Here is a 114,622-nt window from a genome sequence, read left to right as displayed (position 1 = left end):
CGAGGGAGCGTCGCAACGCTGGTACGCGCTGTGCGGCCGGGAGCGCGATCCGCGCTGATTGGGCTGCGCTGAATGGGTGGCGCTGATCGCGCCGATGCGGATCGGCGTGTGGCCGGAGGGAGAGGACCGGGATGGGATCGGGCAGTTTCGGGGCGCGGCTGGCGGCGTTCGTGGCGGTGGCGGTGTTCGTCGCCGGCCTGTCCGCCGTCGTGCTGTGGACGCGCGAACAGGCGCGCCGCCTGGACGAGGCCGTGACCTCCCAGGTCGGCTTCGTGCTGAGCGAGGCGAAGACCTCGCTCGAAACCCAGCTGAACCTCGGCCTGGCGCTCGGCGACCTGCCGCAGGTCGATGTGCTGCTCGCCCGTGCCCGTGCCGCCCTACCCGGCATCCAGTCCGTCGCGGTCCTCGACGAGGCCGGCACCATCCTCTTCTCCACCAACGCCGTGGAGGTGGGGGAGGCGCTGCCGCCCCGCGCGGCATCGGCGTCCGACGGTCCCGAAGGTGACGTCAGCGGCTTCTGGTCGGAGGAGCGCGGGGCCGAGCGGGTCTATGGCGTCGGTCTTGCCACCAGCTTCGACACCGCGGCCGGCAGCGTCCTGGTGCGCATGCCGTCCGGCGCGATGGCCGAGCCGATGCGCCATTATGCCCTGACCCTTTCCATCGGCGCGGTGCTGATCGTGCTGCCGCTGGCCCTGGTCGGCTGGCTGGCCGGGCTGGGGATCGCCGCCGGGCCGCGCCGCTCGCTGGCCGAACTCGCCGCCGCCCTGGAAGGGCTGGGGGAGGGCGCGACCGCTGTTGCCGCCCCATCCGCCGCCCGGATCGACACCCGATCCACCGCCCAGGCCCTCGGCCTGCCCGCACCCGCCTTCACCGATGCGGTGCGGCGGCGCCTGACCATCCTCGACGAGGCGGAGCGCGAAGTCGCCCGTCTGGACGAACTCGCATGACATCGCGCAGCCACCGCTCCTTCATGCTCGGAATTCCCGCCGTCATCCTGCTGGCGGCAGCGCTGGCGATGGCCGGGGTCGGGCTTCTCGGCACCTGGCTGGCGCAGGAGCAGCTGGGCGAGGCGCGGGCCGCCAAGGCCGCCGCCGTGGCGGAGGCGGTGCAGCACGATCTGGAGCGCGCCATCGGCTACGGCATCCCGCTTCCGCGGATCGAGGGAGTCGGCGCCTTCCTGCAGGGCATCGCCGACCGCAACCCGGATATCGGTTTCCTGGCGCTGACCGGCGCCGACGGCATGCTTCTCCAGTCGGCGTCCAGCGGCGGCTCCCTTCCCGACCGCAAGGAGATGGAGACGCTGGCCGGCTCGCTGCGCAGCCTGCCGACGCCGGAGACCCGCGCCGCGACCCTCCAGCCGATCGAACGCGATGGCTTCCTGATCCTGCGCCTGCCGGTGCGCATCGGCCGCCTGTCGTCGGAAGGCGGCGGCGGCGGGGTGGGGCAGCCGCCCGCCGGCCATGTGCTGGTGGGGGTGCAGCCCGGACAGGTGCGCGGCCAGATCGCCGGGGAGCTGGCGACCGTGACGCTCGGCGGTCTGGCGGTCCTGCTGCTGCTGGCCGAGCTGGCCGGCGTGCTGGCCCGTGCCAGCTTCCGCGCGCCGCTGCGCCGGCTGGCCCGCGCGATGGAGGAGGCAGCGGCCGGCCGTTTCGCCACGCTGCTGGGCCGCCGTCCGCGCGATCAGGTCGGCCGTCTGCTCTTCTCCTTCAACGCCCTTGTCTTCGGCCTGCACGAGCGCCGCCAGCGCTTCGCCGCCCATGCGGAGGAGGTGCGCGCCGCCGTCTTCGACCCGGAGGTCGCCGAGGCCGTCGACCGCACCCGCCGCTCCGCGCTGGAGGCACTCGGCTCCGGTCTTGAGGCCGCTCCCCGGCGCGAGGTGGATTCGCGCGCCGACGACATCCATTCCTTTGCCCTGCTGGCTGCCACCTCCGCGGCGATGCTGGCACCGGGCGCCGGGAACCTGTCCGGCGGCATGCTCGCCGCCCTGCCGGCGGTCGCGCTTGCCGGTCTGGCCGCCGGTTACGTGATTCCCGCCCGGCTGCGCCGGATCGCCGCTCTGCTGACCGCGCTGCTTCTGCTGGCGGCGGCGGTCTCGGCGATCGCCGCGCCGTCTGGGTCCGCTCTGGCGTCCGGTTTCCTCGGCGCGCTGTCGGGAGGCTTCGCCGGCGGGCTGGCGCTGTCCTACGCGCGGCGTCAGGCCGGGGACGGTGGTCTTCCGTCGATCCTGCGGGCGCTGGCCGTCGGTGCCTTGGCCGCGCTGCTTTGGGCGGTGGCGGTCGATTGGGATGGCGGGTTGCTCGCCGCGTCGGCCATGCTTCCCGCCGGGCTGGCCCTGCTGCTGGCGCGGCCCATCGTCGTTCCGCGGAGCTGAGAGACCCCCATGCTGCTCCAGACCCGCATCATCCTGTTCGTGCTCGCCACCGTCACCATCGTGGCCGGCCTGCTTCTCGGATTCGCCGCGCTGCGCGAGGACGCCGCCGACCACCGCGCGCGCGAACTGGAATTGGCCCGGCTCGAAACCTCCTGGCAGCTCGCCGTCTCAGGCGCCGTCGGCCGCATCGACCAGGGCCTCGGCCGGTTGGCCGGCGACGCCGAGATCGCCCGCGCGGTGGAGGTGGAGGAGCGCGGTGCGCTCGACCGCCGGGTCGCCGCGCTGGGGATTCTCGCCGCCCCCGCCACCGGCGGCATCACCGACGTCAACCTGCTGTCGAAATCGGGCGACCTGCTCTACAGCAGCGATCCGGCCTTCGATCCGGCGCCTCTGCTCAATCGCGGCGCGCTCGATGCCATCCTGTCCGGGCAGAAGCTGGCGCGCGGCGTCCGTCTGGTCGATGGCGAGCGTCTGGTGGTGGTGGCCGGCGTGCCGATCTATGCCGGGACCGGGGCCGGCGGCGGCGCGGGCAGTGGCGCCGGTGTCACCGGTGCGGCGGTGGCAGGCTTGGATTTTGTCGCGGCGCTCGACGTGCTGCGGCGGACCACCGGCGGGCGCGTCTTCGCCGTCAGTCGTAGCGGTGCCGCACTGGATGGCGAGACCGATCCGCTCTGGCCGGCGGTCAAGCCGCTGGTCCGCCCGGCGGAGCGCAGCATCGCCCATGTCGCCGACGGCGGGCGCCGCTACGCGCTGGCCAGCCTGCCGGTCGCCGATCTCGCCGGCGGGCGCGTCGCCACCGTGCTGATCGCCACCGACGTCACCCAGGCGGTGGAGGAGCAGGCACTGTGGTCGGTCGCCTATGTCGCGGCGGTCGGACTGGTGCTGCTGGGCGCGCTGGGATTGCTCTACGGCTTCCTGCGGCGGAACTTTTCCACGCTCGACGGGGCGGTGAAGGCGCTTCAGGACCTCTCCCACGGCCGCGTCATGGGCTATGTCGAGCTGCCGGCCGGCAATGACGAGATCGGCCGGATCGCCGGCGCGGTGGAGGTCTTCCGCGGCGTGATGCGTGAGATCGAGCGCAGTGCCGGCCAGCGCGAACGCCGCCTGCGCCGCCAGCAGCGCTTCATCCGCCGCCAGATGGAGGCGCTGGCGGTCACGCTGGAGGAGGATGCCCGCCAGACCCTGCTGGAGGAGCTTCGCCAGATCGAGGCGGAGACCCACGACACCCAATCCGCGCAATCCAAGGGGGTGGGCGACGAGCTTGGTCTGCTGGCGCTGGGCTTCTCCCGTCTGGCGACGCGGGTCAGCACCCAGCAGGTGCAGCTGACCCAGATGGTGCGCGACCTGCGCGAGGCCTTGGAGGACAAGCGCCGCCTCATCAGCCTGCAGCAGGAGCTGGAGATCGCCCGTACCATGCAGCTGACCATCCTGCCCCAGGTCTTCCCCGATCTGGCCGAGCTGGACATCGCGGCGCGCATGATCCCGGCCAAGGAGGTCGGCGGCGATTTCTATGATTTCTTCCCGATCTCCGAGCACAAGGTGGCGCTGGTCATCGCCGACGTGTCGGGCAAGGGCATCCCGGCCGCCTTCTTCATGCTGATCACCCGCACGATGCTGCGCGCCATCGCCGAATCGGGCGTCGGCCCGGCGGAGACGATGCGCCGGGTCAACAACCTGCTGGCGGCGGAGAACGAACAGATGATGTTCGTCACCGTCTTCTATGGCGAGCTGGACCTGCGCACCGGCGTGCTGGCCTATTCCAACGGCGGCCACAACCCGCCGCTGCGCATGACCGCGTCCGGGACGGTGAAGGAGCTGGAGCGCACCCCCGGCATCGCGCTGGCCGCCATGCCCGACATGCCCTTCGGCGAGAAGAGCCTCATGCTCGACACCGGCGACATGGTCTTTCTGTTCACCGACGGCGTCACCGAGGCGTTCAACGGCGAGAATGTGATGTATGGCGACCCCCGTCTTTCCGCCGCTGTCGCCGGCCAGTCCAGCGCGTCCGCCCGCGACGGGCTGGACGGGGTGCTGACCGACGTGGCCCGGTTCACCGCCGGCGCGCCGCAGTCAGACGACATCACCTGTCTCGTCCTGCGCTGGCGCGGGGCGGCGGACGCTCCGGTGTCCGCCCTGGCGGCGCTGTCCGATCCGGTCGCCTGACGGCGGCGGCCGGGAGGAATCATCCGCTGCACCGCGAATGCATCGTCGGGCGACTGCCGACATGGTATAAGCACCAACGTGGTAATACGAGGCGAGGGCAGGGTATGAACATCACCGAACAGTCGGTCAACGGCGTCACCGTTCTGCGGGCGGAGGGTCGGATCGACAGCGGCAATGCCGGCGAATTCGAATCGGCTCTGCTGTCGGCCATCGGTGCCGAAGGCACGCGGCTTGTTGTCGATATGGCCCAGCTTTCCTACATCAGTTCAGCCGGGCTTCGCTGCCTGCTGGTCGCCGCCAAGGCGGCCCGGACGAAGCGCGGTTCGATCGCCCTTTCGGCCATGGCGCCGCACATCCGCGAGGTGTTCGACGTCAGCGGCTTCTCGTCCCTGTTCGAGATCCATGCCGACGCGGCTGCGGCGGTCACGGCACTCGGCGGGTGAGGGGATAAGGGGGCGGGCTTCCGCCGGCCGTTGCCGGCTTTTCGATAAGGCGGTTCCCAAAAGGAACCGGGTGCATGATGGGAAGTGCCATTCGGCCCAACATCCTGGTCGTGGAGGATTCTCCGGCCGTCCGTTTGTCCGTCGCCGGCTATCTGGAAGGGCGCGGTTTCGAGGTGACGGAGGCGGAGAACGGACGCGCGGCCATCCGCGCGCTTGACCGCCGCAGCTTCGACCTGATCGTCACCGACGTGCTGATGCCCGAGGTCGACGGCATCGAACTGATCAAGGCCGCGCGCAACGCCCAGCCCGAGGTGAAGATCCTCGCCATGTCCGGCGGGGCGCCCAACATGCCGGCGGGCTATCTCTTGAAGATGACGCGCATGTTCAATGCGGATGAGATCATCTACAAGCCTTTCCTCAATGAAGAGTTGGGGGCCGCGGTTGCCCGTCTGCTCGACCAACCGCTGCCAAATTAAGCAGATCGAGGCGTCTGCCCAATAATGGGGCGCAAAAGAAAACGGCTTCGGTGCATGAAGCGCCGAAGCCGCAAGTGATGCGTGGAACCAACCGCTCTCCGCCACGCAAGCACCGTGCCAGAACCCTCGGGATCGCCGGGGGCCGGCTGCCGAAAATCCGGAACGCCGTTCGATTGCTCCTGTTGTTCGGGGAAGGACGGGCGCGCCCACGCCATTCGTGGGGCGAAGCCCGCAATCCGAGAATCCGGAAATGAGGGAGCCGACCACGATGGCGCAGTATGAGAATCGGTGGCGGGGCGAAGGCCGCGACTGGCGCGACGACGACCGGGAGCCGAACCGGCATCGCGACTGGGGCGAGGGGCCGCAGCGCAGCGGCGTCTATGGCCAGGACGACGACCACCGTCACGAAAGCATGTATCGCCCGCAGGCCCACCGCCACCAGGACGACCAGGGCCGCAGCTACCGCGATGCCGGTTACGGCGGGCGCGTTGGCAACGAATCTGGCAGCTACGGCCGCGAATCCTATTCCGACAGCGACGACCGCCGAGGCGACAATTCCCGCGAGATGGAGCGGGTCTATGACCGCAGCTTCGGCGGCGGCCGTGACATGAGCCGCGGCGGCTACGGCGCCGGCTATGGCGGGCGCTCCGGCAGCAGCGGTTATGGCGGCTATGCCGGGGCCGGCAATGCCGGGACCGAGGGCAACTATACCAGCCGCGACATCGGCAGCGCAGATTACCGCGACCGCGATTACGGTGTGCGCCCCTATGGCGAGACCGACCGGGGCGTGCGTGGCCGCGGCTCGCTCGGCCATGGCGGCCGGGAGTATGGCGAGCGCGACGATCGCAACCGCGATTACGGTTCGCGCGGCCATGGTTTCCAGGGTGGCTATGGCGGCGGCTACGGGGCTGACGACCGCAACCGCTCCTGGGGCGAGGACCGCGGCACCATGTTCCGTGGCGGGGAAAGCCGCCGCGATTATGGCGGCGGCTATGCCGACGACCGGTACGAGCGCCGGGGCGACGACCGTGGCCGGAACCGCGATCGCGGCTTCTGGGAACAGGCCGGCGACGAGATCGCCTCCTGGTTCGGCGACGACGATGCCGAGCGGCGCCGCCACGAGGACGAACGCCGTGCCGCCCAGCATAGAGGCCGGGGCCCGCGCGGCTACAGCCGCTCCGACGATCGGGTGCGCGAGGATGTCAGCGACCGCCTGACCGACGATGCCTATGTCGACGCCTCCGACATCGAGGTGACGGTCAGCGGCGGCGAGGTGACGCTGACCGGCATGGTCCCCGACCGCCACACCAAGCGCCGCGCCGAGGATGTCGCCGAATCGGTGTCCGGCGTCACCCATGTGCAGAACAACCTGCGCGTCCGCAGCCAGACCGGAAGCCAGGGCGGCACCGGCTGGGGCAGCTCCACCGGCGCCGGTGCCTCCGCCATGGCGAGTGCTGGCAGCGGCACCACCTCCGGGTCGATGTCCGGAACCACCGGCGGGCATCAGGGCTCCGACACCGCCACGGGCACCACCACCGGCACCGCCGGCGGGCTGGGCGCCGGCACCAGCGGCGGCCCGGCCGGCGCCTCGGCGGGCACCGGGTCGATGGCCGGCTCCACCACCGGCGTGACCGGCTCCACCGGCACCGGCCGCTCCCCCACCACGCGGAGCTGACCGGCAGGCATCGCATGCTGCCGTAAGGGCGCGAAGACCGGCCTCCCAGGCATCTCCGCCTGGGCGGGTCGGGCTTCGCGCCCGTTTCATTTGGGGGACGGCGCCTGCCGCGGTGACGCCGTCAGTCCCTTGCCGGGCAAGGGTTTTCCACAGATGACGTGGAATTCATTTTTCTTGGAGACTGGTTCCTTGACACTCTAAGGATCTCGACTATCGTCAGTTTTTGAAACCCGTGAGTTCCATTCATGCCTCTTGATGCGGAAGAGATACCTGACTGGCGCGCTCGCCGGCGCGAGGTGATCCTCAACGCCGCGGCGGAGCTGTTTGCCGGCCGCGATTACGCCTCCGTCCAGGTTGAGGAGGTGGCGAAGCGGGCTGGCGTGGGCAAGGCCACGCTCTACCGCTACTTCCCCTCCAAGGAAGAGTTGTATCTGGAATCGCTCGAACGGGCGCTGGGTGGGCTGGAGCACAAGCTGAACGCCGAACTGGCGCCGCAGCAGGTTCCCGCCTCCGTCCGCCTGTCGGCGATGGTCTCCGCCCTGGTCGATACGCTGAGCGAGCAGCTGCAGACGTTGAAGCTTCTGGGCGGCGATCAGTCCGATCTGGCCGACCGCACCCGCCGCATCCTGCGCCGCCGCAGCCAGCGCAGCGCGACGGCCCTGCAGCAGGTCCTGGCGGATGGCATGCAGTCGGGCGAATTCCGCAAGATCGACCTGGAAATCGTTCCGTTGCTGATCATCGGCATGGTCCGTGGCGGGATCATGCAGGTGGGCGACCGCCCGCGCGAGGCGCTGGAGCGCTCCGTCATCGATCTTCTGATGTCCGGCATAACCAACCTGCCCCCCTTCATATAAGCGTTTGCCGGCCACAGGCTCCGGCGTTTGGAGTCCCATCCGATGAGACGGTTTTTCCTGGTCCTGCTGATCGCCGCACTGATCGGCGGCGGCGGGTACTACTGGTATGCCTTCCACAATGCCGGGGCAGGTGGGCATAGCGCGGCGGGCAATGGGCCGAAGGCGCAGGCGCAGGCATCCGCCCGCACCGTGCCGGTGGTGACCCAGACGGTGGCGGTGCAGGCCGTGCCGGAGCAGATCGTCACCATCGGCAGCGTCCAGCCCATCGCCGCCATCGCGATCAAGGCCCGCGTCGACAGCGTGGTGGATACGGTTGCCTTCACCGAGGGACAGGAGGTGAAGGCCGGCGACACGCTGTTCACGCTCGACAGCCGCTCTCTCGACGCCCAGCTGCGTCAGGCCCAGGCCAATCTGGAGCGCGACCGCGCCAATCTGGACAAGGCCAGGGGTGACGTGAAGCGCTATGGCGAACTGGTGCGCACCAGCGCCATCTCCCGCACCACCTACGACGCCGCCGTCGCCACCGCCGACGCGCTGGAAGGGACGGTGAAGGCCGACCTCGCGGCGATCGAGGCGGCGAAGGTGTCGCTCAGCTTCACCCGCATCACCGCGCCGATGGACGGCCGCACCGGCACGATCACCGCCAAGGTCGGCGCCATGGTGCGCGCCGCCGACGCCAACCCGCTGGTCACCCTGACCCAGCTTCGCCCGATCAATGTCTCCTTCAACGTCCCGGAAAAACATCTGCCGGCGATCCGCGCCGCGATGGCTGGCGGTTCGCTTCCGGTCACCGCCACCATCGCCGGCAGCCGCGGTGAGAAGGCGGAGGGTAAGCTGTCCTTCGTCGACAGCCAGGTCGACCAGCAGACCGGCACAATCCTGGTGAAGGGCGAGTTCCCGAACGCCGACACCCGGCTTTGGCCGGGCCAGTTCGTCGACACCGTCCTGACCCTGCGGGTCGAGCAGAACGCCCTGACCATCCCCGATCTGGCGGTGCAGACCGGCCAGAAGGGCCGCTTCGTCTATGTCGTCAAGGCCGACGAGACGGTGGAGGTCCGCCCGGTCACCATCGAGCGCAGCCACGGCGGCCTCAGCGTCGTCGCCTCCGGCCTGCAGGCGGGGGAACGGGTGGTGGTCGACGGCCAGTCGCGCCTGTTCCCCGGCGCGAAGATCAGCGAACGCGCCGGCAAGCCGGCCGCTCCCCCGCCCGGCGAGACGGCCGAGGGAGGGCGGCGGCAGGGCTCCGCCGCCCAGGGTTCCGCCGCCAAGGGTTCCGCTGTCGAGGAGACCGCCGGCACCCGGACGCAGACCGCCGGGGGTGCGACGTGAACCTCTCCGAACTCTGCATCCGCCGTCCGGTGATGACCATCCTCCTGACGGCGGCGCTGGTGCTGGGCGGTTTGGCGGCCTACCGCCAACTGCCCACCGCGGCGTTGCCTCGGGTGGATTTCCCGGTGGTCAGCGTCACCGCCACCCTGCCGGGCGCCTCGCCGGAAACCATGGCGGCGTCGGTCGCCAGCCCGCTGGAGCGCGAGTTCTCCACCATCGCCGGCATCGACACCATCACGTCGAACAGCACGCTCGGCAACACCAGCATCACCATTCAGTTCGTGCTGGAGCGCGACATCGACGCGGCGGCGGCCGACGTGCAAGCGGCGATCGCCCGCACCCAGCGCCGTCTGCCGGCGGAGATGACGACCCCGCCCAGCTACCGCAAGGTCAATCCGGCCGACCAGCCGATCCTGTTCCTGTCGCTGAACTCGCCGACCCTGCCGCTGTCGCAGCTGAACGACATTGCCGAAACGCTGATCCAGCCCAAGGTCGCCACCCTGCCGGGCGTCGCCCAGGTACAGATCTACGGCTCGCAGAAATATGCGGTGCGGGTGCAGGTCAACCCTAACGCCCTGGCCCTGCGCGGCATCGGCATCGACGAGCTGCAGAAGGCGCTGGCCGCTGCCAACGCCAACACCCCGGTCGGGACCCTGACCGGCCAGCAGCAACAGCTGGTGATCGCCGCCAACCCGCAGCTTCCCGATGCCGCCGCCTTTCGCCAGCTGATCGTCGCCTACCGCAACAACGCCCCCGTCCGGCTGGGCGACGTGGCGCAGGTGCTGGACAGCGTGGAGAACGACCGCACCGCCAGTTGGCTGAACGGCACCCGCAGCATCATGCTGGCGGTCCAGCGCCAGCCCGACGCCAACACCGTCGACGTGGTGGACCGTGTGCGCGAACTGGTGCCGGTGTTCCAGGCCCAGCTTCCGGCGTCGACCGCCATCCAAGTGGTCAACGACCGTTCGCAATCGATCCGGCAAGCGGTGGAGGACGTGCAGTTCACGCTCGCCCTCACCATCGTGCTGGTCGTTCTGGTGATCTTCCTGTTCCTGCGCCGGCTGTCGGCGACGCTGATCCCGGCGCTGGCCGTGCCGATCTCGCTGATCGCGACCGCGGGCGGCATGCACCTGCTGGGTTTTTCCGTCGACAACATCTCGCTGATGGCGCTGACGCTTGCTGTCGGACTCGTGGTGGACGACGCCATCGTCATGATGGAGAACATCGTCCGCTATGTCGAAGAGGGGATGAAGCCGTTCGAGGCCGCCATCAAGGGCTCGCGCGAGATCGGCTTCACCATCCTGTCGATCACCCTGTCGCTGGTCGCCGTCTTCATCCCGATCCTGCTGATGGGCGGCGTGGTCGGGCGGCTGTTTCACGAATTCGCCCTGGTCGTCACCATGTCGATCGGCGCATCGGCCTTCGTGTCGCTGACGCTGACGCCGATGATGTGCTCGCGCTTCCTCACCCATGCCCATGACCAGAAGGAGAACTGGTTCGGCCGCACGCTGGAGGCCGGCTTTTCCGCCCTGCTGAATGGCTATGGCCGCACGCTGCGCTGGACCCTGCGGCACCGCCCGCTGATGGGTCTGGTGATGATCGGCACCGTCGTCGGCACCGCGCTGCTCTATCAGGCGATCCCCAAGGGCTTCTTCCCGACCGAGGACATCGGCCAGATCCAGGTGACGACGGAGGCGCGGGCCGACATCGCCTTCCCGTCGATGGCGGAACGGCAGCAGCAGGTCGCCGCGATCATGAAGGCGAACCCCGCGGTGGTGGACGTGATCTCCTCCATCGGCGTCGGCGGCAGCACCGGCAACCAGGGGCGCATGTTCATCACCCTGAAGCCGCGCGACGAGCGTCCCTCGGCGACCGAGGTGATCCAGCAACTCCGTCGGCAGGTCAACGGCATCCCCGGCATGGCCGTCTACATGCAGCCGGTGCAGAACCTGCGCATCGGCGGCCGTTCGTCCAAGAGCCTGTACCAGTACACCATCCAGGGCCTGGACCTGGAAGAGCTGTACCAGTGGTCCGGCCGGCTGGAGCAGGCGCTGCGCGGCATCCCGATCCTGCAGGACGTGACCAGCGACCTTCAGCTCAACAACCCGCAGGCTTATGTCCACATCGACCGCGAGAAGGCGGCGACGCTGGGCATCGGCGTCGATCAGGTGCGCTCGACCCTCTACAGCGCCTTCGGCCAGCGGCAGGTCTCGACCATCTACACCCCCAGCAACGATTATCAGGTGCTGATCGAGCTGGAGCCGAAATACCAGGGCGACGACAGTTCGCTGTCGCGCATCTATGTCCGTTCCGCCACCAGCGGCAAGCTGGTGCCGCTCGACGCCTTCGCGCGGGTGGAGCGCACCGCCGGCCCGCTGGCGGTGGCGCACCAGGGGCAGCTTCCCGCCGTCACCCTGTCCTTCAACCTCGCCCCCGGCGCCTCGCTTGGGCAGGCGGTCGACCTGATCCGCGGGGCGGAGCGCGAGATGGGGCTGCCCGCCACCATCACCACCGGCTTCGCCGGCACCGCGCAGGTGTTCCAGGACGCCCAGTCGGGGCAGGCCCTGCTGCTGGCGGCGGCGGTGCTGGTGATCTACATCGTGCTGGGCGTGCTGTATGAAAGCTTCATCCACCCGCTGACCATCCTGTCGGGCCTGCCCTCGGCGGCCATCGGGGCGCTGGCGACGCTGATTCTGTTCGACACCGAACTCAGCGTCATCGCCATCATCGGCATCCTGATGCTGATCGGAATCGTGAAGAAGAACGCGATCATGATGATCGACTTCGCGGTGGAGGCCCGGCGCAACGGCATGGCGGCCCGCGACGCCATCGAGCAGGCCTGCCTGCTGCGCTTCCGCCCGATCATGATGACCACCATGGCGGCGATCATGGGCACCCTGCCCATCGCCATCGCCCACGGTGCCGCCGCCGAACTGCGCCAGCCCCTGGGCCTCGCCGTGGTCGGCGGGCTGTGCGTGTCGCAGGTGCTGACGCTCTACATCACGCCGTCACTCTACCTCTACATGGAAGATTTCGGCCACTTCGTCGGCAACCTGTTCCGCAGCCGCAAGGCGGACGTGCCCCACGGCCCGATGCCGGCCAGCGGCGACGATTGAGGGGCAACAGGGGGGACGCTTAAACCGCGATCTGCGTGACCATCGGCGTGTTCACCCCGGCATCGGCGCGGCGGTAAGCGTCGATGGCCTCCGACCAGGGTTCGATGGTCAGGCCGCTGCCCATGGCTTCCTGATGGATGCTTTGCGCGACATAGCCGGCATTGGGAAGTGCGTTCAGCGGCACCGGCCCGCCATTGACCGGCCCGGCGTTCTCATCCGCACCGCCGATGGCAAATCCGCCGGTCGAACCGGCCGACGATTTCGCCCGTGTCGCCGTCGAGTCGGCATCGGCGCGCCCGCTGCTCTGCAGGGCGTCGCCGGTCGCCTCGGTGCCGTCCTTGCCGCGTTTGCGTTCCTCCTCACCAGGGATGCGGCGGATCGGCTGGACAGCCGCGGCGTCGCTCGCCAGCATCTGACGCAGCTTCGCGAGTCCCGCGTTGGGCGACGCGCCGGTCGGTGCGGGAAGGGCGGCCAGTCCGGACAAGGGGCGGTTACCTCAGAACTGCCAATGGGAGACGGGGTAGCGATGCAGTGCTCAAGCAGTATCGCTCATCCGGCGATCTTGCACAAACCACCGACGATTCGAAACAGGGTAGTGCGGCAAAGGTTCCGAAATACTTAAAATGCCCCACAAATGTCCCCGGATTGCGACTCCATGGCGCAGAGGAGAACTCGGCAGGAGGGAATGGGGCTGTTACAGTAGCCCGTTCGATAGCGGACCAGCAAAACGATGGATGGCGCGCAGACCTTGCCAGCCCAAATTCCCGACCTACCGACGACCCGTCTCCTTCCTGGTGATGGACCTGGGCCGGAGCCCGTGGCCGGCGAGGATCTCGCCGTGCTGGCTTTGGAGCAGATGGACCAGGGCGTGATGCTGGTCGATGCCGACCTGACGGTGCGCGTCATCAACGGCCGGATGTACGAGATGTTCGAGGTGCCGCGCGGCTACCTGCCCGGCGCCGACTATGCCCGTATCGTCCATTACCTCGCCCAACGCGGCGAATACGGTCCCGGCGACCCCGAGGCCATCGCCGCCCGCCATCTGGATCGTGCGCTCCGCGCCGACCCGCCCCTATACGAGCACCGCCGCCCCAACGGCCGGGTGCTGGAGGTGCGGACCCGCCCGACCTCCGGCGGCGGCTTCGTCCGCACCTACTCCGACGTGACCGAGCGGCGGCGGGCGGAGGACGATCTGGCGACCCAGCGCCACCTGCTGCGCCTGACGCTGGAGAATATGGGGCAGGGCATCGTCCTGCTCGACCGCGACCTGCATTACATCGCCTGGAACAGCAACGCGCTGGACATATTGGGCGTCACCGAGGAGGTGATACGCGCCAACCCGGCGTTGCCCGACCTGGTGCGGCACCAGATCGCCAGCGGCATGGTCGGCCTGCCGTCCGGCGCCCCCGACTTCGGCGACGACCTGGACGCCAAGACCGTATATCTGATGGACCGCATCGGCCGGCCGGAACGGGAGTTCGTCTATGCCCGACCCCAGGGCGACGGCCGCTTCATCGAGGTGCGGGTGGTGCCGCTGCCGGACGGCGGGCAGGTGCGGACTTTCACCGACATCACCGACCGCCTGATCGCCGACGAGGCGCTACGCCAGAGCCGCGAGATCCTGACCGGGGTGATCGACGCCATCCCGGCCCTGATCGACGTGAAGGACCGCGACGGCACGGTGCGCCTGACCAACCGCTACTACCGCGAGACCTATGGCCCCGCCGCCGCCCCGCCGCCCGGCCCATCCACCGACCGCGCCATCGCTCTCGACCGGCTGGTGGTGGACAGTGGCCAGGGCGTTCCCTTCCACGAGGACCGCGCCCCCGACGGCGACGGCGCGATGCGCGACTGGCTGACCACCAAGATGCCGCTGACCGACGATGACGGCGAGGTCACCCACATCGTCACCGTGGCGCTGGACATCACCGCGAGAAAGCGGGCGGAGGCCGAGCTGCGCGACGCCCAGGCCAGCCTGATCCAGGCGGAAAAGCTGTCTTCGCTGGCCCAGCTGGTCGCCGGCGTGGCGCATGAGGTGAACACCCCCATCGGCGTCACCCTGACCGCCATCTCCCATCTGGCGGAGGAGGTCGGCCGCATCCGCACATTGTTCGAGGAGAACCGCATCCGCCGCAGCGATTTCCAGGAATTCCTGGACGTCGCATGGGAATCGACGCGGATGATCCTGTCGAACGTGGAGCGCGCCACCGGCCTGATCCAGAGCTTCAAGCAGGTCGCCTCCGATCAGGCCAGCGGCGAGCGCCGCGCCTTCGACCTTGCCGCCTATGTCGACGAGGTCCTGCTGAGCCTGCGCCCGCGCCTGCGCCGCACGCGGGTGACAGTGGAAGTGGACATCCCCACCGGCCTGATCGTCGACGGCTATCCCGGTTCCTTCGCGCAGGTGCTGTCGAACCTGATCATCAACGCCCTGGTCCACGCCTTTGACGAGGGCGAACCCGGCCGCATCCTGCTGTCCGCCCGCGAGCAGCCGGCCGGCTGGATCGAGATGCATTACGCCGACGATGGCAAGGGCATCCCCACCGACATCCGCTCCCGCATCTTCGACCCGTTCTTCACCACCAAGCGCAGCCTGGGCGCCAGCGGGTTGGGCCTCAGCATCTGTGCCAACATCATGACCGGCACCATGCGCGGCAGCATCGCGCTGGAGGACGGCGAGGGGAAAGGCACGCGCTTCGTGCTGCGGTTTCCGGTGGGAAATTAATGGGTTCTCTTCGCTAAGAGTCCTTTGCATGTCCTATTGAGAGAGATGTGGCGGAGCGTGACGATACACGCGGCCGTATCGACTTCCGGTTTTTCTATGAATGAGCCTTGCCTTCCCCGCAAAGCGATCATCAAGGGAAAGCTCAATTTTTAGAAGAAGCCTTGATAAAGCTCGGTTGAAAATTGTAGTTTCATAGAGCCATCGTTCAAGGGGAGAGCGGTTGGATATGTTTTCAGCCTAGGATTACCGAAACTCGCATTTTGTTTGTTTCCGGAGGGATCAATGTTCACCGCTGAACCGATTGTTTCGAGCGATCAGGATCTCATGGGGCGTCGTCGCTATGTGAACGAAATTTATAAAAGAACAGTCGATCTATGGAATCGTGAGAAACGTACGGTTCGGATTGGAATTACAGGAACACAAGGATGTGGCAAGACTTCATTAATAAATATGTTCAAAGAAAAGGTGATAAAAAGCGCCCCTGAGACGATAGTTATCGACTGCTATTTTGGAATGGATGACAATAGTGCGTCTATTGTGACATCTATTCTTTCATCTATTTCTGGGGGTTTGTCAAGTTATCTTGATAGCAAGCCTGATATCATGGAAAGGATCTATGATCTTCTTGTAGAATTCAAAGGTTCTATATCGTCGGCCGGAAATGCAATTGCAGCGCCAATCGGAGGCGTGATCGTTAATGCGGTAGAGTATAGTGGAAAGTTCATAAAAGATAATAAAAGTAAGAGCGTGAACGAAATAGCTCGTCAGATAAATAATAATCTGGATGATTTGAACAGGCCTGTTATCGTAATTTTTGACGATTTTGATAGACTTTCATACGATAAAATAAAATCTGCTACTGATGCTCTTATTTACATACTTGGGAAAATTAATATTTCGTGTATTATTTCGTACGACGGAATTGCTGTCGAAAGCACAATTCAAAACCACTATACGGACAAGGCCAGAGCCAGAGACTACTATGTATCCTTGATCAATAAGCTTGTCAGTGAGCGAATTGACATCAAAGTCGGTGATCGTTCGGAAATTCAGGAACTCTTTATCAGGGGAATGGAGGGTCTTGCAGACCCGCTCAACCTGCCGGACGAGTGGGGGGCTTCAGAGCGCTTCAGGGCTGTTCTCGGATTGCTCGTTCCTCCCTTCATCGAGACGGCGAGGGACATCATCAGCATACTGAAAGAATATTGGTATCTGCGTTCCCAGATCATGGATGCGGTCGATTGGGTCGATCTTCTCGCCTATTCGGTTGTCACAATGAGAATGTCCTGGTGCTGTGACGTGATTGAAAAAACCATAGACAAACTGGTTGTGGACCCTCGGGCCTGCTCCATACTCAAACTGCAGAGCGATCGGGAAACTGGAGACGCCATTTCCCATATCTTTGGTCAATCTGTTGCCAAGGAAAACGAAAAACAGCTGTTGCGGTTTTTATTTCCACGGATTCAGTTGATAGATCAGCGCATAGATACCGTTGAAAGGCGGCAGGAATTGGAGAATCAAATATCCTCCACGTCAATTTCTTACAGAACTTCTCTTGCACTCGCCTTGGGAAAGGGCAAGCCGCTTGGCGGGTTTGATGACGAATATTTTGAAGAATTCGAATACTTCAATTGGGATAGAAAGAAAGACGAAATATCAAAGGCGTTGAAGTATCATAAAATCGACGATTTTCTTTTCATGATTGGTGGATATATTAGGCGGAAGGATGAGACGAAGAAACTTGAGATAATTTCCAGCATACTCAGATATTGCATTAATGAGGAGATGAAGCCTGTATCGTTTCACGGGCACAGGGGTTGGTTTGTGGACGCTATCACGAGATGGTTTAATGAGGTATCTGTTAACAGAGTGATACCAATAACTTCTGTAGAGAGAATAATAGAAGAGCAAACAAAGAAAGGAAACCTAAATTTTGTTTCTCATTTGATAGAGCGTGATAGAAGAATTTACGATCAGCCAGTTGAAAAGCGGGAGGTGTTGCCAACCCTTCCTCCTGGGATTGCCTCAAGGTACTCCAGGCAAATTTCGTCGATTGCTCGTGAGGGATTAATCGGTCGTGACATTTTTAACCGGCTCTATACAGGATCACCTCTGATGCTTATGGTTAGGGACAATGTCTTTGATGACGAATGCCAGAGATCTGTCAATGAATATATAAATACAGATGGTGGGAGAGATGCTTTCGTTCTTCTGATGTGCGGCGGAAATTTTGATGTGGATGGGTATTATATAAATATGATGATGTCAAACGATGATCTGGATTATTTTGGATTCTTCAGAAATCGTGTGGAAAGTATATGCAGAGATTTTAGCAATAGCAAAAGACATGACTCTGTTTCTTTTGCATATCGAAGGATATATGAGAGAATGAATGAGTATATAGTTAGAAGGTCGTCCGGGATACTTGGTCCTGTGGCGACGCTGTCAGGAATCTAAACGGCTTTTCGTTCCACAAGAACTTTGATGGCTGGCGTGCGTTGCTCCTGTCTCTGTGATTCGGAGACAGGGTAACGACGCATCGCTGCATTTTCCAAACCCTTGCGAATTCGCAATGCCACCCGCACACCACTCCATTAGCCTGCGCTCATATTTCCCATCAAAGCCGCCCGCGCGGCACCGGAATGGAGCACATGCCATGGCCACCCACACCGACCTGAACGCCCCGATCTATGAGCACTTCAACCTGGGCATCTTCGTACTCGGGCTGCTCGCGGCGGCGTTGATGCTGCTGATCCTGCCGATCGGCTTCATCTTCCACCCGAGCATCATCCTCTACGCGGCCCTTCTCGGCACGGCGCTGTTCTTCGTTGCGATCTGGAAGATGACTGCCGGGTCGAAGCGGCCCTGAAAATAGGAAGGCGCTCTCTCCAGCATCACCGGGGAGGGCGCCTTCGCCTCACGTTACTTCACTGAACCACCCGAACCACCTCACTCCGCCGCGATCGGCTGCGGGGCGGCGACCGGGGTGCGGAACGTCTCCAGCAGCTTGGCTTCCTTCGCCTTCGCTGCCGCAACATTGCGGGCCTTCACCGGGCCATAGCCGCGCATCTCCATCGGCAGCGAGGCGATCTCCACCGCCAGAGCCAGCTTCTCGCGGGTCAGGCCGTTCAGCAACTCGCCCACCACCGCCTCGTAATCGGCGATCAGCTGGCGTTCCTGCCGGCGCTCGGCGGTGCGGCCGAACGGGTCCAGCCGGGTGCCGCGCAGGCGCTTGCCCTTGGCCAACAGGCGCAGGGCGTGCAGCATCCATGGGCCGAAGGTCTTCTTCTTCGGTTCGCCGCCGTCCACCTCGGTCTCGCCCATCACCGGCGGGGCCATGTGGAAGGTCAGCTTCCAGTCGCCTTCGAACATGCGCTGGACATTCTCGACGAAGCCGCTGTCGGTGTAGAGGCGCGCCACCTCATACTCGTCCTTGTAGGCCATCAGCTTGAAGTGCGCGCGGGCGACCGCCTCGGTCAGCGCGGTGGAGCCGGGGACCTTCTGCTGCTCCGTCCGGCGGGTCCAGTCGATCAGCGCGTGATAGCGGGCGGCATAGGCGGCGTCCTGGTAGTCCACCAGGAAGCGGTGGCGGCGCTCGATCACCTCCTCCAGGCTGCCGGACTGGCGGCGCTGGTCGAGCAGCAGCGACGGCGTGGTCTGCACCGCGTCCTGCGGCTTCGCGGCGGCTTCCACCGCGGCCAGATCGACGGCGGCGCGGCGGCCCCACTGGAAGGCATCGAGGTTCAGCTTCACCGACACGCCGTTCAGCTCGATCGCCTTGACAATCGACTCCTCGGTCAGCGGGATCAGCCCCTTCTGCCACGCATAGCCCATCAGGAACGGGTTGGCGTAGATGCTGTCGCCCAGCAGCGCGGTGGCCAGCTTCGTCGCGTCGAAGGCATCGACATTGGCGTCGCCGCCGCAGGCCTTGCGGATGTCGCTGACCAGATCGCGCACCGGGATCACCATGTCCGGCTTCTTGATGAAGTCGGCGGTGATGCTGTCATGGGTGTTGATGACGGCGCGGGTGCGGCCGGCGGTCATCTTGGACAGGCCGTCGCCCGCTGCCGCGACGATCAGGTCGCAGCCCAGCACCGCGTCGGCGCCGCCGGCGGCGATGCGGACGGAGTGGATGTCCTCCGGCGTGTTGGCGATGCGGATGTGGCTGGTCACCGCGCCGCCCTTCTGGGCGAGGCCGGTCATGTCGAGCACGCCGACGCCCTTGCCCTCGATGTGGGCGGCCATGCCCAGCAGCGCGCCGATGGTGACGACGCCGGTGCCGCCGACGCCGGTGACATACAGGCTCCAGGTCTTGTCGAAGGCCGGGATGGCGGGGGCAGGCAGGGGGGTGGCGTCGGCCGACTTCGCCTGCGCGGGTTTCGGCTTGCGCAGCTGCCCGCCTTCCACCGTCACGAAGCTGGGGCAGAAACCCTTGGTGCAGGAATAGTCCTTGTTGCAGCTGGACTGGTCGATCTGGCGCTTGCGGCCGAACTCGGTCTCCTGCGGGATCACCGACACGCAGGACGACTTCGCGGAGCAATCGCCGCAGCCTTCGCAGACCAGTTCGTTGATGACCACGCGCTTGGCCGGGTCGACCATCTTGCCGCGCTTGCGGCGGCGGCGCTTCTCGGTGGCGCAGGTCTGGTCATAGATCAGGACGCTGACGCCGGGGACCTCGCGCATTTCCTTCTGCACGCGGTCGAGGTCGTCGCGGTGCTCGACGTTGGCGTATTGCGGCAGGCCGCTGTTGATGCCGTACTTCTCCGGCTCGTCGGAGACGACGGTGATGCGCTGGACGCCCTCCGCCCGCAGGACGTTGGCGATGGACTGCACGGTCAGCGTGCCGTCGAAGGGCTGGCCGCCGGTCATGGCGACCGCGTCGTTGAACAGGATCTTGTAGGTGATGTTCACCTTGGCGGCGATGGCCTGACGGATCGCCAGGATGCCGGAGTGGAAATAGGTGCCGTCGCCCAGGTTGGCGAAGATGTGCTTTTCATCGGTGAAGGCGGCCTGACCGACCCACGGCACGCCTTCGCCGCCCATCTGGGTGAAGGTGTCGGTCGAGCGGTCCAGCCACGTCGCCATGTAATGGCAGCCGATGCCGCCCAGCGCCCGGCTTCCCTCCGGCACGACGGTGGAGGTGTTGTGCGGGCAGCCGGAGCAGAAGGTCGGCTTGCGCACCACGCGGGCGACATGGGCCTTCTGCTTCTCCTGCGCGTCGAGGAAGGCGATGCGGCGGACGAGGTTCTCGTTGTCGATGAAGCGCTGCAGGCGGCGGCCGATCACGACGGCGATCTGCGCCGGGGTCAGCTCGCCGGCGCTGGGAAGGATCCATTCGCCCTGTTCGTCGAACTTGCCGACCACCTTCGGGCGGACGTCGGGGTTCCAGTTGTACAGCTGTTCCTTCAGCTGGTTCTCGATGACCGCGCGCTTCTCCTCGACGACGACGATCTCTTCAAGACCCTCGGCGAAGTGGCGGACGCCATCGCGCTCCAGCGGCCAGGGCATGCCGACCTTGTAGACGGTGATGCCCCAGTCGGCCGCCATCTCCTCGGTGATGCCCAGCTCGTCGAAGGCCTGACGGACGTCGAGATAGCTCTTGCCGGTGGTGACGATGCCGAAGCGCGGACGCGGGCTCTCCATCACCACCTTGTCCAGCTTGTTGGCACGTGCGAACGCCAGGGCGGCGTACAGCTTGTGCTTCATCAGCCGGTGTTCCTGTTCCAGCGGCGGGTCGGGCCAGCGGATGTTCAGGCCGCCCGGCGGCATCGGGAAGTCGGCGGGGATGATCGGGGACACGCGGTGCGGGTCGATATAGACCGAAGCCGAGGTGTCAACCGTCTCCGCGATCGTCTTCATGGCGATCCAGCAGCCGGAAAAGCGGCTCATCTGCCAGCCGATCAGGCCGTAATCCAGGATCTCCTGCACCCCCGACGGGTTCAGCACCGGGATCATGGCGTGCATGTAGGCGTGTTCGGACTGGTGCGGGAAGGTGGAGGATTTGCAGTTGTGGTCGTCGCCGGTCAGCACCAGCACGCCACCGTGCTTCGACGTGCCGGCCGCGTTTGCATGCTTGAACACGTCGCCGGAGCGATCGACGCCGGGGCCCTTGCCGTACCACATGGCGAAGACGCCGTCATACTTGGCGCCCTTGAACATGCCGACCTGCTGGCTGCCCCAGACGGCGGTGGCGCCAAGCTCCTCGTTCACGCCGGGCTGGAACTGGATGTGGTTCTTTTCCAGGAACTTGCGGGCGTTCCACAGATTCTGGTCGAAGCCGCCCAGCGGCGAGCCGCGATAGCCGGAAATGAAGCAGCCGGTGTTCAGCCCGGCGGCGAGATCGCGCTGGCGCTGCATCATCGGCAGGCGCACTAGCGCCTGGGTGCCGGTGAGATAAACGCGCCCCTCTTCGAGCGCGTACTTGTCTTCCAGTGAGACAGTTGCGAGCGCCATTCTTCATTTCCTCCCATCGGTCGGCAACCTGGCAAACTCCTGGACGGAGTGCTGGGGCGCCGATTTGTTCGCTGGGCAAAAAGGTAATGAAGGCTGTCTTATATCGCAACGCCTGTGGCCGGCCGGATCGCAAAAAGCAAGGATCGGCCGGCAACCGGCGGTCTTCCGTAACGGAGCGTATGGAATGCCCTGCCTTGCGGAAATTCCCGCTCCGTTTCCTTCTCGCCCAGAGCCCGTCCAAGCGATATGGGGATGGACTCAGCGGCCGGTGAGGGGGGATTTGCCCGGAGGGGTCGGGCTGCCGCCTTCGGGCCAGGTGCCGAAGTCGCCGTGGCCGCGGGCGGCGAGGGTGCGAACGCTGGCGCGCAACGTGCGGATCAGGCAAAGCGCCACCGCCATCGACTGGGTGCTGCCGTCCGATCCCACCAGCCAGCGCAATGCCGCGGCATGGGCCTGCAGGGCGTCGGTATAGCCCTCGACGTCCGGCTCCACCCAGGTGACGCAGGTGGACAGCGACGCGACGATGGAGGACGCGGCGGAATCGCCGGCAGTGGCGATCTGCAGATCGGACAGGGAGTGGCGCAGCCGGCTGCCGATCGGGTCGGGCCGGTCGATGGCCGCCTCCAGCTTGTCGAGCGCCAACAGCAGCCGTACCCGCTTCGGATCGTCGCTTCGCATGGTGGCGGCGCTGCGATCCGGCGGTACCGCAGATGCGGGGACGGCTGAGGGCGGGAAGGTTGAGGGCGGGGTGGGAGGGGGCAGCTGTGCCGCACCGCTTGCCGCCGGGCGCGGCGCCGCGGGCCGGGGGGAGGGCAGTCCGGCGGCGGAAGCACCACCTTGATCGGCCGGACGCGCACTGTCGCGGCTCGGCTCCGCATTGCCGGTCCGGGCGGCGCCGTCACGGCGGTTCAGCACCGCGTCGATGCGCCGGGCCAGCGTGGCGGCCGGCACCGGCTTGGCCAGCACGGAATCGGCGCCGGCATCCCAGGCGCTGCGCACGGTGGCGAGGTCGGCGTTGGCGGTCAGCACGATGATCGGCATGTTGGGCCGCAGGCTGCCCGGCGACTGACGGATCCATTGGATCAGCTGCGCGCCGCCCACCGGCTCCATCACCCAGTCGGTCACCATCAGGTCGAACACCTCGCGCCGCAGGGCGTCCTTGGCCTCCTGCCCGTTGGCGACCGCGGTGATCTGGCCGACGCCCCAAAGCCCCAGCATGTCCTTCAACGCCCGCTGCAGCAGCGGATTGTCGTCGACAATCAGGATCTTGATGGGGGAGGCGGGGCGCTTCGTCATGGAGTGGTTCCGATGATGCGGCTGTGTCTGTCCCCATATCCGCCTCGCTCCGCTCCTTTTCATGGAGGGGGACGGGTAAGCGACCAATGAGACGCCCGATGCGCCGTTGGGTGGACCGGGTTATCCCCTGAGCCGTTCGAAAGGGTAGCAGGCTGGCGGCTCCACCCCTTTCGATGCGCAGCCATGGATTCGGCGCATATCAGGAAATACTGATGGCGATGGACGCGCCGGCCCCGTGCTCCTATGATTCCCACCATTCTCCTATGGGAAAGGGCGGTGCGATGGATGGCGGATGCGGTGGCGGATCCTGCGGCGGCGGATCTTGCGGCGGAGGGTCATCTCGTCCGTCCGGCGGGCCGGACGACCTGAAGCACACGATGCGGATGGCGATGGTGGTGAACGGGCTGCTCGGCGCCCTGCTGCTCGCCGCCGCCAACGCGACGCAGGCGGTGTCGCTGTGGGCGGCGGCGCTGCTGGTGCTGAACCACGCCGCCGGCCATGCGGTGACCCTGGCCGGAATGGGGCGGCGACCCGACCTGCGCGCCCGGTTGTCGCTGCTGCAGGGGGTGGCGCTGGCCGTCGCCGCCGTGGCCTTGGTGGTGACGGCCGGGCGCAGCATTGCCGGCATGGCGATGCCCGACGTGCCGCTCGCCAGCCTTGCCCTGCTGCTGGCCATCGGCGTGACGGTGGCGAGCGCGACCCTGCTGTTCGCCAACCGGCGCGGCACGCTGACCCTGCGGGCGATCTGGCTGTGTTCGCGCAAGGATGTTCTGCCGCTCGCCGCCGGGCTGGTCGGTCTGGCGGCAAGCTGGCTTCTGCTGGACGGCGCGCCGGATGCGCTGGTCGGCGCCGGCGTGGCGGCGGTTCTGCTGGCCGGCGCCTGGGGGCTGCTGCGCGGCTGGATGGTGGGGGAGGGGAAGTCTGCGCCGATGCGTTAGACCGCCCCCCGACGACGCCGCCCTTACGACCGCTGCCGCAACCGCTCCAGCAGTCCCTTGGTGGCGAAGCCGTCCGGGATTTCCCCGATGGACGCCTGGAACCGCCGCACCGCGTTGCGCGTGTTGGCCCCGACGATGCCGTCCGCCGCGCCCGGCTCCATGCCGAGCGCCCCAAGCCGCTGCTGCAGGTCGATGCGCTCGTCACGGGTCAGCGCCTGTTCCTCGCGCGGCCAGCTGCCGCGGACGCCGGGCTTGCCGGTCATGCGGTCGGCCAGCAATGCAACGGCCAGCGAATAGCTGGTCGACGGGTTGTAGCGCATGATCGCGCGGAAATTGTCACGCACCAGGAACGCCGGCCCGCGATGCCCGGCCAGCACCAGGATCGCCGCGGACCCGTCGCCGTCCAGCTCGCTTCCGTCCAGCGGACGCACGCCCAGCCGGCGCCATTCCGAAAGCGGCTTGGTGATGCTCAGCTCCGCCTGATCGTAGGGGAAGCCGTCGGGCAGCCGCACCTCCTGACCCCAGGACTCGCCCGGCCGCCAGCCGTTGGCGAGCACGAACTTGGCGGTGGAGGCCAGCACGTCGGGCATGCTGCCCCAGATGTCGCGGTGACCGTCGCCGTCCTCGTCCACCGCGTTGCGCAGGAACACGGTCGGCATGAACTGGGTCTGGCCCATGGCCCCGGCCCAGGAGCCGCTCATCCGTTCCGGCGCGATGTCGCCGGACTCGAGGATGCGAAGGGCCGCCAGCAGTTCCGAGCGGAAATAGGCGGCACGGCGGCCTTCGAAGGCCAGCGTCGTCAGCGCGTCGATGACCGAGAAGTTGCCGGTGGACTTGCCGAAATCGGACTCCACCCCCCAGAAGGCGACCAGGATCTCCCCCGGCACGCCGGTGCGGCGGGTGATGCGGGAAAGCAACGCCGCATGCTCCTGCAGCTTCTGCCGGCCGTCCTGGACGCGCTTTTCATTCACGGCGCTGTCCAAATACTGCCACACTTGCCGGGTGAACTCGGGCTGTGCCGAGTCCAGTTCCACCACGCGGTCGGACAGCTTCACCCGCTGGAAGGCGCGGTCGAAGGTCTGCGGTCGGATGCCCTGGCTCAGCGCCTCGGCACGCAGGGCCGCCAGCCATTCGGCGAAGGAGACGGACTGCTGCGCCGCCGCCGGGGCCGGGATGGCGGCAGTCGGCATGCCGGTGGTGGCGGTGCCGGAGACGACCGGGGCGGTGGCGCCGGTGCTCTGGCAGCCGGCCATCAGCAGGGTGGCGAGAAGGAGGCGGGCGGGATGACGGAACGGGACTCGCATGCGCTCGACCGTGATCGGAGGGGGAACCGGGGCGTGACCCTAAGGCTCCCGGCCGCAAGGCTCAACCGACAAATGGACGCCTCCGGGGTGGAACCCCCGATTGCGGGGACGACACGCTTGCAGGGCCGGCGGACCGGTCCATATCAAAATCCAATGCATCGCTTTCGCAATTCCCGTCCGGCGGGGCTCCACCCTTCGGCGATGGTCCCGGGAAGACCGGTTCCCGACAGGGTTGACGGGACGGGAGCGAAATCCGGAACACCGCCTTCCTCAATCGCGTTGAACTGGAGGCGCTTCGATCCGGAAACCGCATCGATCGGGTGCCGCTTCGACGAAGAGGCCGCCTTCTGTCACGGAACGCCAAGGGTGCCGTCGCCATGAAAATCGTGATCTTCGGCTTGACCAACGGGTATCGCCATGATGGCGGGCACAGATCGCGCTGGCGTGCGCTGATCCAGGCGCTGGCGATCCGCGGCCATCGCGTCGTCGCGGTCGAACGCAGCGGCCCGGATGCGCCGACGCCCTGGACGATTCCCGGCGGCGACGTGCTGTCCTACGGCGCCTGGGACGATGTCGCGGTGGAGGCGGCGGCGCAGGCCGACGATGCCGGCGTTGCGCTGGTGGTGGCGCAAGGGCCGGACGCCCGCCATGCCGCCGACCTCGTCCGCCAGTCCAAGGCGCCGCGCCGTGTGCTCTACGATCCCGAAGCGGCGGTCAGCCTGACCGCGCTGGAGGCGGGGGAGAGCGTGGCCCATCTGCCGGCCGACGGGCTGGGCGGCTTCGACATGGTGCTCGCCTCCTGCGGCGGGCCGGCGCTGGACCGCTATCGCGCCAAGGCCGGTGCGGAGTCGGTGGTCCCGCTCTATCCCTGGATCGTTCCGGAGGTGGACAAGCCCGGTGATTTCAAGCGGGAGTATCTGGGCGACCTCTGCTGCATCGTCGGCGGGCCGGACGGCATCCGCGAAGGGCTGGACAATTTCTTCATCAACCCCGCCCAGCGGCTGACCCGCCGTCGCTTCGTGCTGGTCGGCGCCGATTTGCCGGACGGCGTGCCGCGCGCCTCCAACATCCTGACCTTCCCCGATCTCGACCCGGCGCAGCATGCCGACGTGCTCGCTTCGGCCAGCCTGGCGCTGACGCTGGCCCGTGACGACGAGCGCAGGATCGGCTGGTGCCCGTCCGACCGGCTGTTCCTGGCCGCCGCCTGCGGCTCCGCCATCGTCGCCGACCAGTGGGAGGGGCTGGACAGCTTCTTCGAGCCCGGCCGCGAGATCCTGGTGGCCGCCCAGACCGACGACGTCACCACGGCAATGATGCTGCCGCGCAACCACCTGACCGACCTCGGCCGCCGGGCGCGCAAGCGGGTGCTGGCCGAACACAGCGCCGAACGCCGCGTGCAGGAACTGCGCGGCATCCTCGACCTGAAGGGCGGCGGCGACGACTGACGGCGTCATGTTCAACGGGAGTGCACAAGAGCGGGGAGCGGGCTATGGTCCGCTCCCCGTTTCGTTTGCCCCAAATCAGGGAGCCTGTCACCGATGCCGACCGTCACCATCCGCCCTGCCGTCGAAGAGGACTGCTCCACCATCCTGCGCTTCGTCCGCGAACTGGCGGAGTTCGAGCGCGAGGCCGATGCGGTCAAGGCGACCGAGGAGGATTTCCGCCGCGACGGCTGGGGACCGCAGCCGGTGTTCGAGGCGCTGATCGCCGAACTGGACGGCACGCCGGCCGGCTTCGCGCTGACCTTCCGCAACTTCTCCACCTGGGAGGGGCGGCCCGGCCTGTATGTCGAGGACCTCTACGTCACCCCCGACGCGCGGCGCTACGGCGTCGGCCGCAAGTTGCTGGCCGCGGTGGCGCAACGCGCGGTGGAGCGCGGCTACCGTCGCGTCGATCTGAGTGTCCTGGATTGGAACCCGGCGCGGGGCTTCTACGACCGGATCGGGTTCAGCCAGATGAAGGAATGGCTTCCCTACCGCCTGACCGGCGAAGCGCTGGCCAATCTCGCGGCCGAGGGTTTGGCCGGGGAGAAGTAAGGCGGGGGATCAGACGGCGCGGTTCAACGCGGACGCGCCGATGATCTCGGCATAGTCGGCGCGTTCGTTGCGCAAGTTGGCCAGGAGATCGACCAAGCTGTCGCGAACGAAAGCGTCGTCCTGCTCGACGATGGTGTCTTGGGTCAATCGAATGAACTGATCGAGAAGCGCGATATGGGCCACAGAGGACGCGTTGATCTTCTTGGTGTTGACGGCGCCGATCATGTAAATCTCCCTTGGCCTGAGCGTTCCCGATGACTTCATAAAGCCATCGGTCCAGTTAAAGACTTCCTAACAGGACTATGTAGCAGGTGGTATCTTCGGGGGTACTTCCGATCTATGGTCGCGTCGCCTACGACCACTCGGAAGAGTTACCTCGAGCGTCTGGGGTGACGCTCGATACCCTGCAACAATGGGTCACTGCCGGATGTCCCGGCGGGTGGCATGCACTATGACAACACGCACCGCTATGTCTGGTTGCTCAGACCGCCCGAGGGAATTGGAGGGAGGGACTACCAAAGGGTGCAGTCCCGTCAACCCCGTTGGGGATCGGGCCCCCTGAAAATGCCGGCGGCCCGATGTGATCAGGCGGCGCGGCGGGCGGTCATGCGGTCGCGTGCGTCGGCGCGTTCCAGCGCGCGGGCGACCAGATCGTCGAAAATCCCGCCGATGGGCGCATCCAGCACGGCGGCCCGCCCGGCCAGCATCGGGCCTTCCATCAGGACGGATCCTTCCTCCCCCGTGCCGAGAACGCGCCAGCCGCGGCTCTTCATCTCCGAAACGCGCGTCCGGGCAATGAAGGCGCGGATATGGTCGTGTGCCAGATCGTCCATTCTGTTCCCCCTGTCGCTGTCGCCCAATGCTGTCGCCGAAATTTGTCGATGACCGCCCGACTTGCGGCGGCTCAACCGGTCACTCGGAAAAGGGTACGGAAGAACTGCGAACGCAACAAGAACAAATTCGGGGGTGAAGCGAGGATTCCTGCCGAGTCGCCCAAGCTCCCGCTTGGATCGCCCCGAAACGCCCCGTCAATCCGCCCCTTGCCGTCCGTGCCTTCACCGCAAAGATCAGGCGGGGCGGGAGCATTTGCAACCCGCCCCATCCGTGACCAAAAGCGGCGATCAGGAAAGGTCCGACCATGAGCGGTGTCCGCACCGAAACCGACAGCTTCGGCCCCATAGACGTTCCGGCCGACCGTTACTGGGGCGCGCAGACCCAGCGCTCGCTCCAGAATTTCCGCATTGGCGGGGAACGCATGCCGGCCCCGCTGGTGCGTGCGCTGGGCATCCAGAAGCGCGCCGCCGCCGCCGCCAACCTGAAGCTGGGCGTGCTCGATCCCAAACTGGGCGCCGCGATCATGGAGGCGGCGGACGAGGTGATCGACGGCCGGCTGGCCGACCATTTCCCGTTGGTGGTCTGGCAGACCGGCTCCGGCACCCAGTCCAACATGAACGCCAACGAGGTGATCGCCAACCGCGCCATCGAGAAGCTCGGCGGCACCATGGGGTCGAAGACGCCGGTCCACCCCAACGACCATGTCAACATGGGGCAGTCGTCCAACGACAGTTTCCCCACCGCCATGCACATCGCGGCGGCCGACGAGATCGTGCGCAGCCTGATCCCGGCGCTGGAGCATCTGCGCACGGCGCTGGACGCCAAGTCCGATGCCTTCCAGGACATCGTCAAGATCGGCCGCACCCATCTGCAGGATGCCACTCCGCTGACCCTGGGACAGGAGTTCTCCGGCTATGCCGCCCAGGTCTCCTACGGCATCGCGCGGGTGAAGGGCGCGCTGCCGCAGATCTACCGGCTGGCCCAGGGCGGCACGGCGGTCGGCACCGGCCTGAACGCCAAGCCCGGCTTCGCCGAGGCGTTCGCGGAGGAGGTGGCGGCCTTCACCGGCCTTCCCTTCGTCACCGCGGAGAATAAGTTCGAAGCGCTGGCGACCCATGATTCGCTGGTCGACGTGCACGGGCACCTGAACACGCTGGCGGTGTCGCTGATGAAGATCGCCAACGACATCCGCCTCTTGGGCTCCGGCCCGCGGTCGGGCATCGGCGAGTTGTCGCTGCCGGAGAACGAGCCCGGCTCCTCCATCATGCCCGGCAAGGTCAACCCGACCCAGTCGGAGGCGATGACGATGGTCTGCGCCCAGGTGATGGGCAACCACACCACCGTGACGATCGCCGGCGCCACCGGACATTTCGAACTGAATGTGTTCAAGCCGGTGATCGCCTTCAACGTTTTGCAGTCGATCCGTCTGCTGGCCGATGCGGCGAACAGCTTCACCGACAATTGCGTGGTGGGAATCGAGGCCAACCGCGACCGCATCGCCAAGCTGGTGTCGGACAGCCTGATGCTGGTGACGGCGCTCAATCCCCACATCGGCTATGACAATGCGGCGAAGATCGCCAAGAAAGCCCACAAGGAAGGGACAAGTCTAAAGGAGGCCGGACGCGAACTCGGACTCCTGACGGATGAGCAATTCGATCAATGGGTTCGACCCGAACGGATGGTTGGTCCCGGTTAAGCTTGGGGTTAGGGTGGGGTGGTTCCCGGCCGTTCCGGCCTTCCTCTGACCACCCCCATCCCCCACTTGCGGTGCGTGCGTGACGATGAAGAAGCGTTCGGTCCTGATCGCCGGCCACCCCACCAGCGTCTCCCTCGAGGAGGAGTTCTGGGACGCCCTGAAATCGGTCGCCCAGGCCCGCGGTCTGTCGGTGAACGCCCTGATCGAGGAGATCGACCAGACCCGCACCGGCAATCTCTCCAGCGCGATCCGCGTCCATGTCCTGAAGGCGGTGCAGGGGCGCGGAGCCGGGGAGGGGTAAGAGAGTGGTTCGCGGACAGCCGCAATGGACAGCCGTCCGCCACCGGCGTACACGCTTGCTGGCCGTCCGCCTCCCGACGAGATCCCGCCGCCATGCCCGCCGACGTCACCACGCTCGACATCATCGCCTTCGTCTGGTTCGTCGGCTCCTGGGTCGGCTTCACCATCACCCAGGACCATCTGCTGACCGGCCGAAACGTGCTGAACCAGCATCTGCGGATCGTGCGCCGTCACTGGATCGAACGGATGCTGGAGCGGGACAACCGCATCATCGATTCGCAGCTGTTCGGCCACACCATGCACAGCTGCACCTTCTTCGCCTCCACCAACATGCTGGTGCTGGCCGGCCTGATCGGGTCCTTCGGCGCGGCGGAACGGGCACAGCAGTTCGTCTCCGGCCTGTCCTTCGCCGTCCAGACCTCGCCCCAGCTGTTCGAGATCAAGATGCTGCTGATGGTGGTGATCTTCACCTTCGGCTTCTTCAAGTTCACCTGGGCACTGCGCCAGTACAATTACTGCTGCGCCCTGATCGGCTCGGCCCCGATGCCGCCGGTGCCGCCGGAAGACCGCAAGGTCATCGCCCAGTCCATTGGCGAGGCCTTGACCCTGGCGATCACCGCGCTGAACGGCGGTATCCGCGCCTATTACTTCGCCCTGGCCGCCCTGGTCTGGGTCATCGGCCCGATTCCCCTGATCGCGGCGTCCAGCGGCGTTGTTCTGGTTCTTACCCGCCGTCAGGCATTTTCCGCCACCGAGAAGGTCATCCGCGCGCAGACGCAATGGCTGGAGAGAAACGATTCAACCAAGATGAAATAACAATTAAAAAGCCGTCATTTCTCCCGCGTGTGCGACCAAATATCCTCTACCTGATGGCGAGTTGCAGCGTCTAAGGTCGACGCATCCAAGACGGAGCGCCGTACTTCCCGCGCGGCGCAGAGGATATGAGGGCGACGATGGACGCCGATACCGCACTGAGCATCATGGATACCCTGGACCAGGCCGAAGCGCTGCTGCGCCGCGTGCACCTGCGTGACGGATGTGCGGGCGCGAATGCGCTCGCCCATAACCGGCAACTGCTGGACGCCGCCCGCCACCGGTTGGAGCAGGTCCACAGCATCGACGGGATGGGTGACTTCGCTGGAGCGACGGCGCTCGCCTGATCCGGCCGGCCCGGCTCAGCCCTTCAGCAGCACCTTGCCGCCGCTGCGCACCTTCGACCAGTCCTTGGCGAAATAGGCGAAGTCCCGCGACGGCCGGCTGAACAGGAAGCCCTGGGCCAGCGACACCCCCAGCCCGGTCAGCAGGTCGGCGTGCACCGTCTCTTCCACCTGCTCGCCGATCAGGTCCAGCCCCAGCTGGCGGCAGACGTCGACCATCGACCGCAGCATGGCCATGTCGCGCGGGTTGCCGACGGCGCCGCGGACGAAACTGCCGTCGATCTTGGCGTAATCGGCCTGGATGCCGTACAGCGACTGGAAGCTGGTCGAACCGGCGCCGACATCGTCCAGGCAGATGCGGAATCCGCCCTCGCGCAGCTTCTGCAGCACCTCGTTCAGCTTGGCGATGTCGGTGACGACCACGGTTTCCGTCACCTCGATCAGCAGCTTCGCGGCCAGATCGCCATAGGGGGCGACGACCGACTGGAACTGCTTGAGGAAGATCGGGCTCATCAGCGTCTTGGCCGACAGGTTGATCGCCACGTCCGGCAGCTTTGGCTCCTTGCGGAATTCCTGCAGCGTGTCCAGCACCGTCCGGGTCAGCAGCAGGTCGAAATCGTAGATCAGCCCGACATCCTCGGCGAAGGTGATGAAGTCGGCCGGCGACTTCATCCCGTCGACACGGGTCAGCGCCTCCAGATGGTGGACGGCGCCGGTGCCGATGTCGACGATCGGCTGGTAGACGACGATGAAGTCGCGGTTGTCGATCGTCGCGCGCAGCTGGCCGATCCGTTCCACCGCGCCGGCCATCAGCCGGTTGGCGCCATCCTCCAGGCTGGAGATGGTGAACTCCCCGCCCTGCGCCGAGGCGAAGGCCTGCACCGTATAGACCAGCGCGCGGGCCGCATCCGCCGCGTCCAGCCGGTCGTCGGCCATGTCCAGCGTCCAGGACCGGATGCCGCCGGGCAGGGCGCCGCCCGCCGCCTCGATGATCTGGGCGATGTGGCCTTGCACCTCGTTCCCGTCGATGTCGGTGGCATGGACGATGCCGTACCGGTCGCCGGTCAGCTGCCCGGCGCTGTCGCCGTCGGCGGAGATGCCGCGCAGATAGGCGTCGATGCCCTCGCGCACCTCCGCCGCGGCGCCTTCCGGCATCGCCTCCACCATCGCCTGCAGACCTTCGACGAGCAGCAGGGTCAGTCCCTGGTCGAGCCCCTTCTCGCGGGCGGCGAGGATCCGCTCCTCCAGGATGCCGGCGAAGCCGGTCTGGTCCAGCAACTCGCCCTGCGCGGCGGCGGCTGCACCGGCGCCGTGGCGTTGCGGTGCGGTCAACAGCACGGTCAGGAACAGCGACCCCGGACAGGAATCGAGCCGGCACCCGCCCAGCAGGGCCGGGAACTGCTGCCCGTCGAAGGCCTGGAACAGCACGCGCGACGGCTTGATCCGCGCCTTCTCCCGGATGCGGTCGAACAGGACATGGACGTATTTGCGGTCGCCGGGCGCGACCACCTCCATCAGATTGGTGCCGACCAGACCGCCGACCTCGCCCTTGGTCAGACGGCAGCGTGCCCCTGCGGAAAACAGGATGTTGCCGTGCGCATCCGTTTCGATCAGCAGATCGGCGGCGGCGAACGCAAAGCCGACGAAGCGGTCGCGGTCGCGGCTCGACGCCTGACGGCGCGGCGCCGCCGAACCGGCAGCCGGCGTCACCACCGGGCCGATGGCCGGCGCCATCACCGGGGCGGAGCGTCCTGCACTGTCTTGCGCCAACGGCATCGTCATGAGGTTACAAATTGCATCAAAGTTTAGAGAGTTTCAGGATGAATGTGACCGAGAGTAACCAATATCGCCATAGGTTAGAAGAGAGTCTGTTGCCGACGACCTCCGGCTTAACAAAGCGCGGCAATTTGTGTCATCTATCCCGCAAATGCTAACAATCCTGCGGTGCCTTGCCTTCTGCCTGTCTTCTCGAAAATTATCGTTACCGAAAACTTGACGCCATCATTCCGCTGCCGCAACGATCGCCGTTCGGAGTGCCGGTCGGGAATCGACGGCTCTCGCGAGTGGGTTGTCGAGGGGCCGCCACAATTCCCGCGCCCTGAGCGCCGGCTCAGGTGACTTCCACGGTTGCCGGCTGCGCTGTGGGTTTGCGCCGGCCCAGAAGCACTGCGTTGACGCTGGTCTGTCCGGGCATCTCGACGAAGCGGTAGGTCAGGGCGGACACCCCGACCACCATCGCCAGATAGGCGAGGGCAAGCCCATCCATCACCCAGGTCGCACCGAAGAAGATCAGCCGCGACTCGCCGCCGTCGACCGCCGTCTCGACGAACATCGGCTGGCCCAGCAGCTTCTGCATCACCGCCGCAGTCTTCTGGTACAGGGCGATGACCAGCGCATGCACCATGTAGATGGAGTAGGAACGGGCGCCCAGCCACTGGAAGGGCCGCTTCGCCAGCAGCCGCGAGAACGATCCACCCTCGAAGGCGAACACCCAGACCACCAGACCGAACAGCAGAGGCGAGGCGAAGGATAGGGCGTTGCCGCGCGCCATCGCCACGAAAACGATCACCGCGGCCAGACAGGCCGCCTCGATCAGCCCCGCCATCGGCAGCCTTGCCAGCCCGGCGCTGCGGGCGGTCAGGAACAGGCGGTACACGATATGCCCGGCGAAGAAGCCGTACAGGCAGCGGAAATAGCCAAGGTCGAAACTGCTGTCGATGTATTGGTCCGACCATCCCATGACGACGAAGGCGCCGGCGGCCGACAGAGCCACGGCGGACGCCGTCACCAGCCAGGGGCGGCGGGCCAGCAGGCAGACCAGGGCAAAGGTGACATAGGCGAAAAGCTCCGCACTGATCGACCAGCTCGGCATGTTCCAGGTCAGTTCGCCCTCGACGCCCAGCGAATGGACCAGGAAGAGGTTGCTGAGGATGGACGACGGCGCGAAGCGGCCGGTGAACGCCCCGGCCTCGCCGTGGATCGCCAACGCCTTGACGATCTCCAGCGGAATGAAGGCGACCAGGGTGACCGCATGCAGGGGCCAGACACGGCCCAACCGCCGGACAAGAAAACTCCCGGCCTCCGGGGCCGAGTTCAGGCGCCCGAGATAGGCATGGGTGATGACGAAGCCGCTAAGGACAAAGAAGAAGTCGACAAACAAATAACTGCCGCGAATGAACGGATTAAAATAGAAATTCCCTAATGCGCTAAAATGAAACAAAGCCACGAATAAGGCGCATAAACCGCGCCAGCCGTCGAGCACTGGAAAGCGCATTGGGATTCTCCAAATCCGGGTGTCATCTCAGTCAGGTCATTTCGGCTGCCGATACTATGGTTGCGGCGAATTATTCCTTCGAATGGTAAGGAATATTGCGTTCAATAACCGCCGGGTGAAAGTAAATGCCGGCCATGCAGCCAAATAGTCGAAAATACGGCTTATTGCGAAGGATTGCGGTGGCTACCTCCGTCAGGTCGCCCGTGTGGAGTGTATAATTCCCAGGGTGTGCGGATGCGCCGGGTTGGCGGACGGTCATATCGCCGATCGCGCGGGACACCGCACGGATTCGCTTCCCTGCCACCTGCTGGTTGCCGCCGGGGCGGTACGCCTCCTGCGACCAGCGGTTGAACGTCCCCGTGATTGTGCCCGGCCGTTCGGCCCGGCATCCTTCATCCATCTCGTCGCGGCCGGAAAACCGGATGATGCCCATCCACCGGCGCAGCGCGTGCAGTGGCTGCAGATCGGCCGTGGCGAGAACGAACTTCGCCCTGTCATGAATCCTGGCATGAAAAAGGCCCCGCGACCGGTCCGGTCGGCGGGGCCTTCACGTCTTTGCGCGATCCGGACCGTCAGCGGCGCGCGAACAGCCGGTTGACGTGGCCCATCTTGCGGCCGGGCCGCGCCTCCGCCTTGCCGTACAGGTGCAGCCGGGCGCCGGGTTCGGCCAGCAGGTCAGGCCAGCGCAGCACGTCGTCGCCGATCAGGTTGGTCATCTCGGCATCCGCCACCCGCTCCACCGATCCCAGCGGCAGGCCGCAGACCGCGCGCACCAGCTGTTCGAACTGGCAGGTGGCGCAGGCGTCCATGGTCCAGTGTCCGGAATTGTGCGGGCGCGGCGCCATTTCGTTGACCAGCACCCTGCCGTCGGCGGTGACGAACATCTCCACCGCCAGCACGCCGACCAGATCCAAAGCCTCGGCGATGCGGCGCGCGATGCGGTCGGCCTCCGCCGCGGTCCGATCCGACACCTTGTCCGCCGAGGCCGGGGCAATGGTGACGTCGAGGATGCCGTCCTTGTGGCGGTTCTCCACCGCCGGGTAGGCGACCATCGCGCCGTCGGCGCCGCGGGCGACGATCACCGACACCTCGCAGGCGAAGGTGACGAAGCCCTCGACGATGCCCTCCACCCCCGGCTTGCCGCCGCCAATGCCGGCCCAGGCGGCGGCCGGATCGCTGCCGCTGTCGAGCCGCGCCTGCCCCTTGCCGTCATAACCGAGCCGCGTCGATTTCAGCACGCAGCGCGGACCAACCTCGGCCACCGCGCGGGCAACCTCCTCGGCGCTGTTGGCCGCGCGCCAGGGGGCGGTGGCGATGCCGAGCCCGTTGACGAAGCTCTTCTCGGCGATGCGGTCCTGCGCCACCGACAGCACGTTCGGGCCGGGGTTCAGATTGGTGAAGCGGCGCAGATGCTCGGCCGTGGCGACCGGCACATTCTCCCATTCCAGAGTCACCACGTCGACCGAGCGGGCGAAGCGCTCCAGCGCCTCCAGATCATCCCAGTCCGCCACCGTCGCGGCGGCGCTGACCTGCGCCGCCGGACTGTCGGCCGCGTCGGGGGCATAGACATGGGTCTTGTAGCCCAGCCGCGCGGCGGCAAGCGCCGTCATCCGGCCGAGCTGTCCGGCACCCAGCATGCCGATGGTGGAACCGGGGGCGAGGCGGGGCAGGGGGGTGCCGGTTGGCTTGCCGGTCATGGCGGTCGGGCTTTCTGTCTGTCTGGCAGGATCGCGTCAGGTGGGATCGTCGACGGGGGCCTCGGCCACTGCGGCGGTCTGGCGGGCGCGCCAGCCGTCCAGCGCCTCTGCCACCGCCGGGTCCATCAGCGCGATGACCGAGCCGGCCAGCAATGCCGCGTTGATGGCGCCGGCCTTGCCGATGGCCAGCGTGCCGACCGGGACGCCGCCCGGCATCTGCACGATCGACAGCAGGCTGTCCATGCCCTTCAGCGCGTGGCTTTCGACCGGGACGCCGAACACCGGCAGCGGCGTCATCGACGCGGCCATGCCCGGCAGATGGGCGGCGCCGCCGGCCCCGGCGATTACCACCTTCAGCCCGCGCGCCTTGGCGGTGGTGGCGTATTCCACCAGCCGGTGCGGGGTGCGGTGGGCGGAAACGATGCGGACCTCGTGCGGGACGCCCAGCGCCGCCAGCGTGTCGGCGGCATGCTTCATCGTCGTCCAATCGGACTGGCTGCCCATGATGATGCCGACCAGCGGCTGGGCGCCGGCAGCCGAAGGGGTGCTGTTCGGGGAGTGATCGGCGGTCACGGCCTGGCGCTTTCCTCAAGGTCCGGAAAGCGGCGCATTATAGGAAGAGTCGGGCGCCTGTCCAGAGGCGCCTCTGCGCCTCTTCCTCCGGCCAGGATGAATCCGAGCCTGCGGCTGCGACATTCCGGCCCTTCCGATGGAACATGGTTCCACCTATGGTGCCGTCATATATGGACTGGATAGACCCTGCTCATTCCCGGAACCGGACCCATCGCATGACCGACGCCGCTCCCATTGAAGACCCCAACGACGACCGGCGCAAAGAGCACCGCGACATCCGCACCGCGATGGCGGAGGAACGGATGGCCGCCGTCGGCATCGACGAGGCGTCGATCGAGACGCTGGTGCGGACCTTCTACGGCAAGATCATGAAGGACGAGGAGCTTGGTCCGATCTTCGGCCGCGCCATCACCGATTGGGAACCGCATCTGCGCAAGATGATGGATTTCTGGTCGTCCATCGCGCTGCTGACCCAGCGTTACGACGGCCGCCCGATGCCGGTCCACATCTCGCTTGGGCTGGAGCCGCCGCATTTCGAGCGCTGGCTCGGCCTGTTCCGCGAGACCGCCCACGAGGTCCTGCCGGCCGAGGGCGCCAATTTCCTGATCGGCAAGGCCGAGAACATCGCCCGCAGCTTCCAGATGGGCATCCAGTTCTTCACCGTGCCCAAGAAGGAGTGAGGGTGCTTTCCCGTCAGGCAAGCCGTCATTCCCGCGAAGGCGGGAATCCAGGCTTTTCAGGTGCCTGATCGGGAAGCCTGGATCCCCGCCTTCGCGGGGACGACGTCCACAGGCCCGTTTGGTTAAGCAATGATGTCCGGCAGCAGCCGGCTCTCCAGGACCATGATCTGGTCCTTCAGCATCAGCTTGCGCTTTTTCAGCCGCTGCATCTGCAACTGGTCATAGGGCGCGCGTTCGACCAGCCGGGCGATGACGTCGTCCAGGTCGCGGTGCTCGCTGCGCAAGCTCGCCAGCTTTTCCTTCAAAATCTCTTGCTCGTTCATCGCGCCCGTTAGGAATGGCCGTTGCCCCGGGTGGGTCGGGGGTGCTCTTGCGGGTGACCCGTTGGCTGGGCGGGCCGAACTATACCAGAAATCCGGCGGCACGGCACCGCCAAACCGCCGGTTCGGTCCTTTGGCCATCCGGGATATCGCCGCGGCGAGGGGATCGGCCCGATGCCTCCTTTGCGGATACCGGCAATGATTGCGGGAAACGCCTGTTCCGGTAACATGGTGGTCCATTTCAATGAACAGGCGAACGGGACGGGAAACCCTCAATGACTGCCCCAATTAAAGCCGGCAAGCGTATCGGCATCCTGACCAGCGGCGGCGATTGCGCCGGGCTGAACGCGGTCATCCGTGCGGTGGTCCACCGCGCCACCGGCTATGGCTGGCAGGTGCTGGGCATCAAGGAAGGCACCCAGGGCCTGCTCCAGCGTCCGGTGCAGTACCAGACGCTCGACCTCGGCTCCGTCGACGGGCACATGATGCGCCAGGGCGGCACCATCCTGGGCACGACCAACCGCGGCGACCCCTTCGCCTATCCGATGCCCGACGGCACGCTGAAGGACCGTTCCGACGAGATCATCGGCGGTTACCGCGAACTCGGCCTGGATGCGCTGATCGGCATCGGCGGCGACGGCAGCTTCGCCATTCTGCACAAGCTGGCGCAGAAGGGCGGCTTCCCGATGGTGGGCGTGCCCAAGACCATCGACAACGACCTGGGCAAGACCGAGGTGTCGGTCGGCTACGACACCGCCGTCGCCGTGGCGGTGGAGGCGCTGGACCGCCTGCAGCCCACCGCCGCCAGCCACCACCGCGTGATGGTTCTGGAGGTGATGGGCCGCGATGCCGGCCACATCGCGCTGGCGGCCGGCATCGCCGGCGGGGCCGACGTGATCCTGATCCCGGAAATCCCCTATTCCATCGAAAGCATCGCCACCAAGATCAAGGACGTCCGCGATTCGGGGCGCAATTTCGCCCTGGTCGTGGTGTCCGAAGCGGTGAAGACGCTGGAAGGCACCGGTGTGAAGAAGATCCTCCAGGGCGGCGAGAAGCGCTATGGCGGCATCGGCGACTATATCGGCGAGAAGATCGCCGACGCCACCGGGGCCGAGACCCGCGTCACCGTGCTCGGCCATGTCCAGCGCGGCAGCATGCCCAGCCCGCGCGACCGCCTGATCGCGTCGGCCTTCGGCGTCCATGCCGTCGACCTGATCGCGGAAGGCAAGTTCAACCGCATGGTCGCCTGGTCCAACCGCAGCGTCATCGACGTGCCGATCACCGAGGCGATCGAGCATTACTCCTGTGTCGAACTGGACGGCGCGCTGGTGAAGACCGCCCGCGGCCTGAACATCAGCTTCGGCGACTGACGGGCGCCTCATGAGCGGCGCCCCATGACAGGCTCGATGTCGGCGAACCCGTTCTGGGACTTCTCCCTGGCCGTCTACGGACGGCCGGGGGTGCCCGCCTGCTGTCTGGCCTTGCAAGACCGGCGCGGGGTGGACGTCAATGTCCTGCTGTTCGCCGCCTGGGCCGGGCTGGATTGCGGCATCCGCCTGTCCGCCGAGGACATTGCCCGCATCGACGGATCGGTGTCCGGCTGGCGCGATGAGATGGTGCGCCCGCTGCGTGCCCTGCGCCGCCGCGCCAAGACGGAGGACGACGCCCTCTACCGCCGCATGAAGGCCGCGGAACTGGAGGCTGAGCGCGTCCAGCAGGACCGCCTGTTCGCCGCCGGCGGGTTCCTGCCGCAGCCGGGCGGCAGCGTGGAACTGGCCGCCGCCAACATGGCGCTGCTGGTGCCGGGCGGCGACCAGGCGCTGGACGAACTGGTCGGGGTGCTGAGTTAGACCGCCTACCTGTTCAGAATCAGCTCGTCCGGATTGCGGGTGACGTTCGACACCAGCACCGGCTTGCCCGCATAGAAGGCGCTGCAGCGCTTGCCACTGACCAGACGGGTCAGCGCCGCTTCCCACTCGCGCCCCTTGGGGCCGATGATGCGCAGCTTCAGCTGGTCGACCAGCGGGACGACCTTGAAGGACTCGATCTCGATCGGCTCGGCGCTGGTGGTGGTGAAGACATCCTGCTTCAGCGTCAGGGTCTTGCCGTTGATCTCCAGCGTCACGTCCTGCGCCCACGGGCAGCCGTTCGACTTGGCGCCTTCGTTGGCCTGCGCGGCAGCGATCCCGAAGCCCAGCAACAGGGCGGCGGCGAGAGTGACCCGGTGGAGGCCGGATTGGCCCCGGCGGAAGCCGGATTGGCCTCGGCGGAAGCCGGATTGGCGAAGTGCCCGGATTGGGCGGGAGTTCATGATCCGCTCCTCAGGAGTGCGGCGCGGACAATAGCGATGCGTCAGCCTCATGACAATCCAGGGAAAATCCCGATTCTGTGACCGTTTGCGACGATTTCCGACCGTGCCCGGCTGGACCGGGGAGGGGGTGCCGGGGCATGATCTGGGCCCCGGCAACGCGCCCGCCAACCCGCAAGAGTTCCGATGGTTACTTTGTCGCAGGCCCTGCTGATCGCCCTCGACCACCATCAGGCGGGCAGGGTGGCGGAGGCGGAGGACCTCTATCGCCGAATCCTCAACGCCGATCCGGAACATGCCGATGCCATGGAACTGCTGGGCGTGCTCGCCGCCCAGACCGGCCGCTTCGGCTCGGCTGGCCGCATCCTGCGCTTTGCGGTGGCGTTGCGTCCCGACGGCGCCGGCGGCCTTTCCAACCTCGCCGGGGTGGAGCAGTCGGCCGCTGCATTGGACAATGCCGTGCGGCTCTATGGCCGGGCGTTGCGTCTCATGCCCGACCTTGCCGACGCCCACGCCAGCCGTGCCGGTGCCCTGCGCCGGCTGGGGCGAACGGAGGCGGCGCTGCTCGCCACCGCCAAGGCGCTGGCCCTGGTGCCCGGCCATGCCGACGCACTGGCGAACCGGGCCGCCGCCCTGCTGTCGTCCGGCGATCCCGCATCGGCCGAGCGCTGTGCCCGTCGCTCGCTCCGTCCGAACGCCCGCTCCGCCGTCGCGCACGCGACCCTGGCCGCAGCGCTCGCCGCGCAACGCCGCTGGGCGGAGGCGGAGACCGCCGCCCGCGATTCGCTGGCGCTCGACCGGAATGCCGGCGAGGCGTGGGAGGTGCAGGGTGCCGTCCTGGCCAAGCTTGGCCGCTTCCCGGAGTCGCTGGAGGCCTTCACGGTGGCCGAACGACTGCGGCCCGGTCCGTCGCTGTATGCGGCCCGCGGCACCGCCCTGATCGCCATGGCCCGCCCGGCGGAGGCGGCTGCCGACTTCGAGCGCGCCCTGGCCGACCGGCCGCAGGATGGCGGCCTGCACTGGAATTGCGGCTTCGCCCGCTTGATGGCCGGCGATTACGCGCGCGGCTGGCCGGAGTTCGACTGGCGCCGCCATGACGACCGTGCCGAGCCGCCCTGGCGCCGCCTCAATCAGCCGACATGGCGCGGCGAGCCGCTGAACGGCCGGACCATCCTGCTCTATGCCGAACAGGGGTTGGGCGACACGCTGCAGTTTCTGCGCTATGTCCCGTTGGTGGCGGCCCGCGGCGGCCGGGTGGTTCTGGAGGTGCAGCGCCCCCTGCTGCCCCTGCTGGAGCCGATGCCGGGTGTGGAGGGGGCGGCGCAGGTCATCGCCCGCGGCGACCCGTTGCCGCCCTTCGACCTCGAATGCCCGCTGATGAGCCTGCCGCGCGCCTTCGCCACCGTCGTGGACGGCGTGCCGGCCGATATCCCCTATCTGCGCCCCGATCCCCAGCGTGTCGCCCGCTGGCGAGGCCGGCTGGGGGCGCATGGCGCGATGCGCGTCGGGCTCGTCTGGGCCGGCAACCCGCGCTTTCCCGGCGACGAGGAGCGCTCACCCAGGCTGGCCGGTCTGCGCGGGCTGCTCGACGTGCCGGGATGCCGCTTCTACGGTTTGCAGATGGGGCCGGGGCGCGCCGACCTCGCCGATGCCGTCCTGCCGGACAGCTTCACCGACCTGGGGCCGGAGATCGGCGACTTCGCCGACACCGCGGCGATCATGGCCAACCTCGACCTCGTGGTGTCGTCCTGCACCGGGCCGGCCCATCTGGCAGGCGCGCTCGGCGCGCCGCTGTGGCTGGCGCTGCCCTTTTCGCCCGACTGGCGCTGGCTGACCGGCCGCGACGACAGCCCCTGGTATCCGACCGCCCGCCTGTTCCGGCAGCCGGCGCCCGGCGACTGGCCGTCGGTCGCCGGGCACATGGCTGCCGAACTGGCGGCGCTGGCTCAGCGTTTCAGGCCGTTGCCGTAGCGCGAGCAGTCGTAATCGTCGGTCCCGGCCTCTGCCCGGCCGCCGTTGGAGGTGTTGTAGCGCGGGTCGTCGCAGCGGCCGTTGCGGGCATAGGACGAATCGGAACCTCCCGACCCGAACAGCCCGCCGCCGCTGCCGCCGAACAGGCCGCCGCCACTGCCGCTGCTGCTGGTCTGGTTGCAGGCGGCGAGCGCCAGCGGCACGGCGGCGATGATAAGGACTCGAAGCGCGGTCTTCATGGCATTCCCTTCCCGGTTGGTGGTGGCGAAGAAAAAGCATTCCTTCGCCTTCAACAGGGCAGGGCGCCGATAAATTCCCGCGTCTGCGCTTCGCTCGATCTTTACTCGAACGGCTGGAACAGGCGCGTGGTGGGATTGATCGCCCACATTTCGCCCGTCTGGATGTCGAACCACCAGCCATGGATGTTCAGCGTGCCTGCTTCCACTCCTTCGCGCACGAAGGGGAAGGTCATCAGGTTGTCGACAGACGCGCGGACCGCCGCCCGCTCGATCACTGCCGGGGTGTCCTGCAGCTTTTCCGCATCGGCCCGTGCCTGTTCGGAGCCTTCCGGTCCGACATAGGGGTCGAGCGCCGAACCGGCGATGGATACCCAGGGGGAAATGAAATCGTCCTCCGACTTCTGGCCGGCGCGCAGCCGGATCAGGCCCTGGATGCCGCCGCACTGGGCATGGCCCAGCACGATGATCTCCGACACCTTCAGCGACTTGACCGCGTATTCGATGGCGGCCGAGGTGCCGTGATAGGCGCCGTCGGGCTGATAGGGCGGGACGAGGTTGGCGACGTTGCGCACGACGAACAGCTCGCCCGGTTCGGCGGTGGTCAGCAGGGCGGGATCGACCCGACTGTCGGAACAGCCGATCACCAGAACCTCCGGGTGCTGCCCTTCGGTCACCAGTTGCCGCATGCTGTCGGGCCGGCGTTCGTAGTAACGGGCGCGGAAGGACTTGATGCCGGCCAGAAGCTGGCGGATGGGCTCGCTCGGTTTGCTGCTGAAGGGCATGGTCGGCCTGTTCCCGTTGCTGCCGGCCGGCGGCGTTGCCGGCTCCGCGTCATGATTCATTGACAGCGGTATAACGGCATTGCGTCCGCGCACCAAGCCGCCAGTTGCGTGGTGCCGCAACAAGCCGTTCGCGGCGGCGGCCGGTCAGGCCTCCTCCGGCCGTTCGCCCCACCGCCGCAGGTTGCCGGCGTCCAGTCCGAACAGGTCCAGCACCCGCCCCACCGAATGGTCGACCAGATCGTCGATGCTCTGCGGCTTGGCATAAAAGGCGGGGACCGGCGGCGCGATCACCGCACCCATTTCCGCCAGCGCGGTCATGGTGCGCAGATGGCCCAGATGCAGCGGCGTCTCCCGCACCATCAGCACCAGCCGCCGCCGCTCCTTCAGCGCCACGTCGGCCGCCCGCGTCAGCAGGGTGGAGGTGACGCCGCTGGCGATCTCGCTCATCGTGCGGACGGAGCAGGGAGCGACCACCATGCCCAGCGTGCGGAAGCTGCCGCTGGACACCGCCGCGCCGATGTCGGCGGCGGCATAGCTGACATCGGCGAGCGCCCGCAGCTCCGCCACCTTCATGCTGGTTTCGTGGGCCAGCGTGACCTCGGCGGAGCGGCTGACGACCAGATGCGATTCGACGCCGACCCGCCGCAGCGTCTGCAGCATGCGAATGCCATAGATCACCCCCGACGCGCCGCTGATGCCGACGACGAGCCGGGGCGGAGGGGTGGTGGGGTCGGTCATGGCGGGATTCTATGCTCTCTTCAAGCCCTCTCCCGTCCCGGGAGAGGGAGGGGACCCGCGCCGCAGGCGTGGGGAGGGTGAGGGGTAGGGCAAGGAACCAGAAGCGCATGGCTTCGTACCTTACCCCTCACCCTTCCCATGCTGCGCATGGGCCCCTTCCCTCTCCCGGGACGGGAGAGGGAGTCCCCTCAGTGCGCGTCTTCCTGTTCGGAATAGCGGTCGTCGTCGCGGTTCTCGCCATAGAAGTCCTCGGCGGCTTCCTCCGGCGGGCGGGGCACGCCGCCGCGGCGGATGGCCAGCGCCAGCGCTTCTTCCAGTTCGCGCTGCGAGCAGAGGCCCAGCATCACCGGGCCGCGCGGCTTGATGTTGGCGACGTTCCAGTGGGTGCGGTCGCGCACCGCGGCGATGGTCGGCTTGGTGGTGCCGATCAGGCGGCAGATCTGGGCGTCCGACAGCTCCGGATGGTGCTTCAGCAACCAGGCGATGGCGTCGGGCTTGTCGCCGCGCTTGGTGATCGGGGTATAGCGCGGGCCCTTGGACCGGGAAGCGACCTGCGGCAGGTCGGCGACCAGAAGCTTCAGGCGCAGATCCTGGTTCTTCTCGCAGCGCTCGATTTCCTGCTTGGTCAGCTGGCCGTTGGCGATGGGGTCCAGCCCCACCATGCCGACCGCGACCTCGCCGTCGGCGATGGCCTGGACTTCCAGCGAATGCATGCCGCAGAAGGCGGCGATCTGCTCGAAGGACAAGGACGTGTTCTCGACCAGCCAGACGGCTGTCGCTTTCGGCATCAAGGGCAGTGCCATCATCCCTCCTGACAAACTCTTCACCGGTCGCACCCGCTGGCGGGTGGTGCGGCCGGTCGTTCGAACTGGTTATGCGGTGCGGGGGCGGCTTCGCGACCCCGGGGCGGCCGCCCCTTTCTCGTCACCACGATATAGGGCGAATACCGGTCCGCGTAAGCATGCTTGCGCAGGCGCACCGGGAAATCCCGGCCGCCCGCTCGCCTCTGCTAACCTGTCTTGCCCGTCGATGGCAAGCCCGACGGCGCGGATATGGCGAAGAAAAGCGCAAAATCAGGTGGCGTCCGGCCCGACCGTCAGCACGATCTTGCCGATATGCGCGCTGCTTTCCATCAGCCGGTGCGCTTCGTCCGCCTGTTCCAGCGGGAAGGTGCTGTGAATCTGCGGCCTGATGCCGCCTGATTCCAGCAGCGGCCAGACATGCTCGCGGAGCGCCGCGGCGATGCGGCCCTTCTCCGCCACCGGCCGGGCGCGCAGGGTCGATCCGGTCAGGGTCAGCCGCTTGGTCATCACCGGGGCCATGTTCAGCGACACCTTCGCCCCCTGCAGGAAGGCGATGGAGACGTGGCGGCCGTCCACCGCCATGATGTCGATGTCGCGGGCGATGTAGTCGCCGCCGACCATGTCGAGCACGACGTCGACGCCGCGCCCGCCGGTCGCCTCGCGGATCACCGCGACGAAATCCTCGGTCTTGTAATTGATGGCGCGGTCGGCCCCCAGTTCCTCGCAGGCGCGGCACTTGTCGTCGCTGCCGGCGGTGGTGAACACGGTGGCGCCGAAGGCCTTGGCCAGCTGGATCGCCGTGGTGCCGATGCCGCTCGACCCGCCATGGATCAGCAGGGTCTCGCCGCGCTTCAGCGCGCCGCGCTCGAACACGTTGGTCCAGACGGTGAAGAAGGTCTCCGGCACCGCCGCCGCCTCGACCATCGACAGCGGGGCGGGGACGGGCAGGGCCTGCACCGCCGGCACCACGCAATATTCGGCATAGCCGCCGCCGGCCACCAGCGCGCAGACCTTGTCGCCGCTGGCCCAGTTCTCCACCCCCTCGCCGATGGCGATCACCGTGCCGGACAACTCCAGCCCAGGCAGGTCGGACGCGCCCGGCGGCGGGTCGTAACGGCCCTGGCGTTGCAGCGTATCGGGGCGGTTCACCCCGGCGGCGGCGACCTCCACCAGGATCTCGCCGGGACCGGGCACCGGCACCGGGCGGCGGGCCGGGTGCAGCACCTCCGGCCCTCCGGGCTGGGTGATCTCGACGCATCGCATGCTGTCGGGCAGGCTCAAGCCCATGGCGGTCGTCCCTTCCATTATTGTCTGTCCGTTCCGGCGCCTGACGGCACCGGCACGTTGGCATTCTCCGGTGCGAAAGGTAGATTTGCCGGACCGGCCTGACAAGGCGAACCACGTGGCAGGGGAGGGACCCACAGCATGGCCATTGACGACCGTTTCGAGGATCTGGAACCGCGCAAGGCCAAGCCGGCGCCCAAGGACCTGACCGTGATGGGCGTGGCCGAGATCGAGGCCTACATCGCCACGCTGGAGGCGGAGATCGACCGCGCCCGCGCCGCCATTGCCGCCAAGCAGGCGCAGAAATCGGCGGCGGAAGCGTTCTTCAGGAAGGGCTGAGGCGCCAAAGGAAAAGGCCCTTCCCGCCGGGGGGGAGGGCCTTGAATTCCAAGTGTTTATCTTACCGCCCGATGCCGACCAGATCGCGGTAGCAGTGCCACGACGCGTGCCCGATCACCGGCAGGGCGATCGCCAGCCCGAGAAAGGCGGTGACCATCCCGGCGCTCATGAACAGGGCGATCAGGAAGGCCCAGGCGATCATCGGCTTGATGTTGGCGCGCACCACGGCGATGCTGGTCGCCATGGCGGTGAAGACGTCGGTCTCGCGGTCCAGCAGCATCGGCACCGACACCACGGCGATGGAGAACACCGCGGTGGCGATGATTCCGCCGAACACGGTCCCGGTCAGCAGGAACGGAATGGTCTCCGCCGAGAAGAAGATGCGGTCGACCAACTGGTCCAGCGCCGGCGGCTCGCCCGAGAAGAACAGGGCGAAGATCAGGAAGGCGACGCGGATCCAGGCCAGCATCGCCAGCATCAGCACCAGACCGACTCCGGCGATCTGCACCCCGTTGCGGCGATAGGCCGCCACCACCTTGCCGAAGGTCGGCCGTTCCCCCAGCTCCAGCAGGCGGCTGGTCTCGTACAGCCCGACCGCGAACAGCGGCCCGACGAGCATGAAGCCCGCCGCCATCGGCAGCAGGAGATATTCCATGTCCAGCATCGCCAGCCCGACCACCAGGACCAGGCTGGAGATCACCGCCAGCGCGCCATAGGCGAAGCTGATTACCGGTGCCGCCATCATGTCCTGCCAAGCCGACGACAGCCAAACCCATGGACGGTCAATCTCGACCGTCCGGATCGGCGGCAGCCAAGCGGGAGTATGGCCGGGGGTGTGCGTCTGTGGCGATTGAACCGATCCGCGAAACGACGTCATGTCGACCATGATGACGGCCCTCCCCATGAACCAAGGACAGCGCCCGCCGGCGCTCATGAAGGCACTCTCACACAGTCGCTCTGATAGTCGCAATAGGGAACTATCGGCATACCCAATAGTAACAAATCAGCTGAGGTTATTCCTACTCCCAAGCTTGGTCTTTTCCGTCCTTTCGGTCGATGACGTCAGTCCTCGCCGTCAAGCTTATGTCCGTCCAAAGTCTGAGTTCTCCGCTCGGCTTCCTTGCGGTCGCGTTCCTTCTCCGCTTTGGTGCGGCCGAATCGGGCCCGATTCGCCTCGGCTTCCTTGGTGCGCTCGGCCTTGTCGCGGGTCTTGCGGAAACGATTGAGGTTGACCACGTCGCCCATGGCACGGTCTCCGGTGGCTGATTTCAATGGTTCGGGCGCCGCGCGGCCGGTCGCGGCGCTCGGCGGGCGGGAATTTTCGCGGAAAAAATTCGGGCCGGCCCCGACTTGGCCGTGGGATTGCCCAAATTGCTTGTTTCTTCTGCGGGCGCTAGCTTACCGAAGGACGGCGCGCACCGGAAGCGAACGGTGCGGCGGGTGGGGGAACGAGTCTTTGTATCGACGTGGCAAAGGGGCGCGGCCGACGACAAGGCCGGTCGCAGGGAAGGCGGAAACCCGGTGAAGAAGATCCTGATCGCTGCACTGGCCGGACTGGCGGTTCTGGCCGGCCTGCTGTTGGCGGCGCCTAGCCTTATCGACTGGAACGCCTACAAGGGCGCCATCGCCGAGCGGGTGTCGCAGGCGACCGGCCGGCAGGTGGAGTTGCATGGCGACGTCGGCTTCACGCTGCTGCCGTCGCCGGCCCTGACGGTACGCGACGCCCGGCTCGCCAATGCCGCCGGCGCCGCCGAACCCGACATGGTTCGCCTGAAGAAGCTGGACGCCCGGGTGGCGCTCGGTCCCCTGCTGGGCGGGCGCATCCAGGTTGAGAGCATCGCGCTGGTCGAGCCCACCTTCGTGGTGGAGGTGCTGAAGGACGGCCGCATCAATTGGGACCTGTCCACCGCCGGCACCCGCGCCGGCGACGGTCTGGGCGCCGCCGAGGGGCTGGTCTCCGCCGTCAGCTTCGATCAGGTGATGATCGACAACGGCACCATCATCTACCGCGACGACCGCAACGGCCGGACCGAGACGGTCGAGAAGCTGAACGCCCGCATCGCCGCCGGCAGCCTGAACGGCCCCTTCCAGCTTCAGGGCGATTTCCATCTGCGCGGCCTGTCCCTGCATGGCGAGGCGACCGCCGGCCGCTTCACCGAAGGGGCGGCGGTGCCGGTGCGCGCCACCCTGTCGATGCCCCACACCGACGCGACCCTGCGCTTCGCCGGCATCCTGACCGGCGGCGGGGCCGGCGGCGGGTCCAAGGTGCAGGGCGACCTGCGCGCCGAGGGCAGCGACTTCGCCAAGCTGGTGGACGCCCCCGCTTCCGGCTGGGCTCCCGCCGCGCTGAGTCAGTCCTTCGGCCTGCGCGCGACGGTGGAGGCGGGGACCAGCCTTGCCACCTTCTCCGGCCTGGAAGCGCAGCTGGGCGACACGCGGGCCACCGGCAACGCCACTCTTCGCGCCGGCGATCCGGCCAAGCGCGAGATTCCGCGCACCGAACTGACCCTCGCCGTCAACCGGCTGGACCTGGATGCCTGGCTGGCCCAGGGCGGGCGCAACGGCACCGCGGCCGGCGGCGGCAGCGGCCGGGGCACCCCCGCTCCCGCCGCCGGCGCCACGGGCGCCACGGGCGCCACGGGCGACAAGGCGCCGCTTCCGTCCTTCGCGCTGCCGACCGGCGTGGAGGCGAAGTTGGACGTCGCCATCGACGCCATCGGATACAACCGCGGCGTGGTGCGCCAGGGCCGGATCGAGGCCAGCCTGTCCGCCGGAAGGCTCAATATAGACCGGGTCAGCGCGCTGCTGCCCGGCGGTTCCGACTTCGTCGCGGCCGGCGAGGTGACGACGCCGGGCGGGCAGCCGACGCTCGACCTGCGGATGGAGGCGAATGCCGACAACCTGCGCGCCCTGCTGGAGTGGGCGAAGCTGGACCCGCGCGGCGTCCCGGCCGATCGGCTGCGCCGCGCCTCGCTGTCGGCCCGGCTGCAGGGCCATGCCGACCGTTTCGAACTGTCGGGCCTGGATTTCCGCTTCGACAGCAGCCGGCTCAGCGGCGCCGTCGCCTACGTCGACCGCGGCCGGCCGGCCTTCGGCGCGCGGCTGGAGCTGGACCGCCTGAACCTGGACGGCTATCTGCCGGCCGATCCCGCCACCACGCAGCCCACACCCCAAACCCAGCCGGCTCCGCGCGCCACCGCATCCGACAGCGGCCAGACCCCGCAGCGGCTTCTCGGCCTTGCCGACGCCAACCTCGATCTGCGGGTCGGCCAGCTGACGGTCGGCGGCCTGCCGGTCCAGGGGATTCATCTCGACGCCACGGTCGCGTCCGGGGCGCTGACGGTGCGCGAGGCCAAGGTGGACGACCTCGCCGGCCTGCAGGCACGGATCGACGGGCAGGTCGCCAGCCTGATCCCGCTGCGCGGCGTCAACCTCGCCCTGGCGGCGCAGGCGCAGTCGCTCGGCGGCCTGCCCAGCGCCGTGTCCTGGCCACCCGGCCTGCCGGTGCCGGAACGCCTGGGCGCGGTCAGCGTCAAGGCACGGCTGGCCGGCGACGGCGAGCGGCTGGCGGTGGAGGCCTCGGCCGGCATGCTCGGCGGCACGCTCGACGCCGGCGGCGCCCTGCTCGGCCTCGACCGCAAGCCCGAAGCCGATCTGAAGCTGCGCGTCACCCATCCGGAGATGGGGCGCATCGCCGCCCTGTTCACCGACAGCGGCCTTGCCCGCGCCTATGGCCCGCTGGACCTCTATGGCGAGCTGTCGGGCAATGCGGCATCCCCCGTCCTGAAGAACCTCCAGGGGCTGGTCGCCGGCATCCCCGTGCGCGGCAAGCTGACCCTCGACCGCAAGTCGGAGCGGACCGTCTTCCAGGCCGACATCCAGACCGGCGACCTCGATCTCGACCGGCTGCGCAATGCGCCGCTGGTCGGCGACGGCGCCGGCCGCTCCACGACCGCCGCCGCCGATCCCGCCGACCTGCCGCCCGCCGACCCGTTTTCGGACCTCGGCTGGATGCGGTCGCTGGACGGGCGGCTCGGTCTGACCTCCACCTCCCTGACGGTGGCGGGGCAGCGCATCGTCCAGCCGGCGCTGCGTGCGACCCTGGACAACGGCATCGCGACCCTGGAGCAGCTGGACGGCGAATGGCAGGGCGGGCAGATCGGCCTCAGCGGCCGGCTCGCCGCCACGCCGGGGCAGGCGCCGAAGCTCGATGCCGACCTCACCGTCATCAAGGCCGACATGGGCGGCGCGCTGTCCGGCTTCGCCGGGCTTGGCCTCAGCGGCGGCACCGTCGATCTCGACGTGACCCTTTCGGGCAGCGGCCGTGGCGACGCGCTGCTGCGCAGCCTGACCGGCCGGGGCCGGGCGGTGGCGTCGGGCGGCGTGCTGCGCGGCGTCGACCTCGCAGCATTGCGCAGCCGTCTCGCCGGGGCGGAGCGCACGCAGGAGGTGCTGGGCGCCGTCGCCGGCGCGCTGCAGGGTGGCGAGACCAAGCTGGACCGGCTGGACGCCCGCTTCGCCATCGACAAGGGGGTGATCCGCACCGAGGACGCCCGCCTGACCACCGCGCCGGCCGACGGCACGCTGACCGGCACGGTCTCCCTTCCCGACGAACGGGTGGATCTGGGACTGGCGCTGGCGGTGAAGGCGGACGGCGATCTGCCGCCGCTGACGCTGCGCATGGCAGGTCCCTGGTCCGCGCCGAACCAGACGCTGGACCTGAAGGCCCTTCGTGACCACTTCAACGCAGCCGCGCCCGGCAAATAAGGCACGACCGAAACCACGTCCCACCTACACGGGCCCACCCACACGGCCGACCCACGGGCTACGGGCGTTCCAAGGGCGTTGAAGTCGCGGCGTGTGGCGTCCATAATGAACGAACGGTAACCGGAAGTCAGAGCGATGCAGGTGGACAACAGGATTTTGGACGACCTCGCCCGTGTGGCAGGTGGCGCGCTCGGCGCCTTCTCGTCCTTGCGCGAAGAGGCCGAAGGCCAACTGCGGGCCCAGCTCGAACGGGTTCTGTCACGGATGGACGTCGTCAGCCGCGAGGAGTACGAGGCTGTCCGCGCCATGGCCGCCAAGGCCCGCGAGGAGCAGGAGGCGATGGCCGAGCGGCTTGCCGCGCTGGAGGCCACCGTCGCATCGTTGAGCGCCGCGAAGGCACCGCAGCCGGTCTCGGCCCGTTCCGAGCCCACCGCCGCAGGCGAGGACAAGCCCGACACCACGGCCGTCCCGGCACCCTGATCGGCAGCGCCGCCGCACCTACCGGACCCTTCCTCCCGTCGACACGCGCGGTCATCCCGCGGCGCGTGTCGACGGGAGGGGCGGTCTGCGGCAGCGCCACGCCCGGCCTCGGCCCAGCCCGCCTTTTCATCATCTTCGGGGTATTGCCCCGGACCGCGCGCCAACGCCGGCGCGTCGCTGCGGTCCGGGTGAACGGTACCGCCCATAGCGCCTTCACAGGAGGACGCGCACATGTCGGCAGTCGCCGTAGAGACCACCACTTCCGCCCACAATCCGCTCGACGTGGTCGAGGAGATCGTTACCGCCAACGAATGGCCCTTCGACCGCGCCACCGAGGACGAGCTGGTCGTCGAGATCGGCGGGCGCTGGTGCGATTACCGGCTTTATTTCGTCTGGCAGCCGGACGTCAGCGCGATGCAGTTTTCCTGCCAGTTCGACATGAAGGTCCAGGCCGCCCGCCGCACCGCGGTCGCCGAACTGCTGGCCGAGGTCAACGGCCGGATGTGGCTCGGCCATTTCGACGTCTGCTCCGAGGAGCACACGCCGATGTTCCGCCAGACCATGCTGCTGCGGGGTTCGCGCGGCGCCGCGGTGGAGCAGCTCGAGGATCTGGTGGAGATCGCCCTGTCGGAGTGCGAGCGCTTCTATCCCGCGTTCCAGTTCGTGATCTGGGGTGGGAAATCGGCGCCGGAGGCGGTGTCCGCCGCCATTCTCGACACCATGGGCGAAGCGTAAAAGACAAGAAGCCTGAGCGAAGGGAGAGGTCACGGTCATGACGGCGGAATCGGGTGCGTCGCTGCTGCTGGTCGGTTGCGGGAAGATGGGCGGGGCGATGCTGGACGGTTGGCTCGCCGCCGGGACCGCGTCGCGCGTCGTGGTGGTCGACCGCGCCGGCCTGCCGCAGTCGGTGGCGGGCGATTCCCGCGTCACACTGGCATCCGGCGCCGACTCCCTGCCGGACGGCTTCGTTCCCGACGTGATCGTCCTGGCGGTCAAGCCGCAGGTGATGGAGGACGCGCTGCCGTCCTACCGCGCCCTGGTCCGCCCCGGCACCGTCTTCCTGTCGATCGCCGCCGGCAAGACCATCGCTTATTTCGAGCGGCTGCTGGGGGAGGGGGCGGTCGTCGTCCGCTCCATGCCCAACACGCCGGCCGCCATCGGTCGCGGCATGACCGTCGCCGTTCCGAACTCCCGTGTCAGTGCCGCCCAGCGCGATCTGTCCGACCGCCTGCTGCGCGCCGTCGGCGACGTCGCCTGGGTTGAGGACGAAGGGCTGCTAGACCCCGTCACCGCCGTGTCCGGTAGCGGACCGGCCTATGTCTTCTTCCTGGTCGAGGCGATGGCCAAGGCCGGCGAGGCCGCCGGTCTGCCCGCCGATCTGGCGATGCGGCTGGCCCGCGCCACCGTGTCGGGGGCCGGCGCCCTGCTCGACGCTTCGCCCCAGCAGGAGGCCGCCGACCTGCGCAAGGCGGTGACCAGCCCCAACGGCACCACGCAGGCGGCCCTTGAGGTGCTGATGGCCGATGACGGTTTGCAGCCGGTGATGAGCGCCGCCATCGCCGCCGCCACCCGGCGGTCGCGCGAGCTGGCCGGTTGAGGGGGCGCTGCCATGACCGCCCTCAGCCCTTCCGCCGCCCGCGTCCAGGCACTGCTGGACAGCATCGGCCTCGGCCATCGTGTGATCGAGCATGAAGGCAGCACCCGCACCTCGGAAGACGCCGCCAATTCCGTCGGCTGCGAGGTGGCGCAGATCGCCAAATCGCTGATCTTCCGCACCAAGGAGACCGGCCGTCCGGTCCTGGTCGTCGCCAGCGGCGCCAACCGGGTGGACGAGAAGGCGGTCGGCCGTCTGATCGGCGAGAAGATCGAGCGCGCCGACCCGGAGTTCGTGCGCGAGTCGACCGGCTTCGCCATCGGCGGCGTTCCGCCCATCGGCCATGCCGTCCCGCCTCTGGTGCTGATCGACGACGACCTGCTGCGGCTGGAAACCATCTGGGCCGCCGCCGGCACCCCCAACGCCGTCTTCCGCCTGACCCCCGCCGATCTGGTCAGCATGACCGGCGGCCGGGTGGAGACCGTGCGCAAGGCATAACTGAAGGGGGGGACGGGTGACGTTCGCCCGTCCGCACACCACCTTATCAGGCGATCCCTGTCGCCTGGAGGTGGTGCCATGTCCGACATGTCGTCCGACAAGCCTGAAGATAACAGCTTCCGCTCAGACCCCGCCCGGGATTTTGCGGACCCCGACGCCCTTGACCGTGCCGTGGCATCGGCGGCGATGGGGCTGGCGGCCGAGAAGGGCTGGCGCCACGTCAGCCTGCTGGAGGTCGCGCACACCGCCGGCATCCCGCTGTCGCGCTTCCATCACCGCTTTCGAGGGCGCGCCGACCTGCTGGCGGCGGTGTCGCGGGTTGCCGATGAAACCGTCCTTGCCGGCGATATCGCCGCCGATCCGACCGAATCGGCACGCGACCGGCTGTTCGACGTGATGATGCGCCGCTTCGACGCTCTGCGCCCCTTCCGCGACGGTCTGCGGTCGGTGGTGCGCGACCTGCCGGCCGATCCGGCGACCGCGCTGGCCTTTTCTTGCGCCTTCGGCCGATCCATGGCCTGGATGCTGCGTGCCGCGGGGATCGATCCGGACCAGCGCGGCGGCGCGGCGCTGGTCGCCGGCCTCGGAACCGTCCATGCGCGGGTGATGCGTGTGTTCCTGAACGACGACACCGCCGACCTGTCGCGCACCATGGCGGCGCTGGACAACGCGTTGCGCGGGGCGGAGCGCTGGGGCGCGACCTTCTGCCGCTGGACCAACCGGCGCGGTTCGCTGCACCGGACGTCGGGAACAGAGTCCATGTCGTCAGGCATTTAGCGACGTGCGGGAGTTCCGCGGCGGGGGCTTTCTCCCGCCAAGGTTATGCTGCGGCGCAAAAACCGCATTGACTAACTTTTCGGCACTCTGCATAGTCGGCATCTGTAATGTTGCGACGCAACATGTCCGTATTCAGATGCGGGCGGCAAACACCGATACTGGGATGAGAAACATGGCCAAGATCAGCGGTAACCCCTTCCTCGAATTCGATCCGTCCAAGCTGATGGGCGACCTGAAGGTGCCGGGCGTGGACGTCGAGTCCATCATCGCCAGCCAGCGCCGCAACATCGAGGCGGTGACCGCTGCCAACCAACTGGCCTTCGAAGGCTTCCAGGCCATCGTCCGTCGTCAGGCCGAGGTGCTGCGCACCGTCGCCGAGGACGTGAACCGCGCCGTCGGTGAACTGACCGCCGCCGGCACCCCGGAAGAGAAGGCCGCCAAGCAGGCCGATCTGGTCAAGACCGCCTTCGAGAAGTCGCTGGCCAACATCCGCGAGCTGAGCGAGATGATCGCCAAGTCGAACACCGAGGCCGCCGAGATCCTGACCAAGCGCGTGTCGGACAGCCTGGACGAGGTCAAGGCCGCCATCGCCAAGGCGAAGTCCTGATCCACTCCGGTCCGCCGGAAATCAGCGAAGAGGGGTCGCCGTCGGTGGCCCCTTTTTCGTTTGCGCCTGACGGTCCGGACGCGCCTTCCCGGTTCCGATGCCGGCGTCGCCGCGCTACGCTGGCGCCGACCGCCAGAACCTCATCGGACCCGTCATGACCATTTCTTACGACGACTTCGCCAAGGTCGACATCCGCGTCGGCACCGTCCGCGCCGTCGATGCCTTTCCCGAGGCGCGCAAGCCGGCATACAAGCTGACCATCGATTTCGGCGGCGAGATAGGCACCAAGCGCAGTTCCGCCCAGATCACCAGCCACTACGCCGCCGACGCGCTGGTCGGCCGTCAGGTGTTGGCGGTGGTGAATTTCCCGCCCAAGCGCATCGGCCCCTTCACCAGCGAGGTTCTGTGCCTGGGCCTGCCCGACGCCGAGGGCGCCGTGGTGCTGGTCGGGCCGGATCATGCGGTTCCCGACGGCGCGCGGCTGTTCTGATTTCGTCCGTTTTCCTGGGGCGGCATGAAAGATTCGATCATGCCGCACCTACGAAAAAATCACCCCGAGGTTGAATTCATGCGGCTCCCATAAGGCGACAAGTTGCCGCAGGGTTCGTATGTATTTTAAATGAATGCAGTCTAAACCGGGATGGCATAGTGCGGCGCGACTGCGACTTCGCACCTGCAACATGTCTCCTGTTGGATGGCACTCATGGACGCCCTTCGCGCCTTCGTCGGCCGGCTTTCGATCTCCACGAAAGTCACGGTGTTGAACCTCTTCGGCATGCTGGTCCTCAGCACGGCCATCCTGTTCGCGATCGGTCAGGTGATCGTGCGCGATCTCGAACGGCAGGCCATCGAGATGCAGCGGCTCAGCATGGACATCGCCTGGTCGTCGCTGCAGGAGCGCGGCGGCCAGTTCTCCGTTGCCGACGGCAAGCTGCTGCTGGACGGGGTCGTGATGAACGACAACAACCTCGTGGTCGACAAGATCAAACGCATCACCGGGGGGACCGCCACCCTGTTCCTGGGCGACCGCCGGATCGCCACCAACGTCGCCAAGCCCGACGGCACGCGCGCCGTCGGCACCACGCTGGCACAGGGTCCGGCCTATGAGTCGGTGCTGCGCCAGGGCGTTCCCTTCCGCGGCATGGTCGATATCCTGGGCGAGCCCTATTACGCCGCCTATGATCCGATCAAGGACGCTGCCGGCAAACCGGTCGGCATCCTCTATGTCGGCATCAAGAAGGCGGAGGTGTTCAAGACCTTCGACGACAGCATGCGCTTCGCCACCATGCTGGTGGTGATCTGCGCCCTGGTTCTGGCGGTGCCGGGCTATCTGGTGTCGCGTTGGCTGCTGCGTCCGCTGGGGCAGCTCAGCCAGGTGATGACCGCGCTGTCCTCCGGCGATCTGTCGGCCAGCGTCGCCGGCGTGAACCGCCTGGACGAGATCGGCGCGATGTCGCGCTCCGTCCTCGTCTTCCGCGACGGCATGGCCGAGGCGGAGCGTCTGCGCGCCGAGCAGGAGCATCAGCGCATCCAGGGCGAGGCGCAGAAGCGCAAGGCGCTGCAGTCGATGGCCGACACGGTGGAGCAGGAAAGCCGCAGCGCGGTCGAACGCGTCGCCGCCCGCACGCAGGAGATGGACCGCAACGCCGGCGCCATGGCGACATCGGCCGGGCTGGTCGGCTCAAACGCCCAGAACGTCGCCGCCGCTGCGGCCCAGGCGCTCAGCAACGCCCAGGCGGTGGCCTCCGCCGCCGAGCAGCTCTCGGCATCCATCGAGGAGATCGGCAATCAGGTCGGCCATGCCGCCGGGGTCACCCGCGCTGCCGTCGCCGCCAGCAATCGGACCGAGACCACCATCGAATCGCTGTCCTCGGCGGTCAGCCGCATCGGCGACGTGGCGGAACTGATCCAGGGCATCGCCGCCCAGACCAACCTGCTCGCCCTGAACGCCACCATCGAGGCGGCGCGGGCCGGCGAGGCGGGGAAGGGCTTCGCGGTCGTCGCCGGCGAGGTGAAGAACCTCGCCAACCAGACCTCGCGCTCGACCGAGGAAATCTCGCGCCTGATCACCGAAATCCAGTCGGTCACCGCCCGCAGCGTGGAGGAGGTGCGCGACATCAGCCGGACCATCGGCGAGATCGACGCCATTTCCGGCACCGTCGCCGCCGCGGTGGAACAGCAGGCGTCGGCGACCCAGGAGATCTCGCGCAATGTCGGTCAGACCGCCGGCGCGGCCACCGATGTCTCCATCCGCATCGACGAGGTGTCGCGCGAGGCCAAGGTGACGGAGGAGCGCGCCGACATGCTGCGCGCCGGGGCGTCGGAAGTGACCCACAGCATCGACGAGCTGATGCATGTGCTGGTGCGCGCCGTGCGCACGGCGACCGACGACGTGGATCGCCGCAGCGTGCCGCGCTATCGCGTCGAGGCACCCTGCATCGTGGAGGGGGCGGAGGGTCGGCTGACGGTGCGGCTGCTGGACATTTCGCGCCATGGCGCGGCGCTGGGCGAGGCCGACGCCGTCGGCACCCGCGGCACCCTGCTGTTCGACAGCCTGGGCGTGGCGCTGCCCTTCGACGCCTTCAATCGGGAGGAGGGGGTGGTGCGCATCCGTTTCCGGCTGGCTGAGATCGACCGCCAGGCCTTCGATACCCGCTTCGACCGCTTCGAAGAGGCGATGGCCGGGCGCCGCCTGGCTGGCTGATCCCGGTCTGCCGGGTCAGAACTGGCTGGGCGGCAATGGCGGACCGCGCGATGTACCGGCGGGCGGGCTAGGGCAGCCCCTTAGACCCCGGCCCGGCGGACGGCGGCGGCGTGGACGGGCGGCGGCGTCATGCCGGTCCGCGCCTGTTCCAGGGCACCCTGCTGCCGGGCGGCGAAGACGCCGGCCTCCGTCCGGTTGCGGAAATGCAGCTTGGACAGAACGCTGCGCACCATCGACTTGATGACCGCTTCCGACAGGTCCAACGCGTTGGCGATGGTGCGGTTGTTCATGCCCTCGCCCAGCAGGCGCAGCGTCTCGAATTCCGGATCGGACAGGCGCGGCAGAAGCGTCAGCCGGATCTCGTCGACGCCAAGGCGTGACAGGAACTGCTTGGGCATCAGGCAATGGCCTTCCAGCCCCAAATCCAGCAGCTCGTTGATGCGGTCGACGTTCAGATCCTCGAACACCCACGCGTCGGCGAAGGCCAGGATATGGGCGGCGTCCAGCAGCTCACGCGAAGACAGCACGACGACGATCCGCGAGCGGCGGGACAGCCGCAGATAGACCATCGGTTCGTTCTCGCGCAACGCGGTGAACTGCTGCAGCCCGATCAGGATCGCATCCGGCGTCAGCGCGCTCTGGGTCAGCTCCCCGATGTCGTGCAGAACCGTGACCCGGTGACGACCGCCACGGTCCAGTTGCTGCACCACGTTCTCGGTCAGCGCGTTGTTGTCGAGAATCAGGCAGACATGCATGGGAGTCACCGCGTTGCGGGTCTGGTGAGATGCTTTCTCATGGGCGTACTCATGGTGTGTGTGCATGGGTCAGCTCTGTCTGGAGGAGGCATCCACGGCCGGCCCGGCTCAGGGCATTGCCGCCTGCGTCTAAGGGTTGAAGAGGAACCGGCCGGTTGGCCCAGGCACGTCATCATAAAACTCACGTCATCCGGAAAATTATTGTGGGCATCGAAGTATTTCCGCGCGGACTGCAAACTCCCCCTTCATCGGGATCGGGGAAGTCCTGTTCGCACCGCGTGATTTAGAAATGAACCGGGCTCCGCGTAAATCAGGCGATGGATGATCAGCCAAGATCGCCTATCGTCTCCTTGTTGGTCGCCTCAGGTTTCGAAACGGTAACACCTATGGAATGATGTGTGCTGAGCGGGTCACAGGGGAATGCGCGTTGGTACAGGCATCCATCAGGGATATCCTTTCGGTTTGGTCGCCGGTTTTCCTTACTCTTCTGCGCGTTCGAATCGGGATTAACCAAATCCCTGCCACACGAACGCCGCAAAGATGGCAAGGTTCCAGAAAAATTCCCGTCGCTAATGGAGACAACAGGTCTCTTTTCGAATGATCCCGATCGGGCCAAGTGAATCCGATGCGCTCGCGCGATAACTCTCTTCGCGCGCGCAGAAGAAACTATGACTTTTGGCGGAAGTAATTCTTGGTCGTACCATGACCAAAGGTGCCTCGAAGAGGCATGTCGGCTTCGAATGACCTATGGCCCTTGTCAGGATACAGGGTCCCGACCGATCGTGGTATCAGATACCCAACACAGCGAAGAACAAGCCCACAACGGCAGACGGTCTTCCGGCCGATGTCCGCAGAGGGCGTACAGACCAATCGACCACCAAGCCATGTATTCGGCGTGAATGTGGTGATCCGGGTGCCGCGGGGGCGTGCCGGGCAACATCGACAACAGCCCTGACGGGCGGTCGTTCGCAAGCGGACGGCACCGGCAAGGGTCGGCGAGCGAGGATGACGGGGACCATGAAGATTCTGATCGGGGACGACCATCTGCTGTTTCGCGAAGGCCTGCGGCGTCTGCTGGAACAACTGCAGGGCGAGGCCAGCTTCGTCGAGGCCGGGACATTCGACGAGGTGCTGGACCAGTGCCGGGCCGGCAGCACCTTCGACATCATCCTGATGGACCTGCATATGCCGAACTGGCCGGGCTTCGACGGCCTGCGCGAGATCCAGGCGCTGCAGCCGGGGGTGCCGGTGGTTGTGATCTCCGCGTCGGAGGCCCTGGGTGACATCCGTGGCGCGCTCGACCATGGTGCGACCGGCTACATCCCGAAGTCGAGCAGCGTGAAGGTGATGATGGGCGCCCTGAACCTGGTGTTCTCGGGCGGCATCTATCTGCCGCCGGGCGCGCTGACCGCCAGCATGGAGGCCGCGCCGCGCCGCCGCACGGTGGACATGTCCGACCGCAGCGCCGGCTATGGTCTGACCCAGCGCCAGCGCGAAGTGCTGGAATGCCTGCGTCTCGGCAAGTCGAACAAGCAGATCGCCTATGAGTTGGGCCTGTCGGAAGGCACGGTGAAGATCCACGTCACCGCCATCTTCAAGTCGCTGGGCGTCAAGAACCGCACCCAGGCGGTCATCGCCGCCGCCGCCATGTCGGCGTAAGAGTCGAGGGTCCGAACAACGTCGACCGATCCGGGGCACGTACGGGTCGCGGAACTGGGCCGTGGGGCATCGCCTCCGCGGCCCGTTTTCTTTTGGCGGCAACGGCCGGACACCCGTCCACGGCAGTGAGCCTCTTGACCCGGCGGGTTGCCCGATGCTATCCGCCCCTCTTGATCTTGTGGAATCATCCGACCGGCTTACCGGCCGGACGGGTTCCGCCTGACCCGCGCCGCCATCCGGGCCGTGCGCGACGCCGCCACCGCAGGGACGCAACCGCAGCGCCATGAGCGATATTTTCCGCGAAGTCGACGAGGATCTGCGCCGGGACCGCGCGGAGCACCTGTTCAAGAGGTATGGCGGCGCCATGATCGCCGCGGCCGTCCTGGTCGTCGCCGGCACCGGCGGCTACAGCTACTGGCGCCATTGGCAGGCGCAGCAGAAGCAGGAGCAGACCGCCGCCCTGGTCACCGCCATCTCTCAGAGTGCCCAGGGACCGGAGAAGGGGGTGGAGGCGCTGTCGGCCTTCGCCGGCTCCGCCAAGCCCGACCTCGCCGCCATCGCCCAGTTCAACGCCGCCGCGCTGCTGATCCGCCAGACCAAGCCGGACGAGGCTGCGACCATCTATGACGGCATCGCCGCCAACGGCTCCGTGCCGGCCGAGTACCGCGACCTCGCCACCCTGCTGGCGGTGACGCAGCGTGCGGAAAAGGGCGACCCGGCCCAGCTGACGGCGAAGCTGCAGCCTTTGACCGCCGACACCAGCCCCTGGCGCTTCACGGCGCGCGAGCTGACGGCGATGCTGGCCGCCCGCGCCGGTGACACGGAAAAGGCGCGCACGCTCTACAAGCAACTGGCGGATGACCAGCAAGCGCCGTCGGGCGTGCGTGGCCGTGCCGCCGATCTCGCCTCCCTCTACGGCAAGGGCTGATCCAGGGCCATGAAGAACAACAAGATGAAGGCCGGCTCCATCCGCCGCGCGGCGCTGCTGTCCGCATCGCTGCTGTCCGTCTTTCTCGCCGGCTGCGACACCATCGACGGCTGGTTCGGCAAGACGCCCGATCCGCCCCTGCCGGGCAAGCGCGTCGCCGTCCTCCAGCGCGAGCGCAAGGTGGAGCCGGATGCCCAGCTCGCCGCCGTCGCCGTCACCGTGCCGCCGCCGGTCGCCAATGCGGCCTGGGCGCAGCCGGGCGGCACGCCGGACCATGTGCTGGGCAACCTCGCTTTGTCGGCCAACCCGTCCGACGCCTGGCGCGCCGACATCGGCTCCGGTTCCAGCAGCTCGCGCGCGCTGCTCGGCACGCCGGTGATCGCCGACGGCCGCATCTTCGCGATGGACGCCGACTCGCGCGTCTCCGCGCTGAACGAGCGAAGCGGCCAGTCGCTGTGGCGGGTCGACACCCGGCCGGAGAATGAGCGTGGCGGTGCCACCGGCGGCGGTGTCGCTTATGCCGACGGCCGCGTCTATGCCGCCACCGGCTTTGCCGAGGTGCTGTCGCTCGACGCCGCCACCGGCAAGATCCTGTGGCGCAAGCGCATCGCCGGCCCGGTTCGCGGCGCGCCCACGGTGGTCGGCGGTAGGGTGCTGGTCATCACGCTCGACAACCAGACCATCGCGCTCTCCACCGACGACGGCGCGGTGCAGTGGTCGCAGCAGGGCATCCTGGAGACCGCCGGCCTGCTCGGCGCCGCCAGCCCCGCCGCCACCGGCACGCTGGTCGTCTCCCCCTATTCCTCGGGCGAGCTGTTCGGCCTGCGCCCGGAAAATGGCCGCGTGTCCTGGCAGGACAGCCTCGCCGCCATCCGCCGCACCGGCCAGCTGAGCAATCTGGCCGACATCCGCGGCCTGCCGGTGGTCGACCGCGGCAATGTCTACGCCATCGGCCATTCCGGCCGCATGGTCGCCATCGACGAGCGAATCGGCGCCCGCATCTGGGAAACGGAAATCGGCGGCGTCCAGACCCCCTGGCTGGCCGGCGACTACCTGTTCACCGTCACCAACGACCAGGAGGTCGTCGCGGTGGCGCGCCAGAACGGCAAGGTCCGTTGGGTGGCGCCGCTCGCCCGCTTCAAGGATCCGGAGGACAAGTCGGGCCCGATCGTCTGGTCCGGCCCGGTGATGGCGGGCAGCCGCCTCTGGGTCACCGGCTCCAACGGCCAGCTGCTCGGCCTGTCGCCGTCCGACGGCCAGGTGGAGGTGACCCGTTCGCTCCCCACCGGTTCCTACTTGCCGCCGGTCGTTGCCAACAACACTCTTTATGTGCTGTGCGACAACGGAACGCTCGTCGCGTTCCGCTGATCGCGGATTTCCTCCGTCTGTTGTGAAAGGCCTTTGGCCCCATGTCGTTCACCGTGGTCCTCGTCGGTCGGCCGAATGTCGGCAAATCGACTCTCTTCAACCGTCTGGCCGGCAAGAAGCTGGCCCTGGTGGACGATACGCCGGGCGTCACCCGTGACTGGCGCTCGGCCCCGGCCCATGTCGGCGGCCTGTCCTTCACGGTGGTCGATACCGCCGGCCTGGAGGACGTGACCGACGACAGCCTGGAGGCGCGGATGCGCCGCCAGACCGAGCAGGCGCTGGAGCGCGCCGACGTGGCGCTGTTCATCATCGACGCCCGCGCCGGCATCACGCCGCTGGACCGCCATTTCGCCAACCTGCTGCGCCGGAGCAAGACCCCGGTCCTGCTGGTTGCCAACAAGACCGAAGGCAAGGCCAGCCAGCCCGGCATGTTCGAATCCTACGAGCTGGGCTTGGGCGATCCGATCCCGCTGTCCGCCGAGCATGGCGAGGGCATGGCCGATCTGGTCGAGGCGCTGCTGCCCTACGCCCCGCCGGAAGACACCGGCGAGGTCGAGGAGAAGGACGACGGCTTCGATCCCTCCATTCCGGTCGGCGACCAGCCGGAGCCGGAAGAGGACCGCAGCAAGCCGATCCAGATCGCCATCGTCGGCCGTCCGAATGTCGGCAAATCGACCCTGCTGAACAGCCTGCTCGGTGAGGAGCGCGTGCTGACCGGCCCCGAGGCCGGCATGACCCGCGACGCCATCTCCGTCGACTGGGAATGGCGCGACCGCCGCTTCAAGCTGGTCGACACCGCCGGCATGCGCCGCCGCGCCCGTGTGGACGAGAAGGTGGAGAAGCTGGCGGTCGCCGACAGCCTGCGCGTCATCCGCATGGCCAATGTCGTGGTGCTGGTGGTCGATGCCGCCGCCATCCTCGACAAGCAGGACCTGACCATCGCGCGCCTGGTGATCTCGGAGGGCCGCGCCCTGGTGATCGCCGTCAACAAGTGGGACACGGTCGATGACCGCGCCATGGCGCTGCGTCAGGTCGAGGACAAGCTGCAGGCCTCGCTCGGCTACATCAAGGGCGTGAAGGTCGTCACCATCTCGGCACTGAAGGGCCACAAGCTCGACACGCTGCTGGACGGTGTGCTGGAGACCTACAATGTCTGGAACCGCCGCATCCCGACGGCGCAGCTGAACCGCTGGATCGAAGGCGTCCTGGAGCACCACCCGCCGCCCCTGGTCGAGGGTCGCCGGGTCAAGATCCGCTACGTCACCCAGGTGAAGACCCGCCCGCCGACCTTCGCGCTGTTCGTCAACAAGCCGCTGGATCTGCCGGAGAGCTACCAGCGCTACCTGACCACCCACTTGCGCGACAGCTTCGACATGCCCGGCGTGCCGGTGCGCCTGCTGCTGCGCAAGGGCAAGAACCCCTACGCCGAGGATTGATCCGGAGAGTCCCTCTCTCCACAGGCGGGGAGAGGGAAGAATGTGAGTGGGGCAAACGCCGCCACAGAGCCAACCCGACTCAATAATGCGGCGGCGGCCGGTCGTCCTGCGGGGAAGCGATGGCATACTCCGCCGCCTCCACCCGATCGCGCATGCGCTTCAGCTGAGCGGTCAGGCGGTCGATGGTCTGGCCTTGGGCGAAGATGACCTCGGACATTTCCTCCGCCATGCGCTCGTGATGGGCGAGGCGGCTTTCCAGATCGGCGAGGCGTTGTTCGAGAGCGGGATCCATTAGGCACCGGTCAGGGTAAGGGAAAACGGGCCGCAAGATGGACCATTCCCCGCTCCGGGTCGAGATGCCTTTCCGCTCACACCATCGCGGTGGTGCCGGCCAGCCAGCCGGACAGGCCGGTCAGCACCAGCACGGTCAGGCTGGCCAGCCGCAGGGTCAGCGGCGCCATCGCCAGCCCGCCCATCAGCTTGTCGTTGCGCAGCAGCAACAGCATCGGGATCAGGATGACGGGCAGGGTGAGCGCCAGCACCACCTGACTCAGCACCAGCAACCCGTCCACCGCGCCGTCGCCGGCACTGCCCAGAAACGCCAGCGCCGGGATCAACGAGGCGCCGCGGGTGATCAGCGCGCGGGTGATCGGGCGCAGCCGCAGATTCAGGAAGCCTTCCGTCACCATCTGCCCGGCCATGGTGCCGGTGGTGGTGGAGCTTTGGCCCGCGGCCAGCAGGGCGATGGCGAAGACCAGCGCGGCGACGCCGCCGATGCTGCTGCCCAGCAGGGCGTGCGCGTCCTCGATGCCGGGGGCGCTGCCGGCTCCGGCCCCCTGAAAGGCTACGGCGGCCACCGCCAGGATGGAACCGTTGACCAGACCGGCCAGGGCCAGCGCGGACGACAGGTCGATGGTCAGCCAGCGGGCGGCCTGCCGGCGCTCCTCCGCCGTCTTTACCCCGGCCAGCCGGGAGCGCACCAGACCGGAATGCAGGAACAGGTTGTGCGGCATGACGGTGGCACCGATGATGCCCAGCGACAGGTAGAGCATCTGCGGATCGCGGGCCAACTCGACGCTGGGCATCAGGCCGGCGAGCAAGGCGGCGGGGTCTGGGCGGGCGATCACCAGCTCCCAGGCGAAGCAGACCACCACCACGCTCATCAGTGCGCCGACGACCAGTTCCGGGGCGCGGCCACGGGCGCCGGGCAGGGCCAGGATCCCGAAGGTCAGCACGGCCGAGATCACCACGCCGGCCATGATCGGGATGCCGAACAGCAGCTTCAGCGCGATGGCGCTGCCCAGCAACTCGGCCAGATCGGTGGCGATCATCGCCAGTTCCGACACCGCCCACACCAGCATCGCCACCGGGCGCGGGAAGCGCTGGCGGATCAGCCGTGCCAGATCGGTGCCGGTCGCCAGCGTCAGCCGGACGATCAGCCCCTGCAGGAAAATGCCGGCCAGGCTGGCGATCAGCACCGCCGACAGCAGCGCGAAGCCGAAACTGGACCCTGCCGCGATGTCCGTCGCCCAGTTGCCGGGGTCCATGTAGCCGACCGCCACCACGAAGCCGGGGCCGAGCATGGTCCAGAAGCGGCGCCCGCCCGCCGGGGCGGCGGTGTGGACGGTATCGGCGATGGTGGTGGATGCGGTCTTCACGCCGGTTGCTCCTGAACGGTCCGATGGCGGCCACAGGCTTGGCTGCCGATGCAACATGGCAAGATATTTCGATAGCGTCCAATCGATGGATTCTAACATCGAGATAGGTGTTTCCTATCGATTTGGGCGCTCTGCCAAGGCAGGTCCAGTTCAGAACAGTGGGGTGGTCACTTCATTCGCAGTGCAGCAGCGCCATGCGAATGAATTTCGCCGGGAACCATCCGGGATGTTTAGCGGCGGCGTTTATCGTCGACGGGGGCCGAAGCGCTTGCGCGGGGCACCGCGGAAACCGGCGGCCGGCGGCGGTTCACGGCGGCGGGCGCGGGAAGCCAGCGCTTCGGACAGGCGCTGGCCGATGACGTCGCGGGCGCTGCGCACACGCTCCCTATCGGGCAGCGCATCCGGGAACTTGCGCGAGGCCCAGAAATAGAGGTCGCAGGCGCGCGATGCCGCTTCCAGCACATCGGCGGCCAGACCGTCGAGCCGCGCCGGGATCAACCGGCCGAGCGGCAGGGTCTCCCCAGCCTCGACCGCGTCGAGAATGGCGGCGAAGACCTTGGCGTCCTCCGGCTCCTCCAGATCGGCGGGGGCGAGCAGCAGATCGAGCTTGGCGGCCAGCGCCAGCCGCCGGGCGTCCAGCATCGGGGCTGCACGGCGCAGCCCCGACAGGTCGGCCAGCCGGAAAGGGGAGCCGGTGGTGGCGGCGCCGCCGAAGCACTCCACCAGCAGCCGCGTCTCGTCGCTGTCGATGTGGCTGGCGAGGCGGGCCAGCATGGCGCGGGTCGGGCGGACGGGCAGGGGGGCGTCGGCGCGCAGTCGGCGGTCTGGCGCCTCCAGCAGGCGCTTCAGCGCGGCGGGGGTGCCGCGGGCGATGACGCCGAAATGCCCCTCCTCGAACTGGCCGAAGCGGCCGGCGCGGCCGGCGATCTGCTTCACCTCCGTCGCGGTCAGCGGGCGGACGCTGCTGCCGTCGAACTTCTCCAGCGCGGTGAACAGCACGCGGCGGCAGGGCAGGTTCAGGCCCATGCCGATTGCGTCGGTCGCCACCACCACGTCGGCCTCGCCGGCCAGGAAACGCGCCGCCTCACGCCGCCGCACCGCCGGGGCCAGCGCGCCGTAGATGGCGGCGACCGACAGGCCCTGGGCCAACAGCGTGTCGCGGACGCTGTGGACCTCGCGGCGGGAGAAGGCGATCAGGGCGTCGCCGCGCTCCACCTCCGCCCAGTCGAGTCGGCGGTCGAGCATCGACAGCGGGGTCTTGCGGTCGAGTTCCACCACCTCCAGCGCCTCGCCGAGATGGGCGGCGGCGCGCTCCACCAGCGGGCGGACTTCGGGCGCGCCGAGGATATAGACGGTCTCGGCCGGCACGCCCATCAGCGCGGCGGTCCAGGCCCAGCCGCGCGCCGGGTCGGCCAGCATCTGGATCTCGTCGATCACCGCGACCTCGACCGGGCGGTCGGGGTCCATCACCTCGATGGTGGAGGCGGTGTGGCGGGCGCCGGGGGTGCGGATCTCCTCCTCCCCCGTGATCAGGGTGGTGGGCGTGCCTTCGGCGTTCAGCCGCTCCATCACCTCCAGCGCCAGCAGGCGAAGGGGGGCGAGATAGACGCCGTCGCGCGCCTCGCGGAGCGCGGTGATGGCCCGGTGGGTCTTGCCGGAGTTGGTCGGGCCGATCACCAGGACCAGCCGGCGGTTCATGCCGCGCGCCACCGGAAACAGCCGTTCGAAGCGGGAGAAGTCGAAATGGCGGTCGACATATAGCCGGCCGCGCGCTTCCGCCCGGTCACGGCGCCACTGGTCGTATTCACGGTCCCAGCGGTCGAGAAGTTCGTCGGCGTCGGTGCGGTTGCGGGCGGCCTTGCCCAACCGCTCGGCGAGGCTGGCGAAGCCCCAGTCGGGGCCGTCTCCAGCCCGCTCCGCCAGATCGCGCAACCTGGTGGCGACGCGGGACAGGGCGTCGTCCAGGGCGGCGCGCAGGGCCGGGTCATGGTCGAGCCGGGCCGACAGTTCGGCATCGGACAGGTCCGACAGTTCCAGCGCGTCGAAGGTCCGGGAGACTTGCAGGCGGATTGCCGGTGACAGGCCGGGCCAGGGAAGGTCGTCGGCGCGGATGGCGCGGACGCGGGTGCGGTCCTCGCAGGACAGCAACACGGTGTGGGTTCCGGCCAGCGCGCGGCGGCCCTGGGCCAGCAGTGCGTCGCGGCGGTGGGCCCGGTCGATACGGCCGGTGATCTCCAGCAGGATGGCCTCGCGCCGCTCCGCCGGGACCAGCAGGTCGCGCTTGCCCTTCGGCAGCGGCAGGCCGAGCGGCACCAGCCCGCGCGCCTCGGCGTCATGCATCCGCAGCACGCCGGCCGCCCCCAGCGTCGTCACCTCCGGATGGGCGACGGCGAGGTCGTGGACCAGATGCGGATCGGCGGCGGGTGTGGTGGTGTCGTCAGTCATGCAGCCTGTCCGGAGGCGATGTGGTGCAGCACGATGCCGCTGGTGGTCGCCACGTTGAGGGAGTCGAAGCCGCCGGCCATCGGGATGCGGACGCTGCGGGCGCGGGCGAGCAGGGCAGGGGGCAAGCCCGGCCCCTCCGACCCGAACAGCAGGGCGGCGCGGCGGGGCGGGGTCAGGGCGGCCAGCGTCTCGGCACCGGCGGGGCTGAGCGCCACCGCCTCGAACCCGAACCGGTCGAGCAGGGCGAGCGGGTCCTCGCCGGCGGCGAGCTTGGCCGTCGGCACCAGCAGGGTCGCCCCCACCGACACACGGATCGCCTTGCGGTAGAGCGGATCGCAACAGCCGGGATCTAGGATCACCGCATCGGCGCCGAAGGCGGCGGCATTGCGGAAGATGCCGCCCATGTTGTCGTGGTTGCCGATGCCGAACAGCATGACGATCCGGGCGACCGGGCCGCAGGCATCCAGCAGGTCCGCCGCGGTGGGTACGGCGGTCTTTTCCCCCACCGCCAGGATGCCGCGATGCAGGGGAAAGCCGGCGATGCGGTCGAGCACGGCCTGCGTGGCGGTGTAGACGGGGGTGTCCGCAGGCAGCGCAGCCAACATCGGCTCCAGCGCCGTCACCCGCTTGTCGGCGATCAGCAGAGAGCGGGCGCGGTAGCGGGTGGATTGGACGAGGCTTCGCACCACCACAGCCCCTTCGGCGATGAATAGCCCGTCGCGGCCGACGAGATCGCGCTCCCGCACGTCGCGGTAAGGCTCGATGCGCGGGTCCTCGGGGTCGGTGATCGGGATGATGGTGGGCAAGGGACGGCTCGGTATCTGGAGTGTGCGCCTACTTAGTGCATGTGGGGGCGGGTTTCCAATGCCGTTGCCCGCATGCTTCCATGGGTATAGCCCCTTGCCGATGCACAAGCCCCCGCTCATGTTGCGATGCAGCAAAAGAAAGTTGGAGGCGTGCCGGCCATGACCATGATCCGAAAGTTGTGGGACCGCATGCGCGGCAAGGGGATGCCCGCACCTCGCGCTTTGCCGGCGGAACCCCTGCCGGCGGAACCGCTGGAACTGTCGGGACCGGGGCCGATGCTGGCCCTGCCGCGGCCCAAGCCGACGCTGGCGCTGGCGTTGCAGGGCGGTGGGGCGCATGGCGCCTTCACCTGGGGTGTGCTCGACAGGCTGCTGGAGGAGGACATCCGGCTGGTGGGCGTCAGCGGCGCCAGTGCCGGGGCGATGAACGCGACGATGCTCGTGCAGGGCTGGGCAAGGGGCGGTCGTGACGGGGCCCGGGCCGAACTGGCGAATTTCTGGGAGCGGGTGAGCGCCGCCGGGCGGCTGGGGCCGATCCGGCCGAGCGTGACCGGCCGTCTGCTCGGCCGCTGGAACGTCGACCACGCGCCCGGATCGCATCTGGTGGATTGGGCAAAGCGCTGGATCACCCCCTATCAGACGCAGTCCGCGGATTTCCACCCCTTGCGTGGCCTGCTGGCCGAGATGGTGGAGCCGGAACTGATCCGGCGGAGCGGTCTTCGGCTGTTCGTCAGCGCCACCAATGTGCGGACCGGAGCCCTGAGGCTTTTCGACGAGACGGAGGTCGATGTCGACCATCTGCTCGCCTCGGCCTGCCTGCCGAACCTGTTCCGCGCCGTGCGGATCGACGGACAGGATTACTGGGACGGCGGCTATCTCGCCAACCCGCCGCTTTCGCCGCTGGCGGAGGCCTGTCCCGGCGCCGATCTGATGGTGGTGGCGATCAACCCCTTCACCTGCGCCACCACGCCGGAGGACCCCGCCGGTATTGCTGCCCGGTTGAACCAGATCACCTTCAACGCCGCCCTGCTGCAGGAGATGCGATGCCTGTCCGCGTGCGGCGACGCCCCCCGCCTGCACCTGATCGGCGCCGACGAGCATCTGCAGGACCTGGGGCTCTATTCGAAGCTGATGACCGACTGGAGCTTCCTGAACTGGCTGCGCGACGCCGGGCGCGAGGCGGCGGGGCGGTGGGTGGCGGAGAATCTGGGCCGTGTCGGCATGGAAGGCTCCGCCCGGTCGCCGGCCCTGGCGTGACCCTCACTCCGCCGGGTGCTGCTGCTGGGCGTCGGGGTCGGTGTGGGCGAACCAGCGCTTCATCCGGCGCGACAGCCCGTCCAGATAGGTCAGCGCCACCGGCACCACCAGCAGCGTCAGGATGGTGGAGGACAGGAGGCCGCCGATCACCGCATGGGCCATCGGCGCCCGCTGCTGCGCGCCCTCGCCGATGCCGAGCGCCAGCGGGATCATGCCGAAGATCATCGCTGCGGTCGTCATCACGATGGGACGCAGGCGGATGATGCCGGCCTCCACCAGCGCGTCGTGCAGGCTGGCGCCGCGCTTGCGTGCCTGATTGGCGAAATCGACCAGCAGGATGGCGTTCTTGGTCACCAGACCCATCAGCATGATGAAGCCGATGGCGCTGAAGATGTTCAGCGTCGATCCCGCCACCAGCAGGCCCAGGAACACGCCGACCAGCGACAGCGGCAGCGAGGCCATGATGGCGAGCGGCTGCAGGAAGCTGCCGAACTGCGAGGCCAGGATCAGGTAGATCAGGATGACGGCGAGCGCCAGCGCCTGTGCCGCGTAGCCGCTGGTCTCCGCGATGTCCTTGGTCGAGCCGCCGAAGACGATGCGGTAGCCGGGCGGCAACTCGATCTTGGCGAGCGCCGCCTGCAATTCGCGCCCGGCATCGCCGGCGGCGCGGCCCTGGACGTTGGCCTGGACATTCACCTCGCGCTGCAGATCGCGGCGGTTGATCTGCGAGGCGCCGAGCGTCGTCGTCACCGCCGCCACCTGGGACAGCGGGATCATGCGCGGCGTGCCGTTGGCGTCCACGCCGCCCGACAGATAGATGCGGTCGAGGTCGGCGCGGCCGGCGCGGGCGGCCTCCGGCAGGCGGACCAGAACGTCGTAGCTCTCGCCGTCGGGCGCCTTCCAGCTCGACACCGTGTCGCCGGCGAACAGCGGGCGCAGCGTGTCGGCCACCATGGTGGTGCTGATGCCGAGGTCGCTGGCAAGGTCGCGCTCCAGCCGCACGGCCAGCGTCGGCTTGGCCGCCTTCAGCGTGCTGTCGACATCGACGAAGCCGGGGATCGCGCGCATGGCGCCGACGACCTTCTGCGACAGCCGGTCCAACTCGGCGATGTCGCGGCCCTGCACCGACACCTGGATCTGCTTCTGCACGCCGCCGACGCCGGGAATGGCGATGCCCATGGTGACGCCGGGGATCGCCGACAGCCGTTGGCGCAAAAGCGGGGCGAGGTCGTTCGGCGAGCGCTTGCGTTGGTCGATGGGGACGTAGCGCAGATAGATGCTGCCGCGGTTGTGGCCGATCGACACGCCGGTGTTGACGGTGCTGTAGGTGTAGGCGATTTCCGGGAACTCGCGGATCGCGGCCTCGACCTGTTTGGTCTTGGCGGTGGTCGCGGCGAGCGAGGAGCCGACGGGGGTTTCCACCTCGACGATCTGTTCGCCCAGGTCGGCGGCGGGCACGAACTCCACGCCGATGCGCGGCACCAGCAGGAAGCTGCCGAAGAAGATCGCCAGCGCCGCGATCATCACCACCCAGCGCCGCCGCAGGCCCCAGCGCAGCAGCCGGCCATAGCCGTGCGAGACGGCGGTGAAGCCGCGTTCGAATGCCGCCGCGAAACGGCCGAAGATGGAGCGGCCGTGCTTGCCGTGGGCCGCCGGATCGTACCAGACGCTGGACAGCATGGGGTCGAGCGTGAAGGACACGAACAGCGAGATCAGCACCGCCGCCGAGACGGTGATGCCGAATTGCAGGAAGAAGCGGCCGATGATGCCACCCATGAAGGCGACCGGCAGGAACACCGCGACGATGGTCAGCGTGGTCGCCAGCACCGCCAGCCCGATCTCCGCCGTGCCGTCTAGCGCGGCCTGCCGATGGCCCTGGCCGCGCGCGAGGTGGCGCATGATGTTCTCGCGCACCACGATGGCGTCGTCGATCAGGATGCCGATGGCGAGCGACAGCGCCATCAGCGTCATCATGTTCAGCGTGAAGCCCATCGCCGCCAGCATGCCGAAGGTGCCGAGCACGGCGACCGGCAGGGTCAGGGCGGTGATGACCGTGCTGCGCCAGGACCCAAGGAAGACCATGACGATCAGGATGGTCAGGATGCCACCCTCGACCAGTGTCTTCTGCACGTTGCTGAGCGAGTTGGTGATGCCGCGGGAGCTGTCGCGCACCACCGCCAGCGTCACGTCGGGCGGCAGGGAGCCGTTGGTCCGCAAATCCTCGATCGCCGCCTGCAGGCCGCGCGCGACCTCCACCGTGTTGGCGCCCTGGACCTTGACCACATCGACGGCCAGCGCCGGGTTGCCGTTCAGCAATGCTGCGGAGTCCTGCTCCTCCTGGCCGTCGATCACCTCGGCGACCTGACCCAGCCGCACCGGGCTGTTGCCGCGGCGGGCGACGATCAGGTCTAGCAGGTCGCGCGGGTTGCGCACGCGCCCCTCCACCTGCACCACGCGCTCCCGCCCCTGGCCGGTGACGGTGCCGGCGGGGACGTCCTGATTCTCGCCTGTGACGGTGGCGATCACCTCGTCGACGCCGACGTTCAGCGCCTCCAGCTTTTCCGGCTTCAGGCGGACCAGGATCTGGCGCTTCACCCCGCCGGCGATGGTGGCCTTGCCGACGCCGCGGACATTCTGCAGCCGTTTCAGGATGATCTGGTCGGTCAGCGTGGTGAGGTCGCGCAAGGACCGCAGGTCGGAGGTGACGGCGATGGACAGGATCGGCTGGTCATCCGGGTTGAAGCGGGTGATCTGCGGGTCCTTCACCTCGTCCCGGAAGGTGGCGCGGATGGCCGAGACCTTTTCGCGCACGTCCTGCAACGCCTGGACCGAGGAGGTCTTCAGGTCGAACTCCGCGATCACCACCGACTGCCCCTCGTACGAGCGCGAGGTCAGCGTCTTGATGCCGGCGATGGTGTTGATCGCATCCTCGACCGGGCGGGTGATGTCGGTCTCCACCGTCTCCGGGCTGGCGCCGGGATAGCTGGTGCTGACCACCACCACCGGGAAATCGACGTCGGGAAACAGGTCGACGCCCAGCCGGTTGTAGGAAAAGAGGCCGAGCACCATCAGCGCCACCATCATCATGGTGGCGAAGACGGGGTTGTCGACGCTGATGCGGGTGATCGGCATGGGGGCGGGTCCGGGTCAGGTGCCGGCAATCTTGACGGGGCGGCCGGCGGTCAGGCCGGGCAGGTTGCCGGTGACGACGCGGTCGGTCGGCGCCAGCCCCTCCACCTGCACCAGATCGCCACGCGCCCATGACGCCACCCGCGTGACCGGCCGGCGCAGGGTGTGGCCGTCGGCGACGACCAGGACGAAGTCGCCCTGCTCGTCATGGCGGACGGCGACCGTCGGCACCGCGATGGCGCCCGATGCCTGCGCCACCAGGACCTCGCCGCTGGCGAACATGCCGCCGCGCAGCGCGCCGTCCTTGTTGTCGATCGTCACATAGACGGGAATGGCGCGCGATCCCGCCCGCGCCATCGGATTGATGCGGGCGACGCGGCCGGCGAACTCGCGCTCGCCGAAGCCTTCCACCCGCAGGGCCGCGGTCTGGCCGACGGCGAGCCGCGCCACCTGCTCCGCCGGGACGGTCGCCTCGACCTCCACCCGCGACAGGTCGACGATGGTGAACATGGCGGCGTTCACCGCCAGATTCTCCCCCGGATTGACGGAGCGGGTGGCGACCATGCCGTCGATGGGGCTGACGACCACGGCGTCGCGCAGGGCCTTGCGCGCCAGTTCCACCTGGGCGGCCAGCGCATCGACCTGGGCGCGCTGGAAACCGAAGCTGCTTTCGGCCTGATCCAGGCTGGTGTCGGAAACGATGTTGCTGCGGTTCAACGTGCGGTTCTTGGCCAATGTCTTTTCGGCCAGCACCATTTGGGCGCGGGCGCCCTCCAGATTGGCCTGCTTCTCGTTCAGGCGTGCCGTAAGCTCGACCGTGTCGAAGCGGGCCAGCACCTCGCCGCGGCGGACCGCCTGCCCCTCGCGCACCAGCACCTCGGCCAGCCTCGCGGCCACTTCCGCCTTCACCGCCGACTGCTCCATGGGGGAGACGGAGCCGCTGAGGCGCACGGTTTCCGTCAGCGCGCGCGGTGCGACCGCCGTCACTTCCAACGCCGTCAGTTCCACCGGCCGTTCCGCCGCCGGTACGGGCGGAGCGGCGGGCGGTGCCGCGCTGCTGCGGGCACGCCACAGGGCAACGCCGCCGCCGGCGACGAGCAGCACCAGAAGGACCAGCAGCAGCCGGCCGAACCGCCGCCGCGGACGGGGCGGGGGCGGGGCATCGCCCTGCGGCAGATGCCGCTGGGGCTGCAAAGGCTGGGGAGCCGGTGTGAAGGTCCGTTGCGGGGCGGTCATGATGGTCGATCCAGTTCGGCCGGCCCAGGGCCAACAAGAGGCACGATCAAGGCATGCGATCGGGGCGGCGTCGGTTGAGGTCGTGGCCGGTGCCCTCCATTAGGGGTGGCGTGGATGTTCCGTCAAGGTTCTCATTGTCGCGCCTTATGACAGGATGGGAGCACGGGATGGTCCTATCCAGATGGGCAGCGAAGATTGGCATACCAGCATTTGCCAAAAATCCTAATTGTCGACTTCGTTACAAGGGATAAATCGGGCAACTTTGAGGCATCTTCGGGACAGGATTCGATAAACGGCCGTGATGTCGCTTGACAGGCGTGGCCTATACATTGAAAAGCGATCCAACTCTTGCCCCGCCCGCGCCAACAGCACGGAAATTCACTCGTGGTCATACGAAACCTCGCGACGATCAACGCCGCCGGTGCAATGCTGTGCCTCGCCCTCGGTCTGGCCGGCTGCGCCTCCGAAGCGCCGCAGGTGCAGACGGCCCCGCCGGTCGAAGCCGCTTATGTCCCGGACCCGAACGATCCGCTGTCGCGCTGGGTCCCGCTGATCCGCGAGGCTTCCCAGAAATACGACATGCCGGAGAAATGGATCCGCGCGGTGATGATGCGGGAGAGCAATGGCCGTGCGACCACCAACAGCGGCAAGGTGCTGACCAGTTCCGCCGGGGCGATCGGACTGATGCAGGTGATGCCCGGCACCTATGAGCTGATGCGGACGCAGTACGGTCTCGGTCCCGACCCGTCGAACCCGCGCGACAACATCATGGCCGGCACCGCGTATCTGCGCGAGATGTACGACCTGTTTGGCGCCCCCGGCTTCCTGGCGGCCTACAACTGCGGCCCGGCCTGCTATGCCCAGCATCTGGCCGGCAAGCAGCGGTTGCCGCGCGAGACGAAGATGTATCTGGCGGCGCTGACCCCGGTGCTGCGCGGCGCGGCGCCGCGCGAGCCGTCGCAGGCCGCCGGTGCCTCGGCCATCGAGGTGGCGGTCGTGCCGAACGACGCGCCGAAGCCGCAAGGCGGCAATCCGACCGCTCCGCCGCAGCGGTCCGAGCCGGCGCCGGTCGTGGTGGCCTCCGCCGCCCCCGAATCCCGCCCCACCGAATCCCGTGCGGTCGAGCCGCGCCGTATGGAACCGCGCCCGGCCGAGCCGAAAATCGCCGAGCCGGCCCCGGCCCCGGCACCCGTGGCGGTGGCATCGCTGCCCGCACCCGTGCCCCCCGCCGCCAAGCCGGTCCAAGTCGCCAGTCTCGACTCGGCGCCGCCGACCACGCATCGGGTCAGCCCGCAATTCACCACCCAGGTCGCCGAAGCGCTGCTTCCCCCGCAGTCGGTCGGCAAGGGAGAGCGCGTGGTGATGCGCTTCGTCTCCCAGCGCGCCGACGGCTGCGGCAGTCTCGCCGGTCGCGACCGCGCCTGCGTCGCCTTGGCCGACGCACGGTAAGAAGACAGGGGCCGGCCGCTTTTCCCCATTGCGGGAGAACTCGGCCGGCCGCCGTCCTCTCAGCGTGAGCTGAGCGATTTTTTTGCGCCCTTGCGGTCTGATTTGATCCGCATCACTTACGGATCGCCTCGCCACTGGCATAACGGTGAGATGGACCGGTCCGAACACACATCCAGCCCATATCCCCCCTGCACCTGTTGCGGTAAAGAGGTGCTGCTTGGCGAGCCAATGTATTGGACGCCGGAGCGGCCGGGTCATGTCTGGCACGACCTGTGCGCCCAGCGGGAGGGCCTGCTGCCGGCCAGCCCCAAGCCGATCCGCGGCAAGCGGCGCAATCCCAGGACGCAGACGGTCGAGTCGCTGTTTTGACCGGCACCTGAACGGACAAAAGAAAAGGGGCGGTTTCCCGCCCCTTCGTCCTTTGCCGGCGGAACCTTCCGCTTGCCTTACTCCCATTCGATGGTGCCCGGCGGCTTCGACGTGATGTCGTAGACGACGCGGTTGACGCCGCGGACTTCGTTGACGATCCGGTTCGACACGCGCGCCAGGAAGTCGTGGGGGAAGGGATACCAGTCGGCGGTCATGCCGTCGGTGGAGGTCACCGCGCGCAGAGCCAGCACATGGTCGTAGGTGCGGCCGTCGCCCATCACGCCGACGGTGCGGACCGGCAGCAGCACGGCGAACGCCTGCCAGATCGCGTCGTAGAGGCCGGCGTTGCGGATTTCCTCCAGATAGATCGTGTCGGCCTTGCGCAGGATCTCCAGCTTCTCCGGCGTGATCTCGCCGGGGACGCGGATGGCGAGGCCCGGACCGGGGAAGGGGTGGCGGCCGATGAAGGCCGGCGGCAGGCCGAGTTCGCGGCCCAAAGCGCGGACCTCGTCCTTGAACAGTTCGCGCAGCGGCTCGACCAGCTTCAGCTTCATCCGCTCCGGCAGGCCGCCGACATTGTGGTGTGACTTGATGGTGACCGACGGGCCGCCGGTGAAGGACACGCTCTCGATGACGTCGGGATAGAGGGTGCCCTGGGCCAGGAACTCCGCACCGCCGATCTTGGCGCTTTCCTCGTCGAAGACGTCGATGAACAGGCCGCCGATGATCTTGCGCTTCTGCTCCGGATCGGTGACGCCGGCCAGCTTGCCCAGGAACAGGTCCGACGCCTCGCGGTGGACCAGCGGGATGTTGTAGTGGTCGCGGAACAGCCGCACGACCTCCTCCGACTCGCCGGCGCGCATCAGGCCGGTGTCGACGAAGATGCAGGTCAGCTGGTCGCCGATGGCCTCGTGGATCAGCACGGCCGCAACCGACGAATCGACGCCGCCCGACAGGCCGCAGATCACCTTGCCCTTGCCGACCTGGGCGCGGATCTTCTCGATGGCCTGCTGCTTGAAGGCGGCCATGGTCCAGTCGCCCTTGATGCCGGCGACGCGATGGACGAAGTTCGCCAGCAGCTGGGCGCCGTGCGGGGTGTGGACCACCTCCGGGTGGAACTGCACGCCGTACATGCGGCGCTGGTCGTTGGCGATGGCGGCGAAGGGCGCGCCGTCGCTGACCGCCACGGCGCGGAAGCCGTCGGGCAGGGCGGTGACACGGTCGCCGTGGCTCATCCACACCTGTTCCTTCGACCCGACCTCCCACAGCCCGTCGAACAGGGCGCAGGGCTCCTTGATCTCGATGAAGGCGCGGCCGAATTCGCGGTGGTCGGAGCCGGAGACGTTGCCGCCCAGCTGCTGGCACATCGTCTGCTGGCCATAGCAGATGCCGAGCACCGGGACCTTCAGGTCGAACACCGCCTGCGGCGCGCGCGGGCCGTTCGCCTCGGTGACGGAGGCCGGGCTGCCCGACAGGATGATCGCCTTCGGGTCATACTCGCGGATACGCTCGTCGCTCATGCCGAAGGGATGGATTTCGCAATAGACCCCGCTCTCGCGCACACGGCGGGCGATGAGCTGGGTGACCTGCGACCCGAAATCGAGAATGAGGACGCGTTCGGCGGAAAGGGAAGCGGCGCTGGACATCGACGAATCCTGATGCGGGGGACTCAAGGCCCCTCACTACCGCACCTCCGGCCCTGCCGACAAGCGTGCAAGCGGCGTCAGGTCGCGCCAGCCATAGGCGATCTCCACCAGATCGGTGCTGGCGAAGCGGATCGGCCGCTCCGCCACCTTGATGCCGCCCAACCGTTCGTAGAACCAGCGGGACGGGTTGTCGCGCAGGCACCACACCGCGGCCGAACGGACACCGGCCGCCAGAAAACGGTCGGCCATTGCCGCCATCAGCCGCCGTCCGATGCCGTAACCCTTTGCATCATCAAGCAGATAGAGCGCGTGGAACTCTCCCGCATGGCCCTGCACCGCGACCCGCCGCGTGCCGAAGGAGGCGATGCCGACGATGGTGCCGGGGGCGGCGATCCCGCCGGCGACATCGACGGCGACGAAGGCGCCCTGGCCGGGGCCGCGCGTCTCGGCGATGGCTGCCCAGCGCTGGGCGGCGGCCGGCTCGGACAAATTGACCAGGAACTGCGCGGGGATCAGGCCGGGATAGGTCGACCGCCAGCTCTGCACATGGACGCGGGCCATGCCGTCGGCGTCCGACGCGCGCGCCCGGCGGATTGCGACCGTGGTGTCCGTCATCGACCGACCCTCCCGTGCAGCCTCTATACCAACAGTTTGGGGTGCGGATGCAGGAAGTCCAGCCGGAAAAGGAGGCAGGAATGAGTCACCAACGATAGGGCCGCGCGATTGGCGGGAGGGAGGCCTGCCCCCGGCCCGGTTGTCATCGCGCCGCAACAGGGGTAAACAGCCGGGACTGTTCCGGCGGGGGCCCGCACCGATCCAATCGGGCGGGGCCGCGCCAGTCCGCCTCAAGCGCCATGGCGGCGCGTCGGGCGGGGCTCCGGAGACCGGACACCGCATGTATTCCTCGCCTACGCTTTCCCGTTACATCGGGCGGCAGTTCATCGTCTGGTTCTGCCTGCTGATGGTGATCCTGCTCGCCATCGTGCTGCTGCTGGATACGGTGGAGCTGCTGCGCCGCGCCGGCACCAAACCACATGTGACCTTCGGGCTGGTGGTGGAAATGGCGCTGCTGAAGCTGCCGGAGATCGGGCAGCAGATCTTCCCCTTCGTCATCCTGTTCGCGGGCATGTTCACCTTCTGGCGGCTGACGCGCAGCGCCGAACTGGTGGTCGCCCGCGCCGTCGGCGTTTCGGCCTGGCAGTTCCTGATGCCGGTGATGTTCGCCGCCGCCGCCATCGGCGTGGTGAAGGTCACGCTGATCAATCCGGTCGGCGCCGTGTTCATCGCCAAGTACGAGCAGTTGCAGGACCGCTATCTGAAACTGCAGTCGAGCACGCTGAACATATCCCGCTCCGGCCTGTGGCTGCGCCAGACCAACGAAAAGGAACAGTTCTTCATCCATGCGGAGCTGGTGAACCCGGTGACCTTCGAGCTGTCGAACGTCATCGTCTTCCTGTTCGATGCCGACCAGAACTATCTGGGCCGCGTCGACGCGCCCAGCGCCGAGCTGAAGGACCGCAAGTGGGAACTGCAGGACGCCGTTCTGAACCGGGCCAAGAAGGATCCGGAGAAGCTCGACAGCTACACGATCCCGACCGAGCTGGACATGGCCACCATCGAGGAGAGCTTCGCCCCGCCGGAGACGATCTCCTTCTGGGAGCTGCCGCGCTTCATCCACACGCTGGAGACCACCGGCTTCCCCGCGGTGCGGCACCGGCTGCATTACCAGTCGCTGCTGGCCCAGCCCTTCCTGTTCCTGGCGATGGTGCTGTTCGCCGCCGCATTCTCGCTGCGGCTGCCGCGGCGCGGCGGGACGATGGCGATGGTCACCGGCGGCGTGCTGACCGGATTCGTCCTGTTCGTGATGACCGACGTGGTCCGCACCTTCGGCATGTCGGAGACGATCCCCATCGTGATGGCGGCCTGGAGTCCCGCCGGCATCAGCCTGCTGCTGGGAACCGCGGCCCTTCTTCATCTGGAGGACGGCTGACGCAAGCCGGCCGGATGGGGGTGGGGCCATTCGCCGCAAAGCGGCCGGTTGGCCCCTTCGGTCATAATTCCGCCCAGTTGGGTTTGCACTGGTTTGCCGGGACCGATTCCGTTTGCATGGGGCACCGGCCCCACCGTAATAACGGGCGACCCGTTTTTGGAGCTTGAGCAGCATGTCGAGTTTGCGAGCCGTCCGGACCACCGTCGCCGTGGCGACCGCCTGCGCGCTTCTGGCCCTGCCCGCCGCGGCGCAGTCCGTCAAGGCGGCCGCCGGTGCGGCGGCGCCCCGACCGACCGACCAGGGCACGCAGATGGCGCGGGCACCGGGGTCCGAAGGCATCGCCGCCGTGGTGAATGACGAGGTCGTCTCGGTTTCGGACGTCAACGCCCGCATCCGCATGGCTCTGCTGAATTCCGGTACCGCCGGCAATCCCGAGACGATCAAGCGCCTGACCCCGCAGGTCATGCGCCTGCTGATCGACGAGCGCCTGCAGATGCAGGAGGCCAAGCGCCTCGGCATCACGGTGTCCGCCTCCGAGATCGAGGACGCGATCAAGCGCATCGCCGAGCAGAACCGGATGAACGGCCAGCAGCTTCAGGAAACCCTGAAGCGGCAGAATGTCCCGGTCTCCACCCTGAAGGATCAGATTCGCGCGCTGCTTGGCTGGCAGAAGGTGATGCAGCGCCGCATCCGTCAGGAGGTCGTCGTCGGCGAGGACGAGATCGACGCGGCGATGGAGCGGCTGAAGGCCAACATCGGCAAGCCGGAATATCTGGTCGCCGAGATCTTCCTGGCGGTGGACAGCCCCGACCAGGACGACGAGGTTCGCCGCAATGCCGAACGTCTGGTCGAAGAGGTGAAGCGCGGCGGCAACTTCGCCGCCCTGGCCCGCCAGTTCTCGCAGTCGGCCGGCGCCGCGTCGGGCGGCGATCTCGGCTGGGTGCGCAGCGGCGAACTGTCGCCGGAGGTGGACAAGGCGCTGGCCGGGATGCGCGGCGGGCAGCTGTCGGCGCCGGTCCGCACGGCCACCGGCTATCATATCCTGCTGGTGCGCGGCCAGCGGCCCTTCGGCAGCAGCGGCGGCGAGATGCCGATGCCGGTCGCCCAACCGCCGGCGCCCCGTCCGCAGGCGCGGCCCGACGTGGCCAAGGCCACGGTCAACATGAAGCAGATCATCATCCCGATCGAGTCCAAGGAGCAGGCCAAGGCCGTCAAGGAGCAGGCGGAAAAGCTGCGGAAGTCGATCAAGAGCTGCTCCGACTTCCAGGCCCGCGCCAAGGAAACCGGCATGCCGGAGTCCGGTGACATGGGAACCATGCGCGTGAAGGACATGGCGCCGGGCCTGCAGAACCTCGCGCTCGGCATCCCGCTGGGGCAGGCCAGCCCGGTGCTGATGAGCCCGGCCGCCGCGGTGATCCTGATCGTCTGCAAGCGCGACGTGCCGATGATCCAGCCGCCGCCGCAGGCCCAGCCGGCGCCGCCGCCGCCGCCGGCCCCGACTCCGGTCCAGGAAGCCAAGCTGCCCGGCCGCGACGAGATCGAGCGCGAACTGATCTCCGAGCGGGCGGACCTGCTGTCGCGCCGCTATCTCCGCGACCTGCGCCGCACCGCCTTCATCGAGACGCGCCTGTGACCGCCGCCCCGCCGGACAACCTGCCGCTGGCCCTCACCATGGGGGAGCCGGCCGGCATCGGCGGGGACATCACGCTGAAGGCCTGGGTGGCCCGGCATGACGCCGGCTTGCCGCCCTTTGTCGTCCTCGACGATCCTGCGCGGCTGGCGGCGCTCGCCGCGACGCTCGGGCTGGCGGTTCCGGTCCAGGTGGTGTCGTCCCCGGACGAGGCTGTGGCGCTGTTCGACCGGGCGCTGCCGGTTCTGCCGGTGGGACTCGGCACGGCTGTCGTCGCCGGCAAACCTGACCCGGCCAACGGTGCGGCGGTGATCGCCAGCATCGACCGGGCGGTCGCCCTGGTGCAGGGCGGGCTTGCGGCTGCCGTGGTCACCAACCCGATCCAGAAGTCCTCGCTCTACGCCGCCGGCTTCCGCCATCCCGGCCACACCGAATATCTGGCGCATTTGGCCGGATTGGCCGACGAGCCGATCATGATGCTGGCGGCGGCCGATCTGCGGGTGGTGCCGGTCACCATCCATGTCTCGGTGCGCGACGCGGTGACCCTGCTGACCACAGAGGCCATCGTCCATGCCGGCCGCGTCACCGCGGCGTCACTGGCGCGTGATTTCGGCATCGTGCGGCCGAGGCTGGCCGTCGCCGGGCTCAATCCCCATGCGGGGGAGGGGGGGGCGATGGGGCGCGAAGAGATCGACATCATCGAGCCGGCCATCGCCATCCTGCGCGCCGACGGTATCGACGTCTCCGGCCCGCGCCCGCCCGACACGATGTTCCATGCCGCCGCCCGCCGCGGATATGACGCCGCTTTGTGCATGTACCACGATCAGGCGCTGATCCCGGTGAAGACGGTGGATTTCGACGGCGGCGTGAACATCACGCTGGGCCTGCCCTTCGTCCGCACATCGCCCGACCACGGGACCGCGCTGGACATCGCCGGTACGGGCGCCGCCAACGCGACCAGCCTGATCGCAGCGCTGAAAACGGCCGACCGGATGGCGCGGAATCGGCGGCGGACAAGCGCTCCTTAAACGCGGCAAATCACCGCCGCAAATGAAAAAGGAGCGCTCGTGCGCTCCTTTTTTGATGCCGGTCTTCCGGTGCGATCAGCCCCGATCGTCGGGATCGTACATCGTCGGTCCACCCTGTTGGTCATGGTGTGACGGCCCCTGCTCGCGGTGATGGTGAGTGCGGGCGATGAAGGGCGCCAGTTCCTGGAGTTCGATGAAGTTGTCGGCCTGACGACGCAGTTCGTCGGCGACCATCGGCGGCTGCGAGCGGACGGTGCTGACGACGCTGAAACGCACGCCCTTGCGTTGCACCGCCTCAACCAGCCGGCGGAAGTCGCCGTCGCCGGAGAAGAGCAGGATGTGATCGACATGGTCGGCCATCTCCATCACGTCGATGGCCAGCTCGATGTCCATGTTGCCCTTGATCTTGCGCCGGCCCGATGCGTCGGTGAATTCCTTGGTCGGCTTGGTCACCATGGTGTAGCCGTTGTAGTCGAGCCAGTCGACCAGCGGCCGAATCGGGGAGTATTCCTGATCCTCGACCAGCGCGGTGTAGTAGAAGGCACGGACCAGCCGGCCTTCCCCGGCAAACCCATCGCGCAACCTTTTGTAATCTATGTCGAACCCCAACGAACGCGCCGCGGCGTAGAGGTTGGCGCCATCTATGAACAGAGCGAGACGCTCTTCCTTGTAAAACAACTTGCTGACATCACGCGGCAAAGTCGAATTGCGGTCCAATGCCAGGATCCTTTCATTGCTGTTTGTGAAAAAATGGATGGATTACGCGGAAAGACCCGCGTTCCAATTTTGAAATCTAGTGTATTGGGCGCAAACATACAAGGGGGCAGCGGCCACCGACTGTGCCGGAACACCACATTGATGTATAAGGACACTTCCGGGACGTTACCCTGGCGCAATGCAGCAACGCTGTCGTTCGCGCTTGCACCTATCGGGCCACATCCATATAGTCTAGAGCCTCCTTTGACTCCGGAGTTCGTCTGGCATGGCCCGCGTTACCGTTGAAGATTGCGTCCTGAAGGTTCCGAACCGTTTCGAGCTGGTCATGATGGCCGCCCAGCGCGCCCGCGAGGTCGCGAGCGGCGCTCCGCTGTCGATCGACCGCGACAACGACAAGAACCCGGTCGTGGCGCTCCGCGAGATCGCGGACGAGACGGTGTCGCTGGACTATCTGAAGAACGCCCTGATCAAGGGCCATCAGAAGCATGTCGAGCCGGACGAGCCGGAGGAAGAGATCGTCGAGCTGATGGCCGGCGAGAACGACTGGGCTGCGCGCGGCAACACCTCGCTGGGCGACGAAGACGGCATGAGCGAGAGCGACGGCGAGGAACTGGGCGAAGAGGACGACATCGCCGCGGACATGGATGCCGAGCCGGGCGCTGGTTTCGCCATGACCGAGGATCCCGACGGAGACCTCTGATTCTGGACAACGACCGCAGAACACGGAGGGGGCTCGACGCCCCCTCGTCGAAGAATGGGGTGGGGAGCATCCGGCTCCCTTTCGGTTCGTTCAGGACCACCACGCACACATTTGAGGCGCCGCGCGCGCCGGGTCGGGCCGCATGATCCGGCAATACGAGCTTGTCGAGCGCGTCAAGGCGTATGATCCCTCGGCCGACGAGGATCTGCTCAACCGCGCCTATGTCTACTCGATGAAGGCGCACGGGTCGCAGACGCGCGCGTCGGGCGATCCCTACTTCCTCCATCCGCTGGAGGTCGCCGGTATCCTGACCCAGATGAAGCTGGACGCCGGCACCATCGCCACGGCGCTGCTTCACGATACGGTCGAGGACACCGTCGCGACGCTCGAGGACATCGAGCGGGTGTTCGGCAAGGAGATCGCCCGGCTGGTCGATGGCGTCACCAAGCTGTCGCGGCTGGAACTGAACAGCGAGCAGGCCAAGCAGGCGGAGAATTTCCGCAAGCTGGTGCTGGCCATGTCGGAGGACATCCGTGTCCTGCTGGTGAAGCTGGCCGACCGGCTTCACAACATGCGCACGCTGTTCCACCTGAAAAAGCCGGAAAAGCGCCGCCGCATCGCCCGCGAAACCATCGAAATCTACTCGCCCTTGGCCGAACGCATCGGCATGCACAAGATCAAGGACGAGCTGGACGATCTCGCCTTCGCCGAACTGAACCCCGACGCGCGCGACAGCATCCTGGCCCAGCTGGCCCGCCTGCGCAGCGAGGGCGAGAACCGCGTCCAGACCATCATCACCGAGCTGCGCGAACTGCTGGCGGCCGAAGGGCTGCCCGACGTATCGGTGACCGGCCGCGAGAAGTCGGCCTATTCGATCTGGCGCAAACTGCAGCGCAAGAATGTCAGCTTCGAACAGCTGTCCGACATCATGGCCTTCCGCATCACGGTCGGCACCGTCGGGGAATGCTATCAGGCTCTGGGCATCGTGCACGCCCATTATCCGGTCGTACCGGGGCGCTTCAAGGACTACATCTCCACGCCCAAGCCCAACGGCTACCGCAGCCTGCACACCGGCGTGATCGGTCCCGGCCGCAACCGGATCGAGGTGCAGATCCGCACCCAGGACATGCACGAGATCGCCGAACTGGGCGTCGCCGCCCACTGGGCCTACAAGCAGGATCACCAGCCGCGCCCGACCGGCGGCGAATACCGCTGGCTGCGCGAACTGCTGGACATCCTGGAGCATGCGCAGAAGCCGGAAGAGTTCCTGGAACACACCAAGCTGGAGCTGTTCCAGGATCAGGTCTTCTGCTTCACCCCGAAGGGCGACCTGATCGCGCTGCCGCGCGGCGCCACGCCGGTCGACTTCGCCTATGCCGTCCACTCGCAGGTCGGCGACCATTGCGTCGGCGCCAAGATCAACGGCCGCATGCTGCCGCTGCGCACCCAGCTGCAGAACGGCGATCAGGTCGACATCGTCACCTCCAAAGCGCAGACGCCGGTTCCGGGCTGGGAACGCTTCGTCGTAACCGGCAAGGCGCGCGCCCGCATCCGCAAGTTCCTGCGCACCCAGCAGCGCGCCCAGTATATGGAACTGGGCCGCGGCATGTTGATGCGGCAGTTCAAGTCGGAAGGCTACGAGTTCACCGAAAAGGCTCTGGAAAACGCGGCCAAGATCTTCCAGCAGCCGACGGTGGACGATCTGATGGCCGGCGTCGGCTCCGGCCTGCATTCGGTGCGCGAGGTCTTCCACGCCGTCTTCCCCGGCCACAAGGCGCAGGCCGCCCCCGCCCTCCGCGAGACGGAGGAGAGCGCGCCGAAGCCGAAGGCGAAGAACCGCAAGGAATCGGCGCTGCCGATCCGCGGCCTGATCCCGGGCATGGCCGTGCATTATGCCCGCTGCTGCCACCCGCTGCCCGGCGACCGCATCGTCGGCATCGTCACCACCGGCAAGGGCGTGACGATCCACACCATCGACTGCGAGACGCTGGAAAGCTTCCACGAATCGCCGGAACGTTGGATCGACGTGTCGTGGGAGACCGGCCCGGATTCGCCGGAGGAGCATGTCGGCCGCATCAGCGTCGTCATCGCCAATGAACAGGGCTCGCTCGGCACGCTGTTCACGGTGATCGGCAAGAACCAGGGCAACGTCATCCATCAGAAGATCACGAACCGCAGCACCGACTATTTCGAGCTGCTGATCGACATCGACGTGAAGGATGCCAAGCACCTGACCAACATCATGGCCGCCTTGCGCGCCACCCCGGCCATCCATTCGGTGGAGCGGGCGCGGGGACGCTGAGATCTCCGTCATTCGACGGTAAATTCCCTGTCATCCGCGGGTAAATCGGTCGGTTCGGCGTGACGGAACGCCGGAGCACCGCTATATAGACGGAATCGCCCCCGCCCGTTCCGGCGGGCGGCGACGCTTTGGAGTCCGTGCATGTCCCGTTTCCTGCGCCTCGGCGTGAACATCGACCATGTGGCGACCGTCCGCAACGCACGCGGCGGGGCGCATCCCGACCCCGTGCGCGCGGCGAAGCTGGCCATCGAGGCCGGGGCCGACGGGATCACCGCCCACCTGCGCGAGGACCGACGCCACATCGTGGATCGCGACATCGAACGGCTGATGGCCGAGATCGACCGTCCGCTGAACTTCGAGATGGCGGCGACCGACGAGATGCTGGGCGTCGCCCTGCGCCACAAGCCGCATGCCGCATGCCTCGTCCCGGAAAAGCGCACCGAAGTCACGACCGAAGGCGGGCTGGACGTGATCGGCCAGTACGACCATCTGGTCCGTCCGGTCGGCGAGCTGGGCGCCGCGGGCATCCGTGTCTCGCTGTTCATCGATCCGGAGCCGGCGCAGCTCGACGCCGCGAAGCGCCTCGGCGCGCCGGTGGTGGAACTGCACACCGGCGCCTATTGCGATGCCCACAGCCCGGCGGAGCGCGAGGCGGAATTGGCGCGCATCGTCCGCGCCGCCGTCCATGCCGAGGCGATCGGGCTGGAATGCCATGCCGGCCACGGCTTGAACTACGACACCGTCGGCCCGGTGGCGGCGATCCAGACCATCGTCGAACTGAACATCGGCCATTTCCTGATCGGCGAGGCCATCTTCGTCGGGCTGACCAACTCGATCGCCCGCATGCGCAAGGCCATGGACACGGCGCGGAACGCGGCGGCGCCCGCCTCATGATGATGTCCGGCACAATCCTCGGCATCGGCAACGACCTGATCGACATCCGTCGGGTCGAGAAGTCGCTGGAGCGTTTCGGCAAGCGCTTCATCGACCGCATCTTCACCGATGTCGAGCAGGCCAAGTCGGAACGCCGCGCCGGCTCCGCCGCGAAGAACAACGCCCGCGCCTCGACCTATGCCAAGCGCTTCGCCGCCAAGGAGGCGTGCTCCAAGGCGCTCGGCACCGGGTTCCGCGACGGCGTGTTCTGGCGCGACATGGGGGTGGTCAACCTGCCGTCCGGCCAGCCGACCATGCGCCTGACCGGCGGGGCACTGGCGCGGCTGGAGGCGATCACGCCGCCGGGCATGCGCGCCCGCATCCATGTGACGCTGACCGACGAATACCCGATGGCCGAGGCCTTCGTCGTCATCAGCGCCGAACCGATCGAGTCCACTCCCACCGAATCCGCCCCCGGCGTGTCCGCAATGCCCACCAAGACGGCGAACCCAGAATGACCTTTCAGAAAGAAACGGCGACCAGCGCCAAAACCAAGGAATCCGGGTTCGCCGAAACCGTCAAGACGGTGATCTTCGCCGTGCTGATCGCCTTCGGTGTTCGGACGTTCGCTTTCGAGCCGTTCAACATCCCGTCCGGGTCGATGATCCCGACCCTGCTGATCGGCGACTATCTGTTCGTGTCGAAATACAGCTACGGCTACAGCAAATACACGGTCGGTTTCGGCCTGCCGGTATTCGAGGGCCGCATCCTCGGCTCCATGCCCGAACGTGGCGACGTGGCGGTGTTCAAGCTGCCGCGCGACAACAAGACCGACTACATCAAGCGGGTGATCGGGCTGCCGGGCGACACCATCCAGATGATCGGCGGGATTCTGCACATCAACGGCCAGCCGGTGAAGCGCGAGCGGATCGAGGACTACGTCACCACCGATCCGCTGGGCCGCAGCATCCGCACCGCGCAGTTCATCGAGACGCTGCCGAACGGCCGTACCCACCGCATCATCGAGGAGTCGGACAACGGTCCGCTCGACAACACCCCGGTGTTCAAGGTGCCGGCCGGCCATCTGTTCATGATGGGCGACAACCGCGACAACTCGCTGGACAGCCGCGTGCCGTCGCAGGTTGGCTTCGTTCCCATCGAAAACATGGTCGGCCGCGCCGAATTCCTGTTCTTCTCGCTCGACGAGGGCACGCGCTTCTACGAGATCTGGCGCTGGCCGGTCGATCTGCGCTTCAGCCGCCTGTTCAACGGAGTCCGGTAAGTGTCCATCGTCACCAAGGCGCCTGCCGACGCGGGCGCCGGCTCCGAACCCGAGGCCGATGGCGCCGTCCAGTCGGCGGATGTCGCCGGCCTCGCGCGTGCTCTGGGCTACGAGTTTTCCAACCCGTCGCTCCTGCGCGACGCCGTCACCCACCCGAGCCTGATGGGGCTGGAACGGGCAGGCCGCAAGTCGCACAAGGGGCCGGGCATCGCCTATGAGCGGCTGGAGTTCCTGGGCGACCGCGTCGTCGGGCTGGTGGTCGCGCAATGGCTGCTGGAGCGCTACCCGAACGAGCGCGAAGGGGCGCTGGCCAAGCGGCATGCCGCGCTGGTTCGCCGGGAATCGCTGGGCCGCGTCGCCGACGCCATCGGGCTGGGGGCCTACCTGCGCCTGTCGCCGGCGGAAGCGCAAAGCGGCGGACGGGAGAACCGCACCATCCTGGGCGATGCCTGCGAGGCGGTGCTGGGCGCCATGTATCTCGACGGCGGGTTGGAGCCAGTGACGCGCTTCGTCCGCGAGGCGCTCGCCAGCGAGATCGACAAGGCGACGCCGCCGCCGCTGGACAGCAAGACGACGCTGCAGGAATGGGCGCAGGGGCGCGGAAAGCCGCTGCCCCGCTATGAACTGATCGAACGCAGCGGCCCGGCGCACGAGCCGCTGTTCGTGGTTGCGGTGCATGTCGCGGGGATGGAACCGGTCAGCGGATCCGGCTCGTCGAAGCGCGTCGCGGAAAAGAAGGCGGCCAGCGCATTGCTGCGCCAGGTGGGAGTACAGGTCGATGACTGACGGTCGCGACGACATCGACAAGATGCAGAACAAGACGCCGGGTTCCGAAGCTGCGGAGCCGTTGCCGGAGTCGGTGACGGACGACGAAGCGCTCGGCCATGAGGATGGCGGCGATAACGGCGACGTCGGGGCCAAGGACGCCGACGAGGGCGCCGACGAGGACGCCGAAGAGGGCGACTTCGACGACGAAGACGGCGAATACGAGGACGATGAGTACGAGGATGATGAGGATGCCCCGCGCGGGCAGCCCATCTCCGTCCTGCCGCCGCTGCCGACGATGCCGGAGCATCCGAGCTGCGGCTTCATCGCCCTGGTCGGCGCGCCCAATGCCGGCAAGTCGACGCTGCTGAACGCGATGATCGGCAGCAAGGTGTCGATCGTCAGCCCGAAGGTGCAGACCACCCGCACCCGCGTGCTGGGCATCACCATCCAGGGCGACGCCCAGATGATCTTCGTCGACACCCCCGGCATCTTCAAACCGAAGCGCCGGCTGGACCGCGCCATGGTGGCGGCGGCCTGGCAGGGGGCGGAGGACGCCGACGTGATCGGCGTGCTGTACGACGTGTCGCGGCGCTCGATCGACGAGGACACCCGCAGCATCGTCGCCCGGCTGAAGGAGCAGGGGCGCGAGGCGATCCTGATCCTGAACAAGATCGATCTGGTGAAGCGCGACGTCCTGCTGGGCATCGCCGACGCCTTCCAGCAGGAGGGCATCTTCTCCGACATCTTCATGGTGTCGGCCTTCACCGAGGACGGCGTCGCCGATCTGAAGCAGTTTCTGGCGAACCGGTTGCCGGAAGGGCCTTGGCATTTCCCGGAGGACCAGATCTCCGACATGCCGATGCGTCTGCTGGCGGCGGAGATCACCCGAGAGAAGCTGTTCCTGCAGCTTCATCAGGAACTTCCCTATTCCGCCACGGTCGAGACCGAGGTGTGGGAGGAGTTCGACGACGGATCGGTGAAGATCTCGCAGGTCATCTTCGTGCAGCGCGAAAGCCAGAAGGCCATCGTGTTGGGCAAGGGCGGCCAGCGGATCAAGGCGTTGGGTTCCGCCGCGCGGTCCGAGTTGACGTCGATGCTGGAGCGCCGCGTCCACCTGATCCTGTTCGTGAAGGTGCGCGAGGGGTGGGTCGACGATCCGGAACGCTATTCGGCCTGGGGGCTGGATTTCGGGGCGTCCTGAACGACAAAGGCCCTCTCCCGCGGGAGAGGGCCTTTTCCATTCCAGGGCCGGTAAAGCCTCAGGCGGCCATAAGGCGCAGATGGCCGTCGAAGTCGTCCAGTGCGCGCATCAGATCCATCATCGCCTGATCCGCTTGGGCACGGGCGAAGGGCCAGGCGTCGTCATCGGCCATATGAGCGGCCTCGATGCGGGCGGTGGCGCGATTGTTCAGGCCGCGGAGGCGGTCGAGCGTGCGCTCCCACGTCTCCCGCCGGTCGCTGTCCGCGCGCTCCACCATGGATCGCAGGGTTTCCATGCGGTCGGTGGCGCGCAGCACAAGCTCACGGCTCAGCGTGTCGAAGGCTTGCCGGTTGCGGCGGCTCATGAGATGTCCTCCTTTGATCCTCAACCGATTTTGACCTCTCGGCCGGCTGGCAGGTTAGCCCCGCGCCGACACTGCGCAAACGCACCGGAAGCGCAGTCGTCACAGCCCCTTTGGGAGAAGCGGTAACGATTTTGCAATGCGATTTAGCAGTTGCGGGATATCCGTCCGAATCCAAATCCCGCCGGGTTGCCCAGGCCTGAAAAGGACAAGGCAAACCCGGTGGCCGAGGAAGTCTTCCTGGTTGGATTGCGTTTCCTCCTGGGCCGGTTTCATCCGGCCCGTTGGCGCTTTTATACGCCGCCTTTTTGACGGCGTTCTTTTGTTTTGGTGACGCTTTTGTGCCGGATTGGCAGGGCAGGGTCAATCCGCCCAAAAATCATAGACGGCGCGCAATCTGTCGCAGCCTAAAGGCGAGGTTGTAACCCTGGAATCGGGCGGAAAGTCGGAAGTGGTAGAGCGTTCGTGTGCGCGCTCACTCGGCCGCGACGGCGTAGGCGGGAATGGCTTCGAGGTTGGCCGGTTCCGGCATCGCCGTGCCGCAGCAGGGGGCGGTCGCGGGCGTCGCGGCGATGGCCGCCTGTTGGGCCATGGCGGCGCGATGCTCGCTGGCCATGCTGCGCATGGTGGGCACGCATTTGCCGCATTGGACCTGGCAATTGTGATGGCGGAACACCGAGGCCGGGGTGGTGGCGCCCTGGTCGAGCGCGGCCTTGACCTTCTTGTCGTTCAGCGCGTGGCAGATGCAGACGTACATTGGCCCTCGGCGACGGTCGGTGTGGCAAGAACTCCGAACCCAGCAATAGCTGAGACTGAGAATCGTTGTCAATGCCGCTATTGCGAACCAATCGCATATAAGAGCTTTCGCGACGCTTTGTCACAACCTCCTTCGCGTCAGTTCGAAAGGGGGGATCCCGCATCCTTGCGCTTGCATTCGGCGGCCGGCGGCGGTAGCCCGTGGGGCATGGACGACAGCACCCCCAAAAACGCCTCCCTCAACGCTCCGCAGCCCTCGCCGGGCGCGGTGGTGACCCCGCTCGGCCAGACGATCTATCTGGCGGCGGACGGCTTCCTCGACGATCTGGTGGCGGAACTGGGGGAGATCGCGTCGGTCGACGGCCGGCTGGTCTTCGTCGACGGACCGGCTCGGCCGGCCGCCTGGGCACAGAACATCTGGTACGACCCGGTGCGCATCGACTTCGCCTCGATCAAGGGCGGTGCCAAGGCGTTGCGCGGGATCCAGCGCAATTGGGCATTGTGGTCGCAGCGGCATCATCGCCGCGCCGCCCTGATCCAGGAGAACCTGCCGCACGTGTCGGCCAAGCCGGTGGTCTTCCCGTCGCCCCTGCCGACGGCGCCGCTGGGCTCCTGGACGCTGACCGACGAGTCCACCATCATCGCCGCGGCACGCTGCTCCAGCCCCTTCCGCAACGGCGAGGTGACCTTCGTCGAGAACCGCACCGTGCCGCCCAACCGCGCCTATCTGAAGCTGTGGGAGGCGCTGACCCTGTTCGGGGAGCAACCGGGGCCGGGCGACCGCTGCCTCGACCTCGGCGCCTGTCCGGGCGGCTGGACCTGGGTGCTGCATGAATTGGGGGCGTCGGTGGTCAGCGTCGACAAGGCGCCGCTCGACCCCGCCATCGCCGCCCTGCCGCGGGTGGAAATCCGCCAGGAAAGCGCCTTCGGGCTGAAGCCGGCGGCGGTCGGCCCGGTGGATTGGCTGTGCTGCGACGTGATCTGCTACCCGACGCGGCTGTTGCGGCTGGTGAAGGAGTGGATGGACAGCGGGCTGGCCAAGCGCTTCATCTGCACGCTGAAGTTCCAGGCGGAGACCGACCATGAGACCGCCCGCGCCTTCGCGGCGATCCCCGGCGGCCGGGTGATCCACCTGCACCACAACAAGCACGAACTGACCTGGATGTGGCCGGCGCAGTGAGCGCCGTCCCTTTGCCCACGTCCCTCAGGCCAGCGCCCGCCCTTCGGCATAGCCGAAGCTGACATAATGCTGCCGGGCGCCGGACAGGCTGCCGCCGACGGCGGCGTTTACGTCCGGGTTGGCGGCAAGATAGGCGGCAGCATTGAATCTGCTGATGGACCGTCCCTCGAAGCGGCCGAACTGGATGTAATGCAGTTCCACGGCCTCGCGGTTGTTGCCATAGGCGGCGATCAGGTCGGGATTGCTGGCTTCGTAGGACAGCGTGTCGAACAGGCTGGCGTTGCGGCCCTCGCGATAGCCGTTGCTGATGAAATGACGGGTCGCCGCGGTGGCGTCGGTTCCGAAGGCCGAGATCAGATCGCCATAGCCGGCCAGATAGTTATAAGGGTCGAATCCGCTGAGGCTGCGGCCTTCGTAAACGCCGGAGTTGGCGAGATGCTGCGCCGCCGCCGCCGTGTCGGTGCCGAACGCGGTGATCAGGTCGCCATTCGACGCGATGTAGCGCAAGGTGTCGAAGCTGCCGGACACGGTGGCCGACAGCGCGCTGCTGCTGTCGGAAAAGCGCAGATATTCGATGTTGGTCAGGACGTCGGTGCCGTTAGGGCCGTTGACGATGGTGCGGCTGCCGTCCAGCTGTTGGACGCTGTATTGTGCGCGGCTGCCGCTGAACACCACCGTATCGGTGCCGGCGCCACCATCCAGCACATTGCCCAGGCTGTTGACGGTGAAGCTGTCGTTGCCGCTGCCGCCGATCGCCTGCTGCATCTTCGTGCCGTACGCCAGCGCCAGGAAGGTGGTGGATCCGGCGCTGCTGAACTGGCCGTCGCGCAGGTCCAGCGACAGCGATGCCGTCTGGGCGCTGCCGTTCAGGCTGTTGTGGCCGTTGGGATCCCACAGGGTGGTGAAGCTGCCGGTGTTCAGCGAATAGCTGGTGTCGCCGGGGGCGGCCGACATGTTGGCGCCGTAGAGATACTGGATCGCCGCGATGTCGTAGAGGCTGGGGCCGGTCAGATAGGTGCCCGACGGCAGGGCGTCGCTGTCGTTGTAGGACATGATGCTGTAGGCATAATTGTCCTGTGCGGACGACAGGTACGGACCCTCCGTCCCCCCGTCGGAGCCGGCATTGTAGTTGCCTGGATGCTTCAGGCCCAGCGCATGGCCGATCTCGTGGATGACCGTCATGTAGCCGTAGCTGCCCGTCGTCGGGTTGGTGTTCGTTGAGCTGTCGTTGGCCAGGAAGACCTGACCGCCCTGGGAGGCGGTGGAGGGGTAATAGGCGTAGGCCGCCGACTGGCCGTATTGGCGGTTGGTGCCGAAGGCCACATCCGCGGTGCTGGGATTGGCGACCTCGGTGAAGGTGATGTTGGCGACCGCGCTCCATGCCGCCAGCGCCTGCCGGACGGCAGCCTGCTGGGCGCTGTTCATCGCAGCGAAACCGGTGGCATCGGATGAGGAGACTTGCCGCGCGCTGGTCAGGAAACCATAGGTCACGGTCACTGCGGCGCCGACGGAACTGCCATTCAGCACGGTGCCGTTGTTGCCCCAATGTGGCGTCCCGCTGGGGAGCAGGGCGGAAATGCTGGAGGTCAGCGCTGACTGGCTCATGGACGCTCGGTTCCCGCGGCGGTCGGTTGGGATGTCCAGAGGGATTCCGGACTACCGCTTATACGAAATACGAGCACGGTTCCCAGCGCAACAGGTCAGGCACGGCGCAGCGCCATTTCGATGGATGGACGCAGCATCGAGGCGGCGGCATGGCCGATCTCCACTGCCTCAGCCGCGCGGTCGAACTCCAGGATGCCGATATGGGCCAGCCGCGGCGCGATCAGCACATCCGGCGGCTCGCCCGCCAGGCGCGAGCGGGTGATGCGGTCCTGCATGATGTCGATGGAGCCGGCCATCACCTCCAGGGCGTTCGGCATCGGCTTGTGGGCCTGGGCATCGTCGATCTGATCGGCCAGGAAACGGGTCCGCCGGGTGGGCTTGCGGCCGAGCCAGGTGGAGATCTGGCTGGTCAGGTGCGAAAAGGCGGGCGAGCCGGCATCGCCGCCGGCGACCACCGGTTCCGGCACCTTGGCCGCCACCGCTTTGACTCCATCCGATTTGCCGCGGCCGTTCGGCCGGCCCAGCGGCGACAGCTCGCTGTTCAGGTTGACCGCCACCACCACGTCGGCACCAAGGGCCCTGCACAGCGAGACCGGCACCGGATTGACCAGCGCGCCGTCGACCAGCAGGTGATGGTCGCGCCGCACCGCTGGGAACAGGCCGGGCATCGCGGCCGACGCCAGCACCGCCGACATCAGCGGCCCGTCGCGCAGCCACATCTCGCGCCCGGTCGACAGGTCGGTGGCGACGGTGGCGAAGGGCAGGGGCAGATCCTCGATCAGGACATTGCTTCGTTCGTTGTCGAAACGGCCGAACGCCTTCTCGGCGGCGACCAGACCGCCGCGGCGGAAGGTGAGGTCGATGATGCCCAGCATGCCCAGCCAGCCCATCTTCTGCGCCCAGGACTGCAACTCGTCCATCTGGTCGGTCAGATAGGCGGCCCCGACCGCGGCCCCGATGGAGGTGCCGCAGATGATGTCGGGCTTGATCCCGATCTCCTCCAGCGCGCGCAGGACGCCGATATGCGCCCAACCGCGCGCGGCGCCGCTGCCCAGCGCAAGCCCGATCTTCAGGTCGGTTCCCTTCGCCATCCGCTTCCCCTGTCAGCGCCCCCGCCGGCTTCCGATAGCGGCTGGCGGCTTGATCTAGAGCTTATCATCTAGGCATCGCCGCCCGGTATCGGAAGCTGCCGGAAGTGGCACGCCGCCGGAGCGCCTGCGATCGCCGCAGTTGAAATGGCGAATGGAGAAAATTTATCCGATCTTTGACTTGGATCATCGGCTTCAGGGCGGCGACTGTGGCATTTCTGTGCCAGTACGAAGGTATGATCGCCATTCCGGCTGATTTTAACCATGCGTCAACTGGACCCGGTGCATTTTCGTTGCGTTGCAGTGTAGTTCCCGAACGCGGAAGGCTCGCCATGGCCGACGAACTGAAAAGCTTCAGAAAGGACTGGAAACGCTGGTCGACCGCGGAGCGGCTGATTGCCGTCACCTTGCTGGTCCTGGCTGCGCTTCTTGGTGCGCCGGCCGCCGCCGGGCTGTTCTGAGCCACGACCCGACACCATTCGGTCGCACGCGCCACAGTGTTGCGCGCCGGCAACTTCAGTGCCGCCATGGAAGCCGCGGCGCGGTCCTCTTTACGGGCTATTAACCGTCACGACCCTAGGCTTGGTCGGCTCGGACAGTTCCTGGGACGGTTGGGCGCCACGATCGGACGGAGCGTCGAACCTCCGCCGCAAGGGCACTCGACGGGCGCTCGCTGGAGGGCGCGGACCGGGGTGGTTCCGGCATATTCCGCCAAGGCCTCGCCCCTCTCGCTGGACACGCCCGATGACCTTTTCCGCCCAATCCGCCGTGACGGAACAGAAGCTCCTGAGACAGCGCCTCGACGCCGCCTTCGCGGAAGCAGCAACGCCGCTGTCGCGCGACGAGGTGACGGATATCGTCCGCAACATCCTGGGCAGCATGGACGGCGACATTTCCGCGACCGACCTGCGCCTTTACAAAGAGGTCGTTGACCTCGCCAAGTTCATCGAGACGGCCAAGCAGGAAATCGCGGCGCTGCAGCCGGCCGAAATCCGCGACGAACATATCCGCACCGCCACGGACGAACTGGACGCGGTGATCGGCGCGACCGAGAAGGCGACCTTCGCCATCTTCGACGCCTGCGACGCCATCGGCGCCATCGCCGGCCAGACGGACGCGGACAACTCGGCGAAGCTGAACGACCAGATCACCAAAATCTACGAGGCCTGCAACTTCCAGGACATTACCGGCCAGCGCATCAGCAAGGTGGTGCGGACGCTGAAGCACATCGAATCGAAGGTCGACATGATCGTCGCCGCCTTCGGCAGCGAAGTGCGGCAGAACCACGCCCCGCGGCTGGCTAAGCTGGCGGCGGAGGAGGCGGAGGCCGCCGTCCATTACGAACCGATGAGCGCGGAAGAGGCGGACAAGCAGCTTCTGCACGGGCCGCAGATGCCGGGCAATGCCATGGACCAGGACGAGATCGACCGTCTGCTGGCCAGCTTCGACTGACGCCATGCTGCCCGGCGCACCCTTCAGCAGGCCCACCGGCGGCCACACGGCCCAAGGTGCAGGACCGGGGACGGGGAATGCCGGACTGCCGCCGTTGCGGGTGGCGCGTGCGGGTGTCGGCGTGGGCGGACATGCCAACCCGAACAACGGCAGCATCCTGCTTCTGCTGTCGCTGTTCCTGCTGCTTCTGGTCTTCTTCATCGTGCTGAACGCCAATTCGGTGCAGACGGTGCAGAAGGTGAAGGCGGTCGCCGCCTCGCTGGAGCGGACCTTTCCCAACTTCGTCATCGACCCGCGCCTGCGCGAGGGTGCCGAACCGGTGGCATCGCGCGCCGGCACGGTGTTCGCCGTGCAGCGGCTGGAGGATGTCGGCACCCTGTTCGCCACCGCGGTGGCGGTCGCCAAGGTGGAGGTGGTCGCCCCCGGCCAATTGCTGGAGGTCCGGCTGCCGGCCGACGACCTGTTCCTTCCCGGCACCATGGCCCTGCGGCCGGACCGCCAGGGCCTGATCGACCGCATCGCCGACGCCCTGCGCCAGTCGCGCCAGGGCGAGCGGGTGGAACTGGACGCGCTGCTCGGCATCGGGCCGACGGGAACGCCCAGCCAGCCGCCGGGCCCGGTTGCCCGTGCCGGGGTTCTGGCCCGCGCGCTGGTCGAGGATGGGGCGCCGGCCGGCAATGTCACCATCGGGATCGAACGCGGGGAGCCGGGCGGCGTGCGGCTGCTGTTCTCCCTGCGCTGGGACGAGGACGGGGCGGCGGCGAAGGCGGCCCCCAAGCCGGCCCCGAAGGCGGGGAAGACGGAGGTGCGGAAATGATCCGCATTCCGGGCGTCGTCAACAAGGCCGAGGCGGCGGCGGAAGATCGCAGCGGCCAGCGCAAGACGCTGTGGCTGATCAGCTTCACCGATCTGATCTCCCTGATGCTCGCCTTCTTCGTCCTGATGTATTCGATGAGCGAGCCGGAGGCGGAGCGCTGGACCCATCTGGCGAAAGGCGTGGCGGAGGCGATCCCCGCCGCGCGGTCGACCGCCAGCAGCCCGTCGGACCGGCCCGCCGATCCCGGCGCCGCCTTCAACGCCAAGGCGGTGGAGGCCAGGGCGGCCATCGACCTGCATTATCTGGCGGCCCTGCTGGGAAGTCAGCTGCGGTCGAATACGGAACTGGCGGTGATCGACGTTCGGCGCGAAGATGACCGTGTCGTCATCCGTCTGCCGGGCGAGCGAATGTTCGATCCCACCGGTGCCGCCTTCACCGAGGAGGGGCGGCGGGTGCTGTTCCTGCTGGGCGCCGTCATCGGCCGGATCGGCAACCGGATCGAGCTGGTCGGCCATGCGGAGCACGAGGATGCGACCGGCGGCGTGGCCTGGGAACGGGCGCTGACGCGGGCGGTCGCCGTTTCCGCCGCGCTGCGCGAGACCGGCTATCGCCGCGATCTGGTGGCACGCGCGGTGATGATGCCGGTCGATGGGGCGGGGGGTGCCGGCAACGGGCGCCTGCCGGTCGACATCGTGGTGCGAGAGGAAGGAGCGAATTGAGGTGACGGACCGGACGGCCCAAGAGTGGAAGCGCTGGCTGCGCGGCTGTGCCGCCGCGGTGGCGCTGCTTGCCGTGCCGGTCCTGCTGTCTCCCCTGGCCGCCGACGCCGCCACGGTTCCGGTGCGCGGCGGCACCCATAAGGATTTCGGCCGACTGGTCTTCGACTGGCCGGGCAAGGTCGATTACACCGCGTCGGTCGAGGGCGATCGGCTGGTCGTCACCTTCACGGACAGCATCGACGCCCCGCTCGACCGTCTGGTGCGGGCGCTGCCCGGCTATCTGGCCGCCGGACGGGTCGAGGCGGATGGCAAGACGGTCTCGTTCGACCTGAAGCGCCCGGTCTCGCTGAAAAGCTTCCGCAATGGCAACGCCATCGCCATCGACCTGTCGCCGGCCGCGCCGCAGACGGCCGCCAAGGCAGAGGACGCGAAACCCGAACCCGCGAAACCCGAACCCGCGAAAGCCGAGGCTGCGAAGCCGGTGCCCTCCGCCGGACGGCTGCGCGTGCGCGGGGCCGACCAGCCGGACCAGAGCCGCCTGACCTTCGAATGGCCGTCGCCGGTCGGCTACACGGTCACGCGCGACGGCGCCGCGGTCACGGTCGCTTTCGACAAGGGCGGCACCGCCGACCTGTCGGCGGTCGCCAAGGCGGCACTGCGCAACATCCGGAATGTGGAAGCCTATCGGCGGGCCGACGGCGCGCTGGCGGTTACGCTGGCCGTGCCGCAGGATGCCGAGGTGACCGACAGCGCATCCGGCAAATCGGTGGTGCTGTCCGTCGGCAATCCCGGCTCGCGCGCCGGCCTGCCCAAAAGCGACGGCGCTCAGCCTGCCGCCGGTTCCCAGGGGACCGCAGCGGGGCAGGGCAGCAGCCAGGGAAGCAGCCAGCCGGCGCCGGCCAAGGAAACAGCCAGGGAAGGCGGCAGGGACACGCCCACGATGGCTTCGGCCACCTCCGGCCGCTCCGCCATCGCGGCGAATGCCGCGGCGCCACACTCGGCGGCAAATGCCGCGGCGCCCAACACTCCGCCGGCGGAGGCGAAGGCCGCGCCCGCGGCGCCTGCCGATGCCAAGGCCCAGCCGGCGGCGGGTCCGAAGGGACCGGTGCTGACCTTCGACACCGGCGGACCGGCCTCCATCGCCGTCTATCCGCGGGCGGGCCAGCTTTACGTCGTGTTCGACCGGCCGATGCCGATCGGCGCCGGGAAGCTCAGCGGCCCGGGGGCCGAACTGATGGGTGCGGTGGAGCCGGTGCCGGCGACCGGCGGCAGCGTGTTCCGCACCAAGATCGGCCCGATGGTCTGGCCGACGGTGGAACGGCAGGGCACCACATGGCGCATCCTGTCCTCCGCCCGCCCGGCCAACATGGGCAGCGCCGGCGATCTGCGGGTGGAGCCCGATCCCGATTTCCTTCTGGGCGCCCGGCTGCTGGTGCGCGCGCCCGACGCGGCGAACATCGTGCAGTTCGCCGATCCCGACGTCGGCGACCGCATCCAGGTGGTTCCGCTGCCCAGCCCGGGGCAGGGCGTGCCCGAACCACACCGTTACCCCGACCTGGAAGTGATGCCGTCCTATCAGGGCGTGGTGGTACGACCGATCTCCGACAATGTGACGGTGCGCGCGATCAAGGAGGGGGTGGAACTGACCACCGCCGGCGGCCTGCACCTGTCGCCGGCCGCCGACGCCGGCAACCCGGCGGTCGTGCCGCCGCCGCCGCCCCTTGCCCCGGCATCCGCCCCCCAGCCGGTTCCGTCGCAGCTGGCTGCGGCGCCGCTTCCGGTCACCCCTCCGCCCGGCGGCGCCTCGTCCGCCATGGAGCCGCCGAAGGCACAGCCCGCCCAGATGCAGGGCCGCCGCCTGTTCAACCTGCCGGCCTGGAAACATGGCGACCTCGACCATTTCACCGAGGCGCGGCAGGACCTGCAGTTGGCCGTCGTCAATGCGCCGGAATCGGAGCGGCCGAAGGCGCAGCTCGACCTCGCGCGGTTCTATTTCGCCAATGGTTTCGGGCAGGAGACGCTCGGCATGCTGGACGTGCTGCAGCAGAACCAGCCCGACCTGGAAGGCTGGCCGGAGTTCCGCGCGCTGCGCGGTGCCGCCCGCGTGCTGACCGGCGACCTCGACGGGGCGGAGGCCGACCTGTCGATCCCGTCGCTGGCCGGCAATCCGGAAGCCAATCTGTGGCGCGCCGCCATCGCCGCCGACCGCCGCGACTGGCCCAAGGCGATGGCCGGCTTCAAGGCGTCCGGCCCGATCCTGAACAGCTACCCCGAACCCATGATCGGGAAGCTCGGCCTGCGGGCGGCGGAAGCGGCGCTGGAGACGCGCGACACCGGCACCGCCAAGCGGCTGTTCGACCGGGTGATCGAGCACAGCGGCCCGGATCAGGAGGAAAACCCGCAGACGCAATATCTGCGCGGTCTGCTCTTTGCCCAGACCGGCGAGATCGATCAGGCGCGGGAACAGCTGACCGCCGCCTACAACAGCTATGACCGGCTCTATCGCGCCAAGGCCGGGCTGGCGCTGACCAATCTGGAGCTGTCGGAAGGCAAGATGTCGCCGACCGCCGCGGCGGAGCAGTTGGCCGGCCTGACCTTCACCTGGCGCGGCGACGATCTGGAGATGCAGATCCGCTCGCGCATGGGCGAGGTGCTGATCGCCGGCGGCGAATATGCCAAGGGCTTCAACACGATGAAGGAAACGGCGGCCCTGGTCGCCGACACGCCCAGGGCCGAGGCGATCACCAAGGAGATGTCGCGCATCTTCGCCGACCTGTTCAAGGACGGGGCGCAGCGCCTGCCGACGCTCGACGCGCTGCAGCTCTACGACCAGTTCCGCGAGCTGACCCCGGTGGGCGAGGCCGGCGACGAGATCATCCGGCAGCTGGCGGAACGGCTGATCTCCATCGATCTGCTGAACCGTGCGGCCGACCTGCTGCAGCATCAGGTGGAATACCGTCTGTCCGGTCTGGACAAGGCGCGGGTCGGCACGCGGCTGGCCTCCGTCCGGCTGCTCGACAACAAGCCGGAAGAGGCGCTGAAGGCGCTGGAACTGTCCAATGTCGCCGGACTGCCGGCCGACCTGACGGCCGAACGGCGGCTGATGCAGGCCAAGGCGCTGGCCGAGCTGAACCGCGGCGACGAGGCGATGCAGCTTCTGGCGCAGGACGACAGCACCAACGCCAACCTGCTGCGCGTCGATATCGCGTGGAAGGGGCAGAAATGGGATGCGGCGGCGCTGGCCCTGAACAAGGTGATCGGCCCGCCCCCCGCAACCGGCAAGCCGCTGGATCCCAACATGTCGCAGCTGGTGCTGAACCGGGCGGTGGCGCTGGCGCTGGCCGGCGACGGCAACGGGTTGAACCTGCTGAAGAAGGATTTCGAAGGGTCGATGAAGGGCGGGCCGAATGAGGACGCCTTCCGCATCCTGACCCGCCCTGAACAGGCGATGGGCCTGATCGACGTCGGCACCATCCGCTCCCGCGTCGCGGAAGTGGATATGTTCAAGAAGTTTTTGAAGGAATATCGCGGCGGAAAGCAGGCCGGCGATAAGCCGACCTCATAAGGCGGCGGGACGCCTTGCGGGGGATAGCTGCGCCCCGCCGCCCGCTCCGCGCCGTTGGCCGTTGGCCGTTACTTCGGCAGCAGAACCTTGTCGATGACATGGACGACGCCGTTGGACTGCTCGACGTCGGCGATTGTGACACGAGCCATGGTGCCGGAGGCGTCGGCGACCATCACGGCGTCGCCGGACTGGGTGAAGGTCAGCGGCATGCCTTCCACCGTCTTCAGCATGGCCTTGCCGTTGCCCTTCTTGATGTCCGCCACGATGTCCCTGGCGTCCAGCTTGCCGGGAACGACGTGGTAGGTCAGCACCTTGGTCAGCTGAGCCTTGTTCTCCGGCTTCAGCAGGGTGTCGACGGTGCCGGCGGGCAGGGCGGCGAAGGCCTCGTTGGTGGGTGCGAAGACGGTGAAGGGACCCTTGCCGTTCAGCGTGTCGACCAGCCCGGCGGCCTTCACGGCGGCGACGAGGGTGGTGTGGTCCTTGGACTGGGACGCATTCTCCACGATGGTCTTGCTGGGGTACATCGGCGCGCCGCCGACCATCTTTTCCATGGCCGCGTTGGCGCAACCGGCAAAAAGAAGGGTGGCGATCGCCACGGTGGCAACCTTCTTCATAGCATTCCCTCTTATCGGTGAAGGTCCGCTTCCCGCGGACACATCACCGTTACGGGGGAGGCTTCCAGTCAGATCACAGCAGCTTCTGTGCGTGATGCTGATTTTTGTTTGCGTGAAAGAGGTAATTCTTTGGTGGTGAGGACGCCTCCTCCCGCCGGCTAGAGCTGTACCTGCGTTCCCAGCTCCACCACACGGTTGGGCGGCAGCTTGAAGAAGTCGGTGGCGCTGACCGAAGTGCGGGACATCACCACGAACAGCTTCTCCCGCCACAGAGCCATCTGGGAGTTCATCTGCGGGATCAGCGTCTCCCGGCCCAGGAAGAAGGAGGTCGCCATCACGTCGAACTCCAGCCCGAAGGCCTTGCACAACCTCAGCGCCTTGGGGATGTTCGGCTCCTGCGAGAAGCCGTAGCGCACGGTGATGCGGTAGAAGCCGTCGGCCAGCCCCTCCACCACCACGCGGTCCTTGGCGGGGACTCGCGGCACATCCTCCACCACCACGGTGACGAAGACGACGCGTTCGTGCAGGACCTGATTGTGCTTCAGGTTGTGCAGCAGGGCGATCGGCACGGTGTTGGAGCTGGAGGTCATGAAGACCGCCGTGCCCTTCACCCGCTGGATGTCGCCCTTCTTCGCCTGACGCTGGATGAAGGCGTCCAGCGGCAGCGACTCCTCGGCCAGCCGTTTGGTCAGCACGGCCCGGCCGCGGCGCCAAGTGGACATCAGCCCCAGAGTGACGCAAGCGATCACCAGCGGCACCCAGCCGCCATGGGGAATCTTCACCGCGTTGGCGGCGAAGAAGGAAACCTCCACCGTCAGGAAGGTCGCACCGACGGCGAAGCAGAGCGGCAGGCTCCAGTTCCAGCGCCGCCGCGCCACCACCAGGAACAGGGTGGTGGTGATGATCATGTCGCCGGTCACCGCGATGCCATAGGCGGCGGCGAGACGGCTGGAGGATTGGAAGACCAGCACCAGTCCCAGCACCGCGGCCAGCAGGCCCCAGTTGGCGCGGGGAATGTAGATCTGCCCCTCCTCCTCGTTGGAGGTGTGGCGGATGTCGAGGCGCGGACAGAGGCCCAGTTGCACCGCCTGCCGGGTCAGCGAGAAGACGCCGGAGATCACCGCCTGGCTGGCGATGACGGTGGCGGCGGTGGACAGGCCGATCAGCGGATAGAGCCCCCATTCCGGCGCCAGCAGGTAGAAGGGGCTGCGCACCGCCGTCGGGTCGTTCAGCAGAAGCGCGCACTGGCCCAGATAGTTCAGCAGCAGGCCCGGCAGCACCACGGCCAGCCAAGCCACCTGGATCGGGCGACGGCCGAAATGGCCCATGTCGGCATAGAGCGCCTCGCCGCCGGTCACCGCCAGCACCACGGCGCCCAGCACAAGGAAACCGACCATGCCGTGTTCGGCGAAGAAGGCGATGGCATAGTACGGATTGAAGGCGACCAGCACGCTCGGCTGCCGGATCACCTCCAGCAGCCCGAGGATGCCGAGCGTGGAGAACCACGCCAGCATGATCGGGCCGAACAACGCGCCGACGCGCGAGGTGCCATGGCTCTGGATGGCGAACAGGGCGATCAGGATGGCGACGGTCAGCGGCACCACGGCCGATTCCAGCGCCGGTTCCGCCACGCCCAGCCCCTCGACCGCGGACAGCACGGACATCGCCGGGGTGATCATGCCGTCGCCGTAGAACAGCGAGGCGCCGAACAGGCCGAGCGCCGTCAGGATGGTCAGCTTGCCCGACGCATCCGGCCGCGTCTTGGACGCCAGCGCCAGAAGCGAGAGGATGCCGCCCTCGCCCTTGTTGTCGGCCCGCATGACGAAGCCCACATACTTGACGGTGACGACCATCACCAGCGCCCAGAACACCAGCGACATGATGCCCAGGACGTTGTCATGAGTCAGGGCGAGGCCATGTTCGCCGGCGAAGCATTCTCGCAGCGTGTAGAGCGGGCTGGTGCCGATGTCGCCATACACGACCCCGAGGGCACCCAGGGTCAACGTCGCGAGCTTGCCGGAGTCGGGCGGCGCGGCCTTCAAAGCGGTATCAGTCATGCAGTGATTGCGGTCCGAAGTTGGTCCGTCGTTCGATGGCGCCCGATGCGGCGGCGATGGTCCGGTCCGTCGCTCCTTCGGCGGCGGCGAACGGGCGGAGCCATCCGGCGGAACCGGCTTACCGGCCAATCATCCCACCGACGCACATCGCCTTTCCTCATACGCGCTTACGGCGCACAACGCCAGCACGGGCTTGCGCCGCGAAGGCCAAGCCCGGGGGCTGCGACGAAGTGCGCAGGGCTTTTCCCGCTATGCGCGCAATTTCAGAGAGTGCCGAAGCTGCGCGCCAGCGATCCGGCGATCAGATACCACCCGTCGACCAGCACGAAGAAGATGATCTTGAACGGGATGGCGACCATGGTCGGCGGCAGCATCATCATGCCCATCGACATCAGGATCGACGACACCACCATGTCGATGATGAGGAAGGGCAGGAACAGCAGGAAGCCGATCTCGAACCCGCGCTTGATCTCCGAGATCATGAAGGCCGGGACCAGGACGTGCAGCGGCATGTCGTTCGGCTCCTGCACGTTCTGCAGGCGGGCCATGTCCATGAACAGGCGCAGGTCCTTCTCGCTGGTGTGATGCAGCATGAAATCGCGCAAGGGCGCCACCGTGCGGCGGAACGCCTCCATCTCGTCGATTTCCTGGTTCATCAGCGGCTGGATGCCCTGGGTGTAGCTGCGCTCGAACACCGGAGCCATGACGAAGAAGGTCAGGAACAGCGCCAGCGACATCATCACCGTGGTCGGCGGCACCTGCTGCACGCCCAGCGCATTGCGCAGGAAGGACAGCACGATGACGATGCGGGTGAAGGCGGTCATCATGATGAGGATCGACGGCGCCAGCGACAGCACCGTGATCAGGCCGATGGTCTGGACGATGCGGCCGGTGGCGGTGCCGCCGGCGTCGCCCAGGTCGAAGGTCAGGCTCTGCGCCAGCGCCGGCCCGGCGCTCAATCCCAGCACCACGCCCACAACGAGCGCCAGAGCCAGTCCGGCAAAAACCGGCTTCCAGACCGGCTTCCACCAGGAACTCAGTCGCCTCGGTATGGCCGCCGTCATCGCGGCTGGCTCCCGGCCGGCGTGGAAGCCGCGGGCGTGTCGGCCGTCCCGGCGAGCGCCGTGTCGAACCCCCCGGCCGGGGCGCTGTCGACCAGCAGGTCCCCGTTGGCGCTCAGCAGGATCAGATGCTCGCGGTCGTCGCGGCGGACCAGGATCAGGCGCCGCTTGGCGTCGACCGGCAGCGCCTCCACCACGCTCAGCCGGCGTTGGCGGGCACGTCCGCGCACGGTGCCGCCGGCCATGCCGACCCGGCGCATCACCCAGGCAACGACCATGATGAGCGCCACCACGAAGACGAGCGCCATCAGGAAACGGATATACTGGTCGAGATCCATGGAAACGGCAGGCTTTCTCTGTCAGGGCGTATCGTCGGGACGGCCCGGAGCGGCCGGCCCCCCGGAGCGGCCATAGGCGGCGGCCGCGCGCTGGCGGGCGGTGTGCGGATCGTCGCGGCCGGCCAGCGCGGCGGCGATGGTCTCCTCCCGCCGGGCCTGCTGGTCGGTCAGCGCGGCGGCCAGCGGCGCCAGCGCCGCGACCAGATCGCCGAGCGGGCCGAGCAGGGTCCGCGCCTCCCCCCGCGGCAAGGCTTCGGCGGCGAGGCAAAGATGGGCGACGCGCTCCTCCAGCCCGACAAGGTCGATCAACACGCCGGCCCCGGCCTGCGTGCGCGCGTCGTCGAGCGTTGCACCCAGCGCCGCCGCCTGTTCCGCGATCCGGCCGGCCGACTCGGTGCTTTCGGGCGAGGGGGAAGCGGTTGGCGGCCGGATCACGGCTTGTCCTCCTCCATGATGTCCTCGGAGCGCGGTTCCGACGGCATCGTGCCGTTGGCGCGATAGACATAAGCGAGAATTTCCGCCACGGCGGCGATGGCTTCGACGGGGATGTCGCTGTCGACCTCGATTGCGGACAGGATCTCGACCAGGTCGGCGTCCTCGCGCACCTTCACGCCGTTGGCGAAGGCGACCTCCAGGATCTGCTCCGCCACCGTGCCCTTGCCGGTGGCGACGATCCGCGGCAGCGTCTCGGTCCCCAGATGGTATTTCAGCGCAACCGCGACCGGCCGCCGGGCATTGGGACCCCGGGCAGGGGACTGCGTCTTGCCGGCTGGCGGCGAGGCGGGTGGGCGGGCTTGCGCGGACAACAGGGCGGCCTTGTCGAGGGGGGCGTCGAGGGGGTCCTTCCTGGGCCGTATCCTGGACCGGTAGGCTTAACGAACTGTAAAGGCGGCAGGGCCGGCCAATTCGCGTCGGTAGAGATTCATCCTTCGTTAACGCAAACGCGTGACCATCGGAGACTGTGGCGATGCCCGTCCTGGGCGGCGTTCAGCGGAATTGGCAGCGGTATTCCAGCGGCATTGGGGCGGGATCAGGGCCATGGACCTCGGAAATCTCGGCATCTTCAAACTGATGTCGCGCAAGATGGACTGGTTGACCCAGCGTCAGGAAGTCATCTCGCAGAACATCGCCAACGCCGACACGCCGGAGTACAAGGGCCGCGACCTGAAGCCCTTCACCTTCCGCGACGCGCTCGGCGACAGCCGGCGGCTGACCCCGGTGGCGACCAACGCGTCCCATCTGGCAGGATCCCGCGGACCGGGCGGCATGGCACAGGAACAGAAGGTGCGCGATCCGTACGAGACGGCGCCGGACGGCAACAACGTCGTCCTGGAAGACCAGATGATGCGGATGAGCCAGAATTCGATGGATTACCAGACCATCACCAACCTGTACAAAAAGCAGGTGGCGATGATCAAGTCGGCGATCCGCTCGGGCAGCTGAGGCCTTGGGCCGGGGATTTGGCCTGGAGTTGGAACGGCCGGCGGGTATTTGAGGAGGCGGTGCGATGGATCTCTACAAGTCGATGGCGGTTTCCGCCTCGGGCATGAAGGCGCAGGGCACGCGCCTGAAGGTCATTTCGGAGAATCTGGCGAACGCCAACACCACCGCGGAAACGCCGGGCGATCTGCCCTATCGCCGCAAGACGGTCATCTTCAAGAACGAGCTGGACCGCGCGATGGACGTCGACAAGGTCCGCGTCGCCAAGGTCGATGTGGACAAGAGCGATTTCCAGCGCCGCTACGATCCCTCCCACCCGTCGGCCGACGCCGACGGCTATGTGCTGATGCCGAACGTCAATTCGGTGGTCGAGGCGATGGACATGCGCGAGGCCCAGCGCAGCTACGAAGCCAACCTCTCGGCCATCGACACGGCGCGCCAGATGCTGACCCGCACCATCGACATCCTGCGTGCCTGACCTCGTCCCGCCCAATCGCTCCTGAACCTCCCGACCGACCGGAACCGCCGCCATGATCAATCCGCTGAACGCCGCCGCGGCCTACGCCACCACCGCCGCCAAGACGACCGGCCCCGGCATGGCCGCGCGCGATGGCCTCTCCTTCGGTGACGTGCTGGAGCAGGCGGCCAAGGAAAGCATCGGCACCATGAAGAAGAGCGAGGACATGTCGGCCCTGGCCGCCGTCGGCAAGGCCGATCTGAACGACGTCGTCCAGGCCGTGACCAACGCCGAGGTGACGCTGCAGACCGTCACCGCCGTGCGCGACAAGGTGCTGAACGCCTATCAGGAAATCCTGCGCATGCCGATGTGACGGCATCCGTTCCGCACCTTCCGCCGTCCTGAACCCGCCGTCATGAACGAGACCGAAGTCATAGAGCTTTGCCGCACGTCCATCGTCACGCTGGTGATGGTGTGCGGGCCGATTCTGGTCATCATGATGGCGGTCGGCACCGTCATCTCCATCTTCCAGGCGGTTACCCAGATCAGCGAGCAGACCCTCGCCATGGTGCCGAAGGTGCTGCTGGTCTTCGGTCTCAGCATCCTGCTGATGCCCTTCATGTTGGGCAAGCTGACCGATTTTTTCGAACATGAGGTCGCCGACCGCATCGTCGCGATCGGCGTCGGCGCCACCGACAATGGCGGCGCGCCCTTCACGCCCGGCACCGGCGTGACGCCGCCCCCGGCACCAACCGCGGCCGCGGCGGGCCAATGAACGTCCTGCAGCAACTGCTGGGCGAACAGATCTTCGTCTGGATGTTGGTCTTCATGCGGGTCGGCACCGCCTTCAGCGTGATGCCGACCATCGGCGACGCCTTCGTTCCCACCCGCATGCGCCTGCTGTTCGCGCTGGCGGTCAGCACGCTGGTGGCGCCGGCGATCCGGCCGATGCTGCCGCCGATGCCCGGCAATCCGTTCCAACTGATGGTGCTGGTGGCCGGCGAGATGACGGTGGGAATTTTCCTCGGCACCATCGCCCGGCTGCTGATGGGCGCGCTGGAGGTGGCCGGCACCATCATCAGCCTGCAGAGCGGCCTTGCCAACGCGCAGATCTTCAACCCGGCGCTGGCGACATCGGGCTCTCTGCCCGGCTCGCTGATGGGCTGGCTGGGGCTGCTTCTGATTTTCGTCACCGACCTGCATCATCTGCTGATCATGGCGGTGGTCGACAGCTACGCCACCTTTACGCCGGGAGCGACGATCCCGATCGACGACATGGCGAACGTGGTCGGGCAGCTGGTGTCGAAAAGCTTCATGCTGGGGGTGCAGATGGCCGCCCCCTTCCTGATCACCGGCATGCTGTTCGCGCTGGCGCTGGGGCTGCTGAACAAGCTGGCGCCGCAGGTGCAGGTGTTCCAGCTGTTCACGTCCGTCCAGGTGCTGCTCGGCCTGTTCATGTTCGCGCTGACGCTGGGTGCGATGATGCTGTTCTGGCTGTCGCGCTTCGAATCGACCTTCATCGAATTCCTGAAGCCGCTGTAGAGGGGGAACGCCGGTGTCGGAAGAGGCGGACGAGTCCTCCAAAACAGAGGACCCGACATCCAAGAAGCTCGACGAGGCCCACAAACAGGGCCAGTTCGCGATGACCCGCGAGGCCGCGAACTGGTTGATGGTCGCGGCGATGCTGGTGGTGCTGGTCTCCATCCTGCCCGGCACCATGAAGGGGCTGGTGTTCCGGCTTAATTACTATTTCGAGAATCTGGACCAGTTCACCTTCGACAGGGCCGGTGTCGGCGCGCTGCTGTTCCGGGTGATGCGCGACGTCATGTGGGCGCTGTGGCTGCCCATCCTGCTGTTCGTGGTGGCCGGCGTGCTGTCGACCATCGGGCAGACCGGTTTCCACGTCTCCTGGGAGCTGATCTCCCCGAAGTTCGGCAAGCTGAACCCGCTGCCCGGCCTGATGAACATGTTCAAGGCCAACCAGGGGGTGGAACTGCTGAAGAGCATCGTCAAGCTGGCGGTGGTCGGCGGCGTCGCCTACATGGCGCTCGTGCCGATGTTCGGCGGCATCGAGGCCTATATCGGCATCGACATCGTCACCTTGCTGCTGCAGATGGACGGGCTGGCCCACCGGCTGCTGATCTGGGTCCTGGTGGTCCTGACCTTCATCGCTGCCGGCGACTTCCTGTGGCAGAAGCAGCAGTTCGACAAGAAGATGAAGATGACCAAGCAGGAGGTGAAGGACGAGCACAAGCAGCAGGAAGGCGATCCAGTCGTCAAGGGCCGCATCCGGCAGTTGCGGTTCGAGCGCGCGCGCAAGCGCATGATGGCCGCGGTGCCGAACGCCGACGTGGTGGTCACCAACCCGACCCACTTCGCGGTCGCGCTGAAATACGACCCGACCCAGATGGGCGCGCCGATGGTGCTGGCGAAGGGCGTCGACCAGGTCGCCTTCAAGATTCGCGAGATCGCCGAATCGAACAATGTTCCGGTCATAGAAAACCCGCCCCTCGCCCGTGCGCTCTATGCCGCTTGCGATATCGACGAAGAAGTTCCGTCCGAGCACTATCGGGCGGTCGCCGAAGTCATTACCTATGTCTTCAAGCTCAAAGGGCGGGCGCTGCGCAACTGATCCGGCTCCGTAACGGTTGACGGGACCGGGTGGAGCGGCCGACCATCTCAGGTGGCGCGATGGAGGTGCCCGGTCGGTAACATCCGGTCCGGGGCAACTCCCAGGAAGACCGTGTGGGGTTTGGAGTATTGGTGGACGACACAACTTCCCTTTCCGACACCGCACGCAATGCAGCGAACCACCGGGCATCGTCCGGCGGAGTGCTGATGCTCATCCAATATGCGCTGGCGCCGGCCGGTCTGCTGGTGCTGGCCATCGGCCTGCTGCTGGACCGCGACGAGGTCGGCTGGCTGGGCGCCGGGCTGGCGGCTGCGGGCGTGGCGCTGCTGATCGGCCGCAGCGTGTCGGTGGTGCGGCGGTCGGCGCGAATCGGCGCGCTGCTGAGCGGTGCGCTGGAAGGGATGCCGGCCGGCCAGCTGGTCTGCGACGGGGCCGACGAGGTGGTGTTCGTCAATGCCGCCTTCCGCGAACTGGCGGGTTGGCGCCGCGGTGAACGGCCGCTGGACGCCCTGGCGCGCCAGTTCTCCGGCGACCCCGACAGCGCCCGCGAATTCCGCCGCCTGCGCGAGCGGGTGAGGGCCGGTTCCGCCGCTTCGGCCGAGCTGGCGATCCCGGCGCTGGACAACCGCCCGCCGGAATGGCGCAAGGTGCAGGGGCAGCCGGTCGCCGGCTTCCCCGGCTCCGTCCATTGGCGGATCGAGGACATCACCGCGCGGTGGGAGCTTGAGCATGTCATGCTGCGCGAGCAGGCCAAACTGGCCGACTTCATGGAGCATGCGCCGGTCGGCTTCTTCTCGGTCGATCAGAACGGCCACTTCCTGTTCGTCAACGCCACGCTGGCCCAATGGCTGGAGGCGGCGCCCGGCGACCTGACCGACGGCGAATCGCGGCTGCATGGCATCCTGGCGGCGCCCCCCGTCTCCGCAGCACCCTACGACCTGTTCGACCATGGCGGCGGCGAGCAGCGCGGCGAGTTGACCATGGTGGGGCTGCGCGGCCGGCGTTTCCAGGTTGCGGTGGCGCAAAGCGTGGTGCGGGCCGACGACGGCACCATCCACACCCGGTCGGTGGTGCGCGACCTGTCGCCCGAACGGGAATGGCAGGAGGCTCTGCGCCAGTCCGAACAGCGGTTCCAGCGCTTCTTCGAAGACGCGCCGATCGGCATCGCCTTGGTCGACGAAACCGGCCAGCTGACCGAATGCAACGAGGCCTTCCTGGCGCTGATCGGCAGCGAGGCCGGCAGCGTCATCAACCGCCCGATGGCCGACCTGATCGTCCCGGCGGAGCGCGAGGCGGTGACGGCGCGGCTGAAATCGGTGCAGGGCGGCGCCGACCCGGCCCACCCGCTGGAGGTGCGGTTGTCAGGCGGGCGGGAACTGACCGCCCAGCTCTATGCCCGGCGCCTCGCCAACCCGGTGCGCACCGATGGCCGCACGGATGGCGGCAAGGGAGATGGGGTGGGTCTGATCCTGCACTTCATCGACATGACCGAGCGCAAGAGCCTGGAGGCGCAGTTCGCCCAGTCGCAGAAGATGCAGGCGGTCGGCCAGCTGGCCGGCGGCGTGGCGCACGACTTCAACAACCTGCTGACGGCGATGATCGGCTTCTGCGACCTGCTGCTGCTGCGGCACAAGCCGGGCGACCAGTCCTTCAGCGACATCATGCAGATCAAGCAGAACGCCAACCGCGCCGCCAACCTCGTGCGGCAGCTGCTGGCCTTCTCGCGCCAGCAGACCCTGCAGCCGCGCGTCATCAACGTGACGGACGTGCTGGCGGAGCTGGCGAACCTGCTGCGCCGGCTGATCGGCGAGAACATCGAACTGAAGATGATCCATGGCCGCGACCTGGGGCTGGTCAAGGTCGACCAGAACCAGTTGGAGCAGGTCATCATCAATCTGGTGGTCAATGCCCGCGACGCCATGGCCGGCGGTGGCAAGCTGATCATCAACACCACCAATTACGTCGTCACCCAGCCTGAACGGAGGGAGCACGAGACGATCCCGTCCGGCAGCTATGTCTCCATCGAGGTGATCGACACCGGCTGCGGCATCGCGCGCGAGAACCTGCAGCGCATCTTCGAGCCCTTCTACACGACCAAGGAGGTCGGGTCGGGCACCGGGCTGGGCCTGTCGACGGTGTACGGCATCGTCCGGCAGACCGGCGGCTTCGTGCTGGTCGATTCGGCGGTGGGGGAGGGGACGACCTTCACCATCCTGCTGCCGCATCATCAGGGCGAACTGCGACCGGTCGACACCGCCGAACCGCGGGAGCGGCGCGGCAGCGACCTGACCGGCACCGGCACCATCCTGCTGGTGGAGGACGAGGACGCCGTGCGCGTCTTCTCCGCCCGGGCGCTCCGCAACAAGGGCTATCAGGTGCTGGAGGCCAAGAACGGCGAGGCGGCGCTGCAGCAGATCGAGACCAACGGCGCCTCCATCGACCTGCTGATCACCGACGTGGTGATGCCGCAGATGGACGGCCCGACGCTCGCCCGCCATGTCCGCAAGCTGCGCCCGGAGATGCGGGTGATCTTCATCTCCGGCTATGCCGAGGACCGGCTGGGCGAGATCGACGGCGTCGAAGTCGCCCATTTCCTGCCCAAGCCATTCTCGCTGAAGCAGCTGGCCTCCAAAGTGAAGGAGGTCATCCGCGACGGACGGTGAGAGCGAAAAATCGCCTGCAAGAATGCCCCCGGACATGCCCCGGAAAATAGGAACGCACAGGCAACATCAGGCCTTGCAAACGAGAACGAAGAGAGTACATTCAGCCTCGTTGCAAGAGCGCCGACCGTGTGTTCTAAGAGAGGGGTACCGGGCATGTCGTCCGCACAGCTTCGTTTGGTCGAGAAGGATTCCATGGACAAGCAGAAGGCGCTCGATGCCGCCCTGAGCCAGATCGAACGCGCGTTCGGCAAGGGCTCGATCATGAAGCTTGGCGCCCGTGAGAACTTGGTCGAGACGGAGGTCATCTCCACCGGCTCCCTTGGTCTCGATATCGCGCTGGGCATCGGTGGCCTGCCTAAGGGCCGCATTGTCGAAATCTACGGGCCGGAAAGCTCGGGCAAGACCACGCTGGCGCTGCACGCCATCGCCCAGGCCCAAAAGGCCGGCGGCACCTGCGCCTTCGTCGACGCGGAGCATGCGCTCGACCCGTCCTATGCCCGCAAGCTGGGCGTCAACATCGACGAGCTGCTGATCTCCCAGCCGGATGCCGGCGAGCAGGCTCTGGAGATCGCTGACACGCTGGTGCGCTCCGGCGCCATCGACGTGCTGGTGGTCGACTCGGTGGCAGCGCTCGTTCCGCGCGCCGAACTGGAAGGCGAGATGGGCGACAGCCACGTCGGCCTGCACGCCCGCCTGATGAGCCAGGCTCTGCGCAAGCTGACCGGCTCGATCTCCAAGTCGAACTGCCTGGTGATCTTCATCAACCAGATCCGCCTGAAGATCGGCGTGATGTTCGGCAACCCGGAGACGACGACCGGCGGCAACGCGCTGAAGTTCTATGCCTCCGTCCGCCTCGACATCCGCCGCATCGGCTCGATCAAGGACCGCGACACCGTCGTCGGCAACCAGACCCGCGTCAAGGTGGTGAAGAACAAGATGGCCCCGCCGTTCCGCGTGGTCGAGTTCGACATCATGTACGGCGAGGGCGTGTCGAAGGTGGGCGAACTGCTCGATCTCGGCATCCAGGCGGGTGTGGTCGACAAGTCGGGTGCGTGGTTCAGCTATGACGGCACCCGCATCGGCCAGGGCCGCGAGAACGCCAAGACCTATCTGCGCAACAACCCCGAGATGGCCGACGCGATCGAGGCCAAGATCCGCGGCAACGCCGGTCTGGTCGCCGATGCGATGATGGGCACCCCGGAAGCCGACGGCGAAGCCTCCACTCCGGAGTGACGCCGAGCGCATGTGGAAAGAAAGGCCCCGCCTTCCGAAAGGGAGGCGGGGCCTTTTGCTTTTGGTGGTGCGGCTGGTGTGGGAGGCGAATACCCCCTCCCTAACCCTCCCCCACCTACGGTGGGAGAGGGGACTGCCGCCGCTTTGCGGTTTAAATTACGCGGCCAAGCATTCTACCCCCTCCACCGCTGGTAAGCGGGGGAGGGATGGGGCATAGGCGCTAACATGAGAGGGAAGCGATAGACGGGTCGGGCGTGACGAATTGCGCTGGGCTGTGTTTTTCCTGGATGTTTGCGACCGATCCCACCGATGCCCCCTGGCACGCGGTTGAGACGCTGGTCCGCTCGGTCATCG

At 67.4% G+C, this 114,622-nt stretch carries 105 protein-coding genes (1 of these 105 cut by a window edge); 65 read left to right on the top strand and 40 right to left on the bottom strand.

The window, feature by feature from the left end:
- The 10 genes from FZ029_RS00515 to FZ029_RS00470 all read left to right on the top strand — a co-directional run.
- A protein-coding gene (locus tag FZ029_RS00515) for a GNAT family N-acetyltransferase (RefSeq protein WP_149267586.1) crosses the window boundary here: on the top strand, nt 1-58 show its 3' end. It extends 734 nt beyond the left edge of the window; only the last 58 of its 792 coding nucleotides appear in the window; its start codon lies beyond the left edge, outside the window; its stop codon occupies nt 56-58.
- Between the two features lie 73 nt (nt 59-131).
- Nucleotides 132-947: a hypothetical protein gene (locus FZ029_RS00510; protein ID WP_149267585.1), complete on the top strand. Its 816-nt coding sequence runs from the start codon at nt 132-134 to the stop codon at nt 945-947.
- Nucleotides 944-2,371 carry a HAMP domain-containing protein gene (locus tag FZ029_RS00505; RefSeq protein ID WP_149267584.1) on the top strand — a complete coding sequence of 476 codons (1,428 nt, stop codon included), beginning with the start codon at nt 944-946 and terminating at the stop codon, nt 2,369-2,371. The genes FZ029_RS00510 and FZ029_RS00505 overlap by 4 nt, the downstream gene beginning before the upstream one ends.
- 9 nt (nt 2,372-2,380) lie before the next feature.
- Nucleotides 2,381-4,534 carry a PP2C family protein-serine/threonine phosphatase gene (locus tag FZ029_RS00500; RefSeq protein ID WP_149267583.1) on the top strand — a complete coding sequence of 718 codons (2,154 nt, stop codon included), beginning with the start codon at nt 2,381-2,383 and terminating at the stop codon, nt 4,532-4,534.
- A gap of 104 nt (nt 4,535-4,638) precedes the next feature.
- Nucleotides 4,639-4,977, top strand: coding sequence for an STAS domain-containing protein (locus FZ029_RS00495; protein WP_149267582.1), 339 nt, complete (start codon nt 4,639-4,641; stop codon nt 4,975-4,977).
- Nucleotides 4,978-5,051: 74 nt separating this feature from the next.
- Nucleotides 5,052-5,453: a response regulator gene (locus tag FZ029_RS00490; RefSeq protein WP_149198456.1), complete on the top strand. Its 402-nt coding sequence runs from the start codon at nt 5,052-5,054 to the stop codon at nt 5,451-5,453.
- A 250-nt stretch (nt 5,454-5,703) separates the two neighbouring features.
- The gene (locus tag FZ029_RS00485; RefSeq protein WP_247892080.1) at nt 5,704-7,128 is read left to right on the top strand and encodes a BON domain-containing protein; all 1,425 of its coding nucleotides are present in this window, start codon (nt 5,704-5,706) and stop codon (nt 7,126-7,128) included.
- A gap of 245 nt (nt 7,129-7,373) precedes the next feature.
- Nucleotides 7,374-7,982, top strand: a complete 609-nt coding sequence (locus tag FZ029_RS00480; protein WP_149198457.1) for a TetR/AcrR family transcriptional regulator — start codon at nt 7,374-7,376, stop codon at nt 7,980-7,982.
- Between the two features lie 42 nt (nt 7,983-8,024).
- A complete protein-coding gene (locus tag FZ029_RS00475) occupies nt 8,025-9,311 on the top strand; it encodes an efflux RND transporter periplasmic adaptor subunit (RefSeq protein ID WP_149267581.1) in 1,287 nt (428 codons plus the stop codon).
- Nucleotides 9,308-12,427, top strand: coding sequence for an efflux RND transporter permease subunit (locus FZ029_RS00470; RefSeq protein WP_149267580.1), 3,120 nt, complete (start codon nt 9,308-9,310; stop codon nt 12,425-12,427). Before FZ029_RS00475 ends, FZ029_RS00470 begins: the two co-directional genes overlap by 4 nt.
- Before the next feature lie 19 nt (nt 12,428-12,446).
- On the opposite strand, the gene FZ029_RS00465 is transcribed toward FZ029_RS00470, so the two are convergent.
- Nucleotides 12,447-12,911: a hypothetical protein gene (locus FZ029_RS00465; protein WP_149267579.1), complete on the bottom strand. Its 465-nt coding sequence runs from the start codon at nt 12,909-12,911 to the stop codon at nt 12,447-12,449.
- A 333-nt stretch (nt 12,912-13,244) separates the two neighbouring features.
- Between FZ029_RS00465 and FZ029_RS00460 the strand changes: the two genes are divergently transcribed.
- From FZ029_RS00460 to FZ029_RS00450, 3 genes are all read left to right on the top strand, one after another.
- Entirely contained in the window at nt 13,245-15,149 is a 1,905-nt protein-coding gene (locus FZ029_RS00460) for a PAS-domain containing protein (protein WP_247892079.1), read from the top strand.
- A gap of 282 nt (nt 15,150-15,431) precedes the next feature.
- A complete protein-coding gene (locus FZ029_RS00455; RefSeq protein WP_149267577.1) occupies nt 15,432-17,606 on the top strand; it encodes a P-loop NTPase fold protein in 2,175 nt (724 codons plus the stop codon).
- 199 nt (nt 17,607-17,805) lie between these two features.
- Nucleotides 17,806-18,018: a hypothetical protein gene (locus FZ029_RS00450; RefSeq protein ID WP_149267576.1), complete on the top strand. Its 213-nt coding sequence runs from the start codon at nt 17,806-17,808 to the stop codon at nt 18,016-18,018.
- 80 nt (nt 18,019-18,098) lie between these two features.
- Here the strand turns inward: FZ029_RS00450 and FZ029_RS00445 are convergent, their stop codons facing one another.
- Nucleotides 18,099-21,602, bottom strand: coding sequence for an indolepyruvate ferredoxin oxidoreductase family protein (locus FZ029_RS00445; protein WP_149267575.1), 3,504 nt, complete (start codon nt 21,600-21,602; stop codon nt 18,099-18,101).
- Nucleotides 21,603-21,860: 258 nt separating this feature from the next.
- Complete coding sequence (locus FZ029_RS00440; RefSeq protein WP_149267574.1) at nt 21,861-22,898, bottom strand: response regulator; 1,038 nt, start codon at nt 22,896-22,898, stop codon at nt 21,861-21,863.
- A gap of 377 nt (nt 22,899-23,275) precedes the next feature.
- On the opposite strand from FZ029_RS00440, the gene FZ029_RS00435 reads away from it, so the two are divergent.
- Entirely contained in the window at nt 23,276-23,836 is a 561-nt protein-coding gene (locus FZ029_RS00435) for a hypothetical protein (protein WP_246457385.1), read from the top strand.
- 23 nt (nt 23,837-23,859) lie between these two features.
- Here FZ029_RS00435 and FZ029_RS00430 read toward each other — a convergent pair whose 3' ends face one another.
- Nucleotides 23,860-25,140 carry a lytic murein transglycosylase gene (locus FZ029_RS00430; RefSeq protein WP_149267573.1) on the bottom strand — a complete coding sequence of 427 codons (1,281 nt, stop codon included), beginning with the start codon at nt 25,138-25,140 and terminating at the stop codon, nt 23,860-23,862.
- 377 nt (nt 25,141-25,517) lie between these two features.
- On the opposite strand from FZ029_RS00430, the gene FZ029_RS00425 reads away from it, so the two are divergent.
- Both FZ029_RS00425 and FZ029_RS00420 read left to right on the top strand, forming a co-directional pair.
- A complete protein-coding gene (locus FZ029_RS00425) occupies nt 25,518-26,585 on the top strand; it encodes a glycosyltransferase (RefSeq protein WP_149198466.1) in 1,068 nt (355 codons plus the stop codon).
- A 93-nt stretch (nt 26,586-26,678) separates the two neighbouring features.
- Nucleotides 26,679-27,176, top strand: coding sequence for a GNAT family N-acetyltransferase (locus FZ029_RS00420; RefSeq protein ID WP_149267572.1), 498 nt, complete (start codon nt 26,679-26,681; stop codon nt 27,174-27,176).
- 9 nt (nt 27,177-27,185) lie between these two features.
- On the opposite strand, the gene FZ029_RS00415 is transcribed toward FZ029_RS00420, so the two are convergent.
- Nucleotides 27,186-27,401, bottom strand: coding sequence for a hypothetical protein (locus FZ029_RS00415; protein WP_149267571.1), 216 nt, complete (start codon nt 27,399-27,401; stop codon nt 27,186-27,188).
- A gap of 359 nt (nt 27,402-27,760) precedes the next feature.
- Complete coding sequence (locus FZ029_RS00410; RefSeq protein ID WP_149198469.1) at nt 27,761-28,009, bottom strand: hypothetical protein; 249 nt, start codon at nt 28,007-28,009, stop codon at nt 27,761-27,763.
- Nucleotides 28,010-28,314: 305 nt separating this feature from the next.
- Between FZ029_RS00410 and fumC the strand changes: the two genes are divergently transcribed.
- The 4 genes from fumC (at nt 28,315) to FZ029_RS00390 (ending at nt 31,166) form a co-directional block, all read left to right on the top strand.
- Nucleotides 28,315-29,706 (top strand): class II fumarate hydratase, encoded by a 1,392-nt coding sequence (gene fumC, locus FZ029_RS00405; RefSeq protein WP_149267570.1) that lies wholly within the window; start codon nt 28,315-28,317, stop codon nt 29,704-29,706.
- 85 nt (nt 29,707-29,791) lie between these two features.
- A complete protein-coding gene (locus FZ029_RS00400) occupies nt 29,792-30,007 on the top strand; it encodes a ribbon-helix-helix domain-containing protein (protein ID WP_149198471.1) in 216 nt (71 codons plus the stop codon).
- Nucleotides 30,008-30,099: 92 nt separating this feature from the next.
- Complete coding sequence (locus FZ029_RS00395; RefSeq protein WP_149267569.1) at nt 30,100-30,822, top strand: DUF599 domain-containing protein; 723 nt, start codon at nt 30,100-30,102, stop codon at nt 30,820-30,822.
- 137 nt (nt 30,823-30,959) lie between these two features.
- Nucleotides 30,960-31,166 carry a hypothetical protein gene (locus FZ029_RS00390; protein WP_149267568.1) on the top strand — a complete coding sequence of 69 codons (207 nt, stop codon included), beginning with the start codon at nt 30,960-30,962 and terminating at the stop codon, nt 31,164-31,166.
- 15 nt (nt 31,167-31,181) lie between these two features.
- Here FZ029_RS00390 and FZ029_RS00385 read toward each other — a convergent pair whose 3' ends face one another.
- From FZ029_RS00385 to purE, 5 genes are all read right to left on the bottom strand, one after another.
- Complete coding sequence (locus tag FZ029_RS00385) at nt 31,182-32,945, bottom strand: EAL domain-containing protein (RefSeq protein WP_149267567.1); 1,764 nt, start codon at nt 32,943-32,945, stop codon at nt 31,182-31,184.
- A gap of 328 nt (nt 32,946-33,273) precedes the next feature.
- Nucleotides 33,274-34,437: an acyltransferase gene (locus FZ029_RS00380; RefSeq protein WP_149267566.1), complete on the bottom strand. Its 1,164-nt coding sequence runs from the start codon at nt 34,435-34,437 to the stop codon at nt 33,274-33,276.
- Between the two features lie 70 nt (nt 34,438-34,507).
- Nucleotides 34,508-34,870, bottom strand: coding sequence for a hypothetical protein (locus FZ029_RS00375; protein WP_149267565.1), 363 nt, complete (start codon nt 34,868-34,870; stop codon nt 34,508-34,510).
- Between the two features lie 139 nt (nt 34,871-35,009).
- Entirely contained in the window at nt 35,010-36,134 is a 1,125-nt protein-coding gene (locus FZ029_RS00370; RefSeq protein WP_149267564.1) for a 5-(carboxyamino)imidazole ribonucleotide synthase, read from the bottom strand.
- A gap of 36 nt (nt 36,135-36,170) precedes the next feature.
- A complete protein-coding gene (gene purE / locus FZ029_RS00365) occupies nt 36,171-36,707 on the bottom strand; it encodes a 5-(carboxyamino)imidazole ribonucleotide mutase (protein WP_149198477.1) in 537 nt (178 codons plus the stop codon).
- 215 nt (nt 36,708-36,922) lie between these two features.
- On the opposite strand from purE, the gene FZ029_RS00360 reads away from it, so the two are divergent.
- The gene (locus FZ029_RS00360; protein ID WP_247892078.1) at nt 36,923-37,387 is read left to right on the top strand and encodes a group III truncated hemoglobin; all 465 of its coding nucleotides are present in this window, start codon (nt 36,923-36,925) and stop codon (nt 37,385-37,387) included.
- Between the two features lie 122 nt (nt 37,388-37,509).
- Here the strand turns inward: FZ029_RS00360 and FZ029_RS00355 are convergent, their stop codons facing one another.
- A complete protein-coding gene (locus tag FZ029_RS00355) occupies nt 37,510-37,710 on the bottom strand; it encodes a DUF465 domain-containing protein (RefSeq protein WP_085089646.1) in 201 nt (66 codons plus the stop codon).
- A gap of 272 nt (nt 37,711-37,982) precedes the next feature.
- On the opposite strand from FZ029_RS00355, the gene FZ029_RS00350 reads away from it, so the two are divergent.
- Nucleotides 37,983-39,077: an ATP-dependent 6-phosphofructokinase gene (locus FZ029_RS00350; protein ID WP_149198478.1), complete on the top strand. Its 1,095-nt coding sequence runs from the start codon at nt 37,983-37,985 to the stop codon at nt 39,075-39,077.
- A 24-nt stretch (nt 39,078-39,101) separates the two neighbouring features.
- The gene (locus tag FZ029_RS00345; RefSeq protein WP_247892077.1) at nt 39,102-39,557 is read left to right on the top strand and encodes a TIGR02444 family protein; all 456 of its coding nucleotides are present in this window, start codon (nt 39,102-39,104) and stop codon (nt 39,555-39,557) included.
- A gap of 5 nt (nt 39,558-39,562) precedes the next feature.
- On the opposite strand, the gene FZ029_RS00340 is transcribed toward FZ029_RS00345, so the two are convergent.
- Nucleotides 39,563-40,018, bottom strand: coding sequence for a hypothetical protein (locus FZ029_RS00340; protein WP_149267563.1), 456 nt, complete (start codon nt 40,016-40,018; stop codon nt 39,563-39,565).
- 183 nt (nt 40,019-40,201) lie between these two features.
- Here FZ029_RS00340 and FZ029_RS00335 point away from each other — a divergent pair, with 183 nt between their 5' ends.
- Complete coding sequence (locus FZ029_RS00335; protein WP_149267562.1) at nt 40,202-41,986, top strand: tetratricopeptide repeat protein; 1,785 nt, start codon at nt 40,202-40,204, stop codon at nt 41,984-41,986.
- Here the strand turns inward: FZ029_RS00335 and FZ029_RS00330 are convergent.
- From FZ029_RS00330 to FZ029_RS00310, 5 genes are all read right to left on the bottom strand, one after another.
- The gene (locus FZ029_RS00330; RefSeq protein ID WP_149267561.1) at nt 41,962-42,225 is read right to left on the bottom strand and encodes a hypothetical protein; all 264 of its coding nucleotides are present in this window, start codon (nt 42,223-42,225) and stop codon (nt 41,962-41,964) included. The genes FZ029_RS00335 and FZ029_RS00330 overlap by 25 nt on opposite strands.
- A gap of 101 nt (nt 42,226-42,326) precedes the next feature.
- Complete coding sequence (locus FZ029_RS00325; RefSeq protein WP_149198482.1) at nt 42,327-43,007, bottom strand: carbonic anhydrase; 681 nt, start codon at nt 43,005-43,007, stop codon at nt 42,327-42,329.
- Nucleotides 43,008-43,151: 144 nt separating this feature from the next.
- On the bottom strand, nt 43,152-43,745 hold the full coding sequence (locus FZ029_RS00320) for a UbiX family flavin prenyltransferase (protein ID WP_149267560.1): 594 nt from the start codon (nt 43,743-43,745) through the stop codon (nt 43,152-43,154).
- A 188-nt stretch (nt 43,746-43,933) separates the two neighbouring features.
- Nucleotides 43,934-44,548, bottom strand: coding sequence for a DUF1013 domain-containing protein (locus FZ029_RS00315; RefSeq protein ID WP_109073098.1), 615 nt, complete (start codon nt 44,546-44,548; stop codon nt 43,934-43,936).
- 270 nt (nt 44,549-44,818) lie between these two features.
- Nucleotides 44,819-45,835, bottom strand: coding sequence for an NAD(P)H-quinone oxidoreductase (locus FZ029_RS00310; RefSeq protein ID WP_149267899.1), 1,017 nt, complete (start codon nt 45,833-45,835; stop codon nt 44,819-44,821).
- Between the two features lie 138 nt (nt 45,836-45,973).
- Here FZ029_RS00310 and FZ029_RS00305 point away from each other — a divergent pair, with 138 nt between their 5' ends.
- A complete protein-coding gene (locus FZ029_RS00305; protein WP_109073099.1) occupies nt 45,974-46,171 on the top strand; it encodes a DUF1192 family protein in 198 nt (65 codons plus the stop codon).
- Between the two features lie 61 nt (nt 46,172-46,232).
- Here the strand turns inward: FZ029_RS00305 and FZ029_RS00300 are convergent, their stop codons facing one another.
- Together FZ029_RS00300 and FZ029_RS00295 are read right to left on the bottom strand one after the other, a co-directional pair.
- Entirely contained in the window at nt 46,233-47,057 is an 825-nt protein-coding gene (locus tag FZ029_RS00300) for a DUF2189 domain-containing protein (RefSeq protein ID WP_247892076.1), read from the bottom strand.
- Nucleotides 47,058-47,233: 176 nt separating this feature from the next.
- Nucleotides 47,234-47,416 carry a DUF4169 family protein gene (locus FZ029_RS00295; RefSeq protein ID WP_149267558.1) on the bottom strand — a complete coding sequence of 61 codons (183 nt, stop codon included), beginning with the start codon at nt 47,414-47,416 and terminating at the stop codon, nt 47,234-47,236.
- Nucleotides 47,417-47,692: 276 nt separating this feature from the next.
- Here FZ029_RS00295 and FZ029_RS00290 point away from each other — a divergent pair, with 276 nt between their 5' ends.
- The 9 genes from FZ029_RS00290 to FZ029_RS00250 all read left to right on the top strand — a co-directional run bounded on the left by FZ029_RS00290 (nt 47,693) and on the right by FZ029_RS00250 (nt 57,598).
- On the top strand, nt 47,693-50,938 hold the full coding sequence (locus FZ029_RS00290) for an AsmA family protein (protein ID WP_149267557.1): 3,246 nt from the start codon (nt 47,693-47,695) through the stop codon (nt 50,936-50,938).
- A 135-nt stretch (nt 50,939-51,073) separates the two neighbouring features.
- Nucleotides 51,074-51,418, top strand: a complete 345-nt coding sequence (locus tag FZ029_RS00285; RefSeq protein ID WP_247892075.1) for an accessory factor UbiK family protein — start codon at nt 51,074-51,076, stop codon at nt 51,416-51,418.
- Nucleotides 51,419-51,649: 231 nt separating this feature from the next.
- Nucleotides 51,650-52,153 (top strand): YbjN domain-containing protein, encoded by a 504-nt coding sequence (locus FZ029_RS00280; protein ID WP_111066289.1) that lies wholly within the window; start codon nt 51,650-51,652, stop codon nt 52,151-52,153.
- Between the two features lie 37 nt (nt 52,154-52,190).
- Nucleotides 52,191-53,015, top strand: a complete 825-nt coding sequence (gene proC, locus FZ029_RS00275) for a pyrroline-5-carboxylate reductase (RefSeq protein WP_149267556.1) — start codon at nt 52,191-52,193, stop codon at nt 53,013-53,015.
- A 12-nt stretch (nt 53,016-53,027) separates the two neighbouring features.
- On the top strand, nt 53,028-53,510 hold the full coding sequence (locus FZ029_RS00270; protein ID WP_149267555.1) for a YbaK/EbsC family protein: 483 nt from the start codon (nt 53,028-53,030) through the stop codon (nt 53,508-53,510).
- Between the two features lie 78 nt (nt 53,511-53,588).
- On the top strand, nt 53,589-54,287 hold the full coding sequence (locus FZ029_RS00265; RefSeq protein WP_149267554.1) for a TetR family transcriptional regulator: 699 nt from the start codon (nt 53,589-53,591) through the stop codon (nt 54,285-54,287).
- 172 nt (nt 54,288-54,459) lie between these two features.
- On the top strand, nt 54,460-54,894 hold the full coding sequence (locus tag FZ029_RS00260; protein ID WP_149198490.1) for a phasin family protein: 435 nt from the start codon (nt 54,460-54,462) through the stop codon (nt 54,892-54,894).
- A 154-nt stretch (nt 54,895-55,048) separates the two neighbouring features.
- The gene (locus FZ029_RS00255) at nt 55,049-55,384 is read left to right on the top strand and encodes a tRNA-binding protein (RefSeq protein WP_149267553.1); all 336 of its coding nucleotides are present in this window, start codon (nt 55,049-55,051) and stop codon (nt 55,382-55,384) included.
- A 213-nt stretch (nt 55,385-55,597) separates the two neighbouring features.
- On the top strand, nt 55,598-57,598 hold the full coding sequence (locus FZ029_RS00250; protein WP_149267552.1) for a cache domain-containing protein: 2,001 nt from the start codon (nt 55,598-55,600) through the stop codon (nt 57,596-57,598).
- A gap of 80 nt (nt 57,599-57,678) precedes the next feature.
- Here FZ029_RS00250 and FZ029_RS00245 read toward each other — a convergent pair whose 3' ends face one another.
- Nucleotides 57,679-58,419, bottom strand: coding sequence for a LuxR C-terminal-related transcriptional regulator (locus tag FZ029_RS00245; protein ID WP_247892074.1), 741 nt, complete (start codon nt 58,417-58,419; stop codon nt 57,679-57,681).
- 951 nt (nt 58,420-59,370) lie between these two features.
- Here FZ029_RS00245 and FZ029_RS00240 point away from each other — a divergent pair.
- The 4 genes from FZ029_RS00240 (at nt 59,371) to der (ending at nt 63,744) form a co-directional block, all read left to right on the top strand.
- Nucleotides 59,371-60,012, top strand: coding sequence for a response regulator transcription factor (locus FZ029_RS00240; RefSeq protein WP_085089627.1), 642 nt, complete (start codon nt 59,371-59,373; stop codon nt 60,010-60,012).
- Nucleotides 60,013-60,295: 283 nt separating this feature from the next.
- The gene (locus FZ029_RS00235; protein WP_149267551.1) at nt 60,296-60,940 is read left to right on the top strand and encodes a tetratricopeptide repeat protein; all 645 of its coding nucleotides are present in this window, start codon (nt 60,296-60,298) and stop codon (nt 60,938-60,940) included.
- 9 nt (nt 60,941-60,949) lie between these two features.
- Nucleotides 60,950-62,308, top strand: a complete 1,359-nt coding sequence (locus FZ029_RS00230; RefSeq protein ID WP_149267550.1) for a PQQ-binding-like beta-propeller repeat protein — start codon at nt 60,950-60,952, stop codon at nt 62,306-62,308.
- A gap of 41 nt (nt 62,309-62,349) precedes the next feature.
- Nucleotides 62,350-63,744 carry a ribosome biogenesis GTPase Der gene (der, locus tag FZ029_RS00225; protein ID WP_109149973.1) on the top strand — a complete coding sequence of 465 codons (1,395 nt, stop codon included), beginning with the start codon at nt 62,350-62,352 and terminating at the stop codon, nt 63,742-63,744.
- 79 nt (nt 63,745-63,823) lie between these two features.
- Here der and FZ029_RS00220 read toward each other — a convergent pair whose 3' ends face one another.
- The 4 genes from FZ029_RS00220 to FZ029_RS00205 form a co-directional block, all read right to left on the bottom strand.
- Nucleotides 63,824-64,036, bottom strand: a complete 213-nt coding sequence (locus tag FZ029_RS00220; protein WP_085089623.1) for a SlyX family protein — start codon at nt 64,034-64,036, stop codon at nt 63,824-63,826.
- 76 nt (nt 64,037-64,112) lie between these two features.
- A complete protein-coding gene (locus FZ029_RS00215; RefSeq protein WP_149267549.1) occupies nt 64,113-65,402 on the bottom strand; it encodes an Nramp family divalent metal transporter in 1,290 nt (429 codons plus the stop codon).
- Between the two features lie 243 nt (nt 65,403-65,645).
- Entirely contained in the window at nt 65,646-67,847 is a 2,202-nt protein-coding gene (locus FZ029_RS00210) for a helicase-related protein (RefSeq protein WP_149267548.1), read from the bottom strand.
- Nucleotides 67,844-68,653 (bottom strand): RNA methyltransferase, encoded by an 810-nt coding sequence (locus tag FZ029_RS00205; RefSeq protein ID WP_149267547.1) that lies wholly within the window; start codon nt 68,651-68,653, stop codon nt 67,844-67,846. The genes FZ029_RS00210 and FZ029_RS00205 overlap by 4 nt, the downstream gene beginning before the upstream one ends.
- A 159-nt stretch (nt 68,654-68,812) precedes the next feature.
- On the opposite strand from FZ029_RS00205, the gene FZ029_RS00200 reads away from it, so the two are divergent.
- The gene (locus tag FZ029_RS00200) at nt 68,813-69,910 is read left to right on the top strand and encodes a patatin-like phospholipase family protein (protein ID WP_149267546.1); all 1,098 of its coding nucleotides are present in this window, start codon (nt 68,813-68,815) and stop codon (nt 69,908-69,910) included.
- Nucleotides 69,911-69,913: 3 nt separating this feature from the next.
- Here FZ029_RS00200 and FZ029_RS00195 read toward each other — a convergent pair whose 3' ends face one another.
- Both FZ029_RS00195 and FZ029_RS00190 read right to left on the bottom strand, forming a co-directional pair.
- Nucleotides 69,914-73,042 carry an efflux RND transporter permease subunit gene (locus tag FZ029_RS00195; protein WP_149267545.1) on the bottom strand — a complete coding sequence of 1,043 codons (3,129 nt, stop codon included), beginning with the start codon at nt 73,040-73,042 and terminating at the stop codon, nt 69,914-69,916.
- Between the two features lie 15 nt (nt 73,043-73,057).
- On the bottom strand, nt 73,058-74,275 hold the full coding sequence (locus FZ029_RS00190; RefSeq protein WP_149267544.1) for an efflux RND transporter periplasmic adaptor subunit: 1,218 nt from the start codon (nt 74,273-74,275) through the stop codon (nt 73,058-73,060).
- Nucleotides 74,276-74,659: 384 nt separating this feature from the next.
- Here FZ029_RS00190 and FZ029_RS00185 point away from each other — a divergent pair, with 384 nt between their 5' ends.
- A complete protein-coding gene (locus FZ029_RS00185; protein WP_247892073.1) occupies nt 74,660-75,724 on the top strand; it encodes a lytic transglycosylase domain-containing protein in 1,065 nt (354 codons plus the stop codon).
- A 228-nt stretch (nt 75,725-75,952) separates the two neighbouring features.
- Nucleotides 75,953-76,093 carry a hypothetical protein gene (locus FZ029_RS32820; RefSeq protein ID WP_188051785.1) on the top strand — a complete coding sequence of 47 codons (141 nt, stop codon included), beginning with the start codon at nt 75,953-75,955 and terminating at the stop codon, nt 76,091-76,093.
- Between the two features lie 77 nt (nt 76,094-76,170).
- Here FZ029_RS32820 and guaA read toward each other — a convergent pair whose 3' ends face one another.
- Together guaA and FZ029_RS00175 are read right to left on the bottom strand one after the other, a co-directional pair.
- Complete coding sequence (gene guaA / locus FZ029_RS00180) at nt 76,171-77,739, bottom strand: glutamine-hydrolyzing GMP synthase (protein ID WP_149267543.1); 1,569 nt, start codon at nt 77,737-77,739, stop codon at nt 76,171-76,173.
- A 36-nt stretch (nt 77,740-77,775) separates the two neighbouring features.
- Nucleotides 77,776-78,354, bottom strand: coding sequence for a GNAT family N-acetyltransferase (locus FZ029_RS00175; RefSeq protein WP_149267542.1), 579 nt, complete (start codon nt 78,352-78,354; stop codon nt 77,776-77,778).
- Nucleotides 78,355-78,634: 280 nt separating this feature from the next.
- Here FZ029_RS00175 and lptG point away from each other — a divergent pair, with 280 nt between their 5' ends.
- The 3 genes from lptG (at nt 78,635) to pdxA (ending at nt 82,387) form a co-directional block, all read left to right on the top strand.
- Entirely contained in the window at nt 78,635-79,729 is a 1,095-nt protein-coding gene (gene lptG / locus FZ029_RS00170; RefSeq protein ID WP_149198502.1) for an LPS export ABC transporter permease LptG, read from the top strand.
- Nucleotides 79,730-79,901: 172 nt separating this feature from the next.
- A complete protein-coding gene (locus FZ029_RS00165; protein ID WP_149267541.1) occupies nt 79,902-81,362 on the top strand; it encodes a peptidylprolyl isomerase in 1,461 nt (486 codons plus the stop codon).
- Nucleotides 81,359-82,387: a 4-hydroxythreonine-4-phosphate dehydrogenase PdxA gene (pdxA, locus tag FZ029_RS00160; protein ID WP_149267540.1), complete on the top strand. Its 1,029-nt coding sequence runs from the start codon at nt 81,359-81,361 to the stop codon at nt 82,385-82,387. Before FZ029_RS00165 ends, pdxA begins: the two co-directional genes overlap by 4 nt.
- A 75-nt stretch (nt 82,388-82,462) precedes the next feature.
- Here pdxA and FZ029_RS00155 read toward each other — a convergent pair whose 3' ends face one another.
- On the bottom strand, nt 82,463-83,065 hold the full coding sequence (locus FZ029_RS00155) for an NYN domain-containing protein (RefSeq protein ID WP_149198505.1): 603 nt from the start codon (nt 83,063-83,065) through the stop codon (nt 82,463-82,465).
- Nucleotides 83,066-83,369: 304 nt separating this feature from the next.
- Between FZ029_RS00155 and rpoZ the strand changes: the two genes are divergently transcribed.
- The 7 genes from rpoZ (at nt 83,370) to era (ending at nt 90,230) form a co-directional block, all read left to right on the top strand.
- Nucleotides 83,370-83,804 carry a DNA-directed RNA polymerase subunit omega gene (gene rpoZ, locus FZ029_RS00150; RefSeq protein ID WP_085089611.1) on the top strand — a complete coding sequence of 145 codons (435 nt, stop codon included), beginning with the start codon at nt 83,370-83,372 and terminating at the stop codon, nt 83,802-83,804.
- Between the two features lie 142 nt (nt 83,805-83,946).
- Entirely contained in the window at nt 83,947-86,106 is a 2,160-nt protein-coding gene (locus FZ029_RS00145; protein ID WP_149267539.1) for a bifunctional (p)ppGpp synthetase/guanosine-3',5'-bis(diphosphate) 3'-pyrophosphohydrolase, read from the top strand.
- 141 nt (nt 86,107-86,247) lie between these two features.
- Nucleotides 86,248-87,000, top strand: coding sequence for a pyridoxine 5'-phosphate synthase (locus FZ029_RS00140; protein ID WP_149267538.1), 753 nt, complete (start codon nt 86,248-86,250; stop codon nt 86,998-87,000).
- The gene (gene acpS / locus FZ029_RS00135) at nt 86,997-87,497 is read left to right on the top strand and encodes a holo-ACP synthase (protein ID WP_247892072.1); all 501 of its coding nucleotides are present in this window, start codon (nt 86,997-86,999) and stop codon (nt 87,495-87,497) included. The genes FZ029_RS00140 and acpS overlap by 4 nt, the downstream gene beginning before the upstream one ends.
- Nucleotides 87,494-88,261, top strand: a complete 768-nt coding sequence (gene lepB / locus FZ029_RS00130; protein WP_149267537.1) for a signal peptidase I — start codon at nt 87,494-87,496, stop codon at nt 88,259-88,261. Before acpS ends, lepB begins: the two co-directional genes overlap by 4 nt.
- Nucleotides 88,262-89,047 carry a ribonuclease III gene (gene rnc, locus FZ029_RS00125; protein ID WP_149267536.1) on the top strand — a complete coding sequence of 262 codons (786 nt, stop codon included), beginning with the start codon at nt 88,262-88,264 and terminating at the stop codon, nt 89,045-89,047.
- 277 nt (nt 89,048-89,324) lie between these two features.
- A complete protein-coding gene (gene era / locus FZ029_RS00120; protein ID WP_149198633.1) occupies nt 89,325-90,230 on the top strand; it encodes a GTPase Era in 906 nt (301 codons plus the stop codon).
- A gap of 58 nt (nt 90,231-90,288) precedes the next feature.
- Here era and FZ029_RS00115 read toward each other — a convergent pair whose 3' ends face one another.
- On the bottom strand, nt 90,289-90,594 hold the full coding sequence (locus tag FZ029_RS00115) for a hypothetical protein (RefSeq protein WP_149198510.1): 306 nt from the start codon (nt 90,592-90,594) through the stop codon (nt 90,289-90,291).
- Between the two features lie 472 nt (nt 90,595-91,066).
- The gene (locus tag FZ029_RS00110) at nt 91,067-91,348 is read right to left on the bottom strand and encodes a (2Fe-2S)-binding protein (protein WP_149198511.1); all 282 of its coding nucleotides are present in this window, start codon (nt 91,346-91,348) and stop codon (nt 91,067-91,069) included.
- A gap of 207 nt (nt 91,349-91,555) precedes the next feature.
- On the opposite strand from FZ029_RS00110, the gene FZ029_RS00105 reads away from it, so the two are divergent.
- Nucleotides 91,556-92,527, top strand: coding sequence for an SAM-dependent methyltransferase (locus FZ029_RS00105; protein ID WP_247892071.1), 972 nt, complete (start codon nt 91,556-91,558; stop codon nt 92,525-92,527).
- Between the two features lie 24 nt (nt 92,528-92,551).
- On the opposite strand, the gene FZ029_RS00100 is transcribed toward FZ029_RS00105, so the two are convergent.
- Together FZ029_RS00100 and FZ029_RS33860 are read right to left on the bottom strand one after the other, a co-directional pair.
- Nucleotides 92,552-94,132, bottom strand: coding sequence for a matrixin family metalloprotease (locus FZ029_RS00100; RefSeq protein WP_149267535.1), 1,581 nt, complete (start codon nt 94,130-94,132; stop codon nt 92,552-92,554).
- Between the two features lie 95 nt (nt 94,133-94,227).
- Nucleotides 94,228-95,223: a patatin-like phospholipase family protein gene (locus FZ029_RS33860; RefSeq protein ID WP_149267534.1), complete on the bottom strand. Its 996-nt coding sequence runs from the start codon at nt 95,221-95,223 to the stop codon at nt 94,228-94,230.
- Nucleotides 95,224-95,552: 329 nt separating this feature from the next.
- Here FZ029_RS33860 and FZ029_RS33855 point away from each other — a divergent pair, with 329 nt between their 5' ends.
- From FZ029_RS33855 to FZ029_RS00075, 5 genes are all read left to right on the top strand, one after another.
- Complete coding sequence (locus FZ029_RS33855) at nt 95,553-95,681, top strand: hypothetical protein (RefSeq protein WP_256379245.1); 129 nt, start codon at nt 95,553-95,555, stop codon at nt 95,679-95,681.
- A gap of 283 nt (nt 95,682-95,964) precedes the next feature.
- Nucleotides 95,965-96,672, top strand: a complete 708-nt coding sequence (locus FZ029_RS00090) for a protein phosphatase CheZ (RefSeq protein WP_149267533.1) — start codon at nt 95,965-95,967, stop codon at nt 96,670-96,672.
- A gap of 121 nt (nt 96,673-96,793) precedes the next feature.
- Nucleotides 96,794-97,489: a hypothetical protein gene (locus FZ029_RS00085; protein ID WP_247892070.1), complete on the top strand. Its 696-nt coding sequence runs from the start codon at nt 96,794-96,796 to the stop codon at nt 97,487-97,489.
- Nucleotides 97,486-98,208: a flagellar motor protein MotB gene (locus FZ029_RS00080; RefSeq protein WP_149267531.1), complete on the top strand. Its 723-nt coding sequence runs from the start codon at nt 97,486-97,488 to the stop codon at nt 98,206-98,208. Before FZ029_RS00085 ends, FZ029_RS00080 begins: the two co-directional genes overlap by 4 nt.
- A gap of 1 nt (nt 98,209) precedes the next feature.
- On the top strand, nt 98,210-101,773 hold the full coding sequence (locus FZ029_RS00075; RefSeq protein WP_149267530.1) for a tetratricopeptide repeat protein: 3,564 nt from the start codon (nt 98,210-98,212) through the stop codon (nt 101,771-101,773).
- Nucleotides 101,774-101,841: 68 nt separating this feature from the next.
- On the opposite strand, the gene FZ029_RS00070 is transcribed toward FZ029_RS00075, so the two are convergent.
- The 6 genes from FZ029_RS00070 to FZ029_RS00045 form a co-directional block, all read right to left on the bottom strand.
- A complete protein-coding gene (locus tag FZ029_RS00070; RefSeq protein WP_348771125.1) occupies nt 101,842-102,297 on the bottom strand; it encodes a fasciclin domain-containing protein in 456 nt (151 codons plus the stop codon).
- Between the two features lie 248 nt (nt 102,298-102,545).
- Nucleotides 102,546-104,444 (bottom strand): potassium transporter Kup, encoded by a 1,899-nt coding sequence (locus FZ029_RS00065; RefSeq protein ID WP_149267528.1) that lies wholly within the window; start codon nt 104,442-104,444, stop codon nt 102,546-102,548.
- Between the two features lie 263 nt (nt 104,445-104,707).
- Complete coding sequence (fliP, locus tag FZ029_RS00060) at nt 104,708-105,508, bottom strand: flagellar type III secretion system pore protein FliP (protein WP_149267527.1); 801 nt, start codon at nt 105,506-105,508, stop codon at nt 104,708-104,710.
- Nucleotides 105,505-105,843 carry a flagellar biosynthetic protein FliO gene (locus tag FZ029_RS00055; RefSeq protein ID WP_149198521.1) on the bottom strand — a complete coding sequence of 113 codons (339 nt, stop codon included), beginning with the start codon at nt 105,841-105,843 and terminating at the stop codon, nt 105,505-105,507. The genes fliP and FZ029_RS00055 overlap by 4 nt, the downstream gene beginning before the upstream one ends.
- Before the next feature lie 21 nt (nt 105,844-105,864).
- A complete protein-coding gene (locus FZ029_RS00050) occupies nt 105,865-106,278 on the bottom strand; it encodes a hypothetical protein (RefSeq protein ID WP_149267526.1) in 414 nt (137 codons plus the stop codon).
- Nucleotides 106,275-106,649 carry an EscU/YscU/HrcU family type III secretion system export apparatus switch protein gene (locus FZ029_RS00045; protein WP_149267525.1) on the bottom strand — a complete coding sequence of 125 codons (375 nt, stop codon included), beginning with the start codon at nt 106,647-106,649 and terminating at the stop codon, nt 106,275-106,277. Before FZ029_RS00045 ends, FZ029_RS00050 begins: the two co-directional genes overlap by 4 nt.
- A 232-nt stretch (nt 106,650-106,881) precedes the next feature.
- On the opposite strand from FZ029_RS00045, the gene flgB reads away from it, so the two are divergent.
- From flgB to recA, 8 genes are all read left to right on the top strand, one after another.
- Nucleotides 106,882-107,286 (top strand): flagellar basal body rod protein FlgB, encoded by a 405-nt coding sequence (gene flgB / locus FZ029_RS00040; protein WP_136705742.1) that lies wholly within the window; start codon nt 106,882-106,884, stop codon nt 107,284-107,286.
- A 64-nt stretch (nt 107,287-107,350) separates the two neighbouring features.
- Entirely contained in the window at nt 107,351-107,761 is a 411-nt protein-coding gene (gene flgC / locus FZ029_RS00035) for a flagellar basal body rod protein FlgC (protein ID WP_109073147.1), read from the top strand.
- Nucleotides 107,762-107,813: 52 nt separating this feature from the next.
- The gene (gene fliE / locus FZ029_RS00030; RefSeq protein WP_149198524.1) at nt 107,814-108,113 is read left to right on the top strand and encodes a flagellar hook-basal body complex protein FliE; all 300 of its coding nucleotides are present in this window, start codon (nt 107,814-107,816) and stop codon (nt 108,111-108,113) included.
- Between the two features lie 42 nt (nt 108,114-108,155).
- Nucleotides 108,156-108,515 carry a flagellar biosynthetic protein FliQ gene (locus tag FZ029_RS00025; RefSeq protein ID WP_149267524.1) on the top strand — a complete coding sequence of 120 codons (360 nt, stop codon included), beginning with the start codon at nt 108,156-108,158 and terminating at the stop codon, nt 108,513-108,515.
- On the top strand, nt 108,512-109,282 hold the full coding sequence (gene fliR / locus FZ029_RS00020) for a flagellar biosynthetic protein FliR (protein WP_149267523.1): 771 nt from the start codon (nt 108,512-108,514) through the stop codon (nt 109,280-109,282). The genes FZ029_RS00025 and fliR overlap by 4 nt, the downstream gene beginning before the upstream one ends.
- A 13-nt stretch (nt 109,283-109,295) precedes the next feature.
- A complete protein-coding gene (gene flhB, locus FZ029_RS00015) occupies nt 109,296-110,372 on the top strand; it encodes a flagellar biosynthesis protein FlhB (RefSeq protein WP_149267522.1) in 1,077 nt (358 codons plus the stop codon).
- Between the two features lie 206 nt (nt 110,373-110,578).
- On the top strand, nt 110,579-113,035 hold the full coding sequence (locus tag FZ029_RS00010; protein ID WP_247892069.1) for an ATP-binding protein: 2,457 nt from the start codon (nt 110,579-110,581) through the stop codon (nt 113,033-113,035).
- A 153-nt stretch (nt 113,036-113,188) separates the two neighbouring features.
- A complete protein-coding gene (gene recA / locus FZ029_RS00005) occupies nt 113,189-114,268 on the top strand; it encodes a recombinase RecA (protein ID WP_014247796.1) in 1,080 nt (359 codons plus the stop codon).
- The last annotated feature ends 354 nt before the right edge of the window (nt 114,269-114,622 follow it).

Source organism: Azospirillum sp. Sh1 (genome assembly GCF_008365135.1).
In the GTDB taxonomy this organism is placed as follows: Bacteria; Pseudomonadota; Alphaproteobacteria; order Azospirillales; family Azospirillaceae; genus Azospirillum; species Azospirillum oryzae.
This window is presented reverse-complemented; position numbering and strand designations above follow the sequence as displayed.

Coding starts and splice junctions, on each gene's coding strand:
- FZ029_RS00105 (WP_247892071.1), top strand. CDS start 91,556: ATGGACGACAGCACCCCCAAAAACGCCTCCCTCAACGCTCCGCAGCCC.
- FZ029_RS00370 (WP_149267564.1), bottom strand. CDS start 36,134: ATGACCGGCAAGCCAACCGGCACCCCCCTGCCCCGCCTCGCCCCCGGT.
- FZ029_RS00320 (WP_149267560.1), bottom strand. CDS start 43,745: ATGACCGACCCCACCACCCCTCCGCCCCGGCTCGTCGTCGGCATCAGC.
- FZ029_RS00305 (WP_109073099.1), top strand. CDS start 45,974: ATGGCCATTGACGACCGTTTCGAGGATCTGGAACCGCGCAAGGCCAAG.
- FZ029_RS00445 (WP_149267575.1), bottom strand. CDS start 21,602: ATGGCGCTCGCAACTGTCTCACTGGAAGACAAGTACGCGCTCGAAGAG.
- FZ029_RS00420 (WP_149267572.1), top strand. CDS start 26,679: ATGCCGACCGTCACCATCCGCCCTGCCGTCGAAGAGGACTGCTCCACC.
- FZ029_RS00340 (WP_149267563.1), bottom strand. CDS start 40,018: ATGAACTCCCGCCCAATCCGGGCACTTCGCCAATCCGGCTTCCGCCGA.
- FZ029_RS00450 (WP_149267576.1), top strand. CDS start 17,806: ATGGCCACCCACACCGACCTGAACGCCCCGATCTATGAGCACTTCAAC.
- FZ029_RS00230 (WP_149267550.1), top strand. CDS start 60,950: ATGAAGAACAACAAGATGAAGGCCGGCTCCATCCGCCGCGCGGCGCTG.
- FZ029_RS00115 (WP_149198510.1), bottom strand. CDS start 90,594: ATGAGCCGCCGCAACCGGCAAGCCTTCGACACGCTGAGCCGTGAGCTT.
- FZ029_RS00325 (WP_149198482.1), bottom strand. CDS start 43,007: ATGCCCTTCAGCAGCAAACCGAGCGAGCCCATCCGCCAGCTTCTGGCC.
- fumC (WP_149267570.1), top strand. CDS start 28,315: ATGAGCGGTGTCCGCACCGAAACCGACAGCTTCGGCCCCATAGACGTT.
- FZ029_RS00025 (WP_149267524.1), top strand. CDS start 108,156: ATGAACGAGACCGAAGTCATAGAGCTTTGCCGCACGTCCATCGTCACG.
- fliE (WP_149198524.1), top strand. CDS start 107,814: ATGATCAATCCGCTGAACGCCGCCGCGGCCTACGCCACCACCGCCGCC.
- FZ029_RS00280 (WP_111066289.1), top strand. CDS start 51,650: ATGTCGGCAGTCGCCGTAGAGACCACCACTTCCGCCCACAATCCGCTC.
- FZ029_RS00245 (WP_247892074.1), bottom strand. CDS start 58,419: ATGCACACACACCATGAGTACGCCCATGAGAAAGCATCTCACCAGACC.
- FZ029_RS00250 (WP_149267552.1), top strand. CDS start 55,598: ATGGACGCCCTTCGCGCCTTCGTCGGCCGGCTTTCGATCTCCACGAAA.
- fliR (WP_149267523.1), top strand. CDS start 108,512: ATGAACGTCCTGCAGCAACTGCTGGGCGAACAGATCTTCGTCTGGATG.
- FZ029_RS32820 (WP_188051785.1), top strand. CDS start 75,953: ATGTATTGGACGCCGGAGCGGCCGGGTCATGTCTGGCACGACCTGTGC.
- recA (WP_014247796.1), top strand. CDS start 113,189: ATGTCGTCCGCACAGCTTCGTTTGGTCGAGAAGGATTCCATGGACAAG.
- FZ029_RS00110 (WP_149198511.1), bottom strand. CDS start 91,348: ATGTACGTCTGCATCTGCCACGCGCTGAACGACAAGAAGGTCAAGGCC.
- FZ029_RS00295 (WP_149267558.1), bottom strand. CDS start 47,416: ATGGGCGACGTGGTCAACCTCAATCGTTTCCGCAAGACCCGCGACAAG.
- FZ029_RS00240 (WP_085089627.1), top strand. CDS start 59,371: ATGAAGATTCTGATCGGGGACGACCATCTGCTGTTTCGCGAAGGCCTG.
- der (WP_109149973.1), top strand. CDS start 62,350: ATGTCGTTCACCGTGGTCCTCGTCGGTCGGCCGAATGTCGGCAAATCG.
- FZ029_RS00430 (WP_149267573.1), bottom strand. CDS start 25,140: ATGCGAGTCCCGTTCCGTCATCCCGCCCGCCTCCTTCTCGCCACCCTG.
- FZ029_RS00390 (WP_149267568.1), top strand. CDS start 30,960: ATGGACGCCGATACCGCACTGAGCATCATGGATACCCTGGACCAGGCC.
- FZ029_RS00345 (WP_247892077.1), top strand. CDS start 39,102: ATGACAGGCTCGATGTCGGCGAACCCGTTCTGGGACTTCTCCCTGGCC.
- flgB (WP_136705742.1), top strand. CDS start 106,882: ATGGACCTCGGAAATCTCGGCATCTTCAAACTGATGTCGCGCAAGATG.
- FZ029_RS00270 (WP_149267555.1), top strand. CDS start 53,028: ATGACCGCCCTCAGCCCTTCCGCCGCCCGCGTCCAGGCACTGCTGGAC.
- FZ029_RS00440 (WP_149267574.1), bottom strand. CDS start 22,898: ATGACGAAGCGCCCCGCCTCCCCCATCAAGATCCTGATTGTCGACGAC.
- FZ029_RS00355 (WP_085089646.1), bottom strand. CDS start 37,710: ATGAACGAGCAAGAGATTTTGAAGGAAAAGCTGGCGAGCTTGCGCAGC.
- FZ029_RS00165 (WP_149267541.1), top strand. CDS start 79,902: ATGTCGAGTTTGCGAGCCGTCCGGACCACCGTCGCCGTGGCGACCGCC.
- rpoZ (WP_085089611.1), top strand. CDS start 83,370: ATGGCCCGCGTTACCGTTGAAGATTGCGTCCTGAAGGTTCCGAACCGT.
- FZ029_RS00395 (WP_149267569.1), top strand. CDS start 30,100: ATGCCCGCCGACGTCACCACGCTCGACATCATCGCCTTCGTCTGGTTC.
- FZ029_RS00285 (WP_247892075.1), top strand. CDS start 51,074: ATGCAGGTGGACAACAGGATTTTGGACGACCTCGCCCGTGTGGCAGGT.
- FZ029_RS00415 (WP_149267571.1), bottom strand. CDS start 27,401: ATGATCGGCGCCGTCAACACCAAGAAGATCAACGCGTCCTCTGTGGCC.
- proC (WP_149267556.1), top strand. CDS start 52,191: ATGACGGCGGAATCGGGTGCGTCGCTGCTGCTGGTCGGTTGCGGGAAG.
- FZ029_RS00200 (WP_149267546.1), top strand. CDS start 68,813: ATGACCATGATCCGAAAGTTGTGGGACCGCATGCGCGGCAAGGGGATG.
- FZ029_RS00500 (WP_149267583.1), top strand. CDS start 2,381: ATGCTGCTCCAGACCCGCATCATCCTGTTCGTGCTCGCCACCGTCACC.
- FZ029_RS00010 (WP_247892069.1), top strand. CDS start 110,579: ATGCTCATCCAATATGCGCTGGCGCCGGCCGGTCTGCTGGTGCTGGCC.
- FZ029_RS00490 (WP_149198456.1), top strand. CDS start 5,052: ATGATGGGAAGTGCCATTCGGCCCAACATCCTGGTCGTGGAGGATTCT.
- FZ029_RS00315 (WP_109073098.1), bottom strand. CDS start 44,548: ATGGCACTGCCCTTGATGCCGAAAGCGACAGCCGTCTGGCTGGTCGAG.
- guaA (WP_149267543.1), bottom strand. CDS start 77,739: ATGTCCAGCGCCGCTTCCCTTTCCGCCGAACGCGTCCTCATTCTCGAT.
- FZ029_RS00260 (WP_149198490.1), top strand. CDS start 54,460: ATGGCCAAGATCAGCGGTAACCCCTTCCTCGAATTCGATCCGTCCAAG.
- FZ029_RS00335 (WP_149267562.1), top strand. CDS start 40,202: ATGGTTACTTTGTCGCAGGCCCTGCTGATCGCCCTCGACCACCATCAG.
- FZ029_RS00435 (WP_246457385.1), top strand. CDS start 23,276: ATGCGGATGGCGATGGTGGTGAACGGGCTGCTCGGCGCCCTGCTGCTC.
- FZ029_RS00065 (WP_149267528.1), bottom strand. CDS start 104,444: ATGACTGATACCGCTTTGAAGGCCGCGCCGCCCGACTCCGGCAAGCTC.
- FZ029_RS00505 (WP_149267584.1), top strand. CDS start 944: ATGACATCGCGCAGCCACCGCTCCTTCATGCTCGGAATTCCCGCCGTC.
- FZ029_RS00480 (WP_149198457.1), top strand. CDS start 7,374: ATGCCTCTTGATGCGGAAGAGATACCTGACTGGCGCGCTCGCCGGCGC.
- FZ029_RS00385 (WP_149267567.1), bottom strand. CDS start 32,945: ATGACGATGCCGTTGGCGCAAGACAGTGCAGGACGCTCCGCCCCGGTG.
- FZ029_RS00400 (WP_149198471.1), top strand. CDS start 29,792: ATGAAGAAGCGTTCGGTCCTGATCGCCGGCCACCCCACCAGCGTCTCC.
- FZ029_RS00310 (WP_149267899.1), bottom strand. CDS start 45,835: ATGGGCTTGAGCCTGCCCGACAGCATGCGATGCGTCGAGATCACCCAG.
- FZ029_RS00055 (WP_149198521.1), bottom strand. CDS start 105,843: ATGGATCTCGACCAGTATATCCGTTTCCTGATGGCGCTCGTCTTCGTG.
- FZ029_RS33860 (WP_149267534.1), bottom strand. CDS start 95,223: ATGGCGAAGGGAACCGACCTGAAGATCGGGCTTGCGCTGGGCAGCGGC.
- FZ029_RS00090 (WP_149267533.1), top strand. CDS start 95,965: ATGACCTTTTCCGCCCAATCCGCCGTGACGGAACAGAAGCTCCTGAGA.
- lptG (WP_149198502.1), top strand. CDS start 78,635: ATGTATTCCTCGCCTACGCTTTCCCGTTACATCGGGCGGCAGTTCATC.
- FZ029_RS00410 (WP_149198469.1), bottom strand. CDS start 28,009: ATGGACGATCTGGCACACGACCATATCCGCGCCTTCATTGCCCGGACG.
- acpS (WP_247892072.1), top strand. CDS start 86,997: ATGATGATGTCCGGCACAATCCTCGGCATCGGCAACGACCTGATCGAC.
- fliP (WP_149267527.1), bottom strand. CDS start 105,508: ATGACGGCGGCCATACCGAGGCGACTGAGTTCCTGGTGGAAGCCGGTC.
- lepB (WP_149267537.1), top strand. CDS start 87,494: ATGACCTTTCAGAAAGAAACGGCGACCAGCGCCAAAACCAAGGAATCC.
- FZ029_RS00350 (WP_149198478.1), top strand. CDS start 37,983: ATGACTGCCCCAATTAAAGCCGGCAAGCGTATCGGCATCCTGACCAGC.
- FZ029_RS00375 (WP_149267565.1), bottom strand. CDS start 34,870: ATGGGCATCATCCGGTTTTCCGGCCGCGACGAGATGGATGAAGGATGC.
- FZ029_RS00070 (WP_348771125.1), bottom strand. CDS start 102,297: ATGTACCCCAGCAAGACCATCGTGGAGAATGCGTCCCAGTCCAAGGAC.
- FZ029_RS00190 (WP_149267544.1), bottom strand. CDS start 74,275: ATGACCGCCCCGCAACGGACCTTCACACCGGCTCCCCAGCCTTTGCAG.
- FZ029_RS33855 (WP_256379245.1), top strand. CDS start 95,553: ATGGCCGACGAACTGAAAAGCTTCAGAAAGGACTGGAAACGCTGGTCG.
- FZ029_RS00255 (WP_149267553.1), top strand. CDS start 55,049: ATGACCATTTCTTACGACGACTTCGCCAAGGTCGACATCCGCGTCGGC.
- FZ029_RS00210 (WP_149267548.1), bottom strand. CDS start 67,847: ATGACTGACGACACCACCACACCCGCCGCCGATCCGCATCTGGTCCAC.
- FZ029_RS00455 (WP_149267577.1), top strand. CDS start 15,432: ATGTTCACCGCTGAACCGATTGTTTCGAGCGATCAGGATCTCATGGGG.
- FZ029_RS00140 (WP_149267538.1), top strand. CDS start 86,248: ATGTCCCGTTTCCTGCGCCTCGGCGTGAACATCGACCATGTGGCGACC.
- FZ029_RS00300 (WP_247892076.1), bottom strand. CDS start 47,057: ATGGTCGACATGACGTCGTTTCGCGGATCGGTTCAATCGCCACAGACG.
- FZ029_RS00510 (WP_149267585.1), top strand. CDS start 132: ATGGGATCGGGCAGTTTCGGGGCGCGGCTGGCGGCGTTCGTGGCGGTG.
- FZ029_RS00080 (WP_149267531.1), top strand. CDS start 97,486: ATGATCCGCATTCCGGGCGTCGTCAACAAGGCCGAGGCGGCGGCGGAA.
- flgC (WP_109073147.1), top strand. CDS start 107,351: ATGGATCTCTACAAGTCGATGGCGGTTTCCGCCTCGGGCATGAAGGCG.
- FZ029_RS00380 (WP_149267566.1), bottom strand. CDS start 34,437: ATGCGCTTTCCAGTGCTCGACGGCTGGCGCGGTTTATGCGCCTTATTC.
- FZ029_RS00485 (WP_247892080.1), top strand. CDS start 5,704: ATGAGGGAGCCGACCACGATGGCGCAGTATGAGAATCGGTGGCGGGGC.
- FZ029_RS00235 (WP_149267551.1), top strand. CDS start 60,296: ATGAGCGATATTTTCCGCGAAGTCGACGAGGATCTGCGCCGGGACCGC.
- FZ029_RS00195 (WP_149267545.1), bottom strand. CDS start 73,042: ATGCCGATCACCCGCATCAGCGTCGACAACCCCGTCTTCGCCACCATG.
- FZ029_RS00330 (WP_149267561.1), bottom strand. CDS start 42,225: ATGAAGACCGCGCTTCGAGTCCTTATCATCGCCGCCGTGCCGCTGGCG.
- FZ029_RS00220 (WP_085089623.1), bottom strand. CDS start 64,036: ATGGATCCCGCTCTCGAACAACGCCTCGCCGATCTGGAAAGCCGCCTC.
- FZ029_RS00265 (WP_149267554.1), top strand. CDS start 53,589: ATGTCCGACATGTCGTCCGACAAGCCTGAAGATAACAGCTTCCGCTCA.
- FZ029_RS00175 (WP_149267542.1), bottom strand. CDS start 78,354: ATGACGGACACCACGGTCGCAATCCGCCGGGCGCGCGCGTCGGACGCC.
- era (WP_149198633.1), top strand. CDS start 89,325: ATGCCGGAGCATCCGAGCTGCGGCTTCATCGCCCTGGTCGGCGCGCCC.
- FZ029_RS00100 (WP_149267535.1), bottom strand. CDS start 94,132: ATGAGCCAGTCAGCGCTGACCTCCAGCATTTCCGCCCTGCTCCCCAGC.
- FZ029_RS00425 (WP_149198466.1), top strand. CDS start 25,518: ATGAAAATCGTGATCTTCGGCTTGACCAACGGGTATCGCCATGATGGC.
- FZ029_RS00475 (WP_149267581.1), top strand. CDS start 8,025: ATGAGACGGTTTTTCCTGGTCCTGCTGATCGCCGCACTGATCGGCGGC.
- FZ029_RS00360 (WP_247892078.1), top strand. CDS start 36,923: ATGACCGACGCCGCTCCCATTGAAGACCCCAACGACGACCGGCGCAAA.
- FZ029_RS00145 (WP_149267539.1), top strand. CDS start 83,947: ATGATCCGGCAATACGAGCTTGTCGAGCGCGTCAAGGCGTATGATCCC.
- FZ029_RS00495 (WP_149267582.1), top strand. CDS start 4,639: ATGAACATCACCGAACAGTCGGTCAACGGCGTCACCGTTCTGCGGGCG.